Raw genomic sequence first — 114,197 nt, 5'->3', positions numbered from 1 at the left:
TCTTAATTTTCATCGTGAATTTAGTGGCCTGTAGGATTATTCTCGAGGCGACTCTTATCCCGACGTTATTCTGACATAAGGACTGTCTGTTATGTTCAAGCCTACACATTGTGCCTGGCTGGTTGCGGCTGCCTGCGCATTGCCAAGTTATGCCATGAATATTCAACCCGACCCGCAAAATGCCGGTGGATATGTCATTGCCGCCCCGGATCTGGCGGCGGTTGAAAAAACCAAGACGGCCAATCCCATGTACGGGATTTGGGCAAAGGCGTTGGCGACACGTTCCAATACCATTGTCGATGCCATAAAGCCAAGGGCGGCCAACAATCCGGATAACGTCAAACGGGTCGAGCGGGTATTCACCGAATCGGATTGGGATTATTTAACCCAGATGGCGGCACCGGAATATACCTATGAGCGCTTCTTGCGGGCGGTCGGGAAATTCCCGGCTTTTTGCGGCGAATATACCGATGGCCGCGATGCCGATGCCATCTGCAAAAAATCCATCATCACCGCCTTCGCCCATTTCGCCCAGGAAACCGGCGGTCACATCGCCAAGGAGAATGTCTCCGACAACCCGCTGGCGCTGGAGGAGTGGCAGCAGGCGCTGGTGCACGTGCGCGAGATGGGCTGGTCGGAGGGGCAGACCGGCTACACCACCGGCTGCGGCCAGAACGACTGGCAGAACAAGAAGTGGCCCTGCAGCACAGGCCAGGGTTATTTCGGCCGCGGCGCCAAGCAGCTCTCCTATCACTTCAACTACGGTGCCTTCTCCGAGGCGATGTTTGACGGCGATGCGTCCGTGCTGCTCAACAACCCCGGGCTGGTGGCCGACTCCTGGCTCAACCTCGCCTCCGCCATCTGGTTCTTCCTGACCCCGCAGGCACCCAAACCCGCCATGCTGCACGTGATTGACCGCACCTGGGTGCCCTCCCAGCGCGAGATCGCCGCCGGCATCGGCTACGGCTTTGGTACCACCATCAACGTCATCAATGGCGGCATCGAGTGCGGCGAGCAGAACAAGAACAAGGGCCAGCCGGTCAACCGCATCCGCTACTGGGAAGGGCTCGCCGAGCACTATCAGATCCCCGTCAAGGCTGACGAGAAGAACACCTGCTGGCAGCAGACCCCTTATGGCAGCCTCAACCTTAACGGCGCCACCGACGTGCTCTACACCAACTGGGACGGCAACTGGAAATACTATCCGGATCGGCCCGGCGGCTACTCGTTCGAATGTGAGCTGGTGGGGTTCCAGACAGCCTACTCGGCACTGGTGCCGGGGGATTACGAGAAGTGCGTGACCAACTTCTACGGCTCCCACGCCAACTGGCCCAAGGTGCGGGTAGTGGCCAAGCTGGATCCTGCGCCGGTTGATCCGACCGATCCCCCCGTGGGCGATGTGGCCGCCTGGAGCGCCAGCAAGGTCTATACGGCGGGCAACAAGGTGAGCTACAAGGGCGCCATCTATCAGGCCAAGTGGTGGACCCAGGGCAATGAACCGGGCAAGGGTGATCCCTGGGTGCTGGTGCCGGCGAAATAGCGTAAAGCGGCTTAATTAATAAACTCGGCAATGGATAACACCTCTCTGCCAAGTCGGGGGACATATTGTCCCCCTTTTCGATATCCGGCTTGGGAAAATAAAGTCAGTGTCTAATTATGGGGGATACGGTACTGGATGTTTATCAGTGTATAAGCGTGTCCGGTGATAAAGATATCCGAAAACAATGAATAAGGATGAGCATGGTCCGCCAGAAATATCGCGCTGGTCCTGTTTTTAATCTGGGGCGTGTGCCATTAAACAGTATTAGTTATGGCCGGTCTTGGTGACAGCGTTCCGTTATTACGTTACCTCCTTCTTTCGTCAGGCACCCATCGCCAGAATATTCATCTTTATCTAAGCAGGCATATCCAGCGGTTAAAAAGCATTGGCCGTCACCCCGCAATGAGGTATCACTGTGCCGATGAGTTCAAATCAGAGGAAACTTCATGTTCAATATTGCCATGCATTTTGAAATCCCGGTGATGGATATGGCGCGTGCCACTGCGTTTTACCGCCGTGTGTTTGGCATCGAGTTCGAGTTGATGCAGATTGATGGCAACGAGATGGCGCTGTTCCCGCTGACAGAAGGGGTGGAGGGGTGCTCCGGCGCCTTGGCCAAAGGGGAGAGCTATGTGCCCAGTATCGACGGCACGAGGATCTATCTCGCGGTCAGCGAGATTGAGCGGGTGATGGCGACGGCCCAGGCGGCCGGGGCCCGGCTGCTCTACCCGGTGACTCAGGTCGGGGAGGGCATCAAGGTGGCCGAGATTCAGGACCCGGAAGGCAACCGGATTGCATTGCAGGAGTGCTGGCTGCCGGCTTTGTGAGCCATCCCACAGCCGGTTTTGTGTTGGGGGCGGTGGCCGACGAGGGCGCAACATGGTACTCATCTGATCCGGCAGTGGCCGCAATGGCGCGGTCACGTCAACGACGACAAGCGACAACAAGACGCAAGGAGGCGTGATGAAAGGACATTGTCTGTGCGGCGGGATTGAGGTCTCGGCCGGCGATCATAAGGAGGTGGGGTTGTGCCACTGCAGCACCTGTCGGCGCTGGTCGGGCGGCCCCCTGTTTGCGGTGCACTGTGGCAAGGAGGTGCGCTTTCGCGGGCTCACTCCGGTGGCCTATCGTTCCTCGGAATGGGCGGAGCGAGGATTTTGCCCCACCTGCGGTACCCATCTTTTTTATCACCTCTTGCCGACGGATGAATACATAGTGCCGGCCGGCCTGTTTCAGAGCGAATCCTTTCAGCTGGCGAGCCAGATCTTCATCGATGAAAAGCCCGATTTCTACGAGCTGAAAAACGAGACACCGACTCTGACCGGTCAGCAGGTGTTCGAGCAGTTTGCCCCCAAGCCGTGAGAACGGGGCGAGGCCGCGCGAGCATCGGCCGCAATCAAAGGAACAGACAATGCAACTGGTGGTGATGCGCCACGGGCAAACCCCGGCCAATGCCGAGGGGCGCTATCAGGGGGCGCTGGATATCGGTCTGAGCGACACCGGGGTGGCCCAGATCAGCGCGCAGGCAAGGGCGCTGGCCTTGGCGCAGGCTCCGTTTCAGCGGCTGCTGAGCTCCCCCTTGCTGCGGGCACGGCAAAGCGCGGCCCTGGTAGCGGACGAGCTGGCGCTGCCGGTGACGCTCGCCCCCGCTTTTCGCGAGCGCCATGTCGGGGTGTTCGAGGGGCTGACCCAGCAAGAGGCGAGGGAGCGTTACCCTGCGCTGTGGGCACGCAACATCACCCGGCGCTGGGCCGAGGCGCCACCTGGCGGCGAATCGCTGGACGAAGTCATTGCCCGGGTCGGGCAGGGACTGGCGGAACTGGCGCAGAGCGGCCGTCAGGAACGGGTGTTGTTGGTGGCGCACGTCGTGGTGGCCAAGGTGATCCGGGCGCTGACCGTGGCGGGATTTGACGACTTCTTCGAGTGGCAGCTGGCCAACGGGGCTGTGCTGGAGGTGTCGCTTGCATGTGGCGATGCTGGCGGGCCACTGGGTTTCTTTGCCCGGCCGGGCAGCGAACATGGCGTCACGGCCTTGAATTGAGCCAGAAGCGTCAGGCCTGATACGTGTTTCTCAGGCCTGGCATGTATTGCCTGTCAGGGGGCGTCTGGCAGTGCCTTCCTTGAGCAGTTGCGCCCCTGTTTCTTGGCCAGATAGAGGGCGGTATCGGCCCGGCGCACCATGCGTTCCACCGTATCCTGCGGGCCCAGGCTGGCACTGATGCCGATGCTGATGGTGAGCGGCACCTCGGTGCCTGCGCCGAGCTGATGCGGCTGCGACTCGACGGCGAGGCGGATCCGCTCCGCACTGGCCCAGGCCAGCTCCAGCGAGGTTTCCGGCAGCAGCACGATGAACTCCTCGCCGCCCCAGCGGCCCAGCATGTCCACCTCCCGCAACTGTTTGGCGACCCGTCTGACCAGGCTGAGAATGGCCTGATCCCCTTGCTGGTGGCCATAGGTGTCGTTGATCTGCTTGAAGTGATCGATGTCGATCAACAGCAGGCTCATGGTGTGACCAAAGCGCTGGCAGCGCTGCATCTCCAGCTTGACCAGCTCGTCGAAGCGGCGCCGGTTGGCGATCCCGGTGAGGGGATCCGTGGTGGCCGCCACCTTGAGCTCCTCCACCAGCCGGGCCCGCTCCGAGATATCTCGCAGGATGGCGGTCATCTCGGTGGTCTGACCCAGGTTGATCTTGGCGATGGTCACCTCCAGCGGAAACTCGCTGCCGTCGCGGCGCAGCCCCATCACGGAGGCGCGGGCATGCATGGGGCGCGAGTTGATGGGGGAGTTGCTGAAGGCCTTGAAGTAGCCGTCGTGGTTGGCCCGAAAGCGCTGAGGCAGCAGGGTCTCCAGCCGTTTGCCGAGGTAGCTCTCGTCCACCCCGAACATCTCGCAGGCGGCGGTGTTGATAAGTTCGATACGCGACTCGCTGCTGACGCTGATGATGCCGTCGTAGGCGGAGTTGACCACCGCCTCGAAGCGCTTGCGGCTCATCTTGAGCGCCTCCTCCAGCTGCTTTTTGGCGGTGATGTCGATGGCGGTAACCATGATGCGGGTGATGCGGGACTGCTCGGGAATGATGGGGGAGATGACGAAACGCCACCAGCTGGTGCGCGACAGGGTGTCGATGGGCAGCTCGCTCTCGAGCCCCGTCTGCTGGCTCACGCACTCGTGCATCGGCTGCTCTATGCTGCCGGTGATGTAGCGGGGAAACATTTCGTTCAGGCGCTTGCCGATGCTGCCGAGCACGTCCAGTTCAAAGGCTTGGGCAAAGGTATCGTTGGCGGAGACCAGGGTAAAGCGATCGTCGTCGTCGAGGGAAAACACCGCAACGGCGGCACCGATGGCATCGAGAGACGACTTGATGTCGGCATGGGAACCCTGTGTGAACATGCAACCTCCATGGCGAATAACGTATTGATATTCAGTATAGTGCGGCCGTTTTTGATCCTTGTCCCGCAGGTAGAAGCAACGCCTTGCCACTGGGTTGGCGGTGATGAGCCCCGCCAGATGGACTGGCTCGACGCCATCCGCTGGGCTTTACTTGCTGGCATCCGCAAGCGAGCTGGCCGGCATGGCCAGTCATCCCACAGCAAACTGGCACGGAGCGCGTCATGAAGATCAGCATCGAGGCACATATCGAGCAGGAGATAGAGGCCGTCTGGTGGGCCTGGAACGATCCGGACTGCATCGCCAGATGGAATGCGGCCTCCAGCGACTGGCACACCACCGGCAGCCTGGTCGACTTGGTGGTGGGCGGGCGTTTTTGCCATCACATGGCCGCCAAGGATGGCAGCGCCGGTTTTGATTTCACCGGCACCTTTACCCGGGTGGAGGCACCGACCCGCCTCTCGTTCGTGATGGATGACGGGCGCGAGGTGGATGTGCAGTTTGCCAGCGAACCGGGCGGCACCTGGGTGCAGGAAACCTTCGATGCCGAGACGAGCCACACCCCGGCTCAGCAGCAGGCGGGCTGGCAGGGGATCCTCGACAATTTCAAGCGTTATGTGGAAGCGGCAGGCTAGGGGAGGCGCCTGCACCCATAAAAAAAACCACTGCCAGGTCGCGGTGGTTTTTTTTATGCTGCTCTGCTCGTCAGAGCATGCCAGAGGACGAGGGTTACTCTTCGATATCCAGCAGCACCAGGATGGCGCTGTCGCCGCCCCACTCGCGGGGGGCCTGATGGAACGCCTGCACGTTGGGGTGCTGGGCCAGCCAGCTCGGAATGCGCTGCTTGAGGATATGTTTGCCGATGCCGTGCATCACGGAGGCGACATGGATGTTCTCTTTTTGGCAGAGGGTCAGCAGGGCCGCCAGCTCCTGTTTGGCCTGCTGCTGGTTCATGCCGTGCAGGTCCAGGTAGATCTCCGGCGGATAGCTGCCGCGCTTGAGCTTTTTCAGCTCGAATTTTGACACATCTTCGCGCACGTAACGGGTTGGTCCATCGGCCTCGAGATGGGGCTGGTACTCATCGCTGAAATAGTGGTCAACCCCAAGCTTTTCGCGGCTCTCACGCAGTTCGCGTTTCTGCTTGACCGGGCGCAGGTCGGCCCTTATGGTATCTTGCTTGATTTTCCGGGTACCTTTTATCGCATCGCGGAACAGCTGGGTTTCCTCGTCTGTCGGTGAGGGCGTTTTTTTCATCAGGTACTCGTCTTGCTCGCTGTATAGAATTCTCGGGCCGGATATTACTCGACTTGGAGGTGGATTTGGACAAGATATTTATCGATGAGGTGGTTGCCGAGATGCACACCATCCAGGACATGTTGCGCTGGGCCATGAGTCGTTTCAACGACGCCGGGATCTTCTACGGACATGGTACCGACAACGCCTGGGATGAAGCCGTGCAGCTGGTACTGCCCGCGCTACATCTGCCGCCGGACGTGGATCCGGGCATGCGCCACTCCCGTCTGACCACCAGCGAACGGCACCGTATCGCCGAGCTCATCATCCGCCGCGTGCAGGAGCGGGTACCGGCCGCCTACCTGACCAACAAGGCCTGGTATGCCGGTTGGGAGTTCTACGTGGACGAGCGGGTGCTGATTCCCCGTTCCCCCATCGCCGAGATGGTGGCCAACCGCTTCGCCCCCTTCCTCAAGCATGAACCGACCCGGATCATGGACTTGTGCACCGGCTCCGGCTGCATCGCCATCATCATGGCCCACGAGTTCCCACAAGCCGAAGTGGATGCCATCGACATCAGCGTCGATGCCCTCAACGTGGCCGAGCGCAACATCAACGATCACGGGCTGGAGCAGCAGGTCATTCCGATCCGCTCCGATCTGTTCCGCGATCTGCCGGTCGGCGACAAGTACGATCTCATCGTCTCCAACCCGCCCTACGTGGATTCCGAAGACATGTCGGATCTGCCGGACGAGTTTCGTCACGAACCCGAGCTGGCGCTGGCCTCCGGCTCCGACGGCCTCAAGCTCACCAAGCGTCTGCTGGCCAATGCCGCCGACTTCCTCAAAGAGGATGGCGTGCTGGTGGTCGAGGTGGGCAACAGCATGATCCATCTGGAAGCCCAGTTCCCGGACGTGCCCTTTACCTGGGTCGAGTTCGAGAACGGTGGTCACGGCGTGTTCGTGATGAGCCGTGCCGATCTGGTGCAATACCAGGACTATTTCGCGATTTACAAGAGCTAAGCAGGAGCACTCATGGCAGGGAACAGTTTCGGCCAACTCTTTCGTGTGACGACCTTCGGCGAGAGCCACGGCCTGGCGCTGGGCGCCGTGGTCGACGGCTGCCCGCCGGGACTGGAGATCAGCGAAGCGGATCTGCAGGGGGATCTGGACCGGCGCAAGCCCGGCACCTCCCGCTACACCACGCCGCGCCGCGAGCCGGACGAGGTGAAGATCCTCTCCGGGGTGTTCGAGGGCAAGACCACCGGTACCTCCATCGGGCTCTTGATCGAGAACACCGATCAGCGCTCCAAGGACTACTCCGACATCAAGGACTTGTTCCGCCCGGGCCACGCCGATTACACCTATCACCAGAAGTATGGCCAGCGCGACTATCGTGGCGGCGGTCGCTCCTCCGCCCGTGAAACCGCGATGCGGGTGGCGGCGGGTGCCATTGCCAAGAAGTACCTGAAACAGGTACACGGCATCGAGATCACCGGTTTTCTCTCCCAGCTCGGCCCCATCAAGGCAGAAGCCTTCGACGCGGCCCAGATCGAGCAGAATCCCTTCTTCTTCCCCGATGCGGGCAAGCTGGAGGCGCTCGATCAATACATGCGCGACCTGAAGAAAGAGGGCAACAGCATCGGTGCCAAGGTGCAGGTCATCGCCAGCAATGTGCCGGTGGGCCTCGGTGAGCCGGTGTTCGATCGCCTCGACGCCGACATCGCTCACGCCATGATGGGCATCAATGCGGTGAAAGGGGTGGAGATTGGCGACGGGTTCGCGGTGGTGGAGCAAAAAGGCTCCGAGCACCGTGACGAGATGACTCCGGCCGGCTTTGCCAGCAACCATGCGGGCGGCATTCTGGGCGGCATCTCGTCGGGTCAGGATATCGTGGTGAGCTTAGGCTTAAAGCCCACCTCCAGCATCACGGTACCTGGCAAGACCATCACCACCGAGGGTGAGGCCACCGAGATGATCACCAAGGGTCGCCACGATCCTTGCGTCGGCATTCGTGCCGTGCCCATCGCCGAAGCGATGCTGGCACTGGTGCTGATGGACCACCTGCTGCGCCACCGTGCCCAGAACCAGGGCGTGCTGACCCATACCCCGCAACTGCGCTGATCGGCCTGTTCACTGCTCGGCTGATCGAGTGGAGCAGCCACAGTCACAGTCAAAAGGCGACCTCAGGGTCGCCTTTTTCATGGGTATTCATCGCGCTGGGTTATTGGTTGGGTGTCACCTGCTCAGCCGCCGGGTTGTCGAGTCGGCAGGGGGGCGGTGCCACGTTACGGCCGGGTGGGGGCAGGCTGGCAATCACCTCATTGATTCGGGCGAGCTGCGCATCGGTGACGGCCGAGCTGGCAAACATCAGGCTGACCGGTTGGTGATGGAGCAGCAGCTGGCAGCGGATAAAGCCGTCGGCCCCCAACTGTTGCAGCCGGTAGCGGGCGTATTGCCACTCCATGATGACGCCGTCCAGCCGGCGAGCCAGCAGCAGATCGACCAGTCGGTCATCGGCGTTGTATTCGCTCGCGTTCTTGAGGGCGGGGCACGCTTCCATCAGCTGGATGGGGCGGGTGCCGCGCAGCTTGCCAAGGCGCAGCTGGCTTTGCTGGCAAAGCTGCGACAGGTCTGACACCACCAGCCAGGGATCTCGCTGGCCCGGGATGGGGTTGTTGCTCAGCAGCACAAAGGTACTGCGCCGATAGGGCACCGAGAAGCGGGCAAAGGCGCGCCGCTCCGGCGTATCGAGCGCCCCCATGGCCACGTCCAGCTGCTGCTGTTCGAGCAGATGGATGGCCCTGGCCCAGGGCAGGTTGCGAAAGTGGGATTCCAGCCCCGCCTGGCTCAGGATCTGGCGAGTCAGGGTGACGTCCAGCCCATCCAGCGTCCCCTGGGGATTGATGTAACTGAACGGGGGCCAGTGGCTCCAGGCCACCGACAGCCTGGGCTTGGCCTGCAGCGGCAGAGAGAGCCCAATCGCCAGCAGGGCGAGCAAGAGCCAGCCCGTGGCAGCCGACAGAAGATGAACACGCATGAACCTGAACCTCCTTGTACAGGACGGATGCGGCGGTATCGCCGTTATCTGGCATCAAGCATAGCCTGATTCGAATGAGTTCTTGAGCGGCTTTTCCGGGCGGGACGGTGACCTGCTTTTGGCAAACATGCTGGGAGGAACGTCACATTTTTCTCGTTTCTCCTCAATAACTCCGTTAGACTGCGCCCCTATTCTTTCCCCTTTGCTCTGCTCCCCGGGGAAATCGTTGTGTTCTCAACAGGCCCGAGTCTGGCGAGATGGCATCGGCTCAGCAGAGGAGCCCCATCCCGGATTGTCGGCGCCCCTATCCCTAGCAGGTAATTATGAGTTTTACTTCCCTCGGTCTGGCCGAACCCTTGTTGCGTGCCGTTGCCGAGCAAGGCTACGACACCCCGTCTCCCATTCAGCAACAAGCGATCCCGGCGGTACTGGCTGGCCGTGATCTGATGGCCGCCGCCCAGACCGGGACCGGCAAGACCGCAGGTTTTACCCTGCCGATGCTGCAGCGTCTGACTGAAAGCAAGCGCAAGGTCTCCCCGAACCGCATCCGTGCCCTGGTGCTGACCCCGACCCGCGAGCTGGCCGCCCAGGTGGGCGAGAGCGTGCGCAACTACGGCAAACACTTGCCGATCCGCAGCCACGTGGTATTTGGCGGCGTGAGCATCAACCCGCAGATGATGGCCACCCGCCGTGGTCTGGACGTGCTGGTGGCCTGCCCGGGCCGCCTGATGGATCTGTACAACCAGAACGCCGTCAAGTTTGACGAAGTGGAAATCCTGGTGCTGGACGAAGCGGATCGCATGCTCGACATGGGCTTTATCCGCGACATCCGCCGCATCCTGGCCCTGCTGCCGAAGAAGCGCCAGAACCTGCTGTTCTCCGCCACCTTCGCCGACGAGATCCGCGAGCTGGCCACCGGCCTGCTGGACAACCCGGCGGTGATCGAAGTGACCCCGCGCAACAGCACCGCCGAGCGTATCGAGCAGCTGGTGCACCCCTGTGACAAGGCCAACAAGATTGCCCTGCTGAGCCACCTGGTCACCAGCAACAACTGGCAGCAGGTGCTGGTGTTCACCCGTACCAAGCACATGGCCAACCGCGTTGCCGAGACCCTCGACAAGAACGGCGTCAGCGCCGCCGCCATCCACGGCAACAAGAGCCAGGGTGCCCGTACCCGCGCCCTGGCCGGTTTCAAGGATGGCAGCGTCAAGGTGTTGGTGGCGACCGACATCGCCGCCCGTGGTCTGGATATCGACAAGCTGCCGCAGGTAGTCAACTTCGAGCTGCCGAACGTGGCGGAAGATTACGTGCACCGTATCGGTCGTACCGGCCGTGCCGGCGCCGCCGGTCATGCCATCTCGCTGGTTGCGGCCGATGAAGGCAAGCTCATCAAGGCCATCGAGCGGCTGACCAAGCAGAACATTCCGTGCGAGCAGGTGGCCGGCTTTGAAGCCTCCCGCGAGACGCTCGACAACATCGCTCGTGGCATCGGCGCGCCGCTGCGCAAAGAGCCGCGCGATCCGAGCGAGCAGCGCCGTGCACCGCGCCCGCAAGGTCAAGGCCAGCGTCAGGGCGCCGGTCGCTCTGCCAACGGTGGCAATGGCGGCGGTAACCGCTCCGGCAACGGTGGCAAGCCCAAGCCCCAGGGCGGTCAGCGTCCGGAAGGCGGTGCCGGCAAACCGGCTCAGGCTCGTCGTCCCCGTCGCGCTACCCATAACCAGTAAGCGGCCTGGGAGCCTGCTCCCTCGCTCGGTTGATGCAAAAAGCCCCGCCACTCTGGCGGGGCTTTTCTATGGCTATGTCCCAGTTATGTGTTGAAAGGCTAACCTTGAAGTAGGTCATCACCTTGAGGGCCTCCATCATGGATACCCAAGCCTTTCAACAGCTACTGTCCCTCTTCCCATCACTCACTTTGCGTCAGCGTCGTCTCGTGCAACATGAACTCACCCCCCATCACCTCGCTGGCCACTCAACTCCCCGCATGCCAATGCTGCCCTCACTGCCAGGCCGAGGCCACACAGTTGGCTCCCTGGGGCTGGTCTCGAGGGCTGCGCCGCTATCGCTGTAAGCACAGTGTCTGCGCACCAGTTCCGTGCTCACCAACACGCCTCTCGCCCGACTTCGCAAGCCACAATGCTGGGAAGACTATGCACAGGCCCTCATCGACGGTCTGACCGTCCGGCAGGCGGCGCCCCGCTGTGGGGTCAGTAAAAACACCGCCTTTTTATGGCGCCACCGCTTCCTGAAGGCCATGGCTAGCCACCAGGTTGCCTGCTCTGTCTTGCACCACCATCACCGGGATGTAATCCGGCCCTGTGCCTCGGGTACGGCCTTTGCCGCCACGCTGGCGGGCCGGGCGGGGCAATCCGCGCTGTCCTTTGAACGATTCTAAGAAGAAGGTCTCATCGACCTCGACGATACCCTCTTCCCGTACCGCCTGGTGGCTAGCTGTGATCTCTCTGTAGGTTGTTGACTCGGGGCATTCCCGCAAAATTGGAGGTGCCAACCAAACCAATCATCCGAGGTGCCCGAGTGAACAACCATAAAAATGCCCGATTAACCCTCTTCGGTCGACAGCTTCTTGTCCGGCGTATCCTTGAACAAGGCCTGCGCGTTGAAGAAGCGGCTCACGCCGCCGGGGTCAGCACCCGCACCGCTACAAGTGGCTCACGCGATATCGCCAGGAGGGGCCTGATGGGCTGCACAATCGCTCTTCTCGACCCGCATTCTGTCCCCATGCCATCGATGACCAGCGACAACAGGTGATTATCGCACTGCGCAAGCAACGACAGACTTATCGGCACATCAGCCAAGCGTTGGGCATCGGACACAGTTCCGTCGCCCGTATCCTGCAACGAATGGGACTGAATCGACTGGCGGATCTGGCACCTGCCCCTCCAGTACAACGCCATGAACATGAGAAACCGGGTGACTTGCTGCATTTGGACATCAAAAAGCTGGGGCGTTTCCGTCGCCCCGGCCATCGTGTCACCGGTGACCGCAGCCAAGACTCTCCGGGGCAGGATGGGAGTATGCGCATGTGGCGGTGGCCGTGTGGCATTCAGCGTCCTGCATCCTGATGAAACGGAGCGCAGTGCCTGTCTGACGCTGTTACAGGCTCTTCGTTACTACGCCGGGCTTGGTATTCGTTTCAGCCGGCTACTCACGGATAATGGTGCCGGTTATCGGTCGAAACGCTTCCAGAAACTGTGTCGTCGGTTGGGGCTCAAGCACCTGCGCACCAAGCCTTACACACCACAAACCAATGGCAAAGCAGAGCGCTTCATTCAGACAGCCCTGCGTGAATGGGCCTATGCCCGGAGCTATGAGTCGTCAGAGCAACGGGCAGAACACTTGACCCCGTGGCTGCATGAGTACAACTGGCATCGTCCTCATGCCAGTCTGAACTACCAGCCCCCAATCAGTCGTCTTCAATTTGTGAACAACCTGGTGGGTTTACACAGCTAGCCATGGCCTTCAGGAAGCGGTGGCGCCATAAAAAGGCGGTGTTTTTACTGACCCCACAGCGGAGCGCCGCCTGCCGGACAGTCAGACCGTCGAGGAGGGCCTGTGCATAGTCTTCCCAGCATTGTGGCTTGCGAAGTCGGGCGAGAGGCGTGTTGGTGAGCACGGAACTGGTGCGCAGACACAGCTTGCAGCGATAACGGCGCAGCCCTCGAGACCAGCCCCAGGGAGCCAGCTGTGTGGCCTCGGCCTGGCAGTGAGGGCAACATTGGCATGCGGGGAGTTGAGTGGCCAACGAGGTGATGGGATGAGGGGTGGTGAGTTCATGTTGCGCGAGACGACGCTGACGCAAAGTGAGCAATGGGAAGAGGGACAGTAGATGTTGAAAGGCTTGGGTATCCATGATGGTGGCTCTCAAGGTGATGACCTACTTCAAGGTTAGCCTTTCAACACATAACTGGGACATAGCCTTTTTTATTGTCTGCCGCTCGGTCCTGGTCCCTTGGCCGGGGCCAGCCGGTAAAACCGGATCCAGCAGCGATCGCCGGCATGGTAGCGGCGATCCAGCCATTGCCCGCCGGCGGCGGCAATGACCTTGAGCGAGGCGGCATTTGCCTCGTCGCCGCTGATGAGCATGGGCTCGCTCAGCACATGGCGCTGCAGCTAGCCGAGCAGGGTGCGGGCGGCGCCTTCACCCCGGCGGGTGGGACGGGTCTCGTAACCGATGTGGCCGAGCCACTGACAGGTGGCGGGGTTGTCGCCGTGACGCAGGCGCAAGGTGGCGAGGATCTCTTCCCCTTCGAGGGCAAAATAGGTGGTGGTCGGTGGGTAGCCCGGCGGCAGATGCAGCCCATCGGCATGGGCGAGCAACTCCTGCAGCCACTGATCCGGGTCGAATTGCGCCACCTGATAGAGCGGCAACCCGGCGGCGCCACATTCGGCCACGTAGCGGCGGTAGGCGGGGGCGTCGGTCAGCCGAGCGGCCCGGCACTCGATGGAGGGTTGCATCAGGTCTGGGTGGCCAGGGGCCACAGCGGCCTGGGCTCGCTGTGGTGCGGCTCCTGGATGCAGGCGCGCTGGCGGCCGGCCTGTTTGGCGGCATAGAGTGCCCGATCCGCGCGCGGATAGGCCTGCTCGAAGCGCTCGCCCTGCTGCAGCGAAGTCAACCCGATGCTGAGGCTGATGGGGCCGCCGGCCAGCGGCCGGGTGGCGTCTGCGACCCGCTGCTGCAGGGTCTGGCAGCAGGCCGGCAGCGTTTGCGATGTCTCCATCACCAGCAGCGCCAGCTCGTCGCCGCCAAGGCGGCCGGCCAGCCCCGCCGGCGGCAGGCTCTCCCGGATCACCCGGCCCACCGCCCGCAACATGGCGTCGCCGGCGGGGTGACCGTGGCGGTCGTTGATCTGCTTGAAGTTGTCCAGGTCGATCAGCAGCAGTTGCCAGGGGCGGGCACTGCGACAGGCACGCGCCGCCAGCTGCTGCTCGAAATGGTGGCGGCTGTCCAGCCCGGTCAGGGCATCCAGGTTGGCGCGCCGCTCCAGCTCGCGCTGGGTGGCGAGCAGCGCCTGCTGCTGGCGAGTGTGCACCAGGCTCAGCAAAATGAAGCTGCGGGCGATGGTAAAGAGCAGGCTGAGCAGGATCACCGGGCCGAGCAGGGGATCGGTGAGGCTGGAGGCGGCCGACTCCGGCCACCACTGATGCTTGGCCATCCTGACCAGCTGCAGGGCCAGTTGCAGCGCAAGCAACAGGATGGCGAAGCGCAGCACCCGGTAGGCGGGTGCCAGCCGCTGATAGCGCCAGAGCTGCCACAGCAGCAGGCATATCTGCAGCGAGATGGCCCCGGAGAGCACCACGATCCGGCTGTGTATGTCATCCGGCGGCAGCTGCGCGGCGGTGACGGCGAACAGCAGGAAGCCGGCGAGGGCGAGGAGCGGGCAGAGCCAGCCAAAACGGTCGGCCTCGCGCCGGAAAAAGTGGCGCAGCCCCCGCTCATAGAGCAGCGGGGTGGCGATGATCAGCAGATTGGTGAGCAGGATGTTGGCAAGGGAGCTATCCCCCGTGAGGGTTCGCAGCAGCAGGCAGCCAAAGGCGGCGGCGATGGCCAGTTCGCTGGCCGACCAGTAGAGCAGGGAGCGCAGCGGTCGCTGGGTATGCCACAGGTAGGCGAAAATGGCCGCGACCCCGATGTGCGACAGGCTGACGAACAGCACCAGACTCAGCAACTGGGCCGAGGAAAACAGACTCTGCATCAAGGGTGTGGGCTCTTCCTGCCGGGAACGGCGCTGCGACCTCAGGGCCGGGTGACTGGGCCGGATCACAGCATGAATTGCGCCGCTGAGCAATGGTTTAAGTGAGCCGGGCACGATCGCGGCAACAACCGCCACAAGAGGGCTGCTGACTCGATTAATCAGGGGCGGGGCATGACGCCGGGGCGTTTATGCTTCCCCCTTCTTGGATCAGTTGCTCACGACCGGCAGCCGCATGACGGTGGCCTCCCGGCCGAGGTGGGCCAGCAGGCGGCGCACGTCGTCGAGGCGGATAAGCAGGGTGGCGGTATTGACCAGCGGGTGGCACTGCACCCGCTCGGCCTGCCAGATCGTTTCATCCACCACCAGTTCCACCGCTTTTTCCCTGTCGCGTACCATGGCGAGCAGGGTGACCGAGCCCGGGGTGAGGCCAAGCACGGATTCCAGGCGCTCTGGCGAGCCAAAGCTCAGCCGCTTGACCCCAAGGGCGGCAGCCAGACCTTTGAGATCGACCCGGCTCTCTTCAGGGCTAACCACCAGAAACAGTCGCTCGCTCTTTGGGTCGCGCAAAAAAAGGTTTTTGGTCTTGGCGGCGGGCAGCTTGGGCAGCAGCCGGCTGGCCTCCTCACAGGTGAAGACAGGAGCGTGATCGATGCGCTGATAGGGAATGGCCAGCTGATCCAGCAGAGAGTAAAGCGCCACCATGACCTCCTGATGTCGGGTGAAGAGTGGGGTGTTGGATGAATGGCGCGGCGAATAAAGCCGCCACCGGCAGTCGCTGCCAGTCTGGCCGAGCTTACCAGTTTGCGGCGCGGCTCGCAGCCTGCGTGGCCATGGATGGCGGCTGGCGTGGCAATTGCAGCAAAGCACTGTATGAACGTACAATGGTTCCATCCCAGCGTTGACCCCAGTAGCCTGCATGATCGAGATCAAGCCTGTTCCTCCCGTTACTCTGCCACTCGATGGCTTCATCCTGACCCGTCACGGGCGGGATGTGCGCGGTCGCAACGGGCATGGCGAACGCACCGAGATCGTGATGTGGCTCTGGAGCGCGCAGGGGCCGGTGCGACTGGTGGTGCCGGGGCAGGAGCCGGTCTTCTTCCTGCCCCAGAGCCATATGGAAGAAGCCGCCGAGTTGTTCAAGGGGGCGGGGGTGAGCGGGCGGTTTCGCCGCTTGCCGATGCACACCTTCGACGGCCGCGCCGTGGTGGGCTGCTACTTTGCCACCCTGAGCGCCTTTCACCGTGCCATCGAGCTGCTGCTCATCCGCGGGCTGGAGCACTTCGAGGCGGATATCCGGCTGCCGGAGCGCTATCTGATGGAGCGTTTCATCACCGCCGGCGTGCGCTTCGAGGGGCGCACCCTCAAGAAAGGGGGCAAGCACGGCTACTGGGAGGTCAACGAGGCGCGCTGCGCACCGCAGGCGGTGACGCCGACCCTCTCCTGGGTGTCGCTGGACGTGGAGTGTGCCATGGACGGGGCCCTCTTCTCGGTGGGGCTCTACAGCGAACAGGATGCGCGGGTCATCATGATCGGTACGCCGGAGGCGGATGCCGACAGCTGGGGGACCCAGGTCGAGTGGGTGGCGGACGAGAGCGCCCTGCTGAGTGCGCTGGAGCGCTGGTTTGTGCGGCACGACCCGGATCTGGTCATCGGCTGGAACGTGGTCAACTTCGACTTTCGTCTGCTGCTGCGCCGCGCCGAGCTCAACAAGCGGCGGCTGCGGCTGGGGCGCGGCCACGAGCTCTGCTTCTGGCGCTCATCGCGCAATGATCCCCAGAGCGGCAGCGTCATCATTCCCGGGCGCATGGTGCTGGATGGCATCGACACCCTCAAAAGCGCCACCTGGCAGTTCCCGAGTTACAGCCTGGATGCAGTGGCGAGCGAGCTGCTCGGCCGTGGCAAGGATATCGAGGACGTGGCCAACCGGGGCGAGAAGATCACCGAGCTGTTCCACTCCGACAAGGAGGCGCTGGCCCGCTACAACCTGGAAGATTGCCGGCTGGTGTGGGAGATCTTCGATTTCTGCCACCTCATCCCCTTTGCCATCGAGCGCGCCTCCCTCACCGGCCTTGAGCTGGACCGGGTAGGGGGCTCGGTGGCCGCCTTTACCAATCTCTATCTGCCGCGGCTGCATCGCGGCGGCTACGTGGCGCCCAATTTGCCGGCCGACGGCGGGCTGGCGAGCCCCGGTGGCTATGTGATGGACTCCAAACCCGGCCTCTATCGCCACGTGCTGGTGCTCGATTTCAAGAGCCTCTATCCCAGCATCATCCGCACCTTCTGCATCGATCCCATGGGGCTCATCGAGGGGCTGCAGCATCCCGACCACACCATTGCGGGCTTTCGCGGCGCCCTGTTCTCCCGCGAGCGCCACTTCCTGCCGGATCTCATCGCTACTCTGTGGGCGGCACGGGATCGGGCCAAGGCCGCCAGCAACAAGGCGCTCTCCCAGGCCATCAAGATCATCATGAATTCCTTCTACGGGGTGCTGGGCTCGGGGGGCTGCCGCTTCTACGACCCGCGGCTTGCCTCCTCCATCACCTTGCGCGGTCACGGCATCATGCAGCAGACCCGGGAGTGGATCGAAGGGGAGGGCTTCGAGGTGATCTATGGCGACACCGACTCCACCTTCGTGCACCTGGGGCGGGATGCCAGCCCCGAGCAGGCGGACGAGATTGGCCGGCGGTTGGCGAAGATGATCAACGACAACTGGGCGGCGCTGATCAAGCGCGAGTTCGATCTGCCGAGCTATCTGGAGATCCAGTACGAGACCCACTATCGCCGCTTTCTGATGCCCACCATTCGCGGGCTGGAGAAGGGGAGCAAGAAGCGCTATGCCGGGTTGGTGGCGGGCCATCAGGCAGGTGAAGAGGAGCAACTGGTGTTCAAGGGGCTTGAATCGGTGCGCACCGACTGGACGCCTCTTGCCAAGGCGTTTCAGACCCGCCTCTATGAAATGGTGTTTCACGACCAGGATCCCAGCGGCTATGTGCGCACCATGGTGGACGAGACCCGCGCCGGCCTTCACGACGAGCTCTTGGTCTATCGCAAGCGGCTGCGCCAGAAACTCGAAGAGTACCAGAAGAACGTGCCACCCCATGTGCGGGCGGCGCGTCTGGCGGACGAGGAGAACCTGCGCCGCGGCCTGCCCCAGCGCTATCAGCATCGGGGTTCTATTGCCTATCTGATGACCCTCAATGGCCCCGAGCCGCTGGAATACCGGCGCAGCGCCATCGACTACGAGCACTACATCGACAAGCAGTTAAGGCCCATTGCCGATGCGATCCTCCCCTTTATCGGCGAGTCGTTCGAGCGGATCTGCGGCCAGCAGCTCGATCTCTTCTGAGCGGCGTGGAGCGGGGAGAGGTTGACCTGCCAGGCATGGCTGAGCGTATGGCGGTTCAGCCGTGCGGATGCCGGGAGAAGCAGGAAAGGGGAAATGCAAAAAGCCCGCTCGAGGAGCGGGCTTTTCTAATCTGGTGCGTCCTAGTGGATTCGAACCACCGACCCCCACCATGTCAAGGTGATGCTCTAACCAGCTGAGCTAAGGACGCAGGGTGCGCAAGGCGACGTTATCTGATTGCAGGGGAGTGGTGGGTTTAATTGGATTCGAACCAACGACCCCTACCATGTCAAGGTAGTGCTCTAACCAACTGAGCTATAAACCCACATCTGTGTTCAACCGGGTTCGAACCAACGACATCGCCTACGCCATGTCAAAGTACTGTTCTAACCAATTGACCTATAAATCCACATCTGCATTTCTATCAATTCTGTTATGGTGCGTCCTAGTGGATTCGAACCACCGACCCCCACCATGTCAAGGTGATGCTCTAACCAGCTGAGCTAAGGACGCATAACAGGTTTCCATGATGGTGCGTCCTAGTGGATTCGAACCACCGACCCCCACCATGTCAAGGTGGTGCTCTAACCAGCTGAGCTAAGGACGCATCACGGAAAAGTGGTGGGTTTAATTGGATTCGAACCAACGACCCCTACCATGTCAAGGTAGTGCTCTAACCAACTGAGCTATAAACCCACTTTGCAAACCGGGTCAGAAACCCGTTTCACCACACCAGCACTGCTGGCGTGGTCGGCATACTACCCATGCCCCCCAAGGCTGTCAACAGGCCGCACGCACAAAGCAGACTGTTTGCCCAGTTCTTGCGCAGCCTGTTGATTTTGCAGGCGAGTTTGCCCTATTGCGCCTTGGAGAGGGCGCTGCAGGCCTCCGGGCTGGCAAAGCGGCCATAGATATGACGCAGGCGGGCACCCAGCATCAGGGCGGCGCCGGTCAGGCCGACGATGAAACCGATCCAGAAGCCCTGCGGTCCCATGCGCGGCACCACCCAGTCGGTCAGCCCCAGGATCATGCCGGTGGGCAGCCCCAGTCCCCAGTAGGCGACGATGGTGACGTAGAAGATCGCCTTGGTGTCCTTGTAACCGCGCAGGGCGGCTGCGGCCACCACCTGCACCGAGTCGGAGATCTGGTAGATGGCGGCGAAGAACAGCAGTATGGCCGCGAGGGTGATCACCTGCAGGTCGTCGGTGTAGATACTGGCGATATGCTCGCGCAGCAGCACGGTGAGGGCGGCGGTACCGGCAGCCACCGCCATGCCCAGCATCAGGCCGGTGCGGGCGGCGACACGGGCGTGCGCGGGCTGCCCCTCGCCGATGCTGTGGCCGACCCGGATGGTGACACCCACCCCAATCGACAAGGGCAGCATAAACACCAGGCTGGAGAAGTTGAGGGCTATCTGGTGGCTCGCCACCGTCTCCGCACCGAAGGGGGCCAGCATCAGGGCCACCACGGTAAACAGGGTCACCTCGCAGAAGATGGCCATGGCGATGGGGAAGCCCAAGCGGAACAGGCGCCAGATCCGGCTGCCATTGGGGCGTGCGAGCCGGGAGAAGAGGTTGATCTCCTTGAAATGAGAGGAGAGCTTCACATAGACGATCATCGCCAGCAGCATGGCCCACAGCACGATGGCGGTCGCCACGCCGCAGCCGACCCCGCCGAGCTTGGGCATGCCGAGGTGGCCGTGGATGAAGACATAGTTGGCGGGAATATTGACCGCCAGCCCCACGAAGCCGATCACCATGGTCGGCATGGTGTGGGAGAGCCCCTCGCTGAAATTGCGCAGCACCTGGAACAGCACGAAGGCGGGCAGGCCCCACATGATGGCGTGCAAAAAGCCGGTGGTCTTGGCGGCCATCACCGGATCCACCTTCATCAGGTGCAGCGCCAGCGGGCTGAAATAGAGCGCCAGCATGGCGATCGGGATCACCATCAGCGCCAGCCAGAAGCCCTGATGCACGGCGGGACGTACCTCGTCCCGCTTGCGGGCCCCGTTGAGCTGGGAGACGATGGGGGTGAGTGCCATGATGATGCCCTGGGTCAGCAAGATGATCGGCAGCCAGAAACTGGAGGCCACCGACACCGCCGCCAGATCCACGGCGCTGACCTGGCCCGCCATCACGGTATCGACGAAGCTCATGGCGACCTGGGCCACCTGGGCCACCAGAATGGGACTGGCTAGACGAACGAGTTGCCTCGCCTCGGACCAATAACGTTGCACTGACACCTCCGAGTGGATCAGATAAAGCGTAAAAAGAGCGGGTAGCGGGAAGAGCCTTTGCACTCCCGAAACGGGAATGCAAAGTGCGGGGGGGTCATTCTAGCCTGAAATTCATCCGGGACGAAACGTTTGGCGCGAGGGCCGGATCAGGCGTCTTCGTGATCGCTGATCAGCAGGTTGGCGGCGGCGTAGGCGGCCTGTTCGCGCAGATCCGCCGGTACCCGCTCGTCCGATGCCACGGCATTGAGCGCCCTGATGGTGGCGGCAATGGCCTGCGGCACATAGCCCTGCTCCCCGGAGCCAATCTGGTTGTAGGCGATGCGAATGGCCTCACAGCATTGATATACCTGCATTTTTATTTCCTTGTCAGCGCTGGTTTGAATGCCGTCACTATAGCGATCGGCCGCCCGCTTGTCAGCCAGCGCGCTTGTCTGGGGCACGAGGCGAGGGTACCCTGCCTTTTTTCGTAGCAGGAGACGAGACATGTTCACCGGCATAGTACAGGGGACCGCCGAACTGGTGGCCATCGACGAGCTGCCCAACTTTCGTACCCACGTGATCCGCATGCCGAGCCCGGCCTGGGGCGAGGGGCTGGTGCTGGGCGCCTCCGTGGCCCACAACGGCTGCTGCCTGACCGTCACCCGGGTCGAGGGAGAGCTGGTCAGCTTCGATCTGATGCAGGAGACCCTGCGCCTCACCAACCTCGGTCAGCTGCAGCCGGGGGACAAGGTCAACGTGGAGCGGGCTGCCCGCTTTGGCGATGAGATTGGCGGCCACGCCATGTCCGGCCACATCATGGGCACCGCACAGGTGGTGTCGGTTATCGGCACCCCCAACAACCGGCAGGTATGGTATCGCCTCGCCCCAACGCTGATGAAATACGTGCTGACCAAGGGTTACATCGGCATCGACGGCATCAGCCTCACCGTGGGGGAAGTGCGCGGCAGCGAGTTCTGCGTCAATCTCATTCCCGAGACGCTGGCTCGCACCAACCTGGGTTGGGTCAAAGCCGGCTGGCACACCAACATCGAGATTGACCCCCAGACCCAGGCCATCGTCGACACGGTGGAGCGGGTACTGGCGGCCCGTCAGCCGGGATAAGCTGACCAACGCGCCCTCAGGGATTTGCCATTGAAAAGGGCCTGCATCATGCAGGCCCTTGGCGATCTTGTGGGTGCGTTCACTGGCAGTCAGAACATCTGTTCGTCGTCTGCGTCCACAAACAGTTGCAGGCAGTCGCGCGCCTCATCCCGGTGCAGTCGCAGATGGATGGGGTTGCAGCAGGCCATGCAATCCTCGTAGAACTCCTGATCCCCCTGGCTGGCATCCAGCTCGACCCGGGTATGATGGCCACAGTGGGGGCAGACGATGCGCTTGCTGGTGTACTCGATCATGATGACCTCCTCGGGCCCGTGGGCCGCCTATCTCCCCTGATTCTAGTTGGTTCGCACCGTCCTGACCGCGAGCAAGCGCACGTTTATGACCGGGATCAAGGGAGGCAGGAGGTCAGTCCGACAGCACCTGCCTATTGTTTACTTGACCCAGCTGGCCAGCATCTCGGCATCCAGCTCGGTGAGCGAACGTAGCTGATGATCGGCAATGGCCAGACGGGGATCGCCCACTCATGCTGGGTGCATGGGAACGATCAGCGCCTGTTTGTTGTTTATTTGGTCCAGTTGGCCAGCATCTTGGCATCCAGCTCGGTGAGCGAGCGTAGCTGATGATCGGCAATGGCCAGACGGGGATCGCCCACCAGCGCGGGGTCGGGCACGATCAGCGCGGTCATGGAGGCCGCCTTGGCCGCCAGCAGGCCGGTGAAGCTGTCTTCAATGGCCAGGCAATGCACCGGCTCCACCCCCAGCTTCTCGGCGGCGTGGATATAGACATCCGGGTGCGGCTTGCCGAAGCGCTCCACCTCGGCGGAGTGAACCGCCAGGAAGCGATCGCGAATGCCGAGCTTGCCGAGCACCGCTTCCACCATGGCAAAGGGGGAGGAGGTCGCCAGACCTATTTTAAGGCCTTGCGCCTCGATGAGATCGAGTGCCTCCAGCACACCGGCCTTGGCCTGACCTTCGGAGAGGATCAGCGAGTTGACCCGATCCAGAATGCGCTGCACCACCTCTTCCTGGCTGGGGCCGCTCCAGGGGCGCAGGCGATACCAGTGGGCCACCAGCTGATCGATGCGCACGCCGATGGTCGATTCGCAATCTTCCACCGTGTGGGGATGGCCCAGCTCGGAGAACACGGCCATCTGGGCCCGTTGCCAAAAGGGTTCCGAGTCGATCAGAACACCATCCATATCGAAGATCACGGCAGTTAACATCTTGTACTCCTGACATAGGTGAGGGGGGGATTATAAGCGAGGCGCCTCAATGCAAAAGGGGCATTGCCATGCCCCTTGCGCCGGATCACGCAGGCAAACGTTTGTTTGTGCGAGACAAAAAACAGCGGTCAGAAAATCACGTCCACCCTGGCGGCCACGGCTTTGGCCTGCTCGACGGCGGTGGGGCAATCTTCAGCCCGGGCCAGCGCCACGCCGAGCCGGCGGCGACCGGCGATCTCCGGCTTGCCAAACAGCCGCAACTGGGCGCCCGGCACCAGGGCCAGCGCTTCGCCAATCCCCTGATAGCGGATGTCCTGGCTGTGGCCTTCGCGCAGCACCACGGCGGAGGCGCTCGGCCCGTACTGGGTGATGGTGCCGACCGGCAGCCCCAGAATGGCGCGCACGTGCAGGGCAAACTCGGAGAGGTCCTGAGAAATCAGGGTCACCATGCCGGTGTCGTGCGGGCGCGGCGAGACCTCGCTGAACCACACCTCGTCGCCCTTGATGAAGAGCTCAACCCCGAACAGGCCGTAACCACCGAGGGCTTCGACCACCTTGGCCGCCACGGCTTTGGAGCGGGCCAGTGCCAGTTCGCTCATGGCTTGTGGCTGCCAAGATTCGCGGTAGTCGCCATCTTCCTGCCGATGGCCGATGGGCTGACAGAAGTGGATGCCATCGACGGCGTGTACCGTGAGCAGGGTGATCTCGTACTCGAAGGGGACGAACCCTTCGACAATCACCTTGCCGCGGCCGGCGCGACCGCCCTCCTGGGCATAGGTCCAGCTCTCGTCGAGCCTGGCGAGGTCGCGCAGCACGCTCTGGCCCTTGCCGGACGAGCTCATCACCGGCTTCACCACGCAGGGCAGACCGATGGTATCAACGGCGGCGACAAACTCCTCCTTGCTCTGGGCAAAGCGGTAGGGTGAGGTGGGCAAGTCCAGCGTCTCGGCGGCGAGGCGACGGATCCCCTCCCGGTTCATGGTGAGCTGGGTGGCACGGGCGTTTGGCACCACCTTGACGCCCTCTTGCTCCAGGGCAGCCAGGGTATCGGTGGCGATGGCTTCAAGCTCGGGAATGATCAGATCCGGTTTGACCTCGTTGACCAGGGCGCGCAGGGCGGCGCCGTCCAGCATGTCCAGCACATGGGCTCTGTGCGCCACCTGCATGGCGGGGGCATTGGCATAGCGGTCGGCGGCGATCACCTCGATGCCGAAGCGTTGCAGCTCGATGGCGACCTCCTTGCCAAGTTCGCCGGAGCCCAGCAGCAGGGCGCGGGTGGCGCCGGGGCGGGTAGCAGTTCCAAACATGTGATCTCTCCTGATGTCGTGGGTGACGGTTGATGGCCGCTATCGCACGAATAGCGGGCAAAAAAAGAGGCACGCATGGCGTACCTCAGGAAACGGATTTGTGGGCGCGCTGCTCCAGATGAGTGAGCAGGGTGATGGCGCCGATGATGATGGCGGCCCCGAGCCACAATCGGCCGGGCGGCGCCCAGCCAAACACCAGCCAGCCGGCCAGCACGTTCATGGGCAGCTTGGCAAAATCAAAGGGTTGCACGAACGAGGCCTCGGCCACGCTGTAGGCGCGGGCGATGGACATCTGGGCCAGTGCCGACAGCACGCCGGAGGCTGCTACCAGCAGCCACTGGGTTTCGCTCGGCCACTGCCACTCCGGCAGGGCCAGCATGGCGTTGAACGGGGTGCTGAAGATGAGCAGGTAGACGACGATGGTGTGGGACGACTCGCTCGCCGCCTGATAGCGCACCAGCAAGGAGTAGCCGGCCCAGAACAGGGCCGCCGCCACCGGCAGCAGGGAGGCCCAGCTGAAATCGTCGGTCCAGGGGGCCAGGATCAGCATGGCGCCGACAAAGCCGGCCAGGGTCGCCAGAATGCGGACCCGGCTCACCTGCTCTTTGAGAAAGAGGGCAGACCCCAGGGTGGCAAACAGCGGCGACGTCATCAGCAGCGCGATGCCCTGCCAGATGGGCACGGGCACCGCCAGCGCCCACAGCCAGAACTGGATGCCGACCACCGCCAGGGCGACCCGCAGCAGGTGCAGCCGCAGCTGGTTGGTCATCAGCGACTGGCGCAGACCGTGACGAATGAGCCAGGGCAGCAGGCAGACCAGGGCAATCAGATATTGATGGAAGGCGACCTGGGTCGAGGGAAGGCCGAGCTTGAAGCTGACATACTGGCTCAGGCTGTTGACGGCGGCGAAGCAGAGGCCCGCTACCATCATCCAGACTGCACCGGCAAAAGGAGAGTGCCTGCGCGAGGGTGTCATGGGATCCGGAACGCTGAAAAAAGTGCGGCGGATCATAACGGCAATCGTTTGTTCTGCCAAGCCTTGGCGGGGCGGGGGAGCGGTGGCTGGCGAGAGAGTGAGCTAACATCAAATATTTTGAATAAGTTGAGCATCTATTTTCGCTATCTGTATAGAAGCCCAATGTTTAGAGTGACCTCCATCGACAGCACCGCTGTTCAACCGACAACCAAATGGAGTTTCACCATGGCCAATATCCTCGTACTCAAGTCCAGCATCCTGGGCCAATATTCCCAATCCAACGCCCTGATCGACGGCTTCCTGGCCGACCATCCGTCCGACACCGTCACCGTGCGTGATCTGGCGTCTCTGAACCTGCCGGTGCTGGATGGCGAGCTGGCCATGGGCCTGCGCGGTGGTGAGAACCTCAATGAGCGTCAACTGGCTGTGCTGGCCCAGTCCGACGAGCTGGTCGCCGAATTGAAGGCAAGCGATCTGGTGGTGATTGCCGCCCCCATGTACAACTTCAACATCCCGACCCAGCTGAAGAACTGGATCGATCTGGTGGCCCGTGCCGGCGTTACCTTCCGTTACACCGAAACCGGTCCGGTCGGCCTGGTGGAAAACACCCGCGCCCTGGTGATCAGCCCCCGCGGCGGCATGCACGTCGGCAGCGCCACCGATCTGGTGACCCCCTACATGCGCACCGTGCTGGGTTTCATCGGCATCAAGGACGTGGACTTCATCTACGCCGAAGGCATGGGCATGGGCCCGGATGCCCAGGCCAAGGGCATCGAGCAGGCCAAAGGCCAGCTGGAGACCCTGGCACTCTGATCAAGACGGTACTTTGCCAGGCGTCAGAAAGCGACAACGCAGCCCTCGGGCTGCGTTGTCTGTTTTGGGGACTTGTGGCGAATGGGGCCGGGCAGGTTAATCCCGCAGAAAGCGGCGACAGCCGCTGCCAACCATCAGGCAGACCGCTACCAGGGAGCCCAGCAGCAGGGTGGTGAGCCACTGCTCGGCGCTGTCGGGCAGGCGCGGTGACAAGAGGCCGATCATCAGCAGGGCACAGAGGGTGATCAGGCTGGTCGGGCGGGTCAGGAACATCATGGGTCATCCTTGGCTGCGGCTGGTGAGTAGAAGGCTAACCGCGGTCTGTGACAGCAAGATGTATCCGTACCTCTTGCCGCAGGTCAGTTGACCGGGGTAGCCATCACCATAGCAGCTTTTGCCGCCGGAGCCAGCGGCATGGGCCGGGTTGTGATCCGGATCCCTATCTGAACTGCTTCTGATCTTCCTGATAGTGGAAATCACCGCTGGCCAGCCTGGCGACCAGCGCCGCCTTGTCGAGATCCTGCGCCTTGCAGAGATCATCGAGATCATCGAAGCGATCACGCAGCTGCATGTTGACCAGGCTCAGCAGCATGTTGACGTCCATGGTGGCAAAGTTGTTCAGGTTCATGAGGGTCGCTCGCTATCCAGCAGGTGAAGTTGTTCGATGGCGTCGCTGACGCTTTGCAGGTGCAGACGAATGGATTGGCGCGCCTCGGCCGGCAGGTAGTCGGTGAGGGTGTGCTGCCAGCTGCCCGCTTCGGTCTTGAGCTGCTGGAACAGGGTGAGCCCCGCCTGGGTGAAGGAGACCAGGCTGACCCGCTTGTCGTGTTCGCTACTCTCGGTGAAGAGGATCCCTTTCTCCACCAGGCGGTGAATTTCACGGGAGATCCGCACCTTGTCCATCCCGCTCGCCTCGACCAGCTCTTTCTGGCTGATAGGGTAGTTGGGGCCGAGCACCATCATCAGGCGCCATTGGGGCACCGTCAGCTGATAACGCTGCTGGTAAAACTGCTCAAAGGTGTCGCGCACCATCTCGGCGGCGTGAACCAGCTGATAGGGGGGATAGTGGGCAAGCAGCTCTATGATCTTTGACATATGACATCCTGCTGTGACGGCTGCATCGGGTGCAGTTTCTCTTGATACTTTGGCCTTGATGATACGTAACACAAGGCCGTTTGTCTGAACATGCACCAGAGAAATGTGCGGTTGCGCACGTCATCCGCCGCAACCGGGTCTGTTCGAGGCTGGTTTTGTGGCTGCGGGCTCAGCCTTTGCGCAGCCAGATCAAGGCATTGTGCTTGAGCCAGGCCTCGCGGCTTTGCAGGGTGTAGAGCGCCGCTTCGTCGCGACTGCCCGCCTGCCAGCTGTGGGGCTCCTGTTTGGGCAGCTTGCGCTGGCCCAGCAGACAGGCCGGCACATGGGCGTTGGCCTTGATGGCGGCGCTCAGCAGCGGCTGCGCGGCCTCGGCCCCCGCGCAGACAAATGTCATCAGCGCCTTGTTGTAGAGCAGCCAGCTGGAGGCCTCATCAAAGCGCACCAGCAGGTCCTGCAGCGCCTGCCACTCCCCTTGCAGGGCATAGAGGCTGGAGAGGGGATAGCGGCAACCCAGCTCGTCGGCCACACACAGCTCGAGCAGCGCCAGATATTCGCTGCGCGCCTGTGCCAGCTGGCCGAGGCGCAGCAGACAGTCGGCCCGTCCGGCCCGGGCAGCCAGCAGCGGGCGCGCTTCGTGGGCACTCCAGCCATGGCCGGCAATCTGCTGCCAGAAGGCGGCGTCGAACAGCGGCTCTGCGTCGGCGATCACCTTGTCGAACCAGCCGAGGCGGCTGTGCGGATCGCGACTGGCATCGGCCAGTTCGAACCACTGCTGCCACTGCTCGGCCTGCTGGCTGTCCAGCGCCAGCTCCGTGCTTGGCACGGCCTGATACTCGTCCAGTTGCAGCAGCTGGTTGAGGGCGGTCTTCATGTTCTGGCGCTGGCGCTTGCAGAACTCCATGAAGGGGAGGTCGCTGCCGGCGGCCGAGTGCAGCATCTGCGCCATGGGCTTGTCGCGAAACAGGCTCAGCTCGGCGGCCAGGCTGAAACGGTACTGGGTGGTCGGGTCGTTCAGATCCTTGGGCTTGGGCCAGGTGGCAAAGCCCTGGCTGAAGCCGTAGCACCACTGACCGAGCGGGTGACTCTGCTCGAAGACCTGTTCCGGGCTCTCGGTGGAGAGGCGGCACTGGCTCGGCAGGGCGAGCTGGGCCTCATCGGCCTGGGCTTCCAGCTCGGCGATCAGATGGTGCAGCGCGGCGCTGCTCTTCTCATCCAGCTCGGCGTCATGGGGCAACAGACCGGCCAGCGGGGCCTGCCAGTCAGGGGCATCCGGCCCGACCAGGCGAGCGCACAAAAAGCCGTGCAGCGCCGGGTAGGTCATGTCCTGCCCACTGTGGGTCTGGATCCATTGATTGAGATGACGGGTACGAGTGGATGGATTCATCGACAGTTCCTCTGGATTTTGACAGCGGCGAAGTCTACCCAAAAGTGGGGTTATTTGCAGCTAAAGGGCGGCTGACTGGCGATTATATCGCCGTAATGTGGCCAAAAGGCCCTGAAAATCATCCGCGAACAGGGCAAGGGACTAGGCCCTGTTACCGCTCTTGGGGTAACATGCGCGCCCATACGGACAATGAAAAATTGGCCATCCGGACAATGAAAGAAGAGAACACCATGCTACAGATTGGCAAGATGAACACCCTTACCGTAGTCGAGCTCGAAGAGCGCGGCGCCTGGCTTGCGGCCGACGAATATGGCGAGCTACTGCTGCCCAAACGCCAACTGCCGGAAGGGGTGGCCGAAGGCAGTGAGGTCAAGGTCTTCCTCTATCTGGATGCCGACTGCGAGCCGGTGATCACCACCGACAAGCCGTTTGCCATGGTGGACGACATCGTCGGCCTCAAGGTGGTCAATGCCAACAAGATCGGCGCCTTCCTCGACTGGGGCATGAAGAAGGATCTGTTCGTGCCGACCCGTGAGCAGAACAAGCCGATGCAGGTGGGCCACGTCTATCTGGTGCGGCTGATGCTCGATCACGAGGGGCGCATGGTGGGCACCAGCCGCCTCGAGCGCTTCCTGCGCACCGACAAGCCCCCCTTCAAGGCGGGTGACGAAGTGACAGCCCTGCCCGGCGAGCGCACGCCGCTCGGCATCAAGGCGATCGTCAACGGCGAATACGCCGGCATGCTGTTCAAGAACGAGGTGTTTGGCCGGGTGACCACGGGCCGGCCGCTGACCGCCTGGGTCAAGCAGGTGCGTGATGACGGCAAGCTGGATCTGACCCTGCAAAAGCCGGGCATGGCGCGGATGGACGATGCCGGCGAGCTGATCCTGGCCCGCCTCAAGAAGCAGGGTGGCAGCCTGGCGGTGGGTGACAAGAGCGAACCCGAGCTCATCTACAAGCTGCTTGGCATGAGCAAGGGCACCTTCAAGAAGGCCATCGGCGGCCTCTACAAGCAGGGCAAGATTGTGCTCGAGGACAACTGCATCACGCTCGTGGCTGCCGATAGCGCGCCGGATGGCAAATAAGTGCCAAGCCCCTGCATTGGCCATTGCCAGGCGAAAGATGGCCTCTGCCTCGGCTGTGGCCGTACCCTGACCGAGATAGGTCGCTGGTCCGCCATGGACAGTGATGCCCAGCTGGCGGTGATGGCGCAGCTGGACGGCTCAACCAGCACCCACCGCTGCCCTGGCTGTGGTGAGCCGGCATTTTGCGCCGTGTCAGCCGGCGCGACCATCGCCGAGTGCTGGTGCAGCCAGCTGCCGGCCCTGCCCATGGGGGAGGCCAGCGCCTGCTGGTGCCGCCGCTGTCTGGTCAAGGCCATTGCGGCCCGCTCCTGAGGGGCTTTGCAGAAAAGAGAAAGGCGCCGAGGGCGCCTTTTTCATGCCTGTTGCTGGCGGTGCCAGCGCACATGGACATCGTGCTCATTGAGATGACGGGGCAGCAGGAAGGTGGCGAAAATCACCTCAAACTCCTCCTGATGATCCAGCAAGCCGACCCACACCTCGACCCAGCGCTCCATGTCGACCGGCACACCGAGTTCGGCTGACCAGTCGGCGTTGGGCAGGGTCGCCTCGACGGCGCCACGCTGTTCGAACTCCAGGGTGATGTCGACGATTTGTTCGGGGGCCAGCATGTCTGCGGCCTGCTCAAGAAACTGATCATAGGCCCATTCGACCAGTTGATCCGGGGTACGCTGTTCCATGAAATCACTCCAGATACATCGAGGTTCGCTACTGTAACAATTATTGGCGGTGGCGGCCAGACCAGTGGGAAGGGTGCGCCAGCGCCGGGCAAGGCAGGCCGGAGTTGGGTATGGTTGAAGAGGGGCAGGGCAAGGGAGAACGGGCATGAAACGGCGGACGAGACGGCAGCAGATCAAGCGGCGGCGGGAGACCTGGTGGTGGCACTACCTGCCGCTGCATCGGGGCACGGTGGGCGGACACCTGGGGCCCTCCACCGACGAGGCCGGGCTCGCACCGTGAACAAACCCGACACCCATCGTGCATCAGTCTGCCTGATGCACCTTGTTGAGGGTTACCTGCCCCAGCTGACCCATCTGGCGGCGGATCCAGGCCGAGCGCTGCTGGACGTAGGGCGAGGGGGGCTTGACCCGGTAGCGCCAGGGGTTGGGCAGGGCTGCCGCCAGCAGTGACGCCTCGTAGCGGGTGAGACGTATCGCCGGCTTGCCAAAGTAGTGTCTGGCCGCGGCCTCGGCGCCGTAGATGCCGGGCCCGAACTCCACGATATTCAGGTACACCTCGAGGATGCGGGACTTGTCCCAGCCCAGCTCCATCAGCAGGGTGAACCAGGCTTCGATCCCCTTGCGCAGGAAGCTGCGATCGCTCCACATGAAGAGGTTCTTGGCGGTCTGCTGGCTGAGGGTACTGGCGCCACGCACCCGCTCACTGTGCTGATTGTGCTTGAGTGCCGAGCTGATGGCGTCCATGTCGAAGCCGTTGTGCTCGGCAAAGCGCTGATCTTCGGCGGCGATCACCGCCAGCTGCAGCTCGCGGGAGATCTGCTCGAGCGGCACCCAGTCGTGCTTCACCTCGGCCACCTTGGCAGGGGGAAACAGCGCCCGCTCGATGCGCCAGGTCCACATGGGCGGATCGATGAAACGCAGCAGCGCCACCGAGACTATGGTGCTGAGCAGCGCCGCCAGCAGCAGCTTGCCGAGCCAGTTCAGCAGGCGCCGTGCCGGATTGGGCCGCACGGGCTCTGGCTCCGACTCCCAGACGTAGTGACTCGGATCATCGGGATCCGGAATTATTGGGGCAGCCATTCGATGTGGCAGAACTTCTCGTCAACACGGCGGGAGAGCAGCATGCGGGCGAACAGGTGTTCGTACTCTTCCTGCTCGTTGCCAAGGCCAATCCAGATCTCGGCGTACTCGGCATCGCTGACCTCGAAGCCAACGTCCGCTTCCCAGTCATCGGCCGGATCGGTTTCCGCCAGCAGGCCGCGGTCGTTGAACTCCTGATTGAAGCGGGCGATCTCCTGCTCCGGCAGGTTGTCGGAGGCCAGCTCCATGAAGAGTTCGAGGGCGGTGTCGAGCAGTTCCTCGATGCTGTGCATTTCGTCATTCAAAGACATAAGCGGTCTGTTCCAGCTGATAAATAAAGAAAAACACCGACGGCCCGGCCGCACGGTGGCGCGCCGTATTCTAGCCGTCCCCCACCGGCTTGGCGAGTGCAGCAGCGCCCTTGACCCGGTTGCGGCAATAAAAAACCGGATCCTGGCAGCAGGATCCGGTCTTCATTGGGGGAAAGGGTCACGCATAGGGCGTCAGGCTCATCCCTTCTTGTCGTCGGCGAAGGTGATGTTGAGCTCCAACACGGAGAGCTCATCACTCTTCTTGTCCAGTTGGACCGAGATCTTGTCAGGGTCTATCTGCACATATTTACGGATGACATCGAGGATATCCTGCTTGAGCTGGGGCAGGTAATCCGGCCCCCCTCTGGATGAACGCTCGTGAGCCACGATGATCTGCAACCGCTCTTTGGCCAGTTGTGCGGTGCTCTGTTTCTTGTTGGAACGAAAATAATCCAATAATGACATGCTTAACTCCCGAACAGTCGGCTAAAGAAGCCCTTCTTCTCTTCTTCCAGAAAACGAAAATCCTTGGTGTCACCCAACAGGCGGGCAACGGCATCCTCATAGGCCTGACCGGCATCGGACTCCTTGTCCAGGATGACGGGCTCGCCGGAGTTGGAGGCGCGCAGCACCGCCTGGGACTCCGGGATAACGCCAAGCAGTTTGATGGCCAGGATCTCCTGTACGTCCTGCACGCTCAGCATGTCGCCGCGGTTGACGCGGGTCGGGCAGTAGCGGGTCAGCAGCAGGTGCTCCTTGATGGGGTCTTCGCCACGCTCGGCACGGCGGGACTTGGAGGCCAGGATGCCGAGGATGCGATCCGAGTCACGCACGGAGGAGACCTCCGGGTTGGTGGTGACGATGGCTTCATCGGCGAAGTAGAGCGCCATCAGGGCGCCGGCCTCGATCCCCGCCGGGGAGTCGCAGACGATGTAGTCGAACTGCATCTCGCTCAGCTGATCCAGGATCTTCTCGACCCCTTCGCGGGTGAGGGCATCCTTGTCCCGGGTCTGGGAGGCGGGCAGGATGAACAGGTTTTCGCAGCGCTTGTCCTTGATGAGGGCCTGGTTGAGGTTGGCCTCGCCATTGATGACGTTGACGAAGTCATACACCACGCGCCGTTCGCAGCCCATGATGAGGTCCAGATTTCTCAGACCAATGTCAAAATCGATGACCACGGTCTTGTGGCCACGCTGGGCTAAACCGGTACTCAGGGCCGCGCTGGTTGTGGTCTTGCCAACGCCACCTTTACCCGATGTAACGACTATGATTCGCGCCATTCTCGCTTCCTTGTAACTCTATTTGATACGGTCTATACGGAGTTGTTCGTTATCCAGCCGGACATGAACCGGCTGCTGGATGAGGCCGGCCGGCAATGCATCGCTCAGCTGGAATGTGCCTGCGATGGAGAGCAGCTCGGCCTGCAATTGCTGGCAATAAATCCGTGCCTGGGGGTTGCCCTTGGCACCGGCAATGGCCCTGCCGCGCAGAGTGCCATAAATATGAATACTGTCGTCGGCGATCACTTCGGCGCCCGGACTGACCGACCCCAGTACCACCAGCGAGGTGCCGGCGGCATAGAGCTGCTGGCCGGAGCGCACCGGGCCCACATGCACCTTGCTCGCTACCAGCGGAGCCGGCACGGCTTTAACCTCGACGATGGGGGCTGGGGCCGGAGCCGGCTCTGGCTGGGGTTGCGGCTCGGCTTTGCGGCTCTTGCCGGAAGCCATCACCGCCAGTCCGGCCGCCTTGGCCGCCGTCTTCATCGCCTCGCTCTGGGCCCCCGTGATCCCGACCAGCACGAAGTCTTCCGATTCCACCAGCTCCTTGAGCTGCTCGAAGTCGGGGATATCGGTGAGCCGTTCCACATTGATGACGAGGGGGGCACAATTAAAAAACTGGGGCGCCTGAGCCACTTTGGCCGCCAGCAACTGGCGGATCCGCTCAGGTTTGCCATCGCTGATATGCAACACAGAAATAGTGAAGGTGGTCCCTTTCAATTCGTTATCGCGCTCAACCATGAATCTTCCCCGAGACAGAGACGGTAATCCGTTATTGTTATTCAATTCCCGATGTTATAGTTTGCCATCCTCAGAGGCAATAAACCGGTTGGATTATATCAATTTCCATGTTGTGTGCAGTCTATAAAAGTCGCAAAAAAGCCGAGACCTATCTTTTTGTTGAAAGAAGAGAGGATTTTTCCCGCGTACCCGAGGTGCTGATGAGTGCATTCGGCCGTCCAGAACTGGTATTGATGACCAAACTGGACCCAGCCAAGCCCTTGGGGATCGCCTCCACCAGCCGGGTGATGGAGGCGCTGCAGAGCCAGGGCTTCTATCTGCAGGTGCCACCGCCGCCGGAAAACCTGCTGGAACAACACAAGGCCCAATTAAAGGCCGAACGGGAATGAAGGGTCGGCTGGCTCTGTTATTGATAAGCGGGATCATCAGTTACCCGCTGCAGGCCAGCCCCGATTTTGAACGTTATGTAACGGGTCTCAAACAAGAGGCCCTGGCCGCCGGGATCTCGCCGGCGACGGTCACCGCCGCCTTCGCCGATATTCACCTCATTGAGGTCGCCATCCGGCACGATAAAAATCAGCCGGAATTTAAACAGACCCTCGCCACTTATATTCCTCGCGCCGTGCCGCAATGGAAAGTCAATCAAGCCAAACGGCTATATCGTCAGTATTTGCCGCTGCTCACAAAAATAGGGGCGGAATATGATGTACAACCTCGTTTTATTGTCGCCCTGTGGGGCATTGAAACCAATTTCGGCAAATTGACCGGCAAATATCCGCTGGTGTCGTCGCTGGCGACCCTGGCCTGGGAGGGGCGCCGCGAAGCCTTCTTCAAGGGGCAGTTGCTCGACGCCCTGCGCATTCTGGAGCAGCAGAAAATGGCGCCAGCCGATCTCAAGGGATCCTGGGCCGGCGCCATGGGGCAGGTGCAGTTCATGCCCTCGTCCTATCTCAAATATGCGGTCGATCAGGACGGGGACGGCAAGCAGGATCTGTGGGGCAATCTGGCGGATGTGTTTGGTTCGGCAGCCAATTATCTGCATCAGAACGGCTGGCACGGGGATGAAACCTGGGGTCGCCTGGTGAGGGCACCGACGGGGCTGGATGCTGCGCTGGTCGGGCTGGAGGAGACCCGGGCGCTGTCGGCATGGCAGGCCCTCGGAGTGCGCAAAGTGGATGGGGCAGACTTGCCGCAGGCGTCGCTGCAGGCCTCGCTGGTGCAGCCCGATGGGGAGGGTGGGGCTGCCTATCTCGCCTATCCCAATTATCGGGTGCTGCGCGACTGGAATCGCTCCCATTATTTCGTGGTGGCGGTGGGCACCCTGGCCGATCGTATCGTGGAATAATCGATCTCAGTAGCGCCGGATTTGTCCTCAGGGACAAGCCGTCAGCGTGGGAATAACGATCGGATGCGGCGGACTTGCCGGGTGAGGTGGGGCGGAATATCCAAACGACAGGCAATAAAAACGGCGGGAATTCCCGCCGTTTTTATTGTTGCCACGCCGACTTATTCGCAGGCGACTTGCATCACCTTGATGGCCAGGCCACCGCGGGAGGTTTCACGGTACTTGGAGTCCATGTCCTTGCCGGTGATGTACATGGTCTCGATCACCTTGTCCAGCGAGACACGCGGCTTGGAGGTGCGACGCAGCGCCATGCGGGAGGCGTTGACCGCCTTCATGGCAGCGATGGCGTTGCGCTCGATGCAGGGCACCTGCACCTGACCGGCGACCGGGTCACAGGTCAGACCCAGGTTGTGTTCCATGCCGATCTCGGCGGCTTCACAGACGTGCTCCGGGCTGCCGCCCATCAACTCGGTCAGACCGGCGGCGGCCATGGAGCAGGAGACGCCCACTTCACCCTGACAGCCCACTTCGGCGCCGGAGATGGAAGCGTTCATCTTGTAGAGCATGCCGACGGCAGCCGCAGCCAGATAGAAGCGGGTGTAGTCGTCGCGGCCAACCGGCTGGATGAACTTGTCGTAGTAGGCCAGCACGGCCGGGATGATGCCGGCGGCACCGTTGGTCGGCGCGGTCACCACACGGCCACCGGCCGCGTTCTCTTCACTCACCGCCAGGGCGAACATGTTGACCCAGTCCACGATGTTCATCGGATCGTTGGAGAGGTTCTCGTTGGTGGTCAGCTGACGATAGAGCGGCGCGGCGCGGCGCGGTACGCGCAGCGGGCCGGCGAGGACGCCCTCGGTGCGGCAGCCGCGCTCGATCCCTTCACGCATGGTGGTCCAGATCTTGCCAAGCTTTTTGTAGATCTCTTCCGGGGTATTGAAGCACTTCTCGTTCTCCATCATCAGGGCGGAGATGGAGAGGCCGGTCTGGCTGCAGTGGGCGATAAGCTCGGCCGCGCTCTTGAACGGGTAGCTGACGGACATGTCGCCGCTGTCGGCCTTGCCGAAGTTCTCTTCGTCAACGATGAAGCCACCGCCGATGGAGTAGTAGGTCTTGCTGTAGACGGCTGCGTCTTCGATGAAGGCGGTCAGCTTCATGCCGTTTTCATGCAGCGGCAGGGCTTCGTCATGGAACACCATGGCGTCGCGCGGGAAGCTGACGGTGTGGCAGTGCAGGCCGATGGGCAGACGACCGGTCTGCTCGACGCGGGAGATGAACTCGGGGATGCCGTCGATGTCGACATTTTCCGGCAGGTTGCCCGCCAGACCCATGATGATAGCGGTATCGGTGTGGTGACCTTTGCCGGTCCAGGAGAGTGAGCCGTAGACATCGACCTGGATCCGGGTGATGTCACGGATCTTGCCGCCTGCACGCAGTTCATCCACGAACTGTTTGGCTGCTTTCATCGGGCCGACAGTGTGGGAAGAGGAGGGGCCAACACCGATTTTGAAGATATCAAAAACGCTGATCATGTAACAATTACCTCAGGATAGAAGGGGGCGCCATGCCCACTCGCAGAAACGGGGTGATCCATGGGACGAGGGCGTCGTCGCCGAGGTCAATGAACCAGATAACCACAGTGTAACGGCTCAAAGCCCAAAAAAAGTTGAAATAGATCTATTTTTGTTGAGTCAGAGCGGGCGAGTATAAAATTTATTTTGATGCTTATCCATTTTGTTAAGCGTTTGCCCATAAAAATACCCGACAATGCCGGGTATTTAGGAACCAAATGGAGCAATTTACCGATCTTTAACACTCGGTAATGTTAACCGCCAGGCCACCGCGGGCGGTTTCCTTGTATTTGGTCTTCATGTCGTTGCCGGTTTCCCACATGGTCTTGATCACCTTGTCCAGCGATACCTTGTGCTCGCCGGTACCGCGCAGGGCCAGGCGCGCGGCGTTGATGGCCTTGACCGCGCCCATGGCGTTGCGCTCGATGCAGGGCACCTGCACCTGGCCACCCACCGGATCGCAGGTGAGCCCCAGGTTGTGTTCCATGCCTATTTCGGCGGCGTTCTCGACAATCGCCGGGCTGCCGCCCAGGATCTCGGTCAGCGCCCCCGCCGCCATGGAGCAGGCGACGCCCACCTCGCCCTGGCAGCCCACCTCGGCGCCGGAGAGCGATGCGTTCTTCTTGTAGAGGATGCCGATGGCGGCGGCGGCGAGGAAGTAGCTCAGCAGCAGCTCGTCATCCACCTTGCGCACGAAGCGATCGTAATAGTGCAGCACGGCGGGAATGATGCCGGCGGCGCCGTTGGTGGGGGCGGTCACCACCCGGCCGCCGGCGGCGTTCTCCTCGTTGACGGCCAGCGCGAACAGATCCACCCACTCCATCACCATCAGCGGATCCTTGTTGAAATTGGTCTCGCAGCTGAGCTGGCGATAGAGCGCCGGGGCCCGCCGTTTCACCTTGAGGCCGCCGGGCAGCACCCCCTCGCTGCGACAGCCACGCTCGACACAGCCCTGCATGGCCTGCCAGATCTTGCGCAGGCCCGCCTTGATCTCGGCTTCGGTGCGAAACACCTTCTCGTTGGCCAGCATCACGCCGGAGATGGAGAGGCCGCTCTCCTGGCAGTGGGCCAGCAACTGGGCGCCGCTCTCGAACGGGTAGGGGATGGGGTGGGCTGCATCGAAGCGGGCGGCCTCCTCCTTGGCATTGGCGAAGTGGCTCTCCTCGATGATGAAACCGCCGCCGATGGAGTAGTAGGTCTGGCTAAACAGCAGCTGTTCCCCGGCAAAGGCGCGCAGGGTCATGCCGTTGGAGTGGGCGGGCAGGGTCTTGCGCCGGTTGAAGATGATGGCACCGCTGCGGGCAAACTGGCTCGGCTGTTCACCCGCCAGCAGCAGCGACTGGTTGCGCTCCACTTCGGTCAAAAAGGCGGGGATGGCTTCGATGTCCACCGACTCGGGTTCGAAACCGGCCAGTCCCAGGATGATGGCCTTGCCGGTGCCATGGCCCTTGCCAGTCTGGCCGAGCGAACCGTAGCACTCTACTTCTACCCGTTCGGTGCTGGGCAGCACTCCCTGCTGCTTGAGCGCGGTGACAAAGGCGTAGGAGGCGCGCATCGGCCCCACGGTATGAGAAGAAGAGGGACCGATCCCGATGGAAAACAGGTCGAAGACACTGATCATGACACCACTCCGATTATGGGTTTCGTCTAAATATTGTAAATTTTTTGTAGTCGATGGAAAGCGGGAAAACCGAGGGGTGTGATGGCGGCACGCAAATGAAAGCAAGGATGGGTGGCAAAGAGGAGGGCGGTCTGCGCCAAATAAAGAAGGAGCGGCCCGGGGGCTGCTCCTTTGTGCGTGTTCAGGCAAGGGTTGCCGGCGGTTTAATCGAGAAACTCGCACAGATAGGCGGTGGGGGTTTTCACTTCCAGCTTGAAGGAGGAGTGGCCGGCCACGTCGAAGGATTGACCCTGCTCATAGGTGTGCCATTCGTCTTCGTCGGCCAGCTGGATGGTGAGCGCACCCTTGACCACCGTCATCCGCTCGGGGGCGGCGGTATTGAACTGGTAGTCACCGGCTTCCATCACACCCACGGTGGCTTTGTCGCCTTTTTGCTCGAAACCGATGGATTTTACATTTCCATCAAAATACTCGTTAACTTTCAGCATGTTTTCATCCCTGTATGCACGTTTGCCCAGCCAAAGTAGCACAATCTTTTGCCAGTTGTCATGAATAAAGCGGGAAAAATCGCCGTGAGCCTTTTGAATCTTTACTTTGTTGCAAACTTATCAATAACTCCCGTTAACGATTTGACGATTTAAAACAGCGAATAAATATGAGATAAAGCGCGCGCTCAGGGGAATGGACAGCTGTTCATCCCCTGTTTGGTTGATTGCACTGGGAAAGTGCGAATATTTGCTACTTAAAGGAACATTCTGTGTTAACAAAAGGACTCATTAAGAACGTTGGCTTCCAGGTCGTGGTCGCCATGGTGCTGGGGGCACTGGTGGGGGCGTTCATGGGTGAACAAGCCACCGTATTTGCACCGCTCGGCACTCTCTTCATCCAGCTGATCAAGATGCTGGTGATCCCGCTGGTGGCGGTCGCCATTCTGTCGGGGGCGGCCAACCTCGGCGCCAGCCCGGCGGCGGGCAAGATTGGCGTCACCACGCTGGCCTTCTTCCTCGGTACCTCGGCGCTGGCGGTACTGCTGGCCCTGGTGATGGGGCAGATCTTCAAGCCCGGTGTCGGGGTCGAGTTCGGCTCCATGGCCTCCATGTTCTCCGGTGACTATGCCGACAAGGGGGCGCTGCCCGATGCGGTCGCCACCCTGCTCGGGATGATCCCGACCAACGTCTTCCAGTCGCTCAACGAAGCCAACATCCTGCAGATCCTGGTGTTCTGCATGTTCCTCGGCATCGCCCTGGCCAAGCAACCCCGCGAGCGGGCCAAACCCCTGGTGGACGGCCTCAACACCCTGGTGGATGCCTTTGTCTGGATGATCAACAAGGTGATGCTGATCGCGCCACTCGGCGTGTTTGGCCTGATGGCCGATGCCATCGGTACCTACGGTTTCGACGTGCTGACCCTGGTGCTCAAGCTGTTCGTGGTCTATCTGGCCGCCATCCTGATCTTCGCCTTCGTGGTCTATCCGCTGCTGATCGTGCTCTTCTCCAACACGCCGGTACGCAAATACCTGTCTGCCATGAAGAAGCCGCAGATCGTCGCCTTCTCCACCGCCTCTTCCATGGCGACCCTGCCGGTCAACATGGAGACCTGCGAGGAGGAGCTGAAGGTAACCAATGCCACGGCCTCCTTCGTGCTGCCGCTGGGCGCCACCATCAACATGAGCGGCAACGCCATCTATTACGGCCTGGTCGCCATCTTCTTCGCCCAGGTCTACCAGATCGATCTCTCCATGGGTGCCTGGGCTGCCATCATAGTGACCGCCACCCTGGGGGCCATCGGCCAGGCCGGCGTACCGGGCCCGAGCTTCCTGGTGGTCGCCGTGCTGCTGGCCGCCGGGATCCCCATCGAAGGGCTGCCGCTGTTGTTTGCGCTGGATCGCCTGTTCGACATGATCCGTACCGCCCTCAACATCACCGGCGATGCGGCCTGCGCCGTCATCGTCGACCGCTACAGCCCGGATTACGATCCGGACCGCTGGAACAAATAATCCAGTTGCCATGAACAAGGGGCCCGCGGGCCCCTTTCTTTATGCTTGTTGTTGTGACCGTCAGCCGAGCTGAGCGAGTGCCTGCTGGCAGCGCTGCTCGGCGGCGTCCAGCTCCAGCAGCACCATCTTGATGTCTTCCAGTTGTTGCTGCAGGGTCTCCCGCTTGTCGGCCACCAGTCCCAGCATGGTTTGCAGCTGGGTGCGGCTGCTCTTGTCCGCATCGTAGAGATCAAACAGAGCGCGGATATCCGCCAGGCTGAAGCCCAGTCGCTTGCCGCGCAGGGTCAGCTTGAGTCTCACTCGGTCCTGCCGACTGTAGATCCGGGTCTGTCCCTGGCGGGCAGGATTCAAAAGTCCCTGATCTTCATAAAAACGAATACTTCGGGTCGTAACATCAAATTCACGGGCCAGTTCGCTGATGCTGTAGGTCCGCGTGTCATCCTTGGTTCGGTTCATGGCGCTATCTTGACTGTCAATCCTGGCTGGCACCTTACCCAAACGTCAACTGCCCCGCAAGTCTTGTTCCCGCAGCGGCGGCAGCATATGTTATTTCAATGTAACAAGGAGAGTGCAATTGATGGATATCGTGATTGTTGCGGCCAAACGTACCCCCATGGGGGCCTTCCAGGGAGCCCTGGCCAACCTGACGGCACCTGAACTGGGGGCCTGTGCCATTGCCGCGGCCATGGCAGAAGCGGGGCTCAGGGGAGAGCAGATCGATGAAGCCTATCTGGGCAACGTGCTGAGTGCCGGGGTCGGCCAGGCACCCGCCCGCCAGGCGGTGCTGAAGGCGGGTCTGCCGGACAGCATCCCCTGCACCACGGTCAACAAGGTGTGCGGTTCCGGCATGAAGGCGGTGATGCTGGCGGCCGATGGGTTGCGGCTCGGCGATACCAAGGTGGTGATCGCCGGCGGGATGGAGAGCATGAGCCGCGCCCCATATCTTCTGGACAAGGCGCGCAGCGGTTTTCGGATGGGGCACCAGAGCGTGCTCGATCACATGTTCCTCGACGGACTGCAGGATGCCTACGAAGGCCCGCTGATGGGGCATTATGCCCAGCTGAGCGCCGATCGCGCCGGACTGACCCGTGCCGACATGGATGCCTTTGCCATCGCATCGCTGGAGCGGGCGCTGGCGGCCCAGCGCAGCGGTGCCTTTGCGGCGGAGCTGGCGCCTGTGATGGCCGGAGATACCCTGCTGCTGGCCGAGGATGAGCAGCCTGCCAAGGCCAGGCCCGAGAAGATCCCCCAACTCAAGCCTGCCTTCAGCAAGACGGGCACCATCACGGCGGCCAATGCCAGCTCCATCTCGGACGGGGCGGCGGCGCTGATCCTGATGCGCTCCGACACTGCCGTGCAGCTGGGACTGCCGGTGCTGGCGCGACTGGTGGGTTATCAGAGCCACGCGGCCCTGCCCGCCGAGTTTACCAGCGCACCGGTAGGGGCCATCAAGGGCCTGCTGGCCAAGGTGGGTTGGCGGGTGGAGGAGGTGGATCTGTTCGAGGTCAACGAGGCGTTTGCCATGGTCAGCCTGCTGGCGATGGCCGGTTGCCAGCTGCCCCATGACAAGGTCAACGTGAACGGCGGCGCCTGCGCGCTGGGTCATCCGCTGGGGGCGAGTGGTGCCAGGATCCTGGTGACCCTGATCCATGCCCTGCGCGAACGCGGTCTCACACGCGGGGTGGCCAGTCTGTGTATCGGGGGCGGGGAGGCGACGGCGGTCGCCATCGAGCTGGGTTAATCTGTTTCCGCCATCGCCTGGAGTTGCTGGTTGACCCAGGCGGTGGCGGTCAGATAGAGCTGACTGACCTTCTCTTCATTGAGCCCGAGCCGGGCCGTTCTGGCCGTGATCCGTTGCCAGTTCGCACTCTCGTAATCCTCGCAAAACGACAGATAGAACCCCAGATTGCCCTTGCGTTCCAGCAGGGCGACCCGGATCTCTTCGATCAGCGGAATGGTGCCGAGCAGCTTGTCCATGGGCTGTTCCATCAACACATCGAGCAGGGAGAAGAGGCCGGTGATGAAGGCCTGCTGGGCTTCCTGGGTCGGGGCATGGGTGTGGGCCAGCAGTTCGCAGAAGCGGGCCCGGATCATCGACATCTGATAGAGCTCGGCACTCTTGCCGTGGCCGGCGCTGGTGGCGGCGACCAGGGTCACGAAGCGTTTGAGCTGGGTGTGGCCGAGATAGACCGCCGCCTGGCGAAAGGAGGAGATGGGGTTGGCGTGGCTCTTGAGGTGGTTGACGTAACGCAGCAGCTTGAGGGACAGGGAGATGTCCTGACTCAGCAGTTGCTCGATGCGGTTGAGGTCGGGCTCGGGCTGGTTGACCACGTTGAGCAGCTGCATCACAACCACCTGGGCCGGCTCCATGGTCGCCTGCTTGACCATCTCGGGTCGACTGAAGAAGAAGCCCTGGAACAGGTCGATGCCAAGGCGCTTGACCCGTTCAAACTCTGCCTTGTCCTCCACCTTCTCCGCCAGATAGGTGAGCTTGAGCTGCTGATGCTGCTGGATGAACACCTTGATCTGCAGCAGCGACGTGGCGCGCAGATCGAACTTGATGATGTGGATGTAGGGGAGGAAGCGCTCCCAATCGGGCGACAGGGTGAAGTCGTCGAGGGCGAGCTGATAGCCCAGCCCGTGCAGCTGTTTGACCTTGGCCAGCAGCGCATCGTCGGGATCGGCATCTTCCAGGATCTCGATCACCACCTTCTCCGGCGGCAGGCACTCGGCCAGCCCTTCCAGCAGCAGAGAGTGAGGGAAGTTGATGAAGCAGGGGCGACCGCCGAGCAACTGATCGATGTTCTGTTGCAGGAACTGTTCGACCACCAGTCTGGCGGTGGCTTGCTGGGAGGAGATGGGGGGGAACACGTTATCCAGACTGTCGCGAAACAGCAGCTCATAGGCGTGGGTGTTCAACTCCCGATCCAGGATGGGCTGCCTTGCTACGTATGAATACATGCATCTCTCCAGCGTGTGTACTGGATTGATTTTATTGTGAAGCCGCGCACTATGCCAGCGCTTGGAGGCCAGAAACGGTCAATAACTGGCATAGTGCTTGAGTGGGCGGGCAGGGGATGCCCGCCCGCTTCAGAACAGGTAATTGAGCTGCAGACCGGCCAGCCAGGCATCCCCTTCCGAGGTGCCCTGGAAGGTGGAGGTGGTCTGCGGTATGCCGGGTTTGAGCTGCATGGTCTCGCTCACGTCCACCTTCTTGCCATCGATGAGCGTCACCCCCAGATCCAGCGAGAGGTTGCGATCGATCTGATAACCCACCCCGGCGCTGTACCAGACTCGATCCGAGTCGGGGATGGAGATGGTGCGGCGATCCGCCGGGACCGGGCTGCGGTCATAGGCAAGGCCGGAGCGCAGCTGCCATTGCGGCGCCAGCTGGTAGGTCAGGCCCAGCGCGTAGCGCCAGCTGTCTTCCCAGTGTTCGTCCTTGATATGCATGACACCGTGGTGATCGAGCTCGGATTCCAGCTGTACGAACTTGCTCCAGTTGGTCCAGTTGATGCTCGAATGCAGTGCCAGCGCCGGCGTCAGCTGATGGAACAGGGCCAGCTCGGCGGTGGCGGGCAGCGGCAGATCCAGGCTGCCGGTATCGGTGAAGGGCTGCCCGTTCTGATCGATGCCGATAGCGTCGCCGGAGAGCTTCAGGGTGACGTCGTGGCGGTAGGAGAGGCCGATGCGGGTCGCTTCCGACAGCTCCAGCAGGGTGCCCAGGTTCCAGCCCATGGCCCAGCCATCCCCTTTCAAATGCTTGGCGATCTGGTTGTTGGACGGGAAGGTGCCACCCACTTCCCCTTCGCCCTGAATGGCGGAGAGGCCGGCGCCGACGGACCAGACGCGGTTGACGCGGTAGGCCAGCGATGCCCCCAGATCCACGGTCTTGATGTCGGAGATATTGCCGAAGTGGCCGGCATTGTAGTTGTCCGGCATTTTGACGCCGAGCCCGTAATAGGAGGTGGCTGCCAGCCCCAGGCGCCACTGGTCGTTGAGCGGCACTATGAGGTAGGCGTTGGGCACCCAGGCATCATCGGCGATGTCGTGGGCTGCCGCATCCAGGCTGACCGGCCCCTTGGGAGTCGGCACCCGGGTGGTGCCCTCGATGTTGACGTCGGGGCGCACATAGATGAAGCCACCGGAGAAGGCCATGGTATCGAAACGGGTCATGGCGGCGGCGTTGCGGGAGAGCACGCTGGCATTGTCGGCGATGGTGGCTTCGCCAGCAAAGGCGCGGCCCATGCCGGTGGCGGATTGTTCGGCCAGCTGAAAACCTGCCGCCTGGGCCTGGCTCGACAGCACCAGCAGGGCGATGAGAGACGGCTTCATGATGGAGTGCATTGCATTGTCCTTGAAAATGAACCTGGAGTTCGAACGTTCTTATGGTTGGAGGCAGGATTTTATATGGTATGACCAGTAAGGCAACGGGCGCGGGGACGAGGGAATGAAAACGGGATTAAATGCTGAGGGATGTGCTGCTAATAGCTTGATAAAAAAAGAAAAGCGTACAGTTGTTTACTACAGATGTACGCTGAAACATGAATTCGGAATAAAAAAAGAGCGCCCGCAGGCGCTCTGGTCAATTCGCTGATTATCAGAACTTCATGTTGAACTGAGCGGAAGCGAGGAAGGCGTTGCCGTGAGAGGTGCCTTTCCAGCGCAGGGCTTCGTTGCTTTCGACCAGCTTCTCGTTGACGTCCACTTTCTTGCCGTCCAGATAGGCCATGCCGAAGTCGACGCTCATGTCCTTGTCGATGTGGTAGGTAGCGCCAGCGCTATACCATACGCGGTCGGAATCCGGGATGCTCAGGCTGCGGTATTCCGGCTCGATCGGGGTGTTGTCGTAGGCAAAGCCGATACGGGCTTCCCAGGACGGGTTGACGTACCAGGTACCGCCCAGAGAGTAACGGGTGGAGTCCTTGAACTTCTCCGGCTTGTAGAGGCAGACGCCGGCACCGTCGGTGCTGTTGCACTGACCGCTGGTGGCCTTGAGCTCCTGGAAGGCGCTCCAGTCGGTCCAGTTGACGGAGTAGTGCACGGCAAACTGCTGGTTCAGACGGTGGTAACCGGCGAACTCGGCCTGGGCCGGCAGATCCAGCGGCAGTTCGCCACCGACGGTCTTGAAGCCGGAGGAGGTGCCCTGATAGTCACCCTTGAACTTCAGGTCTACCTGGGAGCGATAGGTCAGCGCGAAGCGGTTGTTCTCGTTCACTTCATACATGGTGCCCACGTTCCAGCCGTAACCCCAGTCGTCGCCCTTGAGGTGGCTGACGATGGTGTCCTTGCCGATACCCGGCACGCTGCTCAGCGGCGGCACGGCGGCCAGCACACCGGCGCGGCGGTTCAGTTCAGCCTTGGCATAGACCAGGTTCAGACCGGCGCCGACGCTGAAGTGCTGGTTGACGCGGTAGGCAATGTTCGGGTTGATGTTGAAGGTGAGCAGTTCGGTGTTGCCGGCAATGGAGCCACCGTTGAAGTTCTCGGTGTATTCGGTCGACAGACCGTAGTTGGAGAACAGGCCGATACCCCAGGCCCACTGGTCGTTCAGCGGCTGGATGAAGTAGGTGGCAGGCACGAAGGCGCTCGGCGCGATGCCGCTTTCGCTGGCACCAGCCATCTTGGCAGGGCCTGCATAGATGTCACCATTTACATCCACGTCCGGCTTGATATAGGTACCGGAGACAGAGAACGCCATCTTGTCAAACTGGGTCATGGCTGCCGGGTTGCGGGACAACACGGAGGCGTTGTCCGCCACGGCGGCTTCCCCTGCATACGCACGACCCAGGCCGGAGGCTGAGTGTTCGTTCAATTGGAACGCGGCGGCGAAGGTTTGGGTACTGGCCAGGGTGACGGCGGCAGCGATCAGGCTCTTTTTGAAAAAGGCAGTTGTCATAGTGTTCTCTCTTGTAGGCAGATTTTCCGTCGGCATCAGGGCTATTTTGCCTCTGTATGTGACAAGATCTGTTGTTATTTCAGCTTCTTCCCATTCAATTCTGGCGTGATTCTATGGATCTGGTAGGAGGTAAGAAATCAGACCAGTGACAGCAGAATACATAAAAGTTTCCAGAGTGTTAATCATTTGTTTGAATTCGCCGCTTAAATAGTCTCTTTTACCATTAATCGGATAAAAAACACTCACATACGGCGATCTGCATCACAAAAATATTTTTGGGTATTTGCAGGGAATGAGTGGCGAATAGGGGAGAATCGTGACGGGAAAGGAGATAAACGGGCAGCCAACCTGATTGGTCTGCCCGTTGGCTTGACCCGGTTCGAGGCGAGTCAAGATTGGGTTAATGCCTGTTAAATTGACCAATGCAGCCGGGATTCCAGCTGCTCTGCCACCGGCGCCAGCGGCTCCTCCATCTCGCCGATCAGCACCATGTTGGCCCCCTTGAGTTGCAGGATCTCGCCCTTGAGCTGGCCATCTTCAAAGGTGGGCTGCAGGGTGAGTGGCACGTGCTTGGGCACCAGGAACAGGGTGACCGGGCCCATCTTGCCCTGCAATACCATGTGCAGCGCCGGCCCCTGATAGAAGGAGCAGTGGTTGACATAGGTGATCTTCAGCCCCTGCATGCCCATCAAGGTGGCGCCATATTTCTCCATCTTGGCGTTGATGGTGCGCAGGCTCACCTGCTCGTCCACATCCTTGATGAAGGGCTCCTCGCCATAGACGTGGGCCATGGCGACCTGGGCCAGCGAGAGTTCGTCGGGAGCGGCCAGCGGCCAGCTCAGCCAGCGAGTGCTCATGCCGAGCAGGAAGGCGACCGAGGCCGCCATCGCCAGTGCACGCCAGTTGCTGCGGGGACGCACCGGCAGGGGAACCACCTGCGGCTGATCGGCTTCCAGCGCTTGTCTGAGCAGGATGCGCTCGGCCAGACCGGCCGGCACCTCGACCTCCATGGCTCGCTGCAGGCTGCGATCGAGCTGCTTCATCTCGTCCAGATGCTTGCGATTGGCGGGGGAGCGCTGGGCCTGCTCGAGAAACGCGGGATCCTGCTCATGTGGATGGGCTATGGCCCGACGGCGAAATTCCAGCTCATCCATTGGTGTGTCCTCTCTGTTGGGTCGTTGACTCCATGGCCTCTTTTATCTGGTTGCGGGCCCGAAACAGGCGAGTCATGACGGTGCTCTTGTTGAGCCCCAGCTGCGCCGCGATCTCGTCGCCGCTAAAGCCCCCCAGCACCTGCAGCAGCAGGGGTTCCTGATATTCGGCCGGCAGACGGGCGATGTGGCGTCTGAGCCACTCGTTCTCCATCTCCTGCTCGCTGTGCAGTGCCTCCTGATCGCTCTGGGGATGCTCGTCGAGATCGACGAGGTCAAACTGCTTGCGCTCGAACCGGCGCGCATTTTCCCGCCGCAGTATGGTGATGAGCCAGGCCTTGGCGGCCTTGTCGTCGAGCAGGGAGTCGATGCTCTTCCAGGCGCGCAGAAAGGTCTCCTGCACCAGATCTTCCGCCACTTGCGGATCCCGGCACAGCCAGTAGGCGTAGCGGTAGATGTCCCCGTGCAGGGCATGTACCAAGGCTTCGTATTTGGTTTGTTTGTCTGCCATGCCTCCATAGACCGGGGAGGCCGTGGGATCCTTTCCGACCGTGGCACCTTTTTTTCTGAAAAAACCTAAAGCCATCGCTGGGCTTCCTTATTTGAATGAAGGCCCGGATCAACCGATCCTGGCCAGTTGCCTGAGGCCATAGGCTATCGCAAAAGTTTCGTGGCCGCATAGGGCGCTGGCAAAGTCCGCCCAGGTTTGCGGGTGGCTCTCAGCAGGGGAAGCGGCGGCAAAACAGGCGCGCTCCAGTGTGGCAAAGTGAGGCTCAAGGGCGGGATTGCGACGACATGGCAGGATATCGAGGCGGGGATGGGGCAGTGGCCAGCGCAGGCGGGCCCATGCCAGCAAGCGGGCCCGGATCTGCTCGGCATCGGCCCGACACAGCGCCTGTTGCAGGCGATAGAAGGCGTGCCAGCGCGGCCCGTGGCGCCAGCAGGCCCGCAGCAGCAGGGCCCAGATGACCCACCGCAGGCTCTCGTCGTTCGGCCCATCCTGCGCCGGCGGCGACTGCGTGCCCGCAGCGATGTGCAGGGGCGTGGCGGGCAGCCTAGCGTATTCGATGCGCCCGCGCTGGGTGTTGAACCAGGCCAGCTCGATAGCGGGCAGCAGGTAGTCACCGGGTTCGTCCACGGTCAAGGCCTGGCGCCACTCGTGCTCGAAACGCAGCGTCCCTTTGGCGAGATAGCGCTCCTGCTGCTGCTCCCCATCCGGCCTGGCCCTGATGCCGGCGGGCAGGCCGGATGAGCCGAGCAGGCGTGCCAGATTGAGGCGGCTGCCATCCCCCCCCTCCAGGGTGAGGGTCAGGGTGCGGATCACCGGTTCACCCGCTCTGGCCGCCGTCGGCGGATCCAGCCGCTGGCTCAGGGTGAGCTGGCTTGCCACCGGTTGCAGCGGGGGCTCGTCGATCTGCACGAACAGGGTGGCGGCCCGGGCCGAGAGCGGGTCACTGCCGCCATCATCTTGCGGCAAACGCCCCTGAAAGCGGGGGGACTCCAGCGGATGGTGCCCCGCTTCCTTGGCCTGCAGCAGCCAGCTGCGGGTCAGGCGGCCAGGCAGGCCTGGGCTCGCCGGTGGCTGCCACTGATCGTTGCCGAGGCGGCGAATGGTGAAGGCATCGCTGGCCGGCTCGGTGAGGTTGGGGGCCTCCATGTTGGCCGGCAGCCAGAGGCTGAGCTGATAGACAAAGGGCTGGCCGGGGTAGAGCGGCCCCTGTTGCAGCACCCGGGCCTGCAGTTCGATGGGAGAGATGGCGGGCGCTGGCGCCAGATTGCCGGCTTCGCTGCGTGGCGGAAAGGGGATGGACGGAGTCTGCTCCGCCCCCAGTGGCAGGGCCGGCACCTGCTGCGGGCTGGTATCCAGCAGGTGCAGGGGGATCTGCCAGCGAGTCAGGCTCTGCTGCGGGGTACTGACCCGGCTCATGGTCACCTTGCCCACCGCAAACTGACGCAGCAGAGAGGTAATGGCAAGCTCATTGCTCTGGCGCTCGCCGTCCGCTTCGATGATCAGCAACCAGTCGCGGCGATCGGCCCCCGGCAGCAGCTCGGCCCGGGGCGGGGCGGCAAAAACCTGCGCCGTCATCAGCCAGAGCAGCAACAGGCACAGGGCATGGCAAGGGGCGAAGAGGCGGCTCACCAAGGATCCTCTCCCTTCAATGTGCCAGGGGCGAGGCCGCGGTCGGCCTCCTGCTGGCGTCTGCGCTGATCTTCCTTGCGCAGGCGTTGCTCCAGCAGCAGGACGGGAGGCGACGGAGGCTGGGGGGCATCCGGGGTGGTGGCCTGTTCGGGGGCATCGATGGGCTTGGGGTCCTGCGCCTGTGGGGTTGCCTCGGGCGGCTGGGCGCGCAGCAAGGTCAGGTTGTAGCGTGCATCCTGATGGCCCGGCTCCAGCGCCAGCGCCGCCAGATAGGCCTGCTCGGCGGCCGCCAGCTGACCGAGCTGCACCAGGGCATTGCCCCGATTGTAGTGGGCAGTGGCCGTGCTGGCCCGGCCATAGGCGGCGGCCGCCTTGGCGTAGTCGCCAGCCCGATACCAGGCATTGCCCTGCCAGACGGGATCCGCAAAGGCGCGGGCGGCCTCCTGATAGCGCTTTTGCAAGAAGGCCTGCCAGGCCTGATTGTCATGGGCAGCAGGCGGCAGGGCCGTGGGCGCCGGGCTGGCTTGCAGAGAGGGGGGGGTCAGCAGCAGCGCCCCCACCAGCACCAGCCAGAGGGTGCCGATACGGGCCAGCAGCGCCAGCGGCAGCAGGGGCAGCAGCAGCCAGGGGCCGAGATCCATGGCCTGGTGCACACCTGTAGTCTGGCTCATGGGCAGGGGGGCAAAGTGTGGTGCCCCCTGTTGCAGCCACTGCAGTTGACCGCCGAGATCGCCGGCCAGCTGTTGCAGGGTGGCCACGTCGGGGGCCGGCAGGGCACGGCCGAAACCACCGCCTATGGTGGCGGGCAGGCGACTGGCCTGGCCGCTGTTGACCAGCAAGATGTCGAGACGCGCTTGTACCTGGGCGTGGCAAAAGAGGCTGCCCTGGCAGGGCCACACCGCCTTGATCCGCTCGGCCTGACGGGCGGTCAGGTCATCGGTGATCAGCAGCAGGCGGGCCTGCTGGCCGGCGGGGATCTGCTTGAGCGCCAGCGCCACCGCACGCTCGGGCGCGCTGCCTTGCCTTGGCATGATGGCCGGGCGCAGGTCGGGCAGCAGCAGGGCGAGGGCCTGGTGATCCCGGGTCGGCGGCATGGCGAGGTAGGCATCCCCGGCAAACAGGATGAGGGCGATGGGATGGGCCGCTTCCTGCTGCGCTCGGTCAGCCAACAGATCCTGCAGCAGCACCCGCACCCGGGTGGCCCGGTCCGGCAGCAGATCGGTGGCCAGCATGGAGCGGGAGAGATCCAGCAGCCAGATGTCGAGGGCCGGTCTCGGAATGCTCTGGCTCTGCTGGCGCAGCGCCGGGCCGCTCAAGGCCAGGATCAGCGACAGGCAGGCCAGCCAGAGCCAGGGAAAGTGGCGCCGCTGCCCCGGCAGCAGATAGGCCTGCATGGCGGGGGCCAGCAGCGGGGCCTGGCGACGACGGCGCCATCCCTGCCACAGCCAGGGCAGCAGGGCCAGCAACCAGAGCGGGCGCAGCAGGGTGAGTTCCATCATGGGGCGCCTCGGGAGGGGTTGTCAGGCACAGTGGCTTTGCGGCTCAGCCGCGTCGGCCAGCGCAATCGGGCGGACCAGCTCAGCAGCAGCCAGGCCAGCGCCAGCGGCCAGGGGTAGAGCTCCTGATTGGGGCGATAGCGGGTCTGCGCGGTGGCGACGGGCTCCAGGGTATCCAGCGCCTGATTGATGGCCTCGAGATCCCCCTGGTTGCGCGCGCGAAAGTAGCGGCCATGGCCCACCTCGGCCAGCTGCTGCAAGAGGGCCTCGTCCAGTTCGGCACTGGGGTCGCTCTGGGCCGGGGCCTGCGCGGGGGTCATCGCCTCGGCAAAGGTATCCGGATCGGCGCCGACCCCCAGGGTATAGAGGCGAATGCCTGCGGCGGCGGCCTGCTTGGCCTCGTGCAGGGGATCGGCGCTGCCGGCGGTGTTGCGCCCGTCGGTGACCAGCAACAGGGCGGTGGAGCGGTTGGGAGCCTTGTGCTGGCGAGCAAGCAGGATGGCCTCGCCCAGCGCGGTGGTGCGCCCCACCAGCTCGAAATCGAGCTCGCGGGTGAGGCCGAGCAGGGCGTTGGTCTCCTGGGTCAGGGGCGAGAGCAGGTAGGCGTGATCGGCAAACACGATGAGGGCGATGCGATCGCCAGGGCGTGCGGCGATGAGCCTGTCTATCTGCTGGCGCACCGCGCTGAGCCGGTCTTTTTGCTCCCCGTCGTCCAGCATGTCCTGGGTGCGCATGCTGTCGGAGAGATCCACCGCCAGGATGAGATCCCGGCTGCTCTGGTAGCTCACCTGAGGCGGCTCCTGCCACTGGGGGCGGCAGAGCGCCAGCACCAGGGCGCACCAGCACAGCGCCATTCGCCACAGGGGTTGGCCGGCATGGGGGCGCAGCAGAGGAAAGCCGGCATGGTTCAGCACGCCGGGGTCGTGTGCGCTGCTGGTGTGGGGTGGCAGACCGAAGCGTACCAGCAGCGGCAGCACCAGCGCCAGGGCAAACCAGGGCCAGGCGAGGATCATGGCTGCCTCCGGATGTGCACATCTCTTGTACGGCTTCGACCGCGCCGCCAGCGAGTGCGCAGTGCCAGCAACCAGGCTGGTGGGCAGATGCAGCTGCGTCCCCAGGCGAGGTAGGCCCGGCGCAGTGCCTGGCGCTGCTGCGCATCCGGGCTTTGACCGCCGTAGAGCCAGGCAGACCAGTGCGGCGCCAGCTCGCGAAAGCGGCTGCCCCCCAAAGAATCAAGAAAGACGAGCCAGGACTCGTCCTGCAGGGAAGCCGCCTCGGGCCAGCGGGGCAGCACGGCCTCGCGTAATGCAGTCTGCAGCTGGGGCACCAGATCGGGGGCCTGCCAGTCGAGCTGCCGCCGCCAGCGGCGATAACGCAACAGGCTTTGCACGCCGAGGATGATCAAGGTGCCGACCAGCAGGGCGATCAGCAGCCACCACCAGCCCAGCAGGCGGGGATCAAAGGCGAGCTGCAGCGGTGGGCCAGGGTGAATGTCGCGAAGCTGGGCCGCCAGCGGGGAGGTGGGTACATTGCTGCCCGGTACGGCGTTGATGAACCGGCTCAGAATTGGCGGCATGCCCCCTCCTGCCACTGGCGTTGCAGTGGCTGGCCGTTGTCGAGCCGGTAGAGGCGCTGCACCAGCGGCAGCAGTTGCTGATGGCTCTGGCGGGCCAGCTGCTCGGCGGCCGCTTGATAGCGCAAGGCAAACCCGGGTTCGCCGGCCTCGAGCCAGCCGCTCTGCTGGCCGGCGCGCACCGCCAGGCGCCCCTGGGCGGGCAGGGCTGCCTCCAGCGGATCGCGGATCTGCCAGCAATGAATGTCATGGCGCCGACCGAGCAGCTGCAACTGGCGGCAGAGTGCCTCGTCGAAGGGGGTGTGATCGGTGATCAGGGTCAATCTGGCGCCGTGGGGCACATTGAGGCGGGCCAGGGTATGGGACAGGGTGTGGGGGGGCGGCGTGCGCGCCAGCCCCAGCCGGTAGTGGTGGCAGAGGGCCTCCAGCAGCGGCACCAGCGGGCCGCGCTGGTGTTGCAGATGGGGCTCCACGCCGTGGCAGATCAGGGTGTTGGCCTGCTTCTCACCTTGCCAGAGCAGGGCGGCGGCCAGCTCGCAGCCCAGGCGCGCCTTGAGCTGGTGGTGTGAGCCGAAGTACATGGCCGGGGAGAAATCGAGCAGCAGCCAGTGGGCCTGATCCTGCTCTTCGCTGTAGAGGCGGGTATAGGGGCGACCGAGGCGGGCGGTCACCCGCCAGTCGATGTGGCGCACCTCGTCACCGGCCTGATAGGCGCGCAGCTCGCGAAAGGTGAGCCCCGGCGTGCGGCCCAGCCGCCCCTGCGCCACCGGTTGAATGTACGAGCGTGGCCCCTGCCGGGCCCACAGCCTGATCGCCAGCAACCTGGCAAGCGGCAGGGCGATATCGGGATGGGCGAGGGGATCGGCGGCGCTCGTCATGGCAGCAGGGCCTGCGCAGAGGGAGCGAGCGGGCTCAGGGGCATGGGATCGCATCCAGCAGCAGGGTGATGAGCGCCTCGTTGTCGAGGTTGTCCGCCAGCGCCTGATAACTGGGGATGAGGCGATGGCGCAGCACGGCCGGCGCTAGCTGCTGAATGTCTTCGGGCAGCACGAAATCCCGCCCGGCCAGCCAGGCCCTGGCGCGAGCCGCTCTGGCCAGACCTATGCTGGCCCTGGGGCTGGCGCCCACCGCGACCAGGGGTTCGAGCTCCGGACACAGGCCGCTGCCGGGGCGGGTGGCGCAGACCAGCTGCACCAGATAGTGCTCGAGGCGTCCCTGCATCTGCACGGCCTGCACCGCGCTGCGGGCCGCCAGCAGATCGGCCTGGCTCAGGGTGAGCGGCGGCGTCGGCAGGGTGTCGCCCTGTGCGTTGAGCTGGAGGATGGCCAGCTCCATGGCGGGGCTCGGGTAGTCCACCAGCAGCTTGAGCAGGAAGCGATCGAGCTGAGCCTCTGGCAGGGGATAGGTCCCCTCCTGTTCTATCGGGTTTTGCGTGGCGGCCACCATAAAGAGTGGCGGCAGGCGCCAGCTCTTCTTGCCCACGGTGATCTGATGTTCGGCCATCGCCTCCAAGAGGGCGGACTGCACCTTGGCCGGCGCCCGGTTGATCTCGTCCGCCAACACCAGGTGGTTGAACAGAGGGCCGGGCTGAAACACGAAGCTGGCATCCTGGGGATGAAACACCTCGCTGCCGGTGAGATCGGCGGGCAGCAGGTCCGGGGTGAACTGGATGCGGGCGAAGCGCCCCTCCACCGCGCCGGCCAGCGCCTTGACGGCCCGGGTCTTGGCAAGACCGGGGGCGCCCTCGATCAACACATGTCCTTCACATAACAGGGCGATCAGCAGCCCCTCGATGAGGGGGCCCTGTCCCAGAATCTGACTACCAAGATAGTCCCCAAGCTGTCTGAACTCGGCCGCTGCCATGCAATAAACCCGTTGTTTTCATAGAAGTTGATCTTTTTATACTCCAGTTGGCGCACAAGGGCGAGGGAGGGGGCCAAGATGGCGGCAATTTAGTTTCAATCAGCCGTATGAAATTTGTGAGTGGATTGTTAAGATGTGGCGCAATGAGGTCAGACCTCTCCCTTTAGTCTTCTCGTTTAACCAAGGAGCCAGGATGAAAGAGCCATTGAAACTGACGACTCGCCAGGGCGAACGGATTGCCGTCGTGGCGGGTTTGCGCACTCCCTTTGCCAAGCAGGCCACCGCCTTTCACGGCGTGCCTGCGGTGGATCTGGGCAAACTGGTGGTGAGCGAGATGCTCGCTCGCACCGATCTCGATCCCAAGCTCATCGACCAGCTGGTGTTCGGCCAGGTGGTACAGATGCCGGAAGCCCCCAACATCGCCCGCGAGATCGTGCTTGGCACCGGCATGAGCGTCAGCACCGATGCCTATAGCGTGTCGCGCGCCTGCGCCACCAGTTTCCAGGCCGTCGCCAACGTCACCGAATCCATCATGGCCGGCACGGTGGACATCGCCATCGCCGGCGGTGCCGACTCCTCCTCCGTGCTGCCCATCGGGGTGAGCAAGAAGCTGGCCCGCGCCCTGGTGGATCTCAACAAGGCGCGCAATCTGCAGCAGCGTTTCAATATCCTGCGCCAGTTGCGGGTCAAGGATCTGCTGCCGGTGCCGCCCGCCGTGGCCGAGTACTCCACCGGTCTCTCCATGGGGCAGACCGCCGAGCAGATGGCCAAGAGCCACCAGATCAGCCGCGAGGCGCAAGATGCGCTGGCACACCGCTCCCACACCCTAGCCGCGCAGGCCTGGGCCGATGGCAAGCTCAGTGGTGAGGTGTTTACCGCCCACGTGCCTCCCTACAAGGCTCCGCTGGAGCGAGACAACAACATCCGCGAAAGCTCGGATCTGGCGAGCTACGCCAAGCTCAAGCCGGTGTTTGACCGGGTGCACGGCTCCGTCACCGCCGCCAACGCCACCCCGCTTACCGATGGAGCCGCCGCCGTGCTGCTGATGCGCGAAGGGCGGGCCCGCGAGCTTGGCCTCGAGCCGCTCGGTTATATCCGCAGTTTCGCATTTTCTGCCATCGACGTGTGGCAGGACATGCTGATGGGCCCCTCCTACGCCACCCCACTGGCGCTGGACCGTGCCGGCATCACGCTCAGCGATCTCACCCTGATCGACATGCACGAGGCCTTTGCCGCCCAGACCCTGGCCAACCTCAAGATGTTTGCCAGCAAAGAGTTTGCCCAGAGCAAGCTGGGTCGCGATCAGGCCATCGGCGAGGTGGACATGGACAAATTCAACGTCCTCGGTGGCTCGCTGGCCTTTGGTCACCCCTTTGCCGCGACCGGTGCGCGGATGATCACCCAGACCCTGCACGAGCTGCGGCGCCGGGGTGGGGGATTGGGGCTTAACACCGCCTGTGCGGCGGGTGGTCTCGGCGTGGCCATGGTGTTGGAGGTAGAGTGATGAGCGAGAAGACTTTTTCCCTGGCGGTGCGCCAGGATGGCATCGGCATTCTCACCATGGATGTGCCGGGCGAGAGTATGAATACCCTCAAGGCCGCCTTCGTGGAGGAGATCCGCGCGGTGCTGGCCGAGGTGAAAGCCAATAAAGAGCTGATCGGCCTGGTGGTGGTCTCCGGCAAGAAGGACTCCTTCATCGCCGGCGCCGACATCAGCATGCTGGCGGCCTGTACCAGCGCCAAGGATGCCGAGACGCTGTCGCGGGAAGGGCAGGTGATCTTCGCCGAGATCGAGTCGCTGCCCATTCCGGTGATCGCCGCCATTCACGGCCCCTGCCTCGGCGGCGGGCTGGAGCTGGCACTGGCCTGCCATGGCCGGGTGGTCACCGATCACGGCAAGACAGTGCTCGGCCTGCCCGAGGTGCAACTGGGCTTGTTGCCGGGCTCCGGCGGGACCCAGCGTCTGCCGCGCCTCATCGGGGTGGCCAAGGCACTCGATCTGATGCTGACCGGCAAGCAGGTGCGGGCCAAGCAGGCCAAGAAACTGGGGCTGGTGGACGACGTGGTGCCGCCCTCCATCCTGCTGGACGCCGCCATCAAGTTGGCCAAGAAGGGCAAGCCCCGTCACGAGCTCAAGCGGGATCTGCAGGGCAAGCTGCTGGAGACCAACAAGCTTGGCCGCAAGGTGCTGTTCGATCAGGCCCGCAAAGGGGTGAAGGCGAAGACCCGTGGCAACTACCCGGCCCCGGATCTGATCCTGGAAGTGGTGCGTATCGGGGTGGAAGAGGGGATGCAGGCCGGCCTTGCCGCCGAATCCCGCCACTTTGGCGAGCTGGTGATGACCAGCGAATCTGCCGCCCTGCGCTCCATCTTCTTTGCCACCACCGAGATGAAGAAGGAGGTCACCTATCAGGGGGCCGAGCCGCGCAAGGTGGGTCACGCCGCCGTGCTGGGCGGCGGTCTGATGGGGGGCGGCATCGCTTTCGTCACCGCCACCAAGGCGGGCGTGCCGGTGCGGATCAAGGACGTGGCCAGCAGCGGCATCGGCAATGCCATGCGCTACAGCTACGACATCCTGGCTAAGAAGCTCAAGCGCCGCCAACTGCTGCGCAGCGAGCTTGAGAAGCAGATGAGCCTGCTCACCGGCACCCTCGACTACTCCGGTTTCCACCGGGTCGACATGGTGGTGGAGGCGGTGTTTGAAGATCTTTCCCTCAAGCACCAGATGGTGAAGGACGTGGAGCGCGAGTGCGGCGAGCACACCGTGTTTGCCTCCAACACCTCCTCTCTGCCTATCCACCAGATCGCCTCGGTGGCGGCGCACCCGGAGCGGGTGGTGGGGCTGCACTACTTCAGCCCGGTGGACAAGATGCCGCTGGCGGAAATCATCCCCCACGCCGGCACCAGTGCTGAGACGGTCGCCACCACCCTGGCCTTTGCCCGCGCTCAGGGCAAGACCCCCATCGTGGTCAAGGACGAGGCGGGCTTCTACGTCAACCGCATCCTGGCCCCCTACATGAACGAGGCGGCGCGCCTGGTGCTGGAAGGGGAGCCGGTGGAGGTGCTGGACGGTGCCCTGCTCGATTTCGGCTTCCCGGTCGGCCCCATCACCCTGCTGGACGAGGTGGGGATCGACGTGGGTGCCAAGATCTCCCCGATCCTCGAAAAAGAGCTGGGGGGCGAGCAGTTCCAGGCCCCGGCGGCCTTTGACAAGCTACTGCAAAACGATCGCAAGGGGCGCAAGAACGGCAAGGGCTTCTACCTTTACGGCAAGGCGGCCCCGCGCAGCAAGCTCACCGGCAAAGAGGGCAAGAAGACGGTGGACGAGAGCGTCTACGGCGTGCTCGGCATCTCGCCCCAGGCCAAGCTGGCCAAGGCGGAGCTGGCCGAGCGCTGCGTGTTGATGATGCTCAACGAAGCGGCCATGGCGCTGGACAGCGGCGTGGTGGCCTCGGCTCGCGATGGCGACATCGGCGCCATCTTCGGCATCGGCTTCCCGCCGTTCCTGGGCGGCCCGTTCCGCTACATGGACAGCCTCGGCATCGAGCATCTGGTGGGGCGCCTTGAGCACTACCAGAAGCGCTACGGCGACCGCTTCGCCCCCTGCGATCGCCTCAAGGCGATGGCGGCGGAGCAGCAGCGCTTCTATTGAGGGTGCGCCGCTCGCGGCAACAGGCCAACCGACAAGGAGGCGACCCCGGGGTCGCCTCCTTCTTTTTGGCGCCGAGATGGAAAATGCGGGGGCAGCAGGCTGACAACTGGTTGAATCCCGTCCATATTTTTCCTCGGCAAGGGATAAATTGTTGATCCAACTCAAACTAGCCCCCTATTTATTACTTTGGTGGCATAGGACTCAGGCGCCGGTTGGGGTCAAATAGCATCATCAGGAACGGGGGGATAACCCCGTCACGAAAGGGACACCCATTTCACTGGATGAAGGACACATAATGAGTCTGCTTGAACAAACCATCTGGACTGTATTGGGATACGGGGCCATGCCCTTTATCTTCCTGAGCGGGTTTGTGGCGGTGGCAGTGACCTGCTGCCTGCTGCTCAATGCCTTCGGGGTCAAGTCCGCCGAGAAGTGATCCGCTTCTTTCGTTCATACCGCCAAATGCCAGTCTTCGGACTGGCATTTGTTTTTTGAGCCTTGGCAGGCAGTTATCTGCGCTCCAGGGGCTAAATGTGTGCTGCTTGAGGTCGAACCGGCCGCCGATTTTGATTACACTGGCGCGCAGTTTTTCGTTTCGGCCCGCTTCCCAAGGTATTCAAGGTTTTCTATGGCTCTCAAGGCAACCGTATTCAAGGCTCAGCTCAGCCTGTCCGACATGGATCGCAATCTGTATCAGGACTTCTCTCTCACCCTGGCCCGTCACCCCTCCGAGACCGACGAGCGGATGATGATCCGGCTGGCGGCCTTCGCCTGGCACGCTGCCGAGCGACTGGAGTTCACCAAGGGCCTCTCCGCCGATGACGAGCCGGAACTCTGGCGCAAGAACTATTCCGACGAGATTGAACTCTGGATAGAGCTCGGCCAGCCCGACGAGCGCCGCCTCAAGAAGGCGTGCAACCGCTCCCGTCATGTGGTGCTCTACCTCTACGGCGGCCGTGGCACCAGCGTCTGGTGGAAGCAGAACCAGGGCAAACTCGGCCTGCACGACAACCTCACCGTGATTGAGCTCTCCGACAGCCAGACCCTGCCGCTGACCGAGATGGTCGAGCGCACCATGCAGCTCACCTGCACCATCTCCGATGGCCAGCTCTGGGTGAGCAACGGCCGCCAGGAAGTGACCCTGGATCCCGTGTTGCTGATGGGAACTCCCGCCCGCGAACTGTAAAGGACTCGCCCATGTTCAGCGCGCTGCTCAATATCGTCATTCCGGTGTTTGCGGTGGTGGGGCTTGGCGCCCTCTACGGCAGGTTGCGTCCGGGCGGCGCGCTGGGTTACGTCAACCGGGCCAATATCGAGCTGTTTACCCCGGCGCTGGTCTTCTCGGCGCTGGTCAAATACCCGCTGGATCTGATGGCCCACCTCTCGCTCATCGCGGCGGGGGCCCTGGTGATCCTGCTGCCGGGGCTGCTGCTCTCTCTGCTCAGGCTTCGCAGCATCAGCCGACCGGCCCTGATCCTGCCCGCCATGTTTCGCAACACCGGCAACCTCGGCATTCCGCTGATGGTGCTGGCCTTCGGCGAGCAGCAGCTGGGCGCCATCATCATACTGTTCGTGCTCTCCAACCTGCTCCACTTCTCGGTGGGCATGTTCATCCTCTCGGCCAACACCTCCCGCTGGCTCTGGTTACGCAGCCCTGTGCTGTGGGCCGCCCTGGCGGGCCTGCTGGTGGCCAATCTGCATATCCCGCTACCCGAATACCTGGTGACCAGCGCCTCTCTTCTCGGCCAGATCTCGGTGCCGCTGATGCTGTTTGCCCTCGGCATCCGGCTGATGGAAGGGGAGCTGGATCACCTGGGGCTCGCCCTCAAGTGCAACCTGCTCTATCTGCTGGCGGGCGGCATCTCCCTTGGTCTGGCGGTCTGGCTGCTGCCGCTGCAACCGGCCTGGATCCCGCTCCTGATGCTGTCGGTGGCGCTGCCGCCGGCGGTGCTCAACTACATGCTGTGCGAGCAGTACCAGTGCCAGCCCGAGAAGGTGGCCAGCATCGTGCTCGGCGGCAATGCGCTGTCGGTCCTGGTGATCCCGCTGGCAGTCTGGCTGGCCCTGCATCTGGGTAGTTGATCCGGAGTTTCTCACGGTTTTCGCGCACCCAAATGATGTGGGCGGCCTGCTCCTTGGCGTTTCTCTTCCCCAGCCTGCGCCAGCTCTCACTTCGGGATGCGGGGTGGGTGCAAGTTCCCTTTTCGTGATCCTCGGCGAAGTCGCTGCCATCGAATTGGCATAGTATCTGGCCAGCATGAATCCCACCCGGGGTGGGAGCCAGGGGATTTACAACATGATGTCCGTCAGTAACCAATGTTTGTTGATGCAGATCCAGCCCACCATTTTGCGCTTTGCCAAGATGCTGGCCAGCGTGCTGCAACTGGAAGTGGAAATCGTGGACGCCAACATGGTGCGGGTGGCGGGAACCGGCCCTTACGGCAAGTTCTTCGGTCGCCAGCTGGAGGGGGACTCCCGCCTGTTGCGCTACGTCATCGAGCATCAGCGCGAGAAGATCGTCACCCACACCAGCGAGGATCCGGTCTGCGAGGGGTGCAGCAGCAAGGAGAGCTGCCGGGAGCGGGCCTTTCTCGGGGTGCCCATCATGGTGGAGGAGAACTGTATCGGGGTGATCAGCCTGGTGGCCTTCAATCCGGAGCAGCAGGCCCGTCTCAACAACAACCTGCAGGAGGTGTGCGACTATGTGCAGCATATCTCCAGCATCTTCGTCGCCAAGCTGCTCGACTCGCGCGGCCTGTCGGACGGGGTCAACAAGGTCTTCCTCAGCCTGATGAACCACATGGATCAGGGCTGCCTGCTGCTCGACGAGAAGAGTCAGGTGCTCTACGCCAACGAGGTGGCGCTCAAGCAGCTTAACTACCAGCAGGAGGCGCTGCTGGGCTGCGAAATAGGGCTGCGGCCGCTCACCTTTGCCCAGCAGGGGTTGACCGGCCACCTGCAGCACATCGTCACCCTGGGGGATCGTCAGGAGCTGATTATCGGCCAGTTGCACCACGTACAGGGCCAGCAGCTGTTTCTGATGGCGTTTCACCAGTCCCACGGCACGCCGAGTCAGCCGCTGGAGCCCGACGAGGGAGTCAGCATACTGATCGGGGAGAGCAAGCCGATGCGGGCCCTGAAAAAGTTGCTCCATCGCATCGCCCTGAGCCCCTCCAGCGTGCTGGTGTGCGGTGAGAGCGGCACCGGCAAGGAGGTGGTGGCCCGCGCCATCCACCGGCTCAGCCCGCGCCGCGACAAGCCCTTCATCGCCATCAACTGCGCCGCCATCCCCGAGCAGCTGCTCGAGAGCGAGCTGTTTGGTTACGTGAAGGGGGCCTTCACCGGCGCTTCCAGCACCGGCAAGCAGGGGCTGATCCAGGCTGCCCAGCAGGGCACCCTGTTTCTCGACGAGATAGGGGACATGCCGCTCACCATGCAGGCCAAGCTGCTGCGGGTGCTGGAGCTGCGGGAGGTGACCCCCATCGGCGCCAGCCGGCCGGTGCCGGTGGACATTCGCATCATAGCCGCGACCCATCAGCATCTGGAGCAGTACATCGCCGAGGGCAAGTTTCGCGAGGATCTCTTCTATCGCCTCAACGTCATTCCCATCCACCTGCCGCCCCTGCGCGAGCGGGAGGGGGACGTGGCGCTGTTGACCCACTACTTCCTCAACCTGCACACCAGCCGCATCGGCTTGCTGTATCCGGGGCTGAGCCCGGAGGTGATGGCACTGCTCGAGGGCTACCGCTGGCCCGGCAACGTGCGCGAGCTCAGCAACCTCATCGAGTACTTGGTGAACGTGGTGCAGGCGGGGGAGGTGATCGAGAGCATCCTGCTGCCCCCCAATATCCTGCGCAACCAGCGCAGTGGGGCGGACGAGCCGCCTCGGAGCACGGCGCAAATCGCGCGCATGCCGCTCTCGCCCGACCCTTATCCCCATAGTGTGCTGGCCGACCCTGCGCTCAGCCCTGCCGCTGGCAACTCGGCATCGGCTACGGGGGCGCCCTGGCCATCGCCAGAGGCAAGCCTGCCTGAGTCGGCTACCGGCCAGGTCGAGCGCGGGTTGGCGCTGCCACTTGGCGAAAACGGGCTGGAGAACATGGAAAAGCAGATGATAGAGGAGACCCTGCTGCGCCTTGGCAACAAGAAGCTGGCCGCCCAGGCGCTCGGGATCGGCATCGCCACCCTCTATCGCAAGATAAAGAAGTACGAGATAGCCGTGCAGGCCTGATCTCGCAGCGGGTCGCCTGGCGGCCCCGTTTGACCGCGCCGCGACCGACAATCGCGGCGTTATCATTATGAGAATGTCGCCCCGCTTTCTATCAATTGGCAGGCTCTGGTGATAGCCGGACTGATAATTATCAGGGCCGGCTTGGCCTCCTCTCATACTATTCTCGCGCTATTTCAGTTGCGCGCAGCCATCCGCTTGAAAATAAGCTATCTCACCTGCCTTGGCAGGGCGCCATATAGCCTCAGGCTGTGCGCCGGCTCACATTCAAGACGCCTTTTCTGGTTATTTCCCGCTTATTTATGCGTTGGCACGCTTATTGATTGCCCTTGTTTGACGCTGACCGATGAACTCACCCAATGGCCCTTGTTTCGGTGACCTGTGAGTGGAAGGGGAGCAATGCATTTCTCATCAACAGATTGGGGCTAACGATGAAAGCAGTGAACCAGTTAATCAAAGAGATCAATGAACTCAAGTCCAACCTGCATGAAAAAGACTTCCTGCTGACCTGGGAGCAGACCCCTCAGGAGCTGGCGCTGGTGCTCAAACTGGCGGAGGCCCTCAAGGGACTGCGCGCCGAAAACATCGCCACCAAGCTGTTCAATACCGGCCTTGGCATCTCGGTGTTTCGCGACAACTCCACCCGTACCCGTTTCTCCTACGCCTCCGCCCTCAACCTGCTTGGCCTGACCCAGCAGGATCTGGACGAGGGCAAGTCCCAGATAGCCCACGGCGAGACCGTCCGTGAAACCGCCAACATGATCTCCTTCTGTGCCGATGCCATCGGCATTCGCGACGACATGTACCTGGGGGCCGGCAACGCCTACATGCGTGAAGTGGGCGCCGCGCTCGACGAAGGGTTCGAGAAGGGAGTGCTGCCCCAGCGCCCGGCGCTGGTCAACCTGCAGTGCGACATTGATCACCCGACCCAGTCCATGGCTGATCTCGCCTGGTTGCAGGAGCACTTCGGGAGCCTCGAGAACCTCAAGGGCAAGAAGATTGCCATGACCTGGGCTTACTCGCCGAGCTACGGCAAACCGCTCTCCGTGCCGCAGGGCATCATCGGCCTGATGACCCGCTTTGGCATGGACGTGACCCTGGCCCACCCAGAGGGGTATGACCTGATCCCGGACGTGATCGAAGTGGCCAAGGAGAATGCCAAGGCCTCCGGCGGCAGTTTCCGCCAGGTTACCTCCATGGAAGAGGCGTTCAAGGATGCCGACATCGTCTATCCCAAGTCCTGGGCGCCCTATCAGGTGATGGAGCAGCGCACCGAGCTGCTGCGGGCCAACGATCATGCGGGCCTCAAGGAGCTGGAGCAGCATTGCCTGGCGCAGAACGCCAAGCACAAGGATTGGCACTGCACCGAAGAGATGATGGCCCTCACCAAGGGGGGGGAGGCGCTCTATATGCACTGCCTGCCGGCGGATATTTCCGGCGTCTCCTGCAAGGAAGGGGAAGTAAGTGAAGGGGTATTCGAGAAATACCGGATCGCCACTTATAAAGAGGCGAGCTGGAAGCCCTATATTATCGCCGCCATGATTGTCGCCCGTAAATTCTCGGCACCGGGCGCCGCCCTCGAAGGCTTGATAAAAGAGGCGCAAAAACGCGTCAAATAATGGCCTGGCCGGGCGGGAAATAAGTCCCGTCCGGCCGTCGTCATCACGCAGTTATTGTCACGGGTTCTCTCCCCGGGGCGCTTTTTCACTCGATGATCCCCGGCGAGATGACTCTTTGCGAGGTATTCATGTCCCAATTTTCCCTGAAGATGGAGATTGCCGATAACCGTTTCTTTACCGGTGAGTCGCTGCCCCTGTTTTCCCGTATCGAGGCGCAAAAGGCCCGCGCCTTTCATAAAAAACTGGCCGGTTATGAGCCCACCCCCCTGTGCGATCTGACAGCGCTCGCCGCCTATATCGGGGTGAAGAACATCCTGGTGAAGGATGAGTCCAAACGCTTTGGCCTCAACGCCTTCAAGATGCTGGGTGGCGTCTACGCCATCGCCAACCTGCTCTGTGAAAAATACGGGGTGGCGGTGGAGGATTTCACCTTCGATCTCATCAAGCGCACCATCAAGGAGCCGATGACCTTCGCCACCACCACCGACGGCAACCACGGTCGTGGCGTCGCCTGGGCCGCCAAGCAGGTGGGTCAGCATGCGGTGGTCTACATGCCCAAGGGCTCGGCCCAGGAGCGGGTGGACCACATTCTGGCGCTGGGGGCCGAGTGCATCGTCACCGACATGAACTACGACGACACCGTGCGCCTGACCATGAAGATGGCCGAGGAGCGCGGCTGGTACATAGTGCAGGACACCGCCTGGGAGGGTTACACCAAGATCCCGACCTGGATCATGCAGGGCTACGCCACCCTGGCCGACGAAGCGGTCGAGCAGATGCAGACCATGGGCATCAAGCAGCCCACCCACGTGCTGCTGCAGGCCGGGGTAGGGGCGCTGGCGGGCGGCGTGCTCGGTTATCTGGTGGACTGCTTCGGGGCGAAGAATCTGCACAGTATCGTGGTCGAGCCGGATCAGGCCGACTGCATCTACCGCTCCGGCGTGGCGGGGGAGATGGTCAACGTGGGGGGCGACATGCGCACCATCATGGCCGGTCTCGCCTGCGGTGAACCCAATCCCCTCGGCTGGCCGGTGCTGCGCGGCTGCACCACCCAGTTCATCTCCTGTCACGACAAGGTCTCGGCGCTCGGCATGCGAGTGCTCGGCAACCCCCTTGGCGATGATCCCCGCATCATCTCCGGCGAGTCCGGCTCGGTCGGCACTGGCGTGCTGGCGGCGGTGCGCCACCACCCGGATCGCGCGGCGCTGATGGCCCGGCTGGGGCTCGATGAGCAGTCGGTGGTGCTGGTGATCAACACCGAAGGGGACACCGACGTGGCCCATTACCGAGAAGTGGTGTGGGAAGGCAAGCACCCTGCCTGCGATTAACCCCGGCTGTGACTAATCCCTGCGAGAACAGAGACACGAATTGAAGCATTGATCGCGCCTCGCCAACGGGGTGCGGTAACGGGCACAGGGCGCTGCCGACGAACAGGCCGCGCACTCTCAGTTGTTATGGAGAATCACAATGAGCAAGCAAATTCCGTTTGAAATGGTGTTAGAGAAGGCCTACCAGTACAAGGCCGAGATGAGTCAGTTCCTGCGCGACATGATCGCCATCCCGAGCGAGAGCTGCGATGAAGAGCGCGTGGTGCTGCGCATCAAGCAGGAGATGGAAAAGGTCGGTTTTGACAAGGTGGAGATCGACCCCATGGGCAACGTGCTGGGCTATATCGGCCACGGCCCGCACCTGATCGCCATGGATGCCCACATCGATACCGTCGGTATTGGTAACCGCGCCAACTGGACCTTCGACCCTTATGAGGGGATGGAAGATCACGAGATCATCGGCGGTCGCGGCGCCTCCGATCAGGAAGGGGGCATGGCCTCCATGGTCTACGCCGGCAAGATCATCAAGGATCTGGGTCTGGAAGACGAGTACACCCTGCTGGTGACCGGCACCGTGCAGGAGGAGGACTGCGACGGTCTGTGCTGGCAGTACATCATCGAGCAGAGCAAGATCCGCCCCGAGTTCGTGGTCAGTACCGAACCCACCGACTGCCAGATCTACCGTGGTCAGCGTGGCCGCATGGAGATCCGCGTCGAGGTGCAGGGCGTCAGCTGCCACGGCTCCGCGCCGGAGCGCGGTGACAACGCCATCTTCAAGATGGGCCCGATCCTCGGCGAATTGCAGGAACTCAGCCACAACCTCGGCAACGACGACTTCCTCGGTAAGGGCACCCTGACCGTCTCCGAGATCTTCTTCACCTCCCCAAGCCGCTGCGCCGTGGCCGATAGCTGCGCTGTCTCCATCGACCGCCGCCTCACCTGGGGCGAGACCTGGCAAGGGGCGCTCGACGAGATCCGCGCCCTGCCTGCGGTGCAAGCCGCCGGTGCCGAGGTCTCCATGTATCAGTACGATCGTCCGGCCTATACCGGTCTGGTCTACCCGACCGAGTGTTACTTCCCGACCTGGAAGGTGGAAGAGGATCACATCACCGTCAAGACCCTCTCCAAGGCGTACACCCAGCTGTTCAACAAGGCGCCGGTGGTGGACAAGTGGACCTTCTCGACCAACGGGGTCTCCATCATGGGTCGCCACGGCATTCCGGTCATCGGCTTTGGCCCGGGCAAAGAGCCGGAGGCCCACGCGCCGAACGAGAAGACCTGGAAGGAGCATCTGGTCAAGTGCGCCGCCATGTACGCGGTGATCCCCATGCTCTATCTGGCCGAGCTGGACAAGTAAGGGGTCTGCCGGGCGGTGATGGCCATCACCGCCGGCTGTTGCAAGTGCCCCGTCTCCATTGAGGCGGGGCCTTGCTGTTTGACGCGATCGGATGTGCGAGGTGGTGGGGATGAAACGGCTGATCAAAAACGGTGTGCTGGTCGATGCGCAGGGTGAATATCGTCAGGATCTGCTGATCGAGAACGGGGTGATCCTTGAGCGCGCCGCCGCTATCGAGCCCGATGGCGAAACCGAAGTGATCGATGCCAGCGGCTGCTACGTGATGCCGGGCGGCATCGACGTCCACACCCACTTCAACATCGATGTCGGGATTGCCCGCAGTTGCGATGACTTTTTCAGCGGTACCCGTGCCGCCGCCTGTGGTGGCACCACCACCATCGTCGATCACATGGGATTTGGCCCGGCGGGGTGCAACCTGCATCACCAGTTGGCCCGCTATCACGACTATGCCGCCGATCAGGCCGTGGTCGACTACAGCTTTCACGGCGTCGTACAGCATGTGGATGACGCCATCCTCCACGAAATGACCGCCATGGTGCAGGAGGAGGGGATCAGCAGCTTCAAGCTCTATCTCACCTACCAGTACAAGCTGGGGGACCACGACGTGCTGCGCGCCCTGGCCCGCCTCAAGGAGGTGGGGGCGCTTGCCACCGTCCATCCCGAGAATGACGCCGCCATTGCGGCGCGCCGGGCGGCCCTGCTGGCCGCCGGCCACCATGAACCCTGGTATCACCCGCAAAGCCGCCCATTGGAGTGCGAGGCGGAGGCGATAGCCCGGATGATCAATCTGGCGGGGCTCGCTGGCAATGCGCCGCTCTATATCGTCCATCTCTCCAACGGCTTGGGGCTGGAGTATCTGAAACTGGCACGCCGCCAGGGGCAGCCGGTCTGGGTGGAGACCTGCCCGCAATATCTGCTGCTCGATGAGCAGTGTTATTACAAGGAGAACGGGGTCGACTATCTGCTCAGTCCGCCGCTGCGTGGACGTAGCGAGCAGGACAAGCTGTGGGTCGGTATCGCTGCTGGCGACATCGACACGGTGGCGACCGATCACTGCAACTTCTCCCACGCTCAGCGCATGACCCTCTCGGGCGGCGATTTCAGCCGCTGCCCCAACGGCTTGCCCGGGGTGGAGAACCGGATGCTGCTGCTCTTTGCCCACGGAGTGCTCGGCGGGCGCATCTCGCCGTCACGCTTGGTGGCGCTCACCAGCGCCAACCCGGCGCGCCTGTTTGGCCTCTGGCCGCGCAAGGGCAACCTGCAACTTGGGTCTGACGCCGATCTGGTGGTGATGGATCCCCGCGGTGACACCCTGATTTCTCACCCACTGCTGCACGACAACGGCGACTACAGCCCCTACGAGGGGATGCGTTGCCCCGGCCGGATCAGGCTGACCCTGAGTCGCGGCGAGATAGTGGCCCGCGATGGCGAGTTTCTGGGGCAACGCGGCCATGGCCGCTTTCTGGCCAGAGCTCCCTTTGACCCGGCCTTGGCGCCGGAGCTGCACTCGCCTTGCCCCGTGGTGGCAGGCTGACAATCCGTTCGAAACACGCAGTTCAGCAAGGTTATGTGAACAACGAAAGGTGGGCCGGTATCGCGCCGGCTTGTCCCCTCACTGGAGATAACAAGATGAAACAGCGAATCGTACTGGCCCTTGGTGGCAATGCGCTGGGCAACAACCTGCCCGAGCAGATGAAGGCGGTGCAGAGCACGGCGGGCACCATTGCCGACCTGATTGCCCAGGGGCACGAGATGGTGGTGACTCACGGCAACGGCCCGCAGGTGGGGATGATCCAGCAGGCGTTCGAGGTGGCGGCCCGCCACGATCCCAAGGCACCCCACCTGCCCATGTCGGTCTGCGTGGCCCTGAGTCAGGGGTACATCGGCTATGACCTGCAAAACGCCCTGCGCGAAGCCTTACTAGCGCGTGGTATCCACAAACCGGTGGCCACCCTGGTGACCCAGGTTGAGGTGGATAAAAACGATCCCGCCTTCCTCGACCCGAGCAAACCCATCGGTGGCTTCTTCAGCAAGGAGGAGGCGGAGGCGCTGATGGCACAGGGCGAGCGGCTCAAAGAGGACGCCGGTCGTGGCTATCGCCGGGTGGTGGCATCTCCCAAACCCGTCGACATCATCGAGAAGGAGACCGTCTCTGCCATGCTGGCCGCCGGTCAGGTGGTGATTACCGTCGGTGGCGGCGGCATTCCGGTGCTGCGCGAGGGCAATCACCTGCGCGGAGCCAGCGCGGTGATCGACAAGGATTGGGCCAGTGCCAGGCTGGCGGAGCTCATCGATGCCGACATGTTGATCATCCTCACTGCGGTGGAGAAGGTGGCCATCAACTTCGGCAAGCCCGAGGTGCAGTGGCTGGATCAGTTGAGCGTGGGGGATGCTCAGCGCTTTATCGAGCAGGGGCAGTTTGCCAAGGGATCCATGCTGCCCAAGGTGGAGGCGGCGCTCTCGTTCGCGACCTCCATGGCGGGGCGCAAATCCCTGATCACCTTGCTGGAGAAGGCCGCCGACGGCATTGCCGGCAAGACCGGTACCCTGATCAGCCTGTAGCCTCGTCTTTGATGGTTGCAAACAGGGGGCCCAAGGCCCCCTTTCTGTTGGCTGGTGCCAGGGATTGGCAGGCGGGAAGCATGGGTCGGCCAGCTCTTATCCGCAGTGGGCAGGGGGACGGCAGAGGAGTAAGATGGCGCCCCGAATGGTGGACGTACCGACCGCAGCAACAAGGCAGCACAATGAATAGCAAGTTGAACATGGCGGCGCTGGGGGGATTGGTCCTGCTCACCGCCATCTGGAGTTACAGCTGGATCGTGATGAAGCAGGTGATGCTCTACGCGGGGGCGTTCGAGTTTACCGCCCTGCGCTGCCTGTGCGGATCCCTGGTGTTGCTGCTGGTGCAGTGCCTGCGTGGCCGCCGTTATCTCAAACCCACCCCGTTTCGCTATACCCTCGCCATCGCCCTGTTCCAGACCTGCGGCATGGTGGGGCTGGCCCAGTGGGCGCTCATCAGCGGCGGGGCGGGCAAGGTGGCCATTCTGAGTTACACCATGCCGTTCTGGGTGGTGATCTTCGCGGCGCTCTTTCTCGGCGAGCGGATGCGCAAGCTGCACTATCTGGCAGTCGGGGTGGCGGCTTGCGGGCTGCTGTTGGTGATCGAGCCCTGGCAACTGCACCTGGATTCCATGAAGAGTGCACTGCTGGGGATTGCCTCCGGTATCTGCTGGGGGATCAGCGCCATCATCGCCAAGCGGATGTATGTCCGCCACCCCGCGGTGGATCTGATGTCCCTCACCACCTGGCAGATGATCTACGCCACCATTGTGATGGCCGTGGTGGCGGCGCTGGTGCCGGAGCGACCCATCGACTGGCAGCCCTATGTGTTTGGTGCGCTCGCCTACAGCGCCATCTTTGCCACGGCGCTGGCCTGGAGCCTCTGGTTGTTCGTACTGAAAAAGCTGCCGGCGGGGATCGCCGGGCTCAGCACCCTGGCGGTGCCGGTGAGCGGCGTGCTGCTCTCCTGGTGGCTGCTTGGTGAAAATCCGGGGCCGGTGGAGGGGAGCGGTATCGCCCTTATCGTGCTGGCGCTTCTCGTTATCAGCCGCAAGGGCAAGCGCTCCGTGGTGTCGGTGGCGGGGGAGACCCGGGCCAGGCAGGGCTAAGCCGATTGCCGGCAAAGTGACAAAAAGGGCTCGCCATCATGGCGGGCCCTTTTTGTTGGCGTGCTGGCTTATCTGCGTTGGGCCAGATGCATCATGGTCTCCAACACGGCGCCGCCCGTTGATGACGCGGGCCTTGCCGTTCGAGCTTATCTGCGCTGGGCCAGATGCATCATGGCCTCCAGCACGGCGCCGCCGATGGCGCGTGCCTTGTCCGATACCGTGGTAGCATCGGCCCGCTCGCCTCTGGGGTCGATGTCACCGATCTTGAAGCCGACGGTCACCTCGATGCCATCGCTGAGCAGCCCCCGCACCATGCCGGAGAGCGGCGCTATGATGGGGGCGTCCCCCACGTGGGCGATCACATCCCCCTCTTGCACCAGATCGCCGAGCTTGATAATGCTCTTCATCACCCCGGCGACGGGGGCGCGCACCACCCGGCGGGCGGAGTGTCCCTCGATCACCCCGGGAATGCCAGTATTGGGCTGGGCAGGGCCCTGATAGATGACCCGCCCCAGATGGTGGCCGCGGTTGGTCTCGATGACCGCATCGCAGTCGCGACCCGCCTCGAAACCCGGGCCGAGGGCCACCGTGATGGGGGCCATCTCCCTGTGGGTGCCGAGATTCTGCTTGGCGAGGATGGCATCCACCAGATAGCGGGGCTTGAGTTCGGCGAGGGTGGCGCAGTCGGGGTCAACCAGCAGCGGTATGACCCCCAGATCCAGCTGCTCGAACGCCTGCTCGACGCTCTCCACCCGCTTGGCACGTACCCCTTCGACGCGGGTTTCGCCGTCGAACATCCCCTGGGCGAAGGCGACAGTGCGGCGGATCACCGTTGGCTTGTCGAGATCCAGCATCACCACCTTGAAGCCGGCATTGTGCAGGCGCAGCGCCACCCCGGTAGCGATATCGCCTGAGCCGCGCATCACCACCAGCTGATCCCGCTTGAGGCGCACATCATCCTGCATCAGCCCACCCGATTTACCGTTTTTCACCTGCAGCAGCTCGGCGAGGATGCTGATGGCGATCTCCTCGGGGGTTTCAGCTCCGATGTTGTAACCGATGGGGGCGTGCAGCTGCTGCAGTTGCTCCTGGCTCACCCCTTGCTGGCGCAGCGCCTGGGTGAAGGTCTGCACCTTGCGCTTGCTGGCGAGCAGCCCCAGATAGGCGAGGGGACGGCTGATAAGCCGATCCAGCGCTTCCTTGTCCTGATGGTTGGTGGCGATGATGACGAAGTTGGCGGGCTCGATGGCCAGTTTCTCGATCACCGCGCTGATGGTATCGGCCTGCACCAGATGGGTACCGGCGGGGAAGAGGTCAGGGTTGAGGCTCCCTTCGAAGCAATCCCCTACATGGACATCAAAGCCGAGCGGCGCCGCGGCATGGGCCAGTGCCCGGTTGACGTGGCCGGCACCAATGAGCACCAGCCGTGGTCGCAGACCATAGACATCGATATAGACCGACATGGCACCACCGCAATCCGACCCGACCGCATGCTCGCCGTTGCGCGCCATCCGGCCGTGGAAGATGCGCGGCTTGCGCTCGGCAATGGCGGCCATGGCTTCCTCGATCACCAGCCGCTCTATCATGCCGCCGCCTATGGTGCCGAGGATCCGGCCATCGGCCATCACCAGCATCTGGGCCTGATGGCGCGGGGTGGAGCCGCGACTCTCGATGATCTGGGCCATGGCAAAGGGGGTGTTCTCCTGCTCCAGTCGGGCAGCGTGTGCAAACAGATTCATAAGGTACCTCGTATCATCCTTAACGGGTCAGCGACTGCGCGGCTTCGGGGGCAGGCCGACAGCAAACATGGTGAATGGCACCGGGTTCACGCACGGCCCCCTGCCAGATGGCGTGAAGCTCGGGGTGGCGCTGCAGCAGGTTTATCAGGGCGGGCAGCCACTGCTGCTCATTTTGATAATCGCCATTGATAAACCAGACTCGGCGTGCCCCGGGCGGGGTGCCCTTGAACGCCCCCTGGGGGTGGGCGATGAGCCGGTCAAACAGGGCCCAGTCGAGCCGTTCACCGGCCGCAATCCCGCACAGGGCCTGGAACTCGGCCCAGCGGTGGATCTGCGCCGGGTCGGCGCTGGCTCCCACCATGGCGCCGCCCACCAGGGCGATCACCCAATCACTGTGCTGAGGAATGCAAGGTTCGTGCAAAGCGGGCGCTTTCAATAACTTGTGATGGGCGCCGTCCGCCTCCACCAGGATGATGTCGAAGCGTTGCTGCCCCTTGAGCAGATCGATCTGCTGAGGGCTCGGCCCCACCGCCTTGCCGCTGGCCCGATCGAGGTGGCTGAACAGCACCAGTTGCATCGGCTCATCGGGCAGGGCCTGGCAGCGGGTCAGCTGCCGGATGGGGTCGGCCTCGATCAGCAGGGTGCGCCGAGAGGAGGGGGCGGGCAGAAACATCCGGGTGCTGGTGGTGAGCAGCACCTTCTTGCCCTGTTGATGGAAATAGTCGGCCAGCCAGAAGAGGGTGCTGGTTTTCCCCCCGGCGCCGCAAAGACTAATTAAAGTGGTACGCCCATCAATATTTTCGGTGAGCGGGTTTAATACACTCTCGATATTTGGCGAGGTGAGCAGAATAGGTGATGAAATAGCCATGGCGACGACCGATGAAAATAGAGGCGCGGTCAGTGAGAAGCACTGGCATTCGCGCGAGCGGTGTGACTGCCTAATTACGGCGGCCGGGCTCTCATCACGAATGGGCGCGTGGAAATTGATGCTACCGTATCGCCAGAGCACGATTCTTGATGAGAGTCTCAAAAATGCCCTGGTGCTGTGTGACCGGGTCATTCTGGTGGTGGGGCACCGCGCCGATGAACTGATCAGTCGCTACGCCAATCACCCCCGTATCCTGCTGGTACACAACCATGATTATGCACAGGGGCTCGGCAGCTCCATCCGTGCGGGACTCGCCGCCTGTAGCAGCGATCACCTCTTCGTGAGCCACGGCGATCTGCCCTGCATCCCCCCCGAGGTGTACCGCACGCTCTGGCAGGCGCGGGGGGATGAGACCCTCTTTCCCTCCTCTCAGGGGGAGGCGGGCCACCCCGTGCTGTTGCCCAGAGCCCTTGCCATGGCACTGGCGGCGGCGCCGGCACAGGGTTCGGTGCGCCGCTGGCTGCTGGCGCATCCCCATCGTTTTATCGAGGTGCAGAGCGCCGCCATCCTGCAGGATGTGGACACCCCGGAGCGCTATCAGGCGCTGCTGGAAAACGAAGCATTCGAGCGCTGAACGGGTCGGCTGGCAGAGGCTTGTCCGGCCTTGCTTTGCATATTTATCCCCTTGTCTAACCCGTTATCCGGGGCCGACAGCGGCCGTTATCATCCTGGCCGGCCTGATAATGGCGGCGGCCTCGCTCTTTATCAAACTGATAGCGCGCCGCGCCAAAGTGAGATCATTTTTAGCCGTGAGGGCGGCGTTTCCATTATTTAAACTCGGTGTTGATAGCCACTCTCATTGTCGAAACTGGTATCGGCTTTCGATGTTTTATTAATTGGAGGTGCCTCACGTTTTTATGGCTGAAAAATAAAAAGATCCGGCGCTGGCCTGATTGTTGCTCTTGTCAGTTTTAAGGGGCTTTTTATGCGTGGTTGTGGATGGGCCCCATTTATTCACCCTGTCAATGAGCAGTGCCGCTGCAAGGAGATCATCATGGGCGATATTATGCGACCCGTTCCCTTCAAGAACCTTCTGGTCCGTATCTTCTCGGAATATAAAGCGAGTCAATCCATCTTCGGCATTCCCGCCGCGCAATTCTATCGCAAGCAGGACGAGCGCAAGATCAAGGTGTTCGGTGAAACCTGCGAGACCCCCATCGGCCCGGCAGCCGGCCCCCATACCCAGTTGGCCCAGAACATCGTCACCTCCTGGCTGACCGGCGGGCGCTTTATCGAGCTCAAGACGGTGCAGATCCTGGACCGTCTCGAACTGGAAAAGCCCTGCATCGATGCCGAAGACGAATGCTTCAACACCGAGTGGTCCACCGAGTTCACCCTGCCCAAGGCGTTTGACGAGTATCTGAAAGCCTGGTTTGCCCTCTATCTGCTGGAGGAGGTGTTCGACCCGCGCCTTGAGGGAGAGGCCAAGTCCTTCATCTTCAACATGAGCGTGGGGTACAACCTTGATGGCATCAAACAGCCACCGATGCAGCAGTTCATCCACAGCCTGATGGATGCCGGCAGCAATCCGAAATTTGCCGAGTACCAGCAGGTGGTACGTGACCTCGTGGCCGACGAGCAATTTATCGCCGAGCTGGGGCTGGGGGCGCGGCGCGCTCGTCTGCAACAGCTGGTGGAGCGCATCCCGGCCAAGCTGGTGCACGGTGTCACCCTCTCCACCATGCACGGCTGCCCGCCCAACGAAATAGAGGCCATCTGCCGCTACATGCTGGAGGAGAAGGGGCTCAACACCTTCGTCAAACTGAACCCGACCCTGCTGGGCTATCCGCGGGTGCGCGAGATCCTCGACACCTGCGGCTTTGATTACATTGGGCTGAGCGAAGCGTCGTTCGATCACGACCTCAAGCTGGATCAGGCCAAGGCCATGCTGACCCGCTTGATGGTGCTGGGGGCCGAGAAGGGGCTCACCTTCGGGGTCAAGCTGACCAACACCCTTGGCACCATCAACCGCAAGGGGGCGCTGCCCGGCGATGAGATGTATATGTCCGGTCGGGCGCTGTTCCCGCTCTCCATCAACGTGGCGGCCGTGCTGTCCCGCGCCTTCGATGGCAAGCTGCCCATCTCCTACTCGGGCGGCGCCAGCAAGTTCAACATCAGCGATATCTTCGAGACCGGCATTCGTCCCATCACCATGGCCACCGACCTGCTCAAACCGGGTGGCTACCTGCGTCAGATCGAGTGCCTCAAAGAGATCGACGCCTCCGATAGCTGGGGTATGAGTCAGGTAGATGTCGAGAAGCTGGAGGCCCTTGCCGCCAAGGCGCTCACCATGGATTACACCCAGAAGGAGTGGAAGTCCGAGGATCGCATCGAAGTGGGTGGCGGCCTGCCGCTGACCGACTGCTACGTGGCGCCCTGCGTTACTGCTTGCGCCGTGCATCAGGATATCCCCGAGTACATTCGCCTGATGGGCGAGGGGGAATATGTCGCTGCCCTTGAGCTGATCTATCAGCGCAACGCCTTGCCTGCCATCACCGGCCATATCTGCGATCACCAGTGCCAGTACAACTGCACCCGTCTCGATTACGACAGCCCGCTCAATATCCGCGAGCTGAAAAAGGTGGCCCTCGAGTTGGGCTGGGAAGGGTACAAGGCGCGCTGGCACAAACCGGCAGGCAGTGGTGACAAGCACCCGGTTGCGGTCATTGGCGCCGGTCCGGCCGGTCTCTCCGCCGGTTACTTCCTGGCCCGTGCCGGTCATCCGGTCACCGTGTTCGAGCGCGAAGCGGATGCCGGTGGCGTGGTCAGGCACATCATCCCCGAGTTCCGCATCCCGGCCGAGCTTATCCAGCACGACATCGACTTTGTCGCCGCCCACGGGGTCAAGTTCGAGTTTGGTTGCGATCCGGCGCTCACCGTCGACAAGCTGCACGCCCAGGGCTTTACCTATGTCTTCGTCGGCATCGGCGCCGACAAGAATGGCGGCATGCGTCTCGAAGGGGGTCATGATCGGGTCTACAGATCTTTCCATTTCCTGCGCAGCTTCAATCAGGGCAAACCGCTGCCGCTGGGCCGCCATGTGGCTGTGGTCGGCGCCGGTAACACCGCCATGGACTGCGCCCGCGCCGCCCTCAAGGTGCCGGGTGTCAGCGATGTCACCGTGATCTACCGTCGCAGCGAAAAAGAGATGCCCGCCTATCGCGAGGAGTATCTGGAAGCGGTGGAGGATGGGGTGCGTTTCTGCTTCCTCACCAATCCGGAGCGCTTTGAGAAAGATGGCAAGCTCACTGTGAGGATGATGGCGCTGGGGGATCCTGACGAGCAGGGCCGCCGCCGTCCGGTGCCCACCGAGCAGACCGAGGTGATGCAGATGGATGCCCTGATCACCGCCATCGGCGAGCAGCCTGACTGCGAGGTGCTCAAAGCCATGGGCATTCCCCTTGGCAGCGATGGCTGGCCCGAGGTGGATGGCCAGACCGGCGAAACCAGCCGTCGCAACGTCTTCCTCATCGGTGACGTGCAGAGCGGCCCGTCCTCCATCGTCGGTGCCATCGGCGGTGCCCGCCGCGCCGCGGATCTGGTGCTGGCCCGTGAGCATATCGCCAGCCAGCAGCATGACGTGACCACCCAGCCGTCGGGCAAGGATGAGATCTACCGCCGCAAGGGAAACATCGCCGTCACCCTGGTTGACAAGGGCGAGCGGGAGGCCTTCGTGGCGCAGGAGGCGCACCGCTGCCTCGAGTGCAACTACCTCTGCAGCAAGTGCGTGGATGTCTGTCCCAACCGGGCCAACGTCGCCATCGCGGTGCCGGGCTTTAAGGATCAGTTCCAGACATTGCACCTGGATGCCTACTGCAACGAGTGCGGCAACTGCGCCCAGTTCTGCCCGTGGCAGGGCAAGCCCTATCAGGACAAGGTCACCATCTTCAGCCTGCCCGAGGACTTCGACAACAGCCGCAACCCCGGTTTCTATCTGGCGGGCGGTGGTGAGCTGCGGGTACGTCAGGGTGGCGAGACCTATCGCCTGACCATCGACGCCCAGAGCCGGATCAAGGATGCGCCAGCGGCCCTTGGCGACATGTGCCGCATCATCAGCCATGTCCACGCCCATCACCACTACCTGCTGGGGGCCGTCGAGGCCTGAGCGAACAACGAATAAGCGAAGGAGCCAACCATGTTTATTCTGAAAAACGTCACCGCCGTCCAGCTGGAGCCGACCCTGGTGCTGGAAGGGGTGGATATCGCTATCGAAGGATCGCTTATCAAAGCGGTGGGGCCCAATCTGCGGGCCCTCTACCCGCAGGCCAACTATCGGGAGATGGGTGGCAAGCTGGTGATGCCGGGCATCGTCTGTGCCCACAACCACTTCTACTCCGGTCTGTCGCGGGGGATCATGGCCAACATAGCCCCCTGTCCGGACTTTATCTCCACCCTGAAAAACCTCTGGTGGCGGCTGGATCGGGCGCTCGATGAAGAGTCCCTCTACTACAGCGGCCTCATCTGCTCGCTGGAAGCGATCAAGAGCGGCTGCAGTGCGGTGATCGACCACCACGCTTCGCCCAACTTCATCAAGGGCTCGCTGAATGTGCTGCGTAAAGGGTTTGTGGAGGCGGGTCTGCGCGGCATGACCTGCTTCGAGACCACGGATCGCAACGGCGGCCTCGCCGAGCTGCAGGCCGGGGTGGAGGAGAACATATTGTTCGCCCAACAGATCGATGCGGCCAAAGCCAAGGGGAACGAACCCTATCTGGTGGAGGCCCATATCGGTGCTCACGCCCCCTTCACCGTACCCGACGAGGGGCTGGCCATGCTGCGCGAAGCGGTGCAGGTCACCGGCCGCGGGCTGCATATCCATGTGGCGGAAGACCGCTACGATATGGCCCACGGTCACCACCACTATGGCAAGGAACCCATCGCCCGGCTGGACGAGTTTGGCCTTGTCGACAGCAAGACCCTGATCGCCCACGGCATCTACCTGAGCCCGGCTGACATCGAACTGCTCAACAGCCGCGATGCCTTCCTGGTGCACAACGCCCGCTCCAACATGAACAACCATGTGGGCTACAACATGCACCTGCCGGAGTATCGCAATCTGGCACTTGGCACCGATGGTATCGGCTCCGACATGCTCGAAGAGCTCAAATTCGCCTACTTCAAACACAAAGATGCCGGCGGAGCGCTCTGGCCCGACAGCTTTGCCCGGTTCCTCTGGAACGGCAACACCCTGTTGGAACGCAATTTCGGCGCAAAATTTGGCCGCTTGGAGCCAGGTTACAAGGCCGACCTCACCATCTGTGATTACGCCGCACCGACCCCGCTGGCACCGCGCAACCTGGGCGGCCATCTTGCCTTTGGCATGGGCTCATCCTCGGTCAACAGCGTGATGGTGGAGGGGCGCATGGTCTATCAGGATCGCGAGTTCGCCTTTGACGTCGAGCCCCTTTATGAGCAGGCCAGCAAGGTGGCGAGCCGCCTGTGGCAACGAATGGACGCGTTGGCCTAAGGCCACCCTCCGCACGTTTGGACTGGATTGCCCGCCCTGTGGATTTTCCCGACGGCGGGCAGCAAGAGTAAGGACGACACATGATTGAGCAATTCTTCCGACCCGAGCAACTGGGTCAGGCTTTGGAACTCAAGGCCCGCTTCGGCAACGACGCCGTCTACATGGGGGGCGGCAGCAAGCTCAACGCCGCGCCGACCCGCACCGACAAGAAGGTCGCCATCTCGCTGGACAAGCTCGGGCTTGGCCAGATTGAGCAGCAGCACGGTCAGCTCCACATCGGCGCCACCGTTACCCTGCAAGCCCTCAAAGACGACCCCCGTACCCCGGCCGCCCTGTGCGAGGCGCTGGGGTTTGTCTACTCCCGCCATCTGCGCAATCAGGCCACCCTCGGCGGCGAAATTGCCTGCCAGCAGCAGGACTCCCCGCTGCTGCCGGTACTGCTGGTGCTCGAAGCCGTGGTGGTGCTGGAGAACAACCAGCTGCAACCCATCGATGCCTACCTGGCCGGTCAGCGCAAGGAGCTGGTGCTGGGGGTGGTGCTGCCGGAGCCCGAGCTGCGCTGCGCCACTCGCCGCATCAGCCGCAACGCCGATGGCCTGGCGGTGATGACTGCTGCGGTGGCCCTCGATGCCCTTGGCGAGATGCGGGTCGCCCTGGCGGGTGTCACGCCGCAACCGATGCGTCTGCGGGACGTGGAGCGTCATGAGCTGCGGGATGCGGCGCTGGAGGCGGCGGTGAGCGCGATGATTGCACCGTGCGCAGATCTCGGTGGCAGCGTGGCCTACAAGCGCTATATCAGCGGCGTGGTGGTGGCGGATCTGCTGGTGGAGTGCCAGCAGCAGGAGGTACAGGCATGATGGAACTCAACTTTACCCTGAACGGTGCCCTGCGCACCGTCATCGCTCCGGCGGGCGAGAATGCCCAGCGGGTGCTGTTCAACCAGTGCCGGATGCACTCGGTGCGCAACAGCGACGACGGCTTCGGCTTTGCCGGCTCCGACGCCATCCTGTTCAACGGCAAGGTGATCAACGCCTCCCTGCTGATCGCCGCCCAGCTGGAGGGGGCGCAGGTGCGCACCGCCGAGTCGCTGGGCAGCTGGAACCAGCTCAGCCTGGTGCAGCAGGCCATGGTGGACGTGGGCGTGGTGCAGTCCGGCTACAACGATCCGGCTGCGGCGCTCATCGTCACCGACCTGCTTGATCGCCATCCCGAACCGACCCGTGATCAAATCGACGATGCCCTCTCGGGTCTCTTTCACCGGGACGGCGGCTACCAGCAGTTCTATCAGGCCATCGAGCTTGCCAGTTCACGGATGAAGGATCCCGATTACCTGTGCCAGATAGCCCCCGAATTTCGTGACGATCTGCGCCACATCGGCAAGAGCTGCCCGAAAGTGGACGCCGCCAAGATGGTGCAGGCCAAGCCCTGCTACGTGGAGGATCGGGTCACCGAGGATGCGCTGGTCATCAAGATGCTGCGCAGCCCCCATCCCCATGCGGTGATCACCAAACTCGACGTGAGCCGCGCCGAAGCCATGGCGGGGGTGGTGCATGTCATCACTCACCTAAACTGCCCGGATATCTACTACACCCCGGGTGGCCAGAGTGCCCCCGAGCCTTCACCGCTCGATCGCCGCATGTTTGGCCGCAAGCTGCGTCACGTGGGGGATCGGGTGGCCGCCGTGGTGGCCGAGAGCGAAGCCATCGCATTGGCCGCGCTCAAACTCATCGAGGTCGAGTATCAGGTGCTGCCGGCGGTCATGAGCATTGACGAGGCGATGGCCCCGAATGCACCGCTGGTGCATGACGAGCCCATCGTCTACATGGCCGGGGCGCCGGCGGATCTGGAGCAGCAGAACGCCTGCTCGGTGCGCCGCGGCGACGAGCACATGATCATCAACTTCCCCATCGGCTCCCGTCCCCACGAGAACCTGGCCGCCAGCGTCCATGGCCAGATCGGTGATGTGGCCAAGGGCTTTGCCGAGGCGGACGAGATTGTCGAGCGCACCTACGAATCGACCCAGGCCCAGCAGTGCCCGACCGAGCCGCACATCTGCTTCACCTATATGGATGGCGATCGTCTGGTCATTCACGCCTCCACCCAGGTGCCGTGGCACGTGCGCCGTCAGGTGGCGCGCATCGTCGGCATGAAGCAGCACCAGGTGCATGTGATCAAGGAGCGGGTAGGGGGCGGCTTTGGCTCCAAGCAGGATATCCTGCTGGAAGAGGTGTGCGCCTGGGCGACCAAGGTGACCGGCCGCCCGGTTACCTTCCGCTACACCCGTGAAGAGGAGTTCATCAGCAACACCTCCCGCCACGTGGCCAAGGTGAAGGTGAAAGTGGGGGCCAAGAAAGATGGCACCATCACCGCCATCGAGATGGATTTTCGCGCCAACACAGGCCCTTACGGCAACCACTCCTTGACGGTGCCGAGCAACGGCCCGGCGCTCTCTTTGCCGCTCTATCCGTGCGAGAACGTGCGCTTTACCGTCAACACCTACTACAGCAACATCTGTCCGACTGGCGCCTATCAGGGTTATGGCGCGCCCAAGGGCAACTTCGCGCTGACCATGGCCATTGCCGAACTTGCCGAGAAACTCGGCATCGATCAGCTCGAGATGGTGGAGCACAACCGGGTGCATGAGGGGGACATCCTCAAGGTGCTGGGTGCCATCGGCGAGGGCAAGATGCCTACCTCGGTGCCCCACGCGGCCAGTTGCGCCCTCGAACCCATCCTCAAGCAGGGTCGCGAGCTGATTGCCTGGGATAGCCCCAAACCCGCCGACGGGGATTGGCGCATCGGCCGTGGCGTCGCCATCATCATGCAAAAATCGGGGATCCCGGACATCGACCAAGCCAACTGCATGGTCAAGCTGGAATCGGACGGCACCTTTATCGTCCACTCCGGTGGCGCCGATATCGGCACCGGCCTCGATACCGTGGTGGCCAAGCTGACCGCCGAAGTGCTGCACTGCCCGCTCGGGGATGTGCACGTCATCTCCGGTGACACCGACCACGCCCTGTTCGACAAGGGGGCCTACGCCTCGTCGGGCACCTGCTTCTCCGGCAACGCGGCCAAGAAGGCGGCCGAGAACCTCAAGGAGAAGATCCTGTTCCACGGTGCCGCCATGCTGGGCGAGCCGGTAGCCGATGTTGAGCTGGCGTTCCCGGGCCTGGTGCGCGGCAAGCTGGGGGAGGTGAGCCTCGCCAAGCTGGCCCACAAGGCCGAGACCGGTACCGGCTTCGGTATCCTGGTGGGCACCGCCAGCTACATCACCTCGGAGCTCGCCTTCCCGTATGGCGCCAACTTCGCCGAGGTGGCGGTCAATGTCAGAACCGGCGAGATCCGGCTCGACAAGTTCTACGCCCTGCTCGACTGCGGCACCCCCATCAACCCGGAGCTGGCGCTCGGCCAGATCTACGGGGCGACCATGCGGGCCATCGGCCACTCATTGACCGAGGAGATCTGCTACGACGGCAAGGGCATCCCGCTCACCCGGGATCTCAAGAGCTATGGCGCGCCCAAGATTGGCGACATTCCGCGCGATTTTCGGGCCTTCCTGGTACCGAGTGACGACAAGGTCGGCCCTTACGGCGCCAAGTCCATCTCGGAGATCGGGGTCAACGGCGCGGCGCCCGCCATCGCCACCGCCATCCACGACGCCTGCGGTGTCTGGCTGCGCAAGTGGCACTTCACGCCGGAGCAGATCCTGCGCGAACTGGGCAAGCTGGAGCAACAAGCGTCGGCATAACAAAAGAAAAGGTGAGGGGCGGGCGCAGGCTCGCCCCCAGCACCTGACAGCGGAATGAGTACTCCGCCCATATTCTGTGTGATGGGACAATCAAGATGTCTAAAACAACACGCAAGCACTCGGACCTGATTTACGCGCTCGAAGACAAACCTCCCTTTTACCAAACCCTGATGGGGGCCGTGACCCACCTGCTGGCCATCTTCGTGCCCATGGTGACGCCGGCCCTCATCGTGGGCGGGGCCCTTGGCCTCTCCACCGAGACCACCGCCTACCTGGTCTCCATGGCGATGATCGCCTCCGGCATCGGCACCTGGCTGCAGGTGAACCGCTACGGCCCCATCGGCTCGGGGCTGCTCTCCATCCAGTCGGTCAACTTCTCCTTCGTCACCGTGATGATCGCGCTTGGCAGCGCCATGAAAAAAGATGGCCTGCACGAGGAGCTGATCGTCTCGACCCTGCTCGGGGTCTCCTTCGTCGGGGCCTTCCTGGTGATGGGCTCCTCCTTCGTGCTGCCCTATCTCAAGCGGGTGATCACCCCCACCGTGAGCGGGGTAGTGGTGCTGATGATTGGCCTGAGCCTCATCAAGGTGGGGATCATCGACTTTGGCGGCGGCTTCTCCGCCATGAGCAGCGGCACCTTCGGCAAATACGAGAACATCGGCCTGGGGCTCTTGGTGCTCTGCGTCATCGTCGCCTTCAACTGCAGCAAAAGCCCTTTGCTTCGCATGAGCGGCATCGCCATCGGCCTGCTGGTGGGCTATGCGGTGGCCCTGATGCTCGGCATGGTGGACTTCTCCGCCCTTGAGAACCTGCCACTCATCACTGTGCCCATCCCGTTCAAGTACGGTTTTTCTTTCGATCTGCACGCCTTCGTGCTGGCCGGCACCATCTATCTGTTGAGCGTGCTGGAGGCGGTGGGGGACATCACCGCCACCGCCATGGTCTCCCACCGGCAGATCCAGGGCCCCGAGTTTCAAAAACGGCTCTCCGGCGGCGTGCTGGCGGACGGCCTGGTGTCGGTGATCGCCTCGGCGCTCGGCTCCCTGCCGCTCACCACCTTTGCCCAGAACAACGGCGTCATCCAGATGACCGGGGTGGCCTCGCGCCACGTGGGCAAGTTCATCGCCGTCATCCTGGTGCTGCTCGGCCTCTTCCCGGTGGTGGGGCGCTTCTTCACCACCATACCGTCGCCGGTAATGGGGGGCGCCATGGTCATCATGTTCTCCATGATCGCCATCGCCGGCGGGCGCATCATCATCAGTCACGGCTTCGATCGGCGCGAAACCCTGATCGTCGCCACCTCGCTCGGGCTGGGGCTTGGGGTCTCCTACGACCCGAACGTGTTCAAGGTGCTGCCGGCGGGGATCTACATGCTGGTTGAGAACCCCATCTGCGCTGGCGGCATCACCGCCATCATCATGAATCTGGTGTTGCCGCAAAGCCGCAAGCGCAAGGCGGCCGCCAATGCCGCCGAGGCGGTGGAGCTGATCCAGCTGAGCGACAAGCCCGACACCCGTTTTGCCACCCGGCCCGCTCCGTCGGCCACCGCCCGCCAACAGGGGCTGGCAACGGACGAGGCCCAGGTACGCGCCCCGCAAGTGGATCGCGGCTAACGAACAACAAGAGGGAATTGAGAGATGAAAAACGACAACTCCGTCAAGGCGGTGCGCGGCAGCTTCTTTGACATCACCCGGGTGGTGAGCCAGCCCGAGGAGATAGAGCCCAATGCCCGCCTCATCGAAGACGGCCTGCTGATCATCCGCAACGGCTGCATCGACTGGTTCGGCCAGTGGGAGGAGGGCCGTGATCGCATTCCAGCCCAGGTGCGGGTGCGCGACTATCGCGGCAAGATGATAGTGCCCGGCTTCGTCGACACCCACATCCACTACCCGCAAAGCGAGATGGTGGGGGCCTATGGCGAGCAGCTGCTGGAGTGGCTCAACCGCCATACCTTCCCGGCCGAGCGGCGCTACAACGATCTCGAGTATGCCCGCGAGATGTCCACCTTCTTCATCAAGCAGTTGCTGCGAAACGGCACCACCACGGCGCTGGTGTTTGGCACCGTCCACCCCGAATCGGTGGATGCTCTGTTCGAGGCGGCCAGCCGCATCAACATGCGGATGATCGCCGGCAAGGTGATGATGGATCGCAACGCGCCCGATTATCTGCTCGATACTGCCGAGAGCAGTTATGAACAGAGCAAGGCGCTCATCGAGCGCTGGCACGGCAATGGCCGCTTGCTCTACGCCATCACGCCGCGCTTTGCCCCCACCTCGACCCCGGCGCAGCTGGCGATGGCGAGGCGACTGCGCGAAGAGTACCCGACCACCTATCTGCACACCCACCTGTGTGAGAACAAGGACGAGATAGCCTGGGTCAAATCCCTCTTCCCAGAGCATCAGGGCTATCTCGACGTCTATCACCAGCACGGGCTCACCGGCCACAACTGCGTGTTTGCCCACTGCGTTCATCTGGAGGAGCAGGAGTGGGATTGCCTGAAGGAGACCGGCTCCACCATCGCCTTCTGCCCCACCTCCAACCTCTATCTGGGCAGTGGCCTCTTCAAGCTGCACAAGGCGTGGCACAAGCAGGTGAAGGTGGGGATGGGCACCGACATCGGCGCCGGCACCACCTTCAACATGCTGCAGACCCTCAACGAGGCCTACAAGGTGATGCAGTTGCAGGGCGAGCGGCTCTCGGCCTATCAGGCCTTCTACCTGGCCACCCTGGGCGGCGCCCATGCGCTGGGGCTGGACGAGCAGATCGGCAGCTTCGCGGTGGGCAAGGAGGCGGACTTCGTGGTGCTCGACCCGGTCGCCACCCCGTTGCAGCAGCTGCGCTACGACAACTCCACCACCTTGCGCGACAAGCTGTTCGTGCTGCTGACCCTGGGGGATGACAGATCCATCTATCGCACCTACGTGGATGGTCAGCTGGTGCACGAGCGGGGCTGATCCGGTTTTCAAAGCAGAGGGGCGGGCATGCTCGCCCCGGGAACACGGCAGCAGGGACCAGCGTGGTGCCTGCGCCGCACGACAGGCGAGGCGCTTGCCCCGCCACAGCAGGTGAAATGGCCCGGTTTTTTTAGACGGCAAGTCAAACGTTTGCCTTGCCTGCCAACCCCATGATGCCGGCGACCGTGGCAGCAGAGATCCACGGCACCGACCGCCATTTCGTCACGACACATTCAGGGATGCAGGAAGGAGTCGGCCATGAGCCAGACAAGCAGGATAAACGAGATGGACGGGGCAGTTGCGGACAAGGGGGCGGCGGCGGGACGACAGCCCGCCGGCGGCGCGCTTGATCGCTACTTCATGATCAGCGAGCGGGGCAGCAATGTGCGCCAGGAGGTGCTGGCGGGGCTCACCACCTTCCTCGCCATGGTCTATTCGGTGATCGTGGTGCCCAGCATGCTCGGCAAGGCGGGCTTTCCCCCCGGCGCCGTGTTCGTGGCCACCTGTCTGGTGGCGGGCTTTGGTTCGCTGCTGATGGGGCTCTGGGCCAAGCTGCCGATGGCCATCGGCTGCGCCATCTCGCTCACCGCCTTTACCGCTTTCAGCCTGGTGCTGGGGCAGCAGATCTCCATCCCGGTGGCGCTCGGCGCCGTCTTTCTGATGGGGGTGCTGTTTACCGCCATCTCGGTGACCGGGGTGCGCAGCTGGATCCTCGACAACCTGCCGATGGGGATCGCCCACGGCACCGGCATCGGCATCGGGCTCTTCCTGCTGCTGATCGCCGCCAACGGGGTGGGGCTGGTGATCAAGAACCCGCTGGAGGGGCTGCCGGTGGCGCTGGGGGCTTTTACCTCCATGCCGGTCATCATGTCCCTCATCGGGCTGGCGGTCATCGTCGGGCTGGAGAAGCTCAAGGTGCCGGGCGGGATCCTGCTGGTGATCATCGCCATCTCCATTTTCGGCCTCATCTTCGATCCGGCGGTCAAGTACCAGGGACTGTTCGCCATGCCGAGCCTCGCCGACGAGCAGGGCAAGTCCCTCATCTTCAGCCTGGATATCATGGGGGCGCTCTCGCCGCTGGTGCTGCCAAGCGTGCTGGCGCTGGTGATGACGGCGGTGTTTGATGCCACCGGCACCATTCGCGCGGTAGCGGGGCAGGCCAACCTGCTGGACAAGGATGGCCACATCATCAACAGCGGCAAGGCGCTAAGCGCCGACTCCATCAGCAGCATCTTCTCCGGTCTGGTGGGGGCCGCGCCGGCCGCCGTCTACATCGAATCGGCGGCGGGCACGGCGGCAGGCGGCAAGACCGGCCTTACCGCCACCGTGGTGGGGGTCTTGTTCCTGCTGATGTTGTTCCTCTCGCCGCTCTCCTACCTGGTGCCGGCCTATGCCACGGCGCCGGCCCTGATGTACGTGGGACTCTTGATGCTGAGCAACGTCGCCCGGCTTGACTTCGATGACTTCGTCGGGGCCATGTCCGGCCTGCTGTGCGCCGTCTTCATCGTGCTCACCTGCAACATCGTCACCGGCATCATGCTGGGCTTCAGTGCCCTGGTGATCGGCCGCATCTGCTCGAAGGAGTGGCGCAAGCTCAACGTCGGCACCGTCATCATCGCCCTGGCGCTGGTGCTCTTCTACGCCGGCGGCTGGGCCATCTAGTCCGCATCGCGTCCTTCTCTATCGCGGGGCCAGCCTCTCTTGGCCGGCCCCACCCTTCAAACCGAACTCATACCATTTTGATAACGGGGCTTACCAGATTGATAACGCCGCTCGGCACTGGCGCCGCCGAGTCCTCCATGGGCTGCTGCTCCGGAACCGGTCACGGCCATGACGGAGCGCCTGATGGGCGCCGGATGGGATCTTCTTCACACTTCTTCCCTTTGCTCGCCGCCTTTGCCCCCCGGTTGGCCCGACGTGCCGGAAACGGGCGCATATCTTGCTGTTTTTTATACCGGTTCTGATTTTTTCTGCCTGACAAAGGACTTGCATATGTCCATAGGATTACCGCTCAAGCGGGTGGATGCCGAGGCCAAGGTGACCGGCAGCGCCCGCTACACCGACGACAACATCATGCTCGGCATGCGCCACGCCAAGTACGTGCGAAGCTCCATCGCCCACGGCAAGGTGCTCACCATCGATGCCAGCGAGGCGCTGGCCCTGCACGGGGTCGAAGCCGTGTTCACCCACGAGGATGTGCCCACCACCTGCTTTCGCACCGCCGGTCACGCCTGGTCCCTCGATGAGACCAAGCGTGACGTGAAAGACCGGCGCCTGCTCACCGACCATGTGCGCCACTTCGGCGATGGCGTCGCCATCGTGGTGGCCCGTGATCCCCTGGTCGCCGAGAAGGCCGCCGCCCTGGTCAAGGTGACCTACGAGCCGCTGCCGGTGATGACGGATGCGGCCAGCGCCCTGGCCGAGGGGGCCTGTCCCATCCACCCGACCGGCAACCTGCTGCGCCAGAGCCAGATCCGGGCGGGAGAGCCGGAGCAGGCCATCGCCGCGGCCGACTTGCAGTTCAAGGGGCACTACCAGACGCCGGTGGTGCAGCACTGCCACCTGGAGACGGTGACCTGCTACGCCTACATGGATCAGCCGGACCACATCATCGTCGTCACCAGCACCCAGATCCCCCAGATTGTGCGCAGCCGGGTGGCCAAATCCCTCGGCCTGCCCTGGTCCAGCGTGCGGGTGATCAAGCCCTACATGGGCGGCGGTTTTGGCAACAAGCAGGATGTGCTGGAAGAGCCGATGGCTGCGTTTCTGAGCTACCAGCTCGGCGGCGTGCCGGTCAAGGTGACCCTGAGCCGGGAGGAGTGCTTCTTTGCATCCCGCACCCGCCACGGCTTTGCCATCGACGGCACCCTCGGCATCAACCGGGATGGCACCCTCAAGGGGTATCAGCTGGACGTGCTCTCCAACACCGGCGGCTATGCCTCCCACGGCCACTCCATCGCCAGCGCCGGCGCCAACAAGATAAGCTACCTCTATCCGCGCAGTGCCTTTGGCTATGACGCCAAAACCTTCTACAGCAACCTGCCCACCGCCGGTGCCATGCGCGGTTACGGCGCGCCCCAGGTGGTGTTTGCCCTCGAGTGCATGCTGGACGATGCCTGCGCCGAGCTGGGTCTGGATCCGCTTGCGGTGCGCATCGCCAACGTGGCCCGCGAGGGGGATGTCAATCAGGTCAACCAGAAGACCATCTACAGCGCCGGCTTGCCCGAGTGTCTGCGCCGGGGCGGCGAGCAGTTCCAGTGGGAGCGGCTCAAGGCCGAATGTCTGGCGCAGGATCCGGCGAGCCGGGTGCGGCGCGGCATCGGGGTGGCCTGTTTCAGTTACGGCTCCAACACCTATCCGGTGGGGGTCGAAATTGCCGGCGCCCGCATGCTGCTCAACCAGGATGGCACCGTCAATCTGCAGATCGGCGCCACCGAGATAGGGCAGGGGTCGGACACCGTCTTTGCCCAGATGGCGGCCCAGACCTTGGGCATTCCGTTTGAGCAGATCCGGGTCATCTCGACCCAGGATACCGACATCACCGCCTACGATCCGGGTTCGTTCGCCTCGCGCCAGAGCTATGTGGCGGCCCCCGCCATCCATCAGGCGGCGCTGCAGTTGCGGGCGCGCATTTTGTCGCTGGCGGCCCAGCTCTGTCATCAGGATGTGGGGTCGCTGACCCTGATCGACGGCTACGTGGTGCTGGCTGGCGCACCGGACAAGGTGCTCATCAGCGTCGCCGAGGTGTCGGTCAACGCCTATTACCACCTCACCATCGGCGGCCAGATCACCTCGGAGGTCTCCCACAAGACCACCACCAACCCGCCCAGTTTTGGCTGCACCTTCGTCGATCTCAGCGTCGATATCGATCTCTGCAAGGTGACCATCAACCGCATCCTCAACCTGCACGATGCCGGCAAGATCCTCAACCCGCAGCTGGCGGAGGGGCAGGTGCACGGCGGCATGGGGATGGGGATCGGCTGGTCTCTGTTCGAGGAGATGATCATCGACGCCAAGACCGGCGTGGTGCGCAACCCCAACCTGCTCGACTACAAGTTTCCCACCATGCTGGATTTGCCAGAGCTTGAATGCGACTTCGTGCAGACCTACGAGCCCCAGTCGGTCTATGGCCACAAATCCCTGGGGGAACCGCCCATCATCTCGCCGGGCCCCGCCATCCGTAACGCCATTCGCATGGCGACCGGGGTGGCCATCAACGAGCTGCCCATCACCCCCAAGACCCTGTTCCGGGAGTTTGTCGCGGCGGGTCTGATTGGTGAGGGAGCAGGGGAGGAGCAACACCATGTTTGATATTGCCCGTTACTACAAGGCCCACAGCGTGGCCGAGGCGGTTGCCCTGCGCCAGGCCGACCCCGAGGCGCGCCTCTTGGCCGGTGGCACCGATGTGATGATCCAGCTGCATCACCTCAACGCCGCCTATCGCCATATCGTCGATATTCACGACTTGCCCGAACTCAAGGGGGTAAGCGAGCTGGCTGACGGCGTTATTCGCATCGGCTCTGGCACCACCTTTACCGAGCTCATCGAAAACGAGCTGGTGCAGCGCCGCCTGCCGATGCTGGCCGAAGCCGCCGCTACCATCGCCGGCCCGCAGATCCGCAACGTCGCCACCTATGGCGGCAACATCTGCAACGGCGCCACCAGTGCCGACTCGGCGGCGCCGACTGTCGCGCTGGAAGCCGAGCTGGAAATTGCCGGCCCTGATGGCACGCGCCGCATCCCCATCGCCGGCTTTCACACCGGCCCTGGCAAGGTGGCACTGCAACCGGCGGAAATCCTGGTGGCGTTTCACTTTGCCCCGGACGCGCACCCGCATGCGGGCTCCCACTACTTCAAGTATGCCATGCGGGGTGCCATGGATATCGCCACCATCGGCTGCGCCGCCTACTGCCAGATTGAGGATGGCCACTTCAAGCGCCTGCGGCTGGCCTACGGGGTGGCGGCCCCAACGCCGGTGCGCACCCCGCACGCGGAAGCGGCGGCCGAGGGGCAACCCCTGACTCGTGCCACACTGGCAGCCATTGTCGAGGCTGTAGTGGCCGATGTGGCGCCGCGATCCTCCTGGCGGGCAGACAAAGAGTTTCGCCTGCACCTGATCAAAACCCTGGCGCAGCGGGTGATCACCTGCGCCGTCGAACGTGCCGGAGGCAAGATCCTATGATGCAACCGCAAAGCTGCCCCACTGTTGCGATCCAGTGCGAGATCAACGGCAAACCCTACTCCTATGCTGTGTCGCCCACCATGTCGCTGCTTCACTTCCTGCGTGGGCAGGGGCTGATCAGCGTAAAAGAGGGATGCAGTGTCGGTGAGTGCGGCGCCTGCACCGTGCGGGTGGATGGCACGGCGATCGACAGCTGCCTCTATCTGGCGGTGTGGGCCGATGGCAAATCCATTCGCACCGTGGAGGGGGAGCGGCAGGGCAATGAGCTCTCCGACGTGCAGCAGGCCTTTATCGACGAGGGGGCGGTGCAGTGCGGTTTTTGCACGCCGGGCCTCGTGATGGCGAGCGCCGCCCTGCTCGACAAGACCGAGCGCCGTCCGCTGACCGACGCGGAGATCCGCCGCGGGCTGTCGGGGAATCTGTGCCGCTGCACCGGTTATCAGAACGTGGTGCGGGCAGTGAAGAAGTGCTGCAAGGGGTGACGGGGTCGCCCATCGATTAGCCTCGCAAACCGTGTTCGGCAGCGAGGTGATTGCGCATGAAATAGGCCGAGAGGTTATTTTCATTCGGCCGCTCAAGCGCGCATCCCGTTATTTCGGGCGGGCAGTGGGGGGCACCTATCCCGTGTCGTCCACCTGCTCGCCTCAATAATAAACAGGCGGCAGCCGCTGGGTGGCAAGCGACTGTTTTTACGCGATATGTCAGCTTGTGTCGCCATCTTGTGCGCCGCCTTTGCCTATTGGCGGCAGCAAATACCGGTGGGCGGGAAATAACGGAAAATAGTGGCAAGGGGTCTGAAAAAAGCTCCCTTTTTTGTCACGTGGTCGCAACATTTTTCTGTAATTGTTAGCCAGCTCGCGGCGACCCTTCGCGCAAACGGGCAGAGTAGGCGCCATGGTCGGCGAAGGCCGCCATGATGCGCAATCAGGGTTGTAATCAGGTGCTGCGGCCCGTCTGGCGGGGCGCAAAACATAACATCAAAAAGAAAAAGGAAACTGGCATGTCAGGAAGACACTCTCTGGTAGCGCTGGCCGTCGGGCTGGCGCTGGCGGGACCGGCACAGGCACAGCTGCTCATCAGCGAATACCTGGAAGGCTCGGGCAACAACAAGGCGGTGGAGCTGAGCAACCTCGGCAGCGACCTCGTCGACCTCTCCCAATATCGGTTGGCGCTCTACGCCAACGGCAAACCCATCAGCGAATCACCCACCAACAGCCTGACGCTGCAAGGTACGCTGGCCCCGGGCGCCACCCTGGTGCTGGCCAACCCCTCCGCCAGCAGCGAGATCCTGGCCAAGGCCAACCGCACCAGCGGCAACCTGGTGTTCAACGGTGACGACGCCCTGGTGCTCTATCGCGGCAGCGAGATAGTGGACAGCTTCGGCCAGGTGGGGGTGGATCCGGGCACGGCCTGGGTGTCGGGCGGCGTCTCGACCCTGGACATGACCCTGCGCCGCAAGGCCACCGTCACCACGGGCCGGGCTGATGCAACCGCCCCCTTCGATCCGGCGCTGGAATACGTGGCGGCCCCGAAAGATGACGCCAGCGGTCTGGGCTGCAGTGGCGATGGTCCCTGCGATGGCACCCAGCCGCCTGCCTTCGTCTGCCCGGTGGACAGCCTGGTGCCGGTGCCCGCCATTCAGGGCCCGGGCACCAGCAGCCCGCTGGTGCCGGCCGGCAAGTTCGAATCGGAACAGGCCTACGCCACCCGCGGCGTGGTGACCCAGGTAGTGAGCGGCCTCTACAAGGGCTTCTTTATTCAAGATGAGCAGGGGGATGGCGATCCGGCCACCTCCGACGGCCTCTTCGTCTACAGCACCAAGGCCAACGCCGCCATCGTGCCGGGGGCCGAAGTGTGCGTCTCTGGCAAGGTGAAGGAGTATTTCAACCAGACCCAGCTCAATGCCGACGAGCTGGTGGTGACCCGGCCGCTGGGGGCCATCCCGGCCGCAGTGGATCTGCTGCCGGTGGCGGGCGAGAGCCTGAGCCAGCTGCTGGAGCGTCACGAGGGGATGCAGGTACGGTTGGTGCCGGGCTCCAGCCTGGTGGTGACCCGCAACTTCAGCTTCGATTACGACGGCAAGCGCAACAACCTGGTGCTGGCCTATGGCGCACCGCTCATCAAGTCGACCCAAAAATTTGCCGCCATGAGCCAGGAGGCGAGCAACTGGGCCCTGCGCAACCAGCAGAACCAGCTGGTGGTGGAGACCGACGCCAAGGCGCCGGACGGCGTGCTGCCCTGGTTCCCCGGCTTCAACGCCGAGGATGGTTACCTGCGCATCGGCGACAAGCTCAACGGGCTGGAGGGGGCGCTTGGCTACTCCTACAACCTGTTCCGACTGGTGGCCAGCAACCGCATTGACGCGAGCCAGATAGATCACAGCGGCTGGGATCGGGTGGAAACCCCCGAGCTCGCCGAGGCGGGGGATCTGCGGGTCGCCAGCTTCAACGTGCTCAACTTCTTCACCACTGTGGTGGGGGGCGATGCCAACCCCACCGGCAGCAACCGGGGCGCCCTGACGGTGGCGGAGTTCGAGCTGCAGCGCACCAAGATCGTCAGCGCCATCACCCGCCTCAATGCCGACGTGGTGGGGCTGATGGAGATCGAGAACAACGGCTACGGCGACAACTCCGCCATCGCCAACCTGGTGGCGGCCTTGAACGTCGCCCAGCCGGATGAGGCGGATCACTACCGCTGGATTGCCTCGCCGGATGGCAAGCCGATTGGCACCGACGCCATCACGGTGGGGCTCATCTACCGACCCGCCAAGGTGACCCCGGAGGGGGCTGCCAGCCTCATCGCGCTGCCGGTGCAGCAGGCTGAGGCGGTGGATGCCAGCGGCAAGCCGGTGACCATCAATCAGGGGATGCGCGAGTCACTGGTGCAGCGCTTCAGCTCGCCCAAGGGGGATGCGCCGCTGACTCTGGTGGTCAACCATCTCAAGTCCAAGGGTTCCGCCTGCTTCGAGGATTACCCCGACTACGCTACTGCCGATCCGCTGGATGGCCAGGGCCACTGCAATGCGCTGCGGGTTTCCGCCGCCAAGGTGCTGGGGGAACATCTCAAGGATTTGGCCGGGGATCTGCTGCTCATCGGCGACATGAACGCCTACGGCATGGAGGATCCCATCCGGGTGCTGACCGACTATGATCCGGCCGCTCAGGCGCGCCAGATCATGAGCGCCTCCTTCACCACTCTGGCGGGTCAGCCCTTCGAGGAGAGCGGTAGTGCCCTGGGCAAGGGGTATGGCCTTACCAACCTCAACACCCGCTTCCACGGCACCGACACCTACTCCTACAGCTACGAAGGGGAGCTCGGCAATCTGGATCACGCCCTGGCAAACCCGAGCCTCGCGGCCAAGGTGATCGGCATCGAGGATTGGCACATCAACTCCGCCGAGAGCAACTTCTTCGAGTACGGCAGCAAGTACAGCGGCCAGCTGGCGAAATCCGAAGGGCCCTTCAGCGCCTCGGATCACGATCCGGTGCTGGTGGCCATCCAGTATCCGCTGCCGCCCGCCGGGGTATTGAGCCTCGATAGCGCCGCTGCCAACGTGGAGGAGGGCAACACCCTGTCCCTGAGCGTGGCGCGCCGCGACGGCAGCTATGGGGAGGCCAGCGTGAGTTATCGCATTGCCTACGGCAGCGCCGATGCCAACGACGTGGCGCCGCTCACCGGCACCTTGCACTGGGCCGCCGGACAGAGCGACAGCCAGACCATCAGCATCCCGGTGAAGAGCGACACCCTGCGCGAAGGGGACGAGACCTTTACCCTGGAGCTGTTTGACCCGAGTGGCGCGACCCTGGGCGAGCAGCACCAGACCCTGGTGACCATCAAGGACAAGCTGGCGCCGTCCACCATCTCGCTGGCGCGCGCCAGCATGACGGTGAACGAGGGGCAGTGGTTTGCCGAGATCCCGCTGGTGCGCAGCGGCGATCTGAGCAAGCCGGCCCAGGCCCGGGTGGCCCTTGACGGGGTCACGGCGCGCTGGGGACTGGATTTCCTGCCCTGGTTCGGTCAATCGGTGAGCTGGGCCGCGGGCGAGGGGGGCAGCAAGTCGGTCAAGGTGCTGATCATCGATGACTGGTTTGTCGAGCCGACCGAGCAGTTCAAGGTGAGCCTGGCGGCGCTGCAGGGTGCTCAACCGGGCAACCTGCAGGAGACCCGGGTCGACATTCTGGACAACGACAAGTCCTGGTGGCCCTTCGGTCGCCACTGAGGATGACTTCTCAATATGAAAAGGGGCCTGCGGGCCCCTTTCTGTTGTTTCTGTTGTCGGCCAAGAGCGCTAAAAACAGCGAGGCCCATCACCAGGATGGGCCTCTGAGCTGGACAAGCCGACGGGATCAGGTGCCGCTCTGGGGGCCGTCGATCACCAGCTTGCCATCCTTGACCGGGATGGTGGCGCCGGGGGCCTTGTTCATGCGGATCACCCCTTCCTGACCGGCGAGGCGATAGGTGACGTCATAGCCCAGGGTACGGGTGCTGCTCTCCTGCACCGTCTTGCAACGCTGCTCGGTGGTGGTGTAGGTATCACCGGCCTGCATGTTGCCCTGTACCTGATTGCCGGCATAGCCACCCGCCACGGCGCCTGCGGCGGTCGCCACCTTCTTGCCGTTGCCGCCGCCGAACTGGTTGCCGAGCACGCCGCCCAGTGCCGCGCCGACCACGGTACCCAGGATCTTGTGCTCGTCCTGCACCGGTTTGCGGTGGGTCACGCTGACGTTGCGACACTCCTGACGGGGGGTCTTGATGGTCTCGGTCACCGCTTTGCTGGCCAGCACTTCGGCGAACTGAGGCTGTGATGAAAACAGGGATCCGCTGGCGGCGGCTGACAAGGCCAGCGCAGAGGCCACACCGATCCCGACTCCTGCCAACATGGATTTGTTCATTTTCTCTTCTCCTCAAATGCATCACGGGATGCGTCTCTTGCTTGCGGTCATCTTGGCACAAGGGCAAGGAGGCACAAGGCAACGCCGGTGCGGGCACGACAGCCCCTGACTGCACCGAAAAGAGCCTCGTCAAAAAGGTGTCGGGCTTTGGCGACAAGGGGCGGGGGGGAAGGCAGCAAACGCGATCTGCGAGTGGCATTTTGCGATTCAGCTGGGCCTATTTTCCCATTTTGCGCCAATCTGCTGCCACCACCGGCTGGCGCAGTGGCAAACAAGGGGGGCCTAGTCGTCAACAAGGGCCAGTCAGGGCGCGCCAACCGCTTGATTAATCATTGTTGCCAGGATGGCTGGCGGCCGATAACAGATCACGGCAAGCATTATGCTTGCTCTGTTGGCAGAGAGGATCAATCGCGCGTCTCTTGCGGCTCGCACCCATGTGAGCCGGCAGACGCCACCCGCAGTCAGGCCAGATTCGGCTGCGGTCATCCGGTCAGCAAGGGGGTTCATATGTCGATGCTGCCAAGATGGATACAACCGGCCGTGCAGGCCGGCATCATCACCCGGGAACAAGCCCAGCGGCTGCTGGACTCCCTCTATCAACCTCTCTGTGAGACGGCGCAGGAGCTGCCCGCCGACCTTGCCGACATCAGCCTCAAGCTCTTCTGTTTTCGCCAGCAGCACAGGGTGCGCCACTAGTCCCCCCAGATCTGCGCCCTGGGTAAGGCATGACCCCCGCCGGGGCGGGGGCCATGTGCCCTAGATCAGCATCACTTGCGCCACCAGCATCAGGGCGCCGAAACCCAGCACGAAGCCCACCATGGGCAGCACGAACCTGACCCACTGGTTGAACTGGATGCCGAGCATCTGCAGGGTGACCAGCACCAGTCCGGTGGGGGCCAAGAACAGCATGGCGTACTGCCCCCAGTTGTAGGCCGACACCACTATGTAGCGCGGGATCATCACGGTATCCGCCAGCGGTGCCATGATGGGCATGGAGAGCACCGCCAGCCCCGAGGAGGAGGGCACCACCAGCCCCAGCAGGGTGAACACCAGCATCTGGGCCACCGCAAACACGGCGCCGTGCATGCCGGCCACCAGACTGGAGGCATAGGCCAGGATGGTGTCCGAGATCATCCCCTGATCCAGCACCAGATTTACCCCCCGCGCCAGCCCGATGATGAGCGACACCGCCACCAGTTCCGATGCCCCCTGGGTGAAGGCCTCGACCGCCTCTTTCTCCCTGAGGCCGGAGATAAAGATGATGACGATGGCGACGGCCAGGAAGGAGGCCGCCATCTGCGGGAACCACCAGCCAGCCATGGAGACGCCCCACACCATCAGGGGGAAGGCGAGGATGAACAGGGTCAGGATGATCTTGCGGCGCAGGGTGAAGGGGACCCCTTCATCGAGGGCACCCTCTTTCAGGAAGCGGGCCCGGAAGCTCTCTCTGTCCTCATAGGTGTAGGAGAAGGCCGGGTTGGCCTTGATCTTCTTGCAGTACCAGTAGAGATAACCGATCACCACCAGGGTGCCCACCAGACAGCCGACGGCGCGAACGCTCAGCCCCTCGGTAAAGGGGATGCCGGCGGCGTTGGAGGCGATCACCACCGAGAAGGGGTTGATGGTGGAGAAGGTGGTGCCCATGGAGGCGGCAAGGAAGATGGCCCCCACGCAGACGATGGCGTCATAGCCGAGTGCCAGAAAGATGGGCACCAGGATGGGATAGAAGGCGACCGCCTCCTCCTCCAGCCCGCAGGTGGTGCCCCCCAGCGCCATTACCAAGCAGACCAGCGCCACAAACAGGAACTCGTTGCCGCGGGTCTTGTGCGACAGCGCCACCAGCCCGGCGTTGAAGGCCCCCGTCTTGTTGATGACGCCGATCAGCCCCCCCAGCACCAGGATGAAGACGATGATGTCGGCCCCCTCTATGGTGCCCTTGACCATGCTCACCGCCACGTCGGAGAGTCCCTTCGGTGCCTGGGCCAGCCGCTCATAGGTACCGGGGATGGCAATGGGCTTGCGGATGGTGCCGTTGACGAACTGCTCCACCCCGATATTGATGTCGAGCCTGGTCAGCTCATCCTGAGTGGCGGGCACGCGCCGGGTTTCCCCTTGCGGCGTATTGATGGTCAGCATATGGCTGGCGGCATTATAAGAGAGCTTGGCATAGGCGCCCGCCGGAATTATCCAGGTGAGGGCGATGGCCAACAACATGATCAAAAACAAAATGGTAAACGCGGTGGGAAATTGTCTGCGGGTTTTGGTATTCGGCTCGGCACACATAAAATGCTCCTCAATAAAGCAGGTTCGGGCTCGGCGGAATATCGGGTCGATAGGGTTCCTTCGTCATGCAGCGGGCGTGCGCAAACTCACTGGTTGTGGCGCATCGTATGGCGAGAAATCTGGCCTGATATTGAAAATCCGGTAGATTGTTTCATCAAGAAACCATAACCCGCCGAGGGGACGCATGAACAGCACTGCGGGCCTGCTTTATGGAAGCCGTCACAAAATATATTTCATGAGAAATTTGTCATTAATTTCTTGGCAATAAAAGGATGCGCTTTCTTATGCCATAAATATCCAGCTGGCGGTTTTTATAAATATATCGATATCGACAAGCCTGCAACCAGCTATGGCCAGCTTGCATGCAAGCATCAGCATATTCATTATTTGCCGGGTTTTATGCCGAGGATATTGGCCGTCGACATTTGTCGCTGAAAAAACAGGCATCAGCATGCAGCTTGGTCAGACTAGCGGCGCCAGCACGGCGCCTCTAAGACGTTTTGCTAATACCTGCGACCATCACCTCGCGCTAGGCTGTGATCCCCGATACGAGCACCCTCTGGCAGGACGCCAGAGGGTGGTTGCCGGCGCTCCCGGGAGCGCACCGCTTTTGCTACCTGCGAGGAAGGAACCCGATGACAGAGCAGAACATCTATCAGCGCGATCTGGAAAAAAATCCCGCCAATTACCAGGCGCTGACCCCCATCAGCTTTCTGGGGCGGGCCGCCCGGGTCTACCCCGACTATCCGGCGCTGATCCACGGCCCCCTGCGCCAGAGCTGGGCCCAGACCGAGCAGCGCTGTCGCCAGCTGGCCTCGGCCCTTCGCCGCCGCGGCATCGGCGAGGGGGATACCGTCTCCATCGTCGCCCCCAATACCCCGGCCATGTTCGAGGCCCACTTCGGGGTGCCCATGAGCGGCGCCGTGCTCAACACCATCAACACCCGGCTCGATGCCGAGTCGATGGCCTTTATCTTCCAGCATGCCCAGAGCAAGGTGGTGCTGGTAGACAGGGAATTCGGCGCCGTGGTGCGCAAGGCGCTGACATTGATTGAACTCGCGCCGCTGCTCATCGCCATCGACGATCCCCTCTACCGAGAGGGGGAGCTGGTCGGTGACCTCGACTATGAGGCGTTTCTTGCAGAGGGCAATGGGGATGAGCCCGGCTGGCTGCCGCAAGATGAGTGGCAGGCGATTTCCCTGAACTACACCTCCGGCACCACCGGCAACCCCAAGGGGGTGGTCTATCACCATCGTGGCGCCCACCTCAATGCAGTAAACAACGTGCTCTCCTGGGAGCTGCCCAAGCACAGCGTCTATCTCTGGACCCTGCCGATGTTTCACTGCAACGGCTGGTGCTTCCCCTGGACCCTGGCAGCTACCGCAGGGGTGAGTGTCTGCCTGCGCCATGTGCAGGCGGCAGCCATCTATGAGGCGCTGCACGAGCACAAGGTGACCCATTTTTGCGCCGCGCCCATCGTACTCAACATGCTCAACAACGCCGATCCGGCCCTCAAACGCGGGCTCGATCACCCCATCAAGGCGATGACGGCAGGGGCGGCGCCCCCCGCCACCGTGATCGCCGGCATGGAGGCGATGGGGATCGCCGTGACCCACGTCTACGGCCTCACCGAAACCTATGGCCCCTGCGTGTTGTGCGAACCGCAAAGAAGCTGGCAGGGGCAAGATGCCACCACGCTGTCGCGTCTGAAAGCACGTCAGGGGGTAGCCTCACCCCTGCAGGGAGAGATGCGGGTCATCAATCCGGTCAGCGGCGAGCCGGTCCCCCGGGATGGCAAGACCATGGGCGAAATCGTGCTGCGCGGCAATGTGGTGATGAAGGGCTATCTCAAGAATCCTTCTGCCAGCGCCGAGGCGATGGCGGAGGGGTGGTTTCGCAGTGGCGATCTGGCGGTCTGGCACCCGGACGGTTACGTGGAGATCAAGGACAGATCCAAGGACATCATCATCTCCGGCGGGGAGAACATCTCCAGTCTGGAGGTGGAGGACGTGCTCTATCGCCATCCCGATGTGGACGAGGTGGCGGTGATCGCCATGCCGGACGAGAAGTGGGGGGAGGTGCCCTGCGCCTTCGTCAAGCTCAAGGAGGGGCGCGAACTCAGCCAGGCCGAGCTGATTGCGTTTTGCCGTGAGCAGATGGCCCATTTCAAGGCCCCCAAACGCATCATCTTCACCCCGCTGCCGAAAACCTCCACTGGCAAGGTGCAGAAATTTATGCTGCGCCAGCAGCTGGGCAGTTGAAGTTGCGACAGCCGTAAAACAAAACGGGCCTGTATGGCCCGTTTTGTCGATATGAGTTCAACAATTATTTGTTGTGGCGCTCATAAAGTCGCTGTACCACATCCTTCAACGCCAGCCCCTCGTTTTGCAGCAGTACGGTGAGGTGATAGAGCAGGTCGGCGGATTCGTTGATGAGCTCCTCCCGATCCTTGGCCATGGCGGCCAGCGCCACTTCGACACCCTCTTCACCCACCTTCTGGGCGATGCGCTTGGTGCCTTTGGCATAGAGGCTGGCGGTGTAGCTGGTGGCCGGATCCGCGCCTTTGCGGGCTGCCAGGATCTGCTCGAGCTCGGCCAGGAAGCCGAGCGGCGGCACGGGGTGACCGTCGAAGCAGGAGGGGTTGCCCAGATGGCAGGTGGGACCGACGGGGTTGGCGGCGATCAGCAGGGAGTCCTGATCGCAGTCGGTGGTGATGGCGACCAGCTGGAGCACATGGCCCGAGCTCTCCCCCTTGGTCCAGAGGCGTTGCTTGCTGCGGCTGAAGAAGGTGACCTGACCGGTCGCCAGGGTTTTATCCAAAGCTTCCAGGGTCATGAACCCCTGCATCAGCACTTCGCCGCTGGCGGCATGCTGGACGATGGCGGGGATCATGCCGTCACATTTGGCCCAGTCCAGACGTTCGGCGAGCGGCTGCTCGTTGTTTACTGCTTGATTATTCACGGATGGCGACTCCTTCATTTTTCAGCAAGCGTTTCAATTCGGGAATGGGGATAAGGCCCTTGTGGAACACGGAGGCGGCCAGCGCCCCGTCCACGTCGGCGAGGGTGAAGGCATCGCGAAAGTGCTCCATGGCACCGGCGCCGCCGGAGGCGATGAGCGGCACCTTGCAGACGGCCCGCACCAGCTTGAGCTGCTCGAGATCATAGCCCTGGCGCATGCCATCCTGATTCATCACGTTCAGCACGATTTCACCGGCGCCACGCTTTTGCGCCTCCTGCACCCAATCCAGGGTATGCCAGGCGGTGGTACGGGTGCGGCTCTCGTCGCCGGTAAACTGTTTGACCTGATAGTGACCGCTCTGCGCATCAAAATAGGAGTCGATGCCCACCACCACGCACTGCACGCCGAAGCGTTCGGCCAGTCGGGTGATAAGGGTTGGATCGGCCAGCGCCGGCGAGTTGATGGAGACCTTGTCGGCCCCGAACTCCAGGATCTGGCGGGCATCCTCCACGCTCTTGATGCCGCCGGCAACGCAGAAGGGGATGTCGATGACCTCGGCCACCCGGCTCACCCAGCTCTTGTCCACCACCCGCTCATCGCTCGAGGCGGTGATGTCGTAGAACACCAGCTCGTCGGCCCCCTCGCTGGCGTAGCGGCGGGCCAGCTCGACGATGCCGCCCATCACCTCGTGATTACGAAACTGCACTCCCTTGACCACCACGCCATCTTTGACGTCGAGACAGGGGATAATACGCTTTGACAACATGCTCGTTGCTCCATGTAAAGCACTGTTAAAACTAACGTTGTTGCCAACGGGCCCAGGGCCCGGCGGCGAGTGAAAAAGGTGGCTTGCATGCTTTAACAGCGGGTTCCTGAGCGGGAAAAAGAGACCCGAAACGGGCGGCGTCTTCACTCGGGGGAGTACCACTATATGCACGACTTTATTCAGTGATTCAACCCTTTATCCAGCTTGCTCGGCCCCTGATGCCGGCTGGTGCCAGCCGGCGCCTGGCCGCTCAAGCCTGGCTGAGAGCCATCTGCTGCCAGCAGCTCACGAAGGGTGAGCAGGGCACCGTCAAAATCAAATACTTTCAGCTGGCGAGCCAGGATCTCGCCTGGCGTCCCCAAGGTGAGCAGCAGGGGGGCCGCGTACTGCTCAAACAGCGGGATCACGGCGGTGTCGCTCTGCACCAGCAACTCCTCAATCTGGCGTAGCAGCTGTTGTTGCCAATGGCTGCCAAGCGGCGCGGCATTCGCGGCGGGACTGGGTTCTTCCTCCCCCAGCAGACTGGGCAGTTCGCTGAGGAGGCGGGCAATGGGGGCCATCCGCTCGGCCAGGGTCTGGCTGTTGTTGGCCAGATCCTGCTCCAGTTGTTGGCTCTGGGCGGCCAGTTCCACCAGCCCAAGGGTGCTTGCCACTCCGCGCAGGGTGTGGAGCAGCCGGCTGGCGGCTGGCCTGTCGCCAGCGTGCAAATGGCTCTCCAGCTGCTGCATGTCCTGGCTGTGCTCGCTGGCAAAGTGGCGCAGCAGGGCGACGTATTTGCTCTGGTTGCCCTGCAGCGCCGCCAGCCCCTGTTGCAGATCCAGCCCGGGCAGGTTTTGCAGGCGGGTGAGGGGACCGGTCAGCAGGTCAGTCGTTCGCCGCTGGTATCTGGGAGCGGCGGCCGTGCTGCTGGGCAGCCACTGCTGCAGCGCCTCGAACAGCTTGGTGGGGGTCACCGGTTTGGCGATGAAATCGTTCATGCCTGCGGATTTGCAGGCCTTTCTGTCCTCTTCGAAGGCACTGGCGGTCAGCGCCAGAATGGGGACCTGCTCCCAGCCCGGCAGGGCCCGGATGGCCCGGGTGGCGCTGTAGCCATCCATCAGCGGCATCTGTATGTCCATCAGGATGAGATCGAATGGGTGCTGGCTGACGCGCTCCAGCGCCTCCTGACCATTGACCGCCGTCTCGATGACGAGGCCGCTGTTGTTGAGCAGCTCCAGCACCACCTCGCGGTTGATGGCGTTGTCCTCCACCAGCAATACCCTGGCGTGGTTGGCAAAGAAGAGGGCCTGCTGCACCGTCTGCTCGAGCGGTGCCGGTTGTTGCGGTTCGCCCTGACCCACCGCGAGGCGGGCGGTAAACCAGAAGCAGCTGCCCTTGCCAAGGGTGCTGGTGACCCCGACTTCCCCGCCCATCAGGGTGGCAAGCCGGCTGGTGATGGCCAGCCCAAGGCCGGTGCCGCCATATTTGCGGGTGGTGGAGACATCCGCCTGCTCGAAAGCCTGGAATAGCTTCTCGCTCTGCTCCGGGCTGATGCCGATGCCGGTATCTTCCACCTCGAAGCGCAGCAGATAGCCGCCGGCAAGCGGGTGATCCACCCGGACCCGCAGGGTGACCGAGCCCTGTTCGGTGAATTTGATGGCGTTGGCCGCGTAGTTGAGCAGCGCCTGACGCAGGCGGGTGATGTCGCCGTGCACCCAGGCCGGGGTATCGCCGATGTCGACTATGATGGTGAGCCCCTTGGCGCGCGCCTGCTCGCTCATCAGGGCGCTGACGTTGTCCAACATGGCGGTAAGGGAGAAGTCGCTCTGCTCCAGCGCCATCTTGCCTGCGTCGATCTTGGAGAGATCCAGGATGTCGTTGATGATGGTGAGCAGGTGCTGGGCGGCGTTGTCGATCTTCTCCAGTCGATCCTGTTGGGTGTGATCCGGCGTGTCGCGCTTGAGCAGGTAGGTGAGCCCCAAAATGGCGTTCATCGGGGTGCGGATCTCGTGGCTCATGTTGGCCAGGAAGGCACTCTTGGCGCGGTTGGCACTCTCCGCCCGTTGATGAGCCTGAGCCAGCTGCAGGGTGCGCTCGTTGACCATCTCCTCCAGGTGGTAGCGGTATTGATCGAGCTCCTCGCCGAGCTGCTTCTTCTCGGTGATGTCGGCCTGCACCGTCACGTAGTGGGTGACGGCCCCGTTCTCCTGGCGAATGGGGGAGACGGTGGCGAGCACCTGATAGTGGGAGCCGTCCTTGCGCCGGTTGATGAACTCGCCGTGCCAGCGCTGGCCGCGCTTGATGGCATCCCACAGGGCGATGTAGGTGGCCTTGGGAGTAAGCCCGGAGCGCAGCAGGGAAGGGGTCTGCCCTATCACCTCGCTCTGCTGGTAGCCGCTGGCGGCCAGGAAGGCGACGTTGACATATTCGATGCGAGCCTGAGTATCTGTGATGAAGACGCCATCCGGGCTCTGCTCCAGGGCGAGCGAAAGCTGGCGCAACTGCTGCTCGGCCTGCTTGCGCTCGGTGATGTCGAGGTGGATGCCGAGCAGGCGCAGCGGGCGCTGCTGGGCATCCCGGTAGATGCTGCCCTTGCTGCTGAGCCAGCGCACGTCGCCGTTTGGCAGGAGGATGCGAAATTCGATCTCGATGGGTTTGCCGCTTGCCGGCAGCTCGGCCAGCAACTTGTCGAGGCGGGGTTTGTCGTCCGGGTGCAGACAGCTGTGCCACTGCTTGAACTCGCTGAGCTGTTCGGCGCTGCGACCATAGAGGCGGGCACATTCGGGGGAGAAGAAGAGCCGGCCACCCTGCATGTTCCACTCCCAGATCCCGACGTGGGCTCCCTCCTGGGCCATCAGCAGCCGCTGCTCGCTCTCGCGCAGAGCACTACTGGTGGTTTCGGCGCGGATGCGGGCGCTGATGGCGTCGTCCATCAGGTTGAGCGCCGCCAGCCTGGCACGGCGCTGGGTATCGAGCGCCACCTGCTGGTTGTGCAGCAGTTGCTGCTCGGCCAGCTTGCGTTCGGTGATGTCCTGCACGGTGCCATACAGCTCGACGATGGTGCCGTCGTTGGCGCGCAGGGCGGCGCCGCGGGCGATGATCCAGATGGGTTCGCCCTGCTCGTGGATCACCTCGGCGTCGCACTCGTAGGGCAGGCCATCCTGCAGACAGCGCTCGACCGACTGGGCGATGGCGCGCCAGCCATCCTGGGTGAAGTACTTCCTCACCTCGGGGTAGATGGCGGGGGGCAAGGAAGGATCGCGGCCATAGATGCGGTAGATCTCCGGCGACCAGAAGTGGCTGTCGTCGGCGATGTTCCAGCGCCAGTTGCCGATCTTGGCCAGGTGCTGGGATTCGCGCAGGATCCCCTCGTTGCGGCGCAGCGCCTCTTCGGTCTCCTTGCGCTGCTGGTGATCCTCGATGACCGAGATGAAGTAATCCGGTTTTCCCTTGAGATCCTTGACCAGCGCCACCGTCAGGGTGATCCAGAGGACCTCGCCGCCTTTACGCAGATAACGCTTCTCCAGGGTGTAGTGCTGACGTTCGTCTGCCAGCATCTGGGCCACGTAGGTCTGATCGATGAAGAGATCATCCGGGTGGGTGATCTGCTGGAAGGTCATGCCCATCAGCTCGTCGGCCTGGTAGCCCAGCATGTCGCACAACCGCCGGTTGACCCGCAGCCACTTGCCATCCGGGGAGACCAGGGCGATGCCGACCGCAGCCTGCTCGAAGGTAGCCTGGAAGCGGGTCTCGCTTTGTTGCAGGCGGGACTGGATGCTGCTGAGCTCTTGCCAGCGCTGGGTTTCCCGGGCGCGGGAGCGGTGCACGGCTGCGCTGAGCAGGCTGATAAGAACGCCGTTGGCGATCAGAATGCCCCACTGCACCAGATCCTGCCCGGCGCCGATGCGCAGCTCATGAAGCGGGGCGAGCAGAAAGTAGGTGGTGAGCAGACCGCTCACCAGGGTACAGAGCAGGCCGGGCAGCAGGCCACCGAGCAGGGCGCAGATGGTGATGGGCAGCATGAACAGCACCAGCAACGGCCGCTCGCCAAAGGCGATGGGCAGCTGGACCCGGATCTGCAGCATCAGCACGGGCAGCAGCACAGCCAGCAGGCAGACCCCCCAGCGCTGTCTGGGTTGGCGAAGGTGCCACAGTGAAGACCAGCGCGTCATAGGGACTCCTCCGGCGGGGTGGGGGCCTGCGGATAGGGGGGCTGTTGCCCGAGCTGAAGTGACAGCTCGTTGATCTTGTGCTTGAGGGCCAGCATGGCCAGCTCCCGGTCCACCATCACCTTGTTGAACCGCTCCAGCTCATTGTTTTGCTGGCGGAGCTCGCTGGCCTGACGGGTCAGGGCCTGTTCGACCTGTTCGCGTTCGGTGACATCCAGCAGCAGGCCAAGCACGGCGGGCTGGCCGCGATAGTCGACACGGCGCCCATAGAGCTCCATCTCGATGTTCTGGTGGTCGTGGTGCAGGGCGGTGAAGCGGGTGTGGATCTCGCTGTCTTCCTGTTCGCAGCGTTGCAGCTGCTCAGCCACCCTGGCACTGTCTTTCGGACTGGCGAGGGCGTGCAGGGTACCAATTTTGAGCAGAGTAGCGGTCGAGGCGTAGCCGAACAGGCGGGCAAAACCTGGGTTGATGTAACAGAGCTGGCCCTGCTGGATGATGTAGATGCCGGCCAGTGACTGTTCCACCAGGGCGCGAAACAGCCCCTCCCGCTCGCGCAGGCCCGATTCGGCACGCTTGAAATCCGTGATGTCGCGAGAGATGCCGAAGATGCCTATCACCTGGCCATCGCTGTCCTGCAGCGGCCCCTTGGTGGCGAGAAACACCCGCTCGCCGCCTGGCAGGGTCAGGTACTCCTCCTGGGTCTGTACCCGGCTGTTGGCGATCACCTGTTCACCCAGCGCCATCAGCATGCGTGCCTGATCGGGGGGAAAGATGGCCATGTCGTCCTGACCCAGCATCTCGCTGGCCGATTTGCCGACAAATTGGCTGGCGGCGCGGTTGAACAGGATGTATTTGCCCTCTCTGTCCTTGGCGAAGATGGCATCTTCCGAGCTGTCGGCGATGGCGGAGAGCAGTTGCAGCGCCTGCAGGCGGCCGGCCTGGGACTGGCGAACCTGCTCGGCCATCTGCAACCGGGTGTGCTGGCGCAGCAGTACGATGCCGGTGTTGGCGATAAGCAGCACCAGCAGGCCAATGAGCCCGATCCAGATGCTCTCTTTGAGCTCCGCCTGGGTGAGTTCGGCCTTGTCTATCTTGGCCAGCAGATACCAGTCGGTGCCCATGACCGGCTGTACGGTGCCAAATACCGGCGTGTTGCGGTAATCCTTGCCAAAGAAGAGCGCCTTGCCCTCATCATTGCGACTCTGCTGCAGGAACTGAGCTGCCAGCAACTCCTTGCTGCTGACAGGCAAATGCAGGGTGAGAGCCGAACCGGGGCGATAGCGCACATCGTTGAGAAACTGGATCTGATCGCCGCTGCGGCGAAACAGCAGGGCCTCACCGCTGCTGTCCGGCACCGGCCAGGATTTGAGAATGTTGTTGAGCCAGTCACTGCGGCTTATTTGCAGCACGATGAAAGGCGACTTGTCGCCCGCCATGGGGAGCGGGGCGATAAAATCGAGACGGGCTTGACCCTGTTCGTCCAGATAGGGGCCGACCCGGGTGATGCTGCCGCTTTTTGCGTCCTTCAATGCCGCGCGCAACTGGGCGCTCAGGCCGCCGGCATCCGGGGTGTGCCACAGCAGGCTGCCCTCTGGCGAGAGCACGCTGGCGGCACTGAAGCGGCGAATGGAGATAAATTCGTCCAATTTGGTCATCAGGTTGGCATGACCGGCCCGGGTGACCTGGGCCTCGCGATAGAGGGCCGCGTACAGCGGGTTTTCAAACAGAATGTGGGCGTCAAATTCCCGGGCGCTGAGCCATTCGGTGATGCGTTTGCTCTTGAGATCGGCAATGGTCTCGAGCCGGGCGGCCTCCTTGTCCTGGGTCAGGTTGATGTTCTGGGCGATGGCCATGGCGGTCAGGGCCAGGATCAGGCCGTTGAGCAGCACGAACGGCAACAGCTGGCGCCGGGAAGGGGAAGTGGTCACCGTCGGCTGGTCGATGCGCCGGCGCAGCATGGTATAGAGCATGGTGGCGGTGATGAGGATGAACAGCCACCCCTTGATGGTGCTGGCCAGCGCGAACTGGGCCGGGGTGCTGAACAACCACTCCACCGCCTTGTCGGAGAGCAGGATCCACAGGCTCGCCACCGCGGCATAGGTGAGCACGACGTTGAGCACATGGGCCCGGGTCAACGAGGGCTGCTCAGCCATGTCTGGCCTCATTGTCATCCTGGTAGCGCTCGGCGATGGCGACGAACTGCTCGAAGTGGTTGTCAAACGCCGTCACCACATCCGGGTCGAAATGCTGGCCGCTGCCGGAGAGGATCAGGGCGCGCGCCTCCTCATACGGCATGGCTGCCTTGTAGACCCGCACATTGATCAGCGCGTCGAACACGTCCGCCAGTGCCATCAAACGGGCCGAGAGCGGGATGGCATCCCCTTGCAGGCCGTCGGGATAACCGCTGCCATCCCATTTCTCGTGGTGCCAGTGGGCTATCTCCTTGGCCAGGGTGAGAAACACCAGCGGCTGCTCGATATCCCGCTCGGCCTCTTCGATGGCGTCGCTGCCGAGCTTGGCGTGGGTGCGCATGATCTGCCACTCCGCCGGGGTCAGCTTGTCCGGCTTGAGCAGGATCTGATCCGGAATGCCCACCTTGCCGATGTCGTGCAGCGGCGCCGAGCGGCTCAGCAGATCGATGTAGCGGGGGGTCAGGGTGTCGGTAAAACGGGGGTGGCTGGCCAGCGCACAGGCCAGTTGCCTGACATAGCCCTGGGTACGCAAGATGTGATTGCCGGTCTCGGGGTCGCGGATCTCCGCCAGATGGGCGAGCGCCCGGATGGAGACTTGCTGGATGAGGTCGTTCTCGGTCATCCGGCGTGCCACCTCGGCCTCCAGCGCCGCGTTCTGATTCTGCAGGCCGTCGCGGGCCTGTTTGGCCTCCAGCTGGGTGCGTACCCGCGCCTGGACGATGGCCGGTTTGATGGGTTTGGTAATGTAGTCGGCGGCGCCCAGCGACAGCCCGTACTCCTCGCTCTGGGGGTCGGCGAGGGCGGTGAGCAGCACCACTGGAATACGACTGGTTGCAGGGGTAATACGCAGCTGTTTGAGCACCTCATAGCCGTCCATGCCAGGCATCATCACATCCAGCAGGATGAGATCCGGGATTGTCTTGCCAGTGGCGATCCGCAGACACTTCTCCCCGCTCTGGGCGGCGAGCACCCGATAGGTGGGAGAGAGCAGGTCGGTCAGCACCATCAGATTTTCGGGTGAGTCATCGACAATCAGGATGGTGGCGGAGTGAGATGTAAACATAGGTCCTCCGTGACGTTGTCTCAGTGAATTCGAGTATAGAGTCAATTGTTACCAAGTAATAAGGACTTACCTCGATTTACCCCTTGATGAAGAGGCTGCCGGCCGGACGGCCCGGCAGGGAGCCTCTCTCTCAATCGACGTCCTGATGACAATGCTGCGGCTTGCTTACAGGCTGCCATTTCCCCAGCAGGCGATGGCATCCCCTACCGAGAACTTGCCCTCCAGCAGGGCGCGGCCGAGGATGATCCCCTTGACCCCTGAACCCTTGAGCGCCTCGATGTCTTCGATGCCGCCAATGCCGCCAGAGGCCTGAAAGCCGACGCTCGGATAGCGGGCGCAGAGATCCCGGTAGAGCTCGACGTTGGTGCCTGAGAGGGTGCCGTCACGGCTGATGTCGGTGCAGAGCACGTGCTTGAGACCGGCGGGCAGAAAGCGCTCGATCAGCGCCTCGATGGTCACCCCGCTGTTCTCCTGCCAGCCGGCCACCGCGATATGGCGATTGCCCTGGGCATCAATGTTGACGTCCAGCGCCAGCACGATGCGCTCGGGGCCATATTTTTCCATCCAGCTGGCCACCAGGCCCGGCGATTTGACGGCGGTGGAGCCGATCACCACCCGGCTGGCGCCAGCGGCCAAGAGGTCTGCCACATCCTGCTCGCTGCGCACGCCGCCCCCCACCTGCACCGGCGCTTCGGTGGCCGACAGCAGCTGGGCGATGAGGGGGAGCTGGCGCGCCTTGGCATCCTTGGCACCATCAAGGTCCACCAGGTGCAGTTGCACCGCCCCCTGGGAGACATATTCGTCGAAGCGGGCCTGCGGGCTGTCGCTGTAGGCAGTCTTCTGGCCGTAGTCGCCCTGATAGAGCCTCACGACTTGGCCGTTAATCAGATCAATGGCTGGAATAATCATCCTTGTTACAGCTCCAAAAAGTTTTGCAGTAGGCGGGCACCGGCCGCGCCGGAGCGCTCCGGGTGGAATTGGGCGCCAAAGAAATTGCTGTGCTCTGCAACCCCGCCCACGATGGCGGTGAAAGGCTTGCCGTAGTCACAGGTCGCCAGCGTCGCTTCGGTCACCTCCAGCGCATAGGAGTGCACGAAGTAGAAGTAGCTGCCGCTCGGAATTCCCTTGAGCAGATGATGGGTCTCGTCGTGTTCAATCTGGTTCCAGCCCATGTGGGGCAGGCGCAGATTTCCGACCTCCATCAGCCGGATCTTGCCCGGTACTATGCCAAGGCAGTCGATGAGATCGCCTTCACTGCCATCGGCACTCATGCTCTCTTCGGAGGCCTCCGCCAGCATCTGCATGCCGAGGCAAAAACCGAGCAGCGGCTGTTTGGCGGCGCGAATGAGCGGCACCAGCCCGCGCTCGTTGAGGTTTTTCATGGCGGCCACCGCGGTGCCGACGCCGGGCAGGATCAGCTTGTCCGCCCGCTCGATGTCGGCAGCCTCACGGGAGACCCGCGGCTGCACGCCGAGGCGCTCGAACGCCATCCTGACCGAGGCCAGATTGGCACAGCCGGTGTCGATAATGACCAGCTTCTGTTTGCTTATATCCATCACAGCACTCCCTTGCTGGAGGGAAGCTCGCTCCCTTCCACTCGAATGGCCTGACGCAGGGCGCGGCCAAAGCCTTTGAACAGCGCCTCCACCTGGTGGTGGGTGTTGCCGCTGCCCACCTTCATCTGCAGGGTGATGGCCATGGCGTCCGAGAGGGAGCGGAAGAAGTGGGGCACCATCTCGGTGGCCATCTCGCCCACGCTGTCGCGGCCAAAACCGCTCGGGCAGTCGAACACGAAGTAGGGGCGGCCGCTCAAGTCGAGCGCGGTGGCCACGTCCAGCTTGGTCAGCGAGGGGGCCTGGGCACTGTCATTGGCGCCGTCAACCAGGCGGGGGCGACCGTCGATCACCGCCTGCACCTCGTCCATCGCCAGCACGAAGCCGAAGCGACCGATGCCGCGTTTGTTGCCAAGGGCCTGGCGCAGCGCCTGACCCAGCGCCAGCCCGACGTCTTCCACCGTGTGGTGATCGTCGATGTGCAGATCGCCGCTCACTTTGAGCTTGAGCCGAAAACCTGCATGGGTCGCTATCTGATCCAGCATGTGATCAAAGAAACCGATGCCGGTGGCAATCTGGTTACCGCCGCTCTTGTCGAGATCCACCGCAACCTGAATGCGGGTCTCCTTGGTGTAACGCTCCACCTCGGCCACGCGCCCCTTGGACAGCAGCTGATCACGGATGGCGAGCCAGTCGTGATCCTGCGGGTGGTAGCGGATCCCGCGAATGCCCATGTTGTCGGCCAGTTGCAGATCGGTCTGGCGATCGCCAATCACGAAGGAGTTGGCAAAGTCGATGCGACCGGAGGCGAGATACTCCTTCACCAGCCCGAGGTGGGGCTTGCGGCAGCTGCAGCCGTCGGTGGGGAAGTGCGGGCAGATCAGCACCTGCTCCCAGTTCACCCCTTGCGATTCGAACAGGTGCATCATCAGGGCGTGGGGGGGCTGGAAGTTCTCCAGCGGCAGGCTGGCTGTGCCCAGCCCGTCCTGGTTGGTCACCATCACCAGCACGTAGCCGGCGGCCTGCAATTCGCGCAGCACCGGGATCACCATGGGCTCGAAGCGCAGCTTGGCGAGGTTGTCCACCTGCTTGTCGGTCACCGGCTCTTCAATCAGGGTGCCGTCGCGGTCGATAAACAAAAACGGGGTCTTCATCGCTACATCCTTGTCTTACAAAGTGGGAGAGGGCAGATCACGCAATACCGCCAGCACGGCGTCCATCTCGCCCTGATAGCCGATGGTGACGCGAATGCTGTTGTCCAGGCCAGGCTTGGTCGAGAAATCCCGCAAGATGATGCCGGCGGCCTTCATGGCGGCAAAGACGGCGGCGCCATCCACAAAGCGCACCAGCACGAAGTTGCCCTTGTCCTCGAACACCTCTTTCACGCAGGGCAGGGTTGCCAGCGCGGCCTTGAAGGCGGCTTTTTGCTTGTTGAGCTCCACCACTCGCTCCTGCATCAGCTCCAGTCCCATGGGGGAGAGGGCCTGCGCCGCGATCTGGGCGATGGGCTCGGGGATGGGATAGGGAGCGATCACCTTGGCCAGCATGGCGATCACCTCGGGGCTTGCCAGCGTAAAGCCGCAGCGGATCCCCGCCAGAGCAAAGGCTTTGGAGAGGGTGCGGGTCACCACCAGATTGGGGAAGCGGGCCAGCAGGTCCACTACGGACGCTTCTGGGCAGAACTCGATATAGGCCTCGTCTACCACCACGATGGCGCGATCCCGCGCTTTCTCCAGCAGGGCGATGAGACCGTCGCGACCCACCAGATCCCCGGTGGGATTGTTGGGGGAGCAGAGGAACACCAGCTTCACGTCGGACAGGCGATCGGCGATGGCGGGCCAGTCGGGCTGGCGGCTGGCGGTGAGCGGCTGCTCGACGATGCCGACGCCGCAGGTTTCGGCGCTGATGGCGTACATGCCGTAAGTGGGCGGGCAGATGAGGATCTGATCTTCACCCGCTTCGCAGAAGGTGCGGATCAGCAGCTCGATAGCCTCGTCGGCGCCGCGGCTCACCAGCACCTGATCGGGGTTGACCCCGGCGTAAGCGGCATAACCGTTCACCACCTCGGCCGGTTGGCATTCGGGGTAGCGGTTGAGACGGCCGCCCTCGATGGTGAAGGGATAGGCCAGCGGCGCCTCGTTGGCGTTGAGCCAGACGTGGCCCTTGCCGCCGATGCGGCGAGCGGATTGATAGGGGGTGAGGGCCCGCACCACGCGGCGCGCCAGGTTGGCAATGCTCATGACAAATCCTTCTGCTGTGCTGTTTGTTGGGGCGCGGCGGACAGGGCGTTCAACCTGAGGGTGACGGCGTTCTTGTGACCATCGAGCCCCTCGGCCTCTGCGATGCGCTCGACGATGGGGCCAAGGCCACGAATACCTTCGGCGCTCAGCTCCTGCACCGTGTAGCGGCGCTGATAATCGGCGAGGCCAAGGCTGGAACAGGTGCGGGCATAGCCATAGGTAGGCAGGGTGTGATTGGTGCCGCTGGCGTAATCGCCGACCGATTCAGGTGTCCATGCTCCCAGAAAGATGGAACCGGCATTTTCAAGCAGGTCCAGCAGATCGCGCGGGGCGCGGGTCTGCACGATCAGGTGCTCCGGCGCGTAGGCGTTGGAGATGGTGCAGGCTTCTGCCAGATCGTCGCAGAGGATCACCAGACTGCTGCCGAGCGCTTGCGCGGCGATATCGCGGCGGCTCAGCTTGGCCAGCTGGCGCTTGATCTCGCCGTTGATGGCGTCGGCCAGCAGCGGCGAGGTGGTTACCAGCACCACCTGGCTGTCGGGGCCGTGCTCGGCCTGGGAGAGCAGATCCGCCGCCACGAAGGCCGGGTTGGCGCTCTCGTCAGCGATCACCAGCACCTCGGAGGGGCCGGCGGGCATGTCGATGGCGGCGCCGCGCCAGTCGCGCGACACCTGGCCCTTGGCTTCGGTCACATAGGCGTTGCCCGGGCCGAAGATCTTGTCCACCTTGGGAATGGTTTCGGTGCCATAGGCCATGGCGGCGATGGCCTGGGCGCCGCCGATGGCGAACACCTTCTCGACCCCGCAGGCGCGGGCGGCGAACAGGATCTCGTCGCTGGCCGGGGACGGGGTGCAGAGCACCACTTCACGGCAACCGGCCAAGCGGGCCGGAATGGCCAGCATCATCACGGTGGAGGGGAGCGGCGCGCTGCCCCCCGGTACGTAGAGGCCGACCCGGTTGATGGGCTGGGTGCGCAGCTCGCACACCACCCCGGGCTGGGTCTCCACCCGCACCACCGGCTGCACCTGGGCGGCGTGAAAGGTGCGAATGTTGGCGATGGCGTCCTTGATGGCGTCCTTGATGTCGTCACCCAAGCGGGCGCAGGCGGCCTCTATTTCGGCATCGCTCACCCGCAGTTGCTGACGGGGGGCGCGCTCGAAGCGCTGGCTCAGCTCGCGCAGGGCCTCGTCGCCCCGGCTGCGCACCGCAGCGATGATCTCCCGCACCACGGCGCCGATATCGGCTTCGTCACTCAGGGCCGGCCGGGTCAGCACATCGGCCTGCTGGGCGGGGGAGAGGGTCTTCCAGATCAGGGTCTGCATGATGTCCCTTCCTTATTCCATCATTTTTTCGATGGGCAGCACCAGAATGGAGCTGGCACCCAGCGCCTTGAGCTGCTCCATGGTCTCCCAGAACAGGGTCTCGCTGGAGACGACGTGCAGCGCCACCTGGTTGGTCTCGCCCGCCAGCTGCATGATGGTGGGACGCTCGGCGCCCGGCAGCAGATCGGTGATGGCATCGAGCTTGTCCTTGGGAGCGTGCAGCATGATGTACTTGCTCTCGCGCGCCTGCTGCATCCCCTGAATGCGGGGCAGCAGGGTGTCGATGATCTTCTGCTTGGCATCGGACAAGGGGTTGGGCGCCTGCACCAGTACCGCCTTGGAGCGGTAGATCACCTCCACCTCTTTGAGGCCGTTGGCCTCCAGAGTAGCTCCGGTTGAGACCAAATCGCAGATGGCATCGGCCAGGCCCGCGCGCGGCGCCACTTCCACCGAGCCGCCCAGCATCACGCTCTTGAAGCCGAGCCCCTTTTCATCGAAGAAACGCTTGAGCAGCCCCGGGTAGGAGGTGGCGATGCGCTTGCCGGCGAGGCTCTGTGGCCCGGTGTAGGTGACGTCGTCCGGCACCGCCAGGGAGAGGCGGCAGCCGCCAAAGTCGAGCTGCTTGAGGGTCTTGACCGCAAAGGGCTGGCCCTGAGAGGCACGAATGAGCTGCACCTCTTCCAGCACGTTCT

At 62.9% G+C, this 114,197-nt stretch carries 98 protein-coding genes, 5 tRNA genes and 4 pseudogenes (1 of these 107 only partly in view); 48 read left to right on the top strand and 59 right to left on the bottom strand.

Annotated features, from left to right (window positions below; translation table 11 throughout):
- The first annotated feature begins 91 nt into the window (after positions 1–91).
- The 4 genes from OKB87_RS01765 (at position 92) to OKB87_RS01750 (ending at position 3,581) form a co-directional block, all read left to right on the top strand.
- Positions 92–1,540 (top strand): chitinase, encoded by a 1,449-nt coding sequence (locus OKB87_RS01765; RefSeq protein ID WP_106552645.1) that lies wholly within the window; start codon positions 92–94, stop codon positions 1,538–1,540.
- Positions 1,541–1,986: 446 nt separating this feature from the next.
- A complete protein-coding gene (locus OKB87_RS01760) occupies positions 1,987–2,367 on the top strand; it encodes a VOC family protein (protein ID WP_270826243.1) in 381 nt (126 codons plus the stop codon).
- 136 nt (positions 2,368–2,503) lie between these two features.
- Positions 2,504–2,902 (top strand): GFA family protein, encoded by a 399-nt coding sequence (locus tag OKB87_RS01755; RefSeq protein WP_043163700.1) that lies wholly within the window; start codon positions 2,504–2,506, stop codon positions 2,900–2,902.
- A 49-nt stretch (positions 2,903–2,951) separates the two neighbouring features.
- On the top strand, positions 2,952–3,581 hold the full coding sequence (locus OKB87_RS01750) for a histidine phosphatase family protein (protein ID WP_270826242.1): 630 nt from the start codon (positions 2,952–2,954) through the stop codon (positions 3,579–3,581).
- A gap of 53 nt (positions 3,582–3,634) precedes the next feature.
- Here OKB87_RS01750 and OKB87_RS01745 read toward each other — a convergent pair whose 3' ends face one another.
- Positions 3,635–4,930, bottom strand: coding sequence for a sensor domain-containing diguanylate cyclase (locus OKB87_RS01745; protein WP_270826241.1), 1,296 nt, complete (start codon positions 4,928–4,930; stop codon positions 3,635–3,637).
- A gap of 221 nt (positions 4,931–5,151) precedes the next feature.
- Here OKB87_RS01745 and OKB87_RS01740 point away from each other — a divergent pair, with 221 nt between their 5' ends.
- A complete protein-coding gene (locus tag OKB87_RS01740) occupies positions 5,152–5,562 on the top strand; it encodes an SRPBCC family protein (RefSeq protein ID WP_270826240.1) in 411 nt (136 codons plus the stop codon).
- A 94-nt stretch (positions 5,563–5,656) separates the two neighbouring features.
- On the opposite strand, the gene smrB is transcribed toward OKB87_RS01740, so the two are convergent.
- Complete coding sequence (gene smrB, locus OKB87_RS01735) at positions 5,657–6,181, bottom strand: endonuclease SmrB (RefSeq protein WP_011706199.1); 525 nt, start codon at positions 6,179–6,181, stop codon at positions 5,657–5,659.
- A 65-nt stretch (positions 6,182–6,246) separates the two neighbouring features.
- Between smrB and prmB the strand changes: the two genes are divergently transcribed.
- The gene (gene prmB / locus OKB87_RS01730) at positions 6,247–7,182 is read left to right on the top strand and encodes a 50S ribosomal protein L3 N(5)-glutamine methyltransferase (protein WP_024945276.1); all 936 of its coding nucleotides are present in this window, start codon (positions 6,247–6,249) and stop codon (positions 7,180–7,182) included.
- Positions 7,183–7,194: 12 nt separating this feature from the next.
- Positions 7,195–8,283 (top strand): chorismate synthase, encoded by a 1,089-nt coding sequence (aroC, locus tag OKB87_RS01725; RefSeq protein ID WP_016350634.1) that lies wholly within the window; start codon positions 7,195–7,197, stop codon positions 8,281–8,283.
- A 100-nt stretch (positions 8,284–8,383) separates the two neighbouring features.
- Here aroC and OKB87_RS01720 read toward each other — a convergent pair whose 3' ends face one another.
- Positions 8,384–9,199: a substrate-binding periplasmic protein gene (locus tag OKB87_RS01720; RefSeq protein WP_270826239.1), complete on the bottom strand. Its 816-nt coding sequence runs from the start codon at positions 9,197–9,199 to the stop codon at positions 8,384–8,386.
- A gap of 323 nt (positions 9,200–9,522) precedes the next feature.
- On the opposite strand from OKB87_RS01720, the gene OKB87_RS01715 reads away from it, so the two are divergent.
- Positions 9,523–10,923: a DEAD/DEAH box helicase gene (locus tag OKB87_RS01715; protein ID WP_024945273.1), complete on the top strand. Its 1,401-nt coding sequence runs from the start codon at positions 9,523–9,525 to the stop codon at positions 10,921–10,923.
- Positions 10,924–11,060: 137 nt separating this feature from the next.
- A pseudogene (locus OKB87_RS01710) lies at positions 11,061–11,465 on the top strand (transposase); the annotation flags it as partial.
- On the opposite strand, the pseudogene OKB87_RS01705 reads toward OKB87_RS01710, so the two are convergent.
- A pseudogene (locus tag OKB87_RS01705) lies at positions 11,466–11,648 on the bottom strand (IS1595 family transposase); the annotation flags it as partial.
- 50 nt (positions 11,649–11,698) lie between these two features.
- Here OKB87_RS01705 and OKB87_RS23635 point away from each other — a divergent pair.
- The 3 genes from OKB87_RS23635 to OKB87_RS23625 are packed head-to-tail and all read left to right on the top strand — an operon-like array spanning position 11,699 to position 12,667.
- The gene (locus OKB87_RS23635) at positions 11,699–11,965 is read left to right on the top strand and encodes a leucine zipper domain-containing protein (protein WP_442866069.1); all 267 of its coding nucleotides are present in this window, start codon (positions 11,699–11,701) and stop codon (positions 11,963–11,965) included.
- Positions 11,899–12,279, top strand: a complete 381-nt coding sequence (locus OKB87_RS23630; protein WP_442866072.1) for a helix-turn-helix domain-containing protein — start codon at positions 11,899–11,901, stop codon at positions 12,277–12,279. The genes OKB87_RS23635 and OKB87_RS23630 overlap by 67 nt, the downstream gene beginning before the upstream one ends.
- Entirely contained in the window at positions 12,224–12,667 is a 444-nt protein-coding gene (locus OKB87_RS23625) for an integrase core domain-containing protein (RefSeq protein ID WP_442866071.1), read from the top strand. The genes OKB87_RS23630 and OKB87_RS23625 overlap by 56 nt, the downstream gene beginning before the upstream one ends.
- Here the strand turns inward: OKB87_RS23625 and OKB87_RS01695 are convergent.
- From OKB87_RS01695 to OKB87_RS01680, 4 genes and pseudogenes are all read right to left on the bottom strand, one after another.
- Positions 12,627–13,067, bottom strand: a pseudogene (locus OKB87_RS01695) (transposase); the annotation flags it as partial. The gene OKB87_RS23625 and the pseudogene OKB87_RS01695 sit on opposite strands and share 41 nt — an antisense overlap.
- A 71-nt stretch (positions 13,068–13,138) precedes the next feature.
- Positions 13,139–13,672, bottom strand: a pseudogene (locus tag OKB87_RS01690) (GNAT family N-acetyltransferase).
- Entirely contained in the window at positions 13,672–14,910 is a 1,239-nt protein-coding gene (locus OKB87_RS01685; protein ID WP_201973779.1) for a GGDEF domain-containing protein, read from the bottom strand. Before OKB87_RS01685 ends, OKB87_RS01690 begins: the two are co-directional and overlap by 1 nt.
- A gap of 207 nt (positions 14,911–15,117) precedes the next feature.
- Entirely contained in the window at positions 15,118–15,612 is a 495-nt protein-coding gene (locus OKB87_RS01680) for a prolyl-tRNA synthetase associated domain-containing protein (RefSeq protein WP_270826238.1), read from the bottom strand.
- Positions 15,613–15,826: 214 nt separating this feature from the next.
- On the opposite strand from OKB87_RS01680, the gene OKB87_RS01675 reads away from it, so the two are divergent.
- Positions 15,827–18,256 (top strand): DNA polymerase II, encoded by a 2,430-nt coding sequence (locus tag OKB87_RS01675; protein WP_270826236.1) that lies wholly within the window; start codon positions 15,827–15,829, stop codon positions 18,254–18,256.
- 131 nt (positions 18,257–18,387) lie between these two features.
- On the opposite strand, the gene OKB87_RS01670 is transcribed toward OKB87_RS01675, so the two are convergent.
- The 7 genes from OKB87_RS01670 to OKB87_RS01640 form a co-directional block, all read right to left on the bottom strand.
- Positions 18,388–18,464: transfer RNA gene (locus OKB87_RS01670), tRNA-Val, on the bottom strand.
- 37 nt (positions 18,465–18,501) lie between these two features.
- A tRNA-Val gene (locus OKB87_RS01665) sits at positions 18,502–18,578 on the bottom strand.
- A 111-nt stretch (positions 18,579–18,689) separates the two neighbouring features.
- Positions 18,690–18,766 (bottom strand) — tRNA-Val (locus OKB87_RS01660).
- A gap of 17 nt (positions 18,767–18,783) precedes the next feature.
- Positions 18,784–18,860 (bottom strand) — tRNA-Val (locus OKB87_RS01655).
- Between the two features lie 12 nt (positions 18,861–18,872).
- Positions 18,873–18,949 (bottom strand) — tRNA-Val (locus tag OKB87_RS01650).
- A gap of 160 nt (positions 18,950–19,109) precedes the next feature.
- The gene (locus OKB87_RS01645) at positions 19,110–20,489 is read right to left on the bottom strand and encodes an MATE family efflux transporter (RefSeq protein ID WP_270826234.1); all 1,380 of its coding nucleotides are present in this window, start codon (positions 20,487–20,489) and stop codon (positions 19,110–19,112) included.
- A 146-nt stretch (positions 20,490–20,635) separates the two neighbouring features.
- A complete protein-coding gene (locus OKB87_RS01640) occupies positions 20,636–20,842 on the bottom strand; it encodes a YaeP family protein (protein ID WP_005301307.1) in 207 nt (68 codons plus the stop codon).
- 130 nt (positions 20,843–20,972) lie between these two features.
- On the opposite strand from OKB87_RS01640, the gene OKB87_RS01635 reads away from it, so the two are divergent.
- On the top strand, positions 20,973–21,590 hold the full coding sequence (locus tag OKB87_RS01635; RefSeq protein ID WP_270826233.1) for a riboflavin synthase subunit alpha: 618 nt from the start codon (positions 20,973–20,975) through the stop codon (positions 21,588–21,590).
- An 89-nt stretch (positions 21,591–21,679) separates the two neighbouring features.
- Here OKB87_RS01635 and OKB87_RS01630 read toward each other — a convergent pair whose 3' ends face one another.
- From OKB87_RS01630 to OKB87_RS01615, 4 genes are all read right to left on the bottom strand, one after another.
- Positions 21,680–21,883, bottom strand: a complete 204-nt coding sequence (locus OKB87_RS01630; protein WP_005301298.1) for a CPXCG motif-containing cysteine-rich protein — start codon at positions 21,881–21,883, stop codon at positions 21,680–21,682.
- A gap of 269 nt (positions 21,884–22,152) precedes the next feature.
- Entirely contained in the window at positions 22,153–22,812 is a 660-nt protein-coding gene (gene hxpB / locus OKB87_RS01625; protein WP_270826231.1) for a hexitol phosphatase HxpB, read from the bottom strand.
- Between the two features lie 128 nt (positions 22,813–22,940).
- Positions 22,941–24,119 (bottom strand): formate-dependent phosphoribosylglycinamide formyltransferase, encoded by a 1,179-nt coding sequence (gene purT, locus OKB87_RS01620; protein WP_270826230.1) that lies wholly within the window; start codon positions 24,117–24,119, stop codon positions 22,941–22,943.
- Between the two features lie 85 nt (positions 24,120–24,204).
- Positions 24,205–25,095 carry a DMT family transporter gene (locus OKB87_RS01615; RefSeq protein WP_211067480.1) on the bottom strand — a complete coding sequence of 297 codons (891 nt, stop codon included), beginning with the start codon at positions 25,093–25,095 and terminating at the stop codon, positions 24,205–24,207.
- 225 nt (positions 25,096–25,320) lie between these two features.
- Between OKB87_RS01615 and OKB87_RS01610 the strand changes: the two genes are divergently transcribed.
- Entirely contained in the window at positions 25,321–25,908 is a 588-nt protein-coding gene (locus tag OKB87_RS01610) for an FMN-dependent NADH-azoreductase (protein WP_026080124.1), read from the top strand.
- A 96-nt stretch (positions 25,909–26,004) separates the two neighbouring features.
- Here OKB87_RS01610 and OKB87_RS01605 read toward each other — a convergent pair whose 3' ends face one another.
- The 4 genes from OKB87_RS01605 to OKB87_RS01590 all read right to left on the bottom strand — a co-directional run bounded on the left by OKB87_RS01605 (position 26,005) and on the right by OKB87_RS01590 (position 28,387).
- On the bottom strand, positions 26,005–26,184 hold the full coding sequence (locus OKB87_RS01605; RefSeq protein WP_016350844.1) for a hypothetical protein: 180 nt from the start codon (positions 26,182–26,184) through the stop codon (positions 26,005–26,007).
- 163 nt (positions 26,185–26,347) lie between these two features.
- On the bottom strand, positions 26,348–26,536 hold the full coding sequence (locus tag OKB87_RS01600) for a DUF4250 domain-containing protein (protein WP_016350843.1): 189 nt from the start codon (positions 26,534–26,536) through the stop codon (positions 26,348–26,350).
- Entirely contained in the window at positions 26,533–27,003 is a 471-nt protein-coding gene (locus tag OKB87_RS01595; RefSeq protein ID WP_016350842.1) for a MarR family winged helix-turn-helix transcriptional regulator, read from the bottom strand. The genes OKB87_RS01600 and OKB87_RS01595 overlap by 4 nt, the downstream gene beginning before the upstream one ends.
- A gap of 169 nt (positions 27,004–27,172) precedes the next feature.
- Positions 27,173–28,387, bottom strand: coding sequence for a UPF0149 family protein (locus OKB87_RS01590; protein ID WP_270826226.1), 1,215 nt, complete (start codon positions 28,385–28,387; stop codon positions 27,173–27,175).
- 212 nt (positions 28,388–28,599) lie between these two features.
- Between OKB87_RS01590 and OKB87_RS01585 the strand changes: the two genes are divergently transcribed.
- Positions 28,600–29,472: a CvfB family protein gene (locus OKB87_RS01585; RefSeq protein WP_270826224.1), complete on the top strand. Its 873-nt coding sequence runs from the start codon at positions 28,600–28,602 to the stop codon at positions 29,470–29,472.
- A complete protein-coding gene (locus OKB87_RS01580; protein WP_270826222.1) occupies positions 29,473–29,784 on the top strand; it encodes a DUF1289 domain-containing protein in 312 nt (103 codons plus the stop codon).
- Between the two features lie 41 nt (positions 29,785–29,825).
- Here OKB87_RS01580 and OKB87_RS01575 read toward each other — a convergent pair whose 3' ends face one another.
- Positions 29,826–30,149 carry an HI1450 family dsDNA-mimic protein gene (locus tag OKB87_RS01575; protein WP_016350838.1) on the bottom strand — a complete coding sequence of 108 codons (324 nt, stop codon included), beginning with the start codon at positions 30,147–30,149 and terminating at the stop codon, positions 29,826–29,828.
- 145 nt (positions 30,150–30,294) lie between these two features.
- Between OKB87_RS01575 and OKB87_RS01570 the strand changes: the two genes are divergently transcribed.
- A complete protein-coding gene (locus OKB87_RS01570) occupies positions 30,295–30,429 on the top strand; it encodes a hypothetical protein (RefSeq protein ID WP_017764392.1) in 135 nt (44 codons plus the stop codon).
- A gap of 23 nt (positions 30,430–30,452) precedes the next feature.
- Here the strand turns inward: OKB87_RS01570 and mtgA are convergent, their stop codons facing one another.
- The 5 genes from mtgA to minC form a co-directional block, all read right to left on the bottom strand.
- Positions 30,453–31,160: a monofunctional biosynthetic peptidoglycan transglycosylase gene (gene mtgA / locus OKB87_RS01565; RefSeq protein ID WP_017784788.1), complete on the bottom strand. Its 708-nt coding sequence runs from the start codon at positions 31,158–31,160 to the stop codon at positions 30,453–30,455.
- A gap of 53 nt (positions 31,161–31,213) precedes the next feature.
- On the bottom strand, positions 31,214–31,540 hold the full coding sequence (locus OKB87_RS01560; protein ID WP_176452756.1) for an HI1450 family dsDNA-mimic protein: 327 nt from the start codon (positions 31,538–31,540) through the stop codon (positions 31,214–31,216).
- 198 nt (positions 31,541–31,738) lie between these two features.
- The gene (gene minE / locus OKB87_RS01555) at positions 31,739–32,005 is read right to left on the bottom strand and encodes a cell division topological specificity factor MinE (RefSeq protein ID WP_270826220.1); all 267 of its coding nucleotides are present in this window, start codon (positions 32,003–32,005) and stop codon (positions 31,739–31,741) included.
- Between the two features lie 2 nt (positions 32,006–32,007).
- A complete protein-coding gene (gene minD / locus OKB87_RS01550; RefSeq protein WP_005301248.1) occupies positions 32,008–32,820 on the bottom strand; it encodes a septum site-determining protein MinD in 813 nt (270 codons plus the stop codon).
- Between the two features lie 18 nt (positions 32,821–32,838).
- Positions 32,839–33,561 (bottom strand): septum site-determining protein MinC, encoded by a 723-nt coding sequence (gene minC / locus OKB87_RS01545; protein ID WP_024945321.1) that lies wholly within the window; start codon positions 33,559–33,561, stop codon positions 32,839–32,841.
- Positions 33,562–33,668: 107 nt separating this feature from the next.
- On the opposite strand from minC, the gene OKB87_RS01540 reads away from it, so the two are divergent.
- Positions 33,669–33,950, top strand: coding sequence for a YcgL domain-containing protein (locus tag OKB87_RS01540; protein WP_011705994.1), 282 nt, complete (start codon positions 33,669–33,671; stop codon positions 33,948–33,950).
- A complete protein-coding gene (locus OKB87_RS01535; protein WP_270826218.1) occupies positions 33,947–34,906 on the top strand; it encodes a lytic murein transglycosylase in 960 nt (319 codons plus the stop codon). Before OKB87_RS01540 ends, OKB87_RS01535 begins: the two co-directional genes overlap by 4 nt.
- Before the next feature lie 161 nt (positions 34,907–35,067).
- Here OKB87_RS01535 and OKB87_RS01530 read toward each other — a convergent pair whose 3' ends face one another.
- The 3 genes from OKB87_RS01530 to ppnP form a co-directional block, all read right to left on the bottom strand.
- The gene (locus OKB87_RS01530) at positions 35,068–36,438 is read right to left on the bottom strand and encodes an L-serine ammonia-lyase (protein ID WP_011705996.1); all 1,371 of its coding nucleotides are present in this window, start codon (positions 36,436–36,438) and stop codon (positions 35,068–35,070) included.
- Positions 36,439–36,715: 277 nt separating this feature from the next.
- The gene (locus OKB87_RS01525) at positions 36,716–38,098 is read right to left on the bottom strand and encodes an L-serine ammonia-lyase (RefSeq protein ID WP_139390497.1); all 1,383 of its coding nucleotides are present in this window, start codon (positions 38,096–38,098) and stop codon (positions 36,716–36,718) included.
- A 203-nt stretch (positions 38,099–38,301) separates the two neighbouring features.
- Entirely contained in the window at positions 38,302–38,586 is a 285-nt protein-coding gene (gene ppnP, locus OKB87_RS01520; protein ID WP_026080125.1) for a pyrimidine/purine nucleoside phosphorylase, read from the bottom strand.
- A 269-nt stretch (positions 38,587–38,855) separates the two neighbouring features.
- Between ppnP and OKB87_RS01515 the strand changes: the two genes are divergently transcribed.
- A complete protein-coding gene (locus tag OKB87_RS01515; protein ID WP_011705999.1) occupies positions 38,856–40,094 on the top strand; it encodes a dicarboxylate/amino acid:cation symporter in 1,239 nt (412 codons plus the stop codon).
- Between the two features lie 60 nt (positions 40,095–40,154).
- Here OKB87_RS01515 and OKB87_RS01510 read toward each other — a convergent pair whose 3' ends face one another.
- Positions 40,155–40,550, bottom strand: coding sequence for a MerR family transcriptional regulator (locus OKB87_RS01510; protein WP_270826217.1), 396 nt, complete (start codon positions 40,548–40,550; stop codon positions 40,155–40,157).
- Positions 40,551–40,671: 121 nt separating this feature from the next.
- Between OKB87_RS01510 and OKB87_RS01505 the strand changes: the two genes are divergently transcribed.
- The gene (locus OKB87_RS01505; protein WP_270826216.1) at positions 40,672–41,835 is read left to right on the top strand and encodes a thiolase family protein; all 1,164 of its coding nucleotides are present in this window, start codon (positions 40,672–40,674) and stop codon (positions 41,833–41,835) included.
- On the opposite strand, the gene OKB87_RS01500 is transcribed toward OKB87_RS01505, so the two are convergent.
- From OKB87_RS01500 to OKB87_RS01450, 11 genes are all read right to left on the bottom strand, one after another.
- Positions 41,832–43,055, bottom strand: a complete 1,224-nt coding sequence (locus tag OKB87_RS01500) for an EAL and HDOD domain-containing protein (RefSeq protein WP_024945326.1) — start codon at positions 43,053–43,055, stop codon at positions 41,832–41,834. The genes OKB87_RS01505 and OKB87_RS01500 overlap by 4 nt on opposite strands.
- A 129-nt stretch (positions 43,056–43,184) precedes the next feature.
- Positions 43,185–44,441: an OmpP1/FadL family transporter gene (locus OKB87_RS01495; protein WP_270826215.1), complete on the bottom strand. Its 1,257-nt coding sequence runs from the start codon at positions 44,439–44,441 to the stop codon at positions 43,185–43,187.
- A gap of 253 nt (positions 44,442–44,694) precedes the next feature.
- The gene (locus OKB87_RS01490; RefSeq protein WP_101614930.1) at positions 44,695–45,993 is read right to left on the bottom strand and encodes an outer membrane protein transport protein; all 1,299 of its coding nucleotides are present in this window, start codon (positions 45,991–45,993) and stop codon (positions 44,695–44,697) included.
- A gap of 410 nt (positions 45,994–46,403) precedes the next feature.
- Entirely contained in the window at positions 46,404–47,147 is a 744-nt protein-coding gene (locus OKB87_RS01485) for a DUF3379 domain-containing protein (RefSeq protein ID WP_011706005.1), read from the bottom strand.
- Complete coding sequence (locus tag OKB87_RS01480) at positions 47,140–47,730, bottom strand: sigma-70 family RNA polymerase sigma factor (protein ID WP_270826214.1); 591 nt, start codon at positions 47,728–47,730, stop codon at positions 47,140–47,142. Before OKB87_RS01480 ends, OKB87_RS01485 begins: the two co-directional genes overlap by 8 nt.
- Before the next feature lie 33 nt (positions 47,731–47,763).
- Positions 47,764–49,284 (bottom strand): hypothetical protein, encoded by a 1,521-nt coding sequence (locus tag OKB87_RS01475; protein WP_270826212.1) that lies wholly within the window; start codon positions 49,282–49,284, stop codon positions 47,764–47,766.
- Positions 49,281–50,780 carry a tetratricopeptide repeat protein gene (locus OKB87_RS01470; protein ID WP_270826365.1) on the bottom strand — a complete coding sequence of 500 codons (1,500 nt, stop codon included), beginning with the start codon at positions 50,778–50,780 and terminating at the stop codon, positions 49,281–49,283. The genes OKB87_RS01475 and OKB87_RS01470 overlap by 4 nt, the downstream gene beginning before the upstream one ends.
- A complete protein-coding gene (locus OKB87_RS01465) occupies positions 50,780–51,793 on the bottom strand; it encodes a VWA domain-containing protein (RefSeq protein WP_270826210.1) in 1,014 nt (337 codons plus the stop codon). The genes OKB87_RS01470 and OKB87_RS01465 overlap by 1 nt, the downstream gene beginning before the upstream one ends.
- Positions 51,790–52,356, bottom strand: a complete 567-nt coding sequence (locus OKB87_RS01460; protein ID WP_270826208.1) for a DUF4381 domain-containing protein — start codon at positions 52,354–52,356, stop codon at positions 51,790–51,792. The genes OKB87_RS01465 and OKB87_RS01460 overlap by 4 nt, the downstream gene beginning before the upstream one ends.
- Complete coding sequence (locus OKB87_RS01455) at positions 52,341–53,231, bottom strand: DUF58 domain-containing protein (protein ID WP_270826207.1); 891 nt, start codon at positions 53,229–53,231, stop codon at positions 52,341–52,343. Before OKB87_RS01455 ends, OKB87_RS01460 begins: the two co-directional genes overlap by 16 nt.
- A gap of 34 nt (positions 53,232–53,265) precedes the next feature.
- Entirely contained in the window at positions 53,266–54,216 is a 951-nt protein-coding gene (locus tag OKB87_RS01450; RefSeq protein WP_005301202.1) for an AAA family ATPase, read from the bottom strand.
- Positions 54,217–54,409: 193 nt separating this feature from the next.
- Here OKB87_RS01450 and fadI point away from each other — a divergent pair, with 193 nt between their 5' ends.
- From fadI to OKB87_RS01390, 12 genes are all read left to right on the top strand, one after another.
- Complete coding sequence (fadI, locus tag OKB87_RS01445) at positions 54,410–55,720, top strand: acetyl-CoA C-acyltransferase FadI (RefSeq protein WP_011706012.1); 1,311 nt, start codon at positions 54,410–54,412, stop codon at positions 55,718–55,720.
- Positions 55,720–57,867, top strand: a complete 2,148-nt coding sequence (gene fadJ, locus OKB87_RS01440; protein ID WP_270826206.1) for a fatty acid oxidation complex subunit alpha FadJ — start codon at positions 55,720–55,722, stop codon at positions 57,865–57,867. Before fadI ends, fadJ begins: the two co-directional genes overlap by 1 nt.
- 295 nt (positions 57,868–58,162) lie before the next feature.
- The gene (locus tag OKB87_RS01435; RefSeq protein WP_005301193.1) at positions 58,163–58,303 is read left to right on the top strand and encodes a TIGR02808 family protein; all 141 of its coding nucleotides are present in this window, start codon (positions 58,163–58,165) and stop codon (positions 58,301–58,303) included.
- 192 nt (positions 58,304–58,495) lie between these two features.
- A complete protein-coding gene (locus OKB87_RS01430; RefSeq protein WP_016350817.1) occupies positions 58,496–59,053 on the top strand; it encodes a YaeQ family protein in 558 nt (185 codons plus the stop codon).
- 11 nt (positions 59,054–59,064) lie between these two features.
- Positions 59,065–59,949: an AEC family transporter gene (locus tag OKB87_RS01425; protein WP_010633898.1), complete on the top strand. Its 885-nt coding sequence runs from the start codon at positions 59,065–59,067 to the stop codon at positions 59,947–59,949.
- A gap of 214 nt (positions 59,950–60,163) precedes the next feature.
- On the top strand, positions 60,164–62,098 hold the full coding sequence (locus OKB87_RS01420; protein WP_270826205.1) for a sigma 54-interacting transcriptional regulator: 1,935 nt from the start codon (positions 60,164–60,166) through the stop codon (positions 62,096–62,098).
- Positions 62,099–62,526: 428 nt separating this feature from the next.
- Positions 62,527–63,714: a knotted carbamoyltransferase YgeW gene (ygeW, locus tag OKB87_RS01415; RefSeq protein WP_011706019.1), complete on the top strand. Its 1,188-nt coding sequence runs from the start codon at positions 62,527–62,529 to the stop codon at positions 63,712–63,714.
- 128 nt (positions 63,715–63,842) lie between these two features.
- Entirely contained in the window at positions 63,843–65,042 is a 1,200-nt protein-coding gene (dpaL, locus tag OKB87_RS01410) for a diaminopropionate ammonia-lyase (protein WP_270826203.1), read from the top strand.
- Positions 65,043–65,181: 139 nt separating this feature from the next.
- Positions 65,182–66,399, top strand: coding sequence for a YgeY family selenium metabolism-linked hydrolase (locus OKB87_RS01405; RefSeq protein ID WP_270826202.1), 1,218 nt, complete (start codon positions 65,182–65,184; stop codon positions 66,397–66,399).
- Positions 66,400–66,508: 109 nt separating this feature from the next.
- Positions 66,509–67,933: a dihydropyrimidinase gene (hydA, locus tag OKB87_RS01400; protein WP_270826201.1), complete on the top strand. Its 1,425-nt coding sequence runs from the start codon at positions 66,509–66,511 to the stop codon at positions 67,931–67,933.
- A gap of 95 nt (positions 67,934–68,028) precedes the next feature.
- Positions 68,029–68,961 (top strand): carbamate kinase, encoded by a 933-nt coding sequence (arcC, locus tag OKB87_RS01395; RefSeq protein ID WP_270826200.1) that lies wholly within the window; start codon positions 68,029–68,031, stop codon positions 68,959–68,961.
- Positions 68,962–69,143: 182 nt separating this feature from the next.
- Positions 69,144–70,067: a DMT family transporter gene (locus tag OKB87_RS01390; RefSeq protein ID WP_270826199.1), complete on the top strand. Its 924-nt coding sequence runs from the start codon at positions 69,144–69,146 to the stop codon at positions 70,065–70,067.
- A gap of 146 nt (positions 70,068–70,213) precedes the next feature.
- On the opposite strand, the gene yqeB is transcribed toward OKB87_RS01390, so the two are convergent.
- Both yqeB and yqeC read right to left on the bottom strand, forming a co-directional pair.
- Positions 70,214–71,806, bottom strand: coding sequence for a selenium-dependent molybdenum cofactor biosynthesis protein YqeB (yqeB, locus tag OKB87_RS01385; protein WP_270826198.1), 1,593 nt, complete (start codon positions 71,804–71,806; stop codon positions 70,214–70,216).
- 19 nt (positions 71,807–71,825) lie between these two features.
- Positions 71,826–72,674, bottom strand: a complete 849-nt coding sequence (gene yqeC / locus OKB87_RS01380; protein WP_270826197.1) for a selenium cofactor biosynthesis protein YqeC — start codon at positions 72,672–72,674, stop codon at positions 71,826–71,828.
- Between yqeC and mocA the strand changes: the two genes are divergently transcribed.
- The 12 genes from mocA to OKB87_RS01320 all read left to right on the top strand — a co-directional run bounded on the left by mocA (position 72,673) and on the right by OKB87_RS01320 (position 94,304).
- Positions 72,673–73,308, top strand: coding sequence for a molybdenum cofactor cytidylyltransferase (gene mocA / locus OKB87_RS01375; protein WP_270826196.1), 636 nt, complete (start codon positions 72,673–72,675; stop codon positions 73,306–73,308). The two genes, yqeC and mocA, sit on opposite strands and share 2 nt — an antisense overlap.
- Before the next feature lie 420 nt (positions 73,309–73,728).
- A complete protein-coding gene (gene ygfK / locus OKB87_RS01370) occupies positions 73,729–76,839 on the top strand; it encodes a putative selenate reductase subunit YgfK (protein WP_270826195.1) in 3,111 nt (1,036 codons plus the stop codon).
- 30 nt (positions 76,840–76,869) lie between these two features.
- A complete protein-coding gene (gene ssnA, locus OKB87_RS01365) occupies positions 76,870–78,198 on the top strand; it encodes a putative aminohydrolase SsnA (protein WP_270826194.1) in 1,329 nt (442 codons plus the stop codon).
- A gap of 80 nt (positions 78,199–78,278) precedes the next feature.
- Positions 78,279–79,055 carry a molybdopterin-dependent oxidoreductase FAD-binding subunit gene (gene ygfM, locus OKB87_RS01360; protein ID WP_270826193.1) on the top strand — a complete coding sequence of 259 codons (777 nt, stop codon included), beginning with the start codon at positions 78,279–78,281 and terminating at the stop codon, positions 79,053–79,055.
- Positions 79,052–81,949: a molybdopterin-dependent oxidoreductase Mo/Fe-S-binding subunit gene (locus tag OKB87_RS01355; RefSeq protein WP_270826192.1), complete on the top strand. Its 2,898-nt coding sequence runs from the start codon at positions 79,052–79,054 to the stop codon at positions 81,947–81,949. Before ygfM ends, OKB87_RS01355 begins: the two co-directional genes overlap by 4 nt.
- A 95-nt stretch (positions 81,950–82,044) precedes the next feature.
- Positions 82,045–83,562, top strand: a complete 1,518-nt coding sequence (locus OKB87_RS01350; protein WP_270826191.1) for a nucleobase:cation symporter-2 family protein — start codon at positions 82,045–82,047, stop codon at positions 83,560–83,562.
- A 24-nt stretch (positions 83,563–83,586) separates the two neighbouring features.
- A complete protein-coding gene (gene guaD, locus OKB87_RS01345; RefSeq protein WP_016350797.1) occupies positions 83,587–84,903 on the top strand; it encodes a guanine deaminase in 1,317 nt (438 codons plus the stop codon).
- A 285-nt stretch (positions 84,904–85,188) separates the two neighbouring features.
- Positions 85,189–86,565 carry an NCS2 family permease gene (locus OKB87_RS01340; RefSeq protein WP_011706033.1) on the top strand — a complete coding sequence of 459 codons (1,377 nt, stop codon included), beginning with the start codon at positions 85,189–85,191 and terminating at the stop codon, positions 86,563–86,565.
- 330 nt (positions 86,566–86,895) lie between these two features.
- Entirely contained in the window at positions 86,896–89,214 is a 2,319-nt protein-coding gene (xdhA, locus tag OKB87_RS01335) for a xanthine dehydrogenase molybdenum-binding subunit XdhA (protein ID WP_270826190.1), read from the top strand.
- On the top strand, positions 89,207–90,085 hold the full coding sequence (gene xdhB, locus OKB87_RS01330; protein WP_270826189.1) for a xanthine dehydrogenase FAD-binding subunit XdhB: 879 nt from the start codon (positions 89,207–89,209) through the stop codon (positions 90,083–90,085). Before xdhA ends, xdhB begins: the two co-directional genes overlap by 8 nt.
- Positions 90,082–90,567 (top strand): xanthine dehydrogenase iron sulfur-binding subunit XdhC, encoded by a 486-nt coding sequence (xdhC, locus tag OKB87_RS01325; protein WP_065477407.1) that lies wholly within the window; start codon positions 90,082–90,084, stop codon positions 90,565–90,567. The genes xdhB and xdhC overlap by 4 nt, the downstream gene beginning before the upstream one ends.
- A 518-nt stretch (positions 90,568–91,085) precedes the next feature.
- Positions 91,086–94,304 carry an ExeM/NucH family extracellular endonuclease gene (locus OKB87_RS01320; RefSeq protein WP_270826188.1) on the top strand — a complete coding sequence of 1,073 codons (3,219 nt, stop codon included), beginning with the start codon at positions 91,086–91,088 and terminating at the stop codon, positions 94,302–94,304.
- 127 nt (positions 94,305–94,431) lie between these two features.
- Here the strand turns inward: OKB87_RS01320 and OKB87_RS01315 are convergent, their stop codons facing one another.
- Entirely contained in the window at positions 94,432–94,977 is a 546-nt protein-coding gene (locus OKB87_RS01315) for a glycine zipper 2TM domain-containing protein (RefSeq protein WP_029300832.1), read from the bottom strand.
- A 507-nt stretch (positions 94,978–95,484) separates the two neighbouring features.
- On the opposite strand from OKB87_RS01315, the gene OKB87_RS01310 reads away from it, so the two are divergent.
- A complete protein-coding gene (locus OKB87_RS01310) occupies positions 95,485–95,673 on the top strand; it encodes a hypothetical protein (protein ID WP_017764436.1) in 189 nt (62 codons plus the stop codon).
- A 60-nt stretch (positions 95,674–95,733) separates the two neighbouring features.
- Here the strand turns inward: OKB87_RS01310 and OKB87_RS01305 are convergent, their stop codons facing one another.
- Positions 95,734–97,260 (bottom strand): YfcC family protein, encoded by a 1,527-nt coding sequence (locus OKB87_RS01305; protein ID WP_270826187.1) that lies wholly within the window; start codon positions 97,258–97,260, stop codon positions 95,734–95,736.
- Between the two features lie 635 nt (positions 97,261–97,895).
- Between OKB87_RS01305 and OKB87_RS01300 the strand changes: the two genes are divergently transcribed.
- A complete protein-coding gene (locus tag OKB87_RS01300) occupies positions 97,896–99,521 on the top strand; it encodes an acyl-CoA synthetase (protein ID WP_270826186.1) in 1,626 nt (541 codons plus the stop codon).
- A gap of 64 nt (positions 99,522–99,585) precedes the next feature.
- Here OKB87_RS01300 and hisIE read toward each other — a convergent pair whose 3' ends face one another.
- The 11 genes from hisIE to hisG form a co-directional block, all read right to left on the bottom strand.
- Positions 99,586–100,221 carry a bifunctional phosphoribosyl-AMP cyclohydrolase/phosphoribosyl-ATP diphosphatase HisIE gene (hisIE, locus tag OKB87_RS01295; RefSeq protein WP_270826185.1) on the bottom strand — a complete coding sequence of 212 codons (636 nt, stop codon included), beginning with the start codon at positions 100,219–100,221 and terminating at the stop codon, positions 99,586–99,588.
- Positions 100,214–100,987, bottom strand: coding sequence for an imidazole glycerol phosphate synthase subunit HisF (hisF, locus tag OKB87_RS01290; protein ID WP_270826184.1), 774 nt, complete (start codon positions 100,985–100,987; stop codon positions 100,214–100,216). Before hisF ends, hisIE begins: the two co-directional genes overlap by 8 nt.
- A gap of 179 nt (positions 100,988–101,166) precedes the next feature.
- Positions 101,167–105,138: a PAS domain S-box protein gene (locus OKB87_RS01285; protein ID WP_270826183.1), complete on the bottom strand. Its 3,972-nt coding sequence runs from the start codon at positions 105,136–105,138 to the stop codon at positions 101,167–101,169.
- The gene (locus tag OKB87_RS01280) at positions 105,135–107,288 is read right to left on the bottom strand and encodes a PAS domain-containing protein (protein ID WP_270826182.1); all 2,154 of its coding nucleotides are present in this window, start codon (positions 107,286–107,288) and stop codon (positions 105,135–105,137) included. The genes OKB87_RS01285 and OKB87_RS01280 overlap by 4 nt, the downstream gene beginning before the upstream one ends.
- Positions 107,281–108,390, bottom strand: a complete 1,110-nt coding sequence (locus OKB87_RS01275) for a response regulator (RefSeq protein WP_016350784.1) — start codon at positions 108,388–108,390, stop codon at positions 107,281–107,283. The genes OKB87_RS01280 and OKB87_RS01275 overlap by 8 nt, the downstream gene beginning before the upstream one ends.
- A 165-nt stretch (positions 108,391–108,555) precedes the next feature.
- Positions 108,556–109,299: a 1-(5-phosphoribosyl)-5-[(5-phosphoribosylamino)methylideneamino]imidazole-4-carboxamide isomerase gene (hisA, locus tag OKB87_RS01270; RefSeq protein WP_102988714.1), complete on the bottom strand. Its 744-nt coding sequence runs from the start codon at positions 109,297–109,299 to the stop codon at positions 108,556–108,558.
- A 5-nt stretch (positions 109,300–109,304) separates the two neighbouring features.
- Positions 109,305–109,946: an imidazole glycerol phosphate synthase subunit HisH gene (gene hisH, locus OKB87_RS01265; RefSeq protein WP_270826181.1), complete on the bottom strand. Its 642-nt coding sequence runs from the start codon at positions 109,944–109,946 to the stop codon at positions 109,305–109,307.
- Positions 109,946–111,097 carry a bifunctional histidinol-phosphatase/imidazoleglycerol-phosphate dehydratase HisB gene (gene hisB / locus OKB87_RS01260; protein WP_270826180.1) on the bottom strand — a complete coding sequence of 384 codons (1,152 nt, stop codon included), beginning with the start codon at positions 111,095–111,097 and terminating at the stop codon, positions 109,946–109,948. The genes hisH and hisB overlap by 1 nt, the downstream gene beginning before the upstream one ends.
- 15 nt (positions 111,098–111,112) lie before the next feature.
- On the bottom strand, positions 111,113–112,183 hold the full coding sequence (gene hisC / locus OKB87_RS01255; protein WP_270826179.1) for a histidinol-phosphate transaminase: 1,071 nt from the start codon (positions 112,181–112,183) through the stop codon (positions 111,113–111,115).
- A complete protein-coding gene (hisD, locus tag OKB87_RS01250) occupies positions 112,180–113,505 on the bottom strand; it encodes a histidinol dehydrogenase (RefSeq protein ID WP_270826178.1) in 1,326 nt (441 codons plus the stop codon). The genes hisC and hisD overlap by 4 nt, the downstream gene beginning before the upstream one ends.
- 12 nt (positions 113,506–113,517) lie before the next feature.
- A protein-coding gene (hisG, locus tag OKB87_RS01245; RefSeq protein WP_017408376.1) for an ATP phosphoribosyltransferase crosses the window boundary here: on the bottom strand, positions 113,518–114,197 show its 3' portion. The gene runs 217 nt beyond the window's last position; 680 of the gene's 897 nt are visible here — the last part of the coding sequence; its start codon lies off the right edge, out of view — the gene reads right to left on this strand; its stop codon occupies positions 113,518–113,520.

It is taken from the genome of Aeromonas sp. Y318-1 (assembly GCF_027706125.1).
GTDB lineage: Bacteria > Pseudomonadota > Gammaproteobacteria > Enterobacterales > Aeromonadaceae > Aeromonas > Aeromonas hydrophila.
The sequence above is the reverse complement of the archived record's forward strand: the minus strand, read 5'-3'. Positions and strand labels throughout refer to the sequence as shown.

Excerpts from the sequence above, each read along its gene's own strand:
- OKB87_RS01765 (WP_106552645.1), top strand. The coding sequence starts at position 92 with ATGTTCAAGCCTACACATTGTGCCTGGCTGGTTGCGGCTGCCTGCGCA.
- OKB87_RS01760 (WP_270826243.1), top strand. The coding sequence starts at position 1,987 with ATGTTCAATATTGCCATGCATTTTGAAATCCCGGTGATGGATATGGCG.
- OKB87_RS01755 (WP_043163700.1), top strand. The coding sequence starts at position 2,504 with ATGAAAGGACATTGTCTGTGCGGCGGGATTGAGGTCTCGGCCGGCGAT.
- OKB87_RS01750 (WP_270826242.1), top strand. The coding sequence starts at position 2,952 with ATGCAACTGGTGGTGATGCGCCACGGGCAAACCCCGGCCAATGCCGAG.
- OKB87_RS01745 (WP_270826241.1), bottom strand. The coding sequence starts at position 4,930 with ATGTTCACACAGGGTTCCCATGCCGACATCAAGTCGTCTCTCGATGCC.
- OKB87_RS01740 (WP_270826240.1), top strand. The coding sequence starts at position 5,152 with ATGAAGATCAGCATCGAGGCACATATCGAGCAGGAGATAGAGGCCGTC.
- smrB (WP_011706199.1), bottom strand. The coding sequence starts at position 6,181 with ATGAAAAAAACGCCCTCACCGACAGACGAGGAAACCCAGCTGTTCCGC.
- aroC (WP_016350634.1), top strand. The coding sequence starts at position 7,195 with ATGGCAGGGAACAGTTTCGGCCAACTCTTTCGTGTGACGACCTTCGGC.
- OKB87_RS01720 (WP_270826239.1), bottom strand. The coding sequence starts at position 9,199 with ATGCGTGTTCATCTTCTGTCGGCTGCCACGGGCTGGCTCTTGCTCGCC.
- OKB87_RS01715 (WP_024945273.1), top strand. The coding sequence starts at position 9,523 with ATGAGTTTTACTTCCCTCGGTCTGGCCGAACCCTTGTTGCGTGCCGTT.
- OKB87_RS23625 (WP_442866071.1), top strand. The coding sequence starts at position 12,224 with ATGGGAGTATGCGCATGTGGCGGTGGCCGTGTGGCATTCAGCGTCCTG.
- OKB87_RS01685 (WP_201973779.1), bottom strand. The coding sequence starts at position 14,910 with ATGCAGAGTCTGTTTTCCTCGGCCCAGTTGCTGAGTCTGGTGCTGTTC.
- OKB87_RS01680 (WP_270826238.1), bottom strand. The coding sequence starts at position 15,612 with ATGGTGGCGCTTTACTCTCTGCTGGATCAGCTGGCCATTCCCTATCAG.
- OKB87_RS01675 (WP_270826236.1), top strand. The coding sequence starts at position 15,827 with ATGATCGAGATCAAGCCTGTTCCTCCCGTTACTCTGCCACTCGATGGC.
- OKB87_RS01640 (WP_005301307.1), bottom strand. The coding sequence starts at position 20,842 with ATGCAGGTATATCAATGCTGTGAGGCCATTCGCATCGCCTACAACCAG.
- OKB87_RS01635 (WP_270826233.1), top strand. The coding sequence starts at position 20,973 with ATGTTCACCGGCATAGTACAGGGGACCGCCGAACTGGTGGCCATCGAC.
- OKB87_RS01630 (WP_005301298.1), bottom strand. The coding sequence starts at position 21,883 with ATGATCGAGTACACCAGCAAGCGCATCGTCTGCCCCCACTGTGGCCAT.
- hxpB (WP_270826231.1), bottom strand. The coding sequence starts at position 22,812 with ATGTTAACTGCCGTGATCTTCGATATGGATGGTGTTCTGATCGACTCG.
- purT (WP_270826230.1), bottom strand. The coding sequence starts at position 24,119 with ATGTTTGGAACTGCTACCCGCCCCGGCGCCACCCGCGCCCTGCTGCTG.
- OKB87_RS01615 (WP_211067480.1), bottom strand. The coding sequence starts at position 25,095 with ATGACACCCTCGCGCAGGCACTCTCCTTTTGCCGGTGCAGTCTGGATG.
- OKB87_RS01610 (WP_026080124.1), top strand. The coding sequence starts at position 25,321 with ATGGCCAATATCCTCGTACTCAAGTCCAGCATCCTGGGCCAATATTCC.
- OKB87_RS01605 (WP_016350844.1), bottom strand. The coding sequence starts at position 26,184 with ATGATGTTCCTGACCCGCCCGACCAGCCTGATCACCCTCTGTGCCCTG.
- OKB87_RS01600 (WP_016350843.1), bottom strand. The coding sequence starts at position 26,536 with ATGAACCTGAACAACTTTGCCACCATGGACGTCAACATGCTGCTGAGC.
- OKB87_RS01595 (WP_016350842.1), bottom strand. The coding sequence starts at position 27,003 with ATGTCAAAGATCATAGAGCTGCTTGCCCACTATCCCCCCTATCAGCTG.
- OKB87_RS01590 (WP_270826226.1), bottom strand. The coding sequence starts at position 28,387 with ATGAATCCATCCACTCGTACCCGTCATCTCAATCAATGGATCCAGACC.
- OKB87_RS01585 (WP_270826224.1), top strand. The coding sequence starts at position 28,600 with ATGAAAGAAGAGAACACCATGCTACAGATTGGCAAGATGAACACCCTT.
- OKB87_RS01575 (WP_016350838.1), bottom strand. The coding sequence starts at position 30,149 with ATGGAACAGCGTACCCCGGATCAACTGGTCGAATGGGCCTATGATCAG.
- OKB87_RS01570 (WP_017764392.1), top strand. The coding sequence starts at position 30,295 with ATGAAACGGCGGACGAGACGGCAGCAGATCAAGCGGCGGCGGGAGACC.
- OKB87_RS01560 (WP_176452756.1), bottom strand. The coding sequence starts at position 31,540 with ATGTCTTTGAATGACGAAATGCACAGCATCGAGGAACTGCTCGACACC.
- minE (WP_270826220.1), bottom strand. The coding sequence starts at position 32,005 with ATGTCATTATTGGATTATTTTCGTTCCAACAAGAAACAGAGCACCGCA.
- minD (WP_005301248.1), bottom strand. The coding sequence starts at position 32,820 with ATGGCGCGAATCATAGTCGTTACATCGGGTAAAGGTGGCGTTGGCAAG.
- minC (WP_024945321.1), bottom strand. The coding sequence starts at position 33,561 with ATGGTTGAGCGCGATAACGAATTGAAAGGGACCACCTTCACTATTTCT.
- OKB87_RS01540 (WP_011705994.1), top strand. The coding sequence starts at position 33,669 with ATGTTGTGTGCAGTCTATAAAAGTCGCAAAAAAGCCGAGACCTATCTT.
- OKB87_RS01535 (WP_270826218.1), top strand. The coding sequence starts at position 33,947 with ATGAAGGGTCGGCTGGCTCTGTTATTGATAAGCGGGATCATCAGTTAC.
- OKB87_RS01530 (WP_011705996.1), bottom strand. The coding sequence starts at position 36,438 with ATGATCAGCGTTTTTGATATCTTCAAAATCGGTGTTGGCCCCTCCTCT.
- OKB87_RS01525 (WP_139390497.1), bottom strand. The coding sequence starts at position 38,098 with ATGATCAGTGTCTTCGACCTGTTTTCCATCGGGATCGGTCCCTCTTCT.
- ppnP (WP_026080125.1), bottom strand. The coding sequence starts at position 38,586 with ATGCTGAAAGTTAACGAGTATTTTGATGGAAATGTAAAATCCATCGGT.
- OKB87_RS01510 (WP_270826217.1), bottom strand. The coding sequence starts at position 40,550 with ATGAACCGAACCAAGGATGACACGCGGACCTACAGCATCAGCGAACTG.
- OKB87_RS01505 (WP_270826216.1), top strand. The coding sequence starts at position 40,672 with ATGGATATCGTGATTGTTGCGGCCAAACGTACCCCCATGGGGGCCTTC.
- OKB87_RS01500 (WP_024945326.1), bottom strand. The coding sequence starts at position 43,055 with ATGTATTCATACGTAGCAAGGCAGCCCATCCTGGATCGGGAGTTGAAC.
- OKB87_RS01495 (WP_270826215.1), bottom strand. The coding sequence starts at position 44,441 with ATGCACTCCATCATGAAGCCGTCTCTCATCGCCCTGCTGGTGCTGTCG.
- OKB87_RS01490 (WP_101614930.1), bottom strand. The coding sequence starts at position 45,993 with ATGACAACTGCCTTTTTCAAAAAGAGCCTGATCGCTGCCGCCGTCACC.
- OKB87_RS01485 (WP_011706005.1), bottom strand. The coding sequence starts at position 47,147 with ATGGATGAGCTGGAATTTCGCCGTCGGGCCATAGCCCATCCACATGAG.
- OKB87_RS01480 (WP_270826214.1), bottom strand. The coding sequence starts at position 47,730 with ATGGCTTTAGGTTTTTTCAGAAAAAAAGGTGCCACGGTCGGAAAGGAT.
- OKB87_RS01470 (WP_270826365.1), bottom strand. The coding sequence starts at position 50,780 with ATGGAACTCACCCTGCTGCGCCCGCTCTGGTTGCTGGCCCTGCTGCCC.
- OKB87_RS01465 (WP_270826210.1), bottom strand. The coding sequence starts at position 51,793 with ATGATCCTCGCCTGGCCCTGGTTTGCCCTGGCGCTGGTGCTGCCGCTG.
- OKB87_RS01460 (WP_270826208.1), bottom strand. The coding sequence starts at position 52,356 with ATGCCGCCAATTCTGAGCCGGTTCATCAACGCCGTACCGGGCAGCAAT.
- OKB87_RS01455 (WP_270826207.1), bottom strand. The coding sequence starts at position 53,231 with ATGACGAGCGCCGCCGATCCCCTCGCCCATCCCGATATCGCCCTGCCG.
- OKB87_RS01450 (WP_005301202.1), bottom strand. The coding sequence starts at position 54,216 with ATGGCAGCGGCCGAGTTCAGACAGCTTGGGGACTATCTTGGTAGTCAG.
- fadI (WP_011706012.1), top strand. The coding sequence starts at position 54,410 with ATGAAAGAGCCATTGAAACTGACGACTCGCCAGGGCGAACGGATTGCC.
- fadJ (WP_270826206.1), top strand. The coding sequence starts at position 55,720 with ATGAGCGAGAAGACTTTTTCCCTGGCGGTGCGCCAGGATGGCATCGGC.
- OKB87_RS01435 (WP_005301193.1), top strand. The coding sequence starts at position 58,163 with ATGAGTCTGCTTGAACAAACCATCTGGACTGTATTGGGATACGGGGCC.
- OKB87_RS01430 (WP_016350817.1), top strand. The coding sequence starts at position 58,496 with ATGGCTCTCAAGGCAACCGTATTCAAGGCTCAGCTCAGCCTGTCCGAC.
- OKB87_RS01425 (WP_010633898.1), top strand. The coding sequence starts at position 59,065 with ATGTTCAGCGCGCTGCTCAATATCGTCATTCCGGTGTTTGCGGTGGTG.
- OKB87_RS01420 (WP_270826205.1), top strand. The coding sequence starts at position 60,164 with ATGATGTCCGTCAGTAACCAATGTTTGTTGATGCAGATCCAGCCCACC.
- ygeW (WP_011706019.1), top strand. The coding sequence starts at position 62,527 with ATGAAAGCAGTGAACCAGTTAATCAAAGAGATCAATGAACTCAAGTCC.
- dpaL (WP_270826203.1), top strand. The coding sequence starts at position 63,843 with ATGTCCCAATTTTCCCTGAAGATGGAGATTGCCGATAACCGTTTCTTT.
- OKB87_RS01405 (WP_270826202.1), top strand. The coding sequence starts at position 65,182 with ATGAGCAAGCAAATTCCGTTTGAAATGGTGTTAGAGAAGGCCTACCAG.
- hydA (WP_270826201.1), top strand. The coding sequence starts at position 66,509 with ATGAAACGGCTGATCAAAAACGGTGTGCTGGTCGATGCGCAGGGTGAA.
- arcC (WP_270826200.1), top strand. The coding sequence starts at position 68,029 with ATGAAACAGCGAATCGTACTGGCCCTTGGTGGCAATGCGCTGGGCAAC.
- OKB87_RS01390 (WP_270826199.1), top strand. The coding sequence starts at position 69,144 with ATGAATAGCAAGTTGAACATGGCGGCGCTGGGGGGATTGGTCCTGCTC.
- yqeB (WP_270826198.1), bottom strand. The coding sequence starts at position 71,806 with ATGAATCTGTTTGCACACGCTGCCCGACTGGAGCAGGAGAACACCCCC.
- mocA (WP_270826196.1), top strand. The coding sequence starts at position 72,673 with ATGGCGACGACCGATGAAAATAGAGGCGCGGTCAGTGAGAAGCACTGG.
- yqeC (WP_270826197.1), bottom strand. The coding sequence starts at position 72,674 with ATGGCTATTTCATCACCTATTCTGCTCACCTCGCCAAATATCGAGAGT.
- ygfK (WP_270826195.1), top strand. The coding sequence starts at position 73,729 with ATGGGCGATATTATGCGACCCGTTCCCTTCAAGAACCTTCTGGTCCGT.
- ssnA (WP_270826194.1), top strand. The coding sequence starts at position 76,870 with ATGTTTATTCTGAAAAACGTCACCGCCGTCCAGCTGGAGCCGACCCTG.
- ygfM (WP_270826193.1), top strand. The coding sequence starts at position 78,279 with ATGATTGAGCAATTCTTCCGACCCGAGCAACTGGGTCAGGCTTTGGAA.
- OKB87_RS01355 (WP_270826192.1), top strand. The coding sequence starts at position 79,052 with ATGATGGAACTCAACTTTACCCTGAACGGTGCCCTGCGCACCGTCATC.
- OKB87_RS01350 (WP_270826191.1), top strand. The coding sequence starts at position 82,045 with ATGTCTAAAACAACACGCAAGCACTCGGACCTGATTTACGCGCTCGAA.
- guaD (WP_016350797.1), top strand. The coding sequence starts at position 83,587 with ATGAAAAACGACAACTCCGTCAAGGCGGTGCGCGGCAGCTTCTTTGAC.
- OKB87_RS01340 (WP_011706033.1), top strand. The coding sequence starts at position 85,189 with ATGGACGGGGCAGTTGCGGACAAGGGGGCGGCGGCGGGACGACAGCCC.
- xdhA (WP_270826190.1), top strand. The coding sequence starts at position 86,896 with ATGTCCATAGGATTACCGCTCAAGCGGGTGGATGCCGAGGCCAAGGTG.
- xdhB (WP_270826189.1), top strand. The coding sequence starts at position 89,207 with ATGTTTGATATTGCCCGTTACTACAAGGCCCACAGCGTGGCCGAGGCG.
- xdhC (WP_065477407.1), top strand. The coding sequence starts at position 90,082 with ATGATGCAACCGCAAAGCTGCCCCACTGTTGCGATCCAGTGCGAGATC.
- OKB87_RS01320 (WP_270826188.1), top strand. The coding sequence starts at position 91,086 with ATGTCAGGAAGACACTCTCTGGTAGCGCTGGCCGTCGGGCTGGCGCTG.
- OKB87_RS01315 (WP_029300832.1), bottom strand. The coding sequence starts at position 94,977 with ATGAACAAATCCATGTTGGCAGGAGTCGGGATCGGTGTGGCCTCTGCG.
- OKB87_RS01310 (WP_017764436.1), top strand. The coding sequence starts at position 95,485 with ATGTCGATGCTGCCAAGATGGATACAACCGGCCGTGCAGGCCGGCATC.
- OKB87_RS01305 (WP_270826187.1), bottom strand. The coding sequence starts at position 97,260 with ATGTGTGCCGAGCCGAATACCAAAACCCGCAGACAATTTCCCACCGCG.
- OKB87_RS01300 (WP_270826186.1), top strand. The coding sequence starts at position 97,896 with ATGACAGAGCAGAACATCTATCAGCGCGATCTGGAAAAAAATCCCGCC.
- hisF (WP_270826184.1), bottom strand. The coding sequence starts at position 100,987 with ATGTTGTCAAAGCGTATTATCCCCTGTCTCGACGTCAAAGATGGCGTG.
- OKB87_RS01285 (WP_270826183.1), bottom strand. The coding sequence starts at position 105,138 with ATGACGCGCTGGTCTTCACTGTGGCACCTTCGCCAACCCAGACAGCGC.
- OKB87_RS01280 (WP_270826182.1), bottom strand. The coding sequence starts at position 107,288 with ATGGCTGAGCAGCCCTCGTTGACCCGGGCCCATGTGCTCAACGTCGTG.
- OKB87_RS01275 (WP_016350784.1), bottom strand. The coding sequence starts at position 108,390 with ATGTTTACATCTCACTCCGCCACCATCCTGATTGTCGATGACTCACCC.
- hisA (WP_102988714.1), bottom strand. The coding sequence starts at position 109,299 with ATGATTATTCCAGCCATTGATCTGATTAACGGCCAAGTCGTGAGGCTC.
- hisH (WP_270826181.1), bottom strand. The coding sequence starts at position 109,946 with ATGGATATAAGCAAACAGAAGCTGGTCATTATCGACACCGGCTGTGCC.
- hisB (WP_270826180.1), bottom strand. The coding sequence starts at position 111,097 with ATGAAGACCCCGTTTTTGTTTATCGACCGCGACGGCACCCTGATTGAA.
- hisC (WP_270826179.1), bottom strand. The coding sequence starts at position 112,183 with ATGAGCATTGCCAACCTGGCGCGCCGCGTGGTGCGGGCCCTCACCCCC.
- hisD (WP_270826178.1), bottom strand. The coding sequence starts at position 113,505 with ATGCAGACCCTGATCTGGAAGACCCTCTCCCCCGCCCAGCAGGCCGAT.